Origin of the sequence: Dermacoccus sp. PE3 (assembly GCF_001021715.1) — a bacterium.
GTDB lineage: Bacteria > Actinomycetota > Actinomycetes > Actinomycetales > Dermatophilaceae > Dermacoccus > Dermacoccus abyssi.
On the sequence record NZ_LDCM01000001.1, the window covers coordinates 285560 to 400902 of the forward strand.

At 68.8% G+C, this 115343-nt stretch carries 101 protein-coding genes and 3 pseudogenes (2 of these 104 running past the window's edge); 42 read left to right on the forward strand and 62 right to left on the reverse strand.

From position 1 onward, the window contains the following. Positions 1 to 133 carry the final stretch of a flavodoxin family protein gene (locus AA983_RS01350; RefSeq protein ID WP_047310443.1) on the forward strand. Its footprint begins 329 nt before the window's first position, so 133 of the gene's 462 nt are visible here — the last part of the coding sequence; the start codon falls outside the window, past its left edge; it ends in the stop codon at positions 131 to 133. 28 nt (positions 134 to 161) lie between these two features. Here AA983_RS01350 and menD read toward each other — a convergent pair whose 3' ends face one another. Next, positions 162 to 1922, reverse strand: coding sequence for a 2-succinyl-5-enolpyruvyl-6-hydroxy-3-cyclohexene-1-carboxylic-acid synthase (menD, locus tag AA983_RS01355; RefSeq protein WP_231579493.1), 1761 nt, complete (start codon positions 1920 to 1922; stop codon positions 162 to 164). Between the two features lie 140 nt (positions 1923 to 2062). On the opposite strand from menD, the gene AA983_RS01360 reads away from it, so the two are divergent. The 3 genes from AA983_RS01360 (at position 2063) to AA983_RS01370 (ending at position 5854) form a co-directional block, all read left to right on the forward strand. Continuing rightward, positions 2063 to 2980, forward strand: coding sequence for an aldose 1-epimerase family protein (locus tag AA983_RS01360; RefSeq protein ID WP_047310445.1), 918 nt, complete (start codon positions 2063 to 2065; stop codon positions 2978 to 2980). A gap of 112 nt (positions 2981 to 3092) precedes the next feature. Further along, positions 3093 to 5378 carry a helicase-associated domain-containing protein gene (locus AA983_RS01365; RefSeq protein ID WP_231579494.1) on the forward strand — a complete coding sequence of 762 codons (2286 nt, stop codon included), beginning with the start codon at positions 3093 to 3095 and terminating at the stop codon, positions 5376 to 5378. After that, positions 5375 to 5854 carry an 8-oxo-dGTP diphosphatase gene (locus tag AA983_RS01370; RefSeq protein ID WP_052946742.1) on the forward strand — a complete coding sequence of 160 codons (480 nt, stop codon included), beginning with the start codon at positions 5375 to 5377 and terminating at the stop codon, positions 5852 to 5854. The genes AA983_RS01365 and AA983_RS01370 overlap by 4 nt, the downstream gene beginning before the upstream one ends. On the opposite strand, the gene AA983_RS01375 is transcribed toward AA983_RS01370, so the two are convergent. From AA983_RS01375 to AA983_RS01385, 3 genes are all read right to left on the reverse strand, one after another. Then, positions 5832 to 6725 (reverse strand): EamA family transporter, encoded by an 894-nt coding sequence (locus tag AA983_RS01375; RefSeq protein WP_231579495.1) that lies wholly within the window; start codon positions 6723 to 6725, stop codon positions 5832 to 5834. The two genes, AA983_RS01370 and AA983_RS01375, sit on opposite strands and share 23 nt — an antisense overlap. A 151-nt stretch (positions 6726 to 6876) precedes the next feature. After that, entirely contained in the window at positions 6877 to 8862 is a 1986-nt protein-coding gene (locus tag AA983_RS01380) for a M13 family metallopeptidase (RefSeq protein WP_047310446.1), read from the reverse strand. A gap of 89 nt (positions 8863 to 8951) precedes the next feature. Next, entirely contained in the window at positions 8952 to 10346 is a 1395-nt protein-coding gene (locus AA983_RS01385; RefSeq protein ID WP_047310447.1) for an MFS transporter, read from the reverse strand. A 257-nt stretch (positions 10347 to 10603) separates the two neighbouring features. On the opposite strand from AA983_RS01385, the gene AA983_RS01390 reads away from it, so the two are divergent. Together AA983_RS01390 and AA983_RS14530 are read left to right on the forward strand one after the other, a co-directional pair. After that, positions 10604 to 12235: a DNA repair helicase XPB gene (locus AA983_RS01390; RefSeq protein ID WP_047310448.1), complete on the forward strand. Its 1632-nt coding sequence runs from the start codon at positions 10604 to 10606 to the stop codon at positions 12233 to 12235. Positions 12236 to 12423: 188 nt separating this feature from the next. Further along, a complete protein-coding gene (locus AA983_RS14530; protein ID WP_052946744.1) occupies positions 12424 to 13326 on the forward strand; it encodes an AbiEi antitoxin N-terminal domain-containing protein in 903 nt (300 codons plus the stop codon). 71 nt (positions 13327 to 13397) lie between these two features. Here the strand turns inward: AA983_RS14530 and AA983_RS01400 are convergent, their stop codons facing one another. Beyond that, entirely contained in the window at positions 13398 to 13814 is a 417-nt protein-coding gene (locus AA983_RS01400) for a DUF2530 domain-containing protein (protein WP_231579496.1), read from the reverse strand. Positions 13815 to 13899: 85 nt separating this feature from the next. Here AA983_RS01400 and AA983_RS01405 point away from each other — a divergent pair, with 85 nt between their 5' ends. Then, a complete protein-coding gene (locus AA983_RS01405) occupies positions 13900 to 15372 on the forward strand; it encodes an NCS2 family permease (protein ID WP_047310449.1) in 1473 nt (490 codons plus the stop codon). Between the two features lie 34 nt (positions 15373 to 15406). On the opposite strand, the gene AA983_RS01410 is transcribed toward AA983_RS01405, so the two are convergent. Beyond that, positions 15407 to 16543 carry an ROK family transcriptional regulator gene (locus AA983_RS01410; protein WP_047310450.1) on the reverse strand — a complete coding sequence of 379 codons (1137 nt, stop codon included), beginning with the start codon at positions 16541 to 16543 and terminating at the stop codon, positions 15407 to 15409. 96 nt (positions 16544 to 16639) lie between these two features. Here AA983_RS01410 and AA983_RS01415 point away from each other — a divergent pair, with 96 nt between their 5' ends. After that, entirely contained in the window at positions 16640 to 17923 is a 1284-nt protein-coding gene (locus AA983_RS01415) for a DUF1479 domain-containing protein (RefSeq protein WP_047311076.1), read from the forward strand. A 120-nt stretch (positions 17924 to 18043) separates the two neighbouring features. Next, entirely contained in the window at positions 18044 to 19474 is a 1431-nt protein-coding gene (gene zwf / locus AA983_RS01420; protein ID WP_047310451.1) for a glucose-6-phosphate dehydrogenase, read from the forward strand. Positions 19475 to 19642: 168 nt separating this feature from the next. Here zwf and AA983_RS01425 read toward each other — a convergent pair whose 3' ends face one another. The 3 genes from AA983_RS01425 to AA983_RS01435 form a co-directional block, all read right to left on the reverse strand. Beyond that, a complete protein-coding gene (locus AA983_RS01425; RefSeq protein WP_082128612.1) occupies positions 19643 to 20569 on the reverse strand; it encodes a DUF3027 domain-containing protein in 927 nt (308 codons plus the stop codon). Between the two features lie 5 nt (positions 20570 to 20574). Continuing rightward, positions 20575 to 20958 carry a cold-shock protein gene (locus AA983_RS01430; RefSeq protein WP_047310452.1) on the reverse strand — a complete coding sequence of 128 codons (384 nt, stop codon included), beginning with the start codon at positions 20956 to 20958 and terminating at the stop codon, positions 20575 to 20577. A gap of 76 nt (positions 20959 to 21034) precedes the next feature. Continuing rightward, complete coding sequence (locus AA983_RS01435) at positions 21035 to 21412, reverse strand: hypothetical protein (RefSeq protein WP_047310453.1); 378 nt, start codon at positions 21410 to 21412, stop codon at positions 21035 to 21037. Positions 21413 to 21530: 118 nt separating this feature from the next. Here AA983_RS01435 and AA983_RS01440 point away from each other — a divergent pair, with 118 nt between their 5' ends. Next, positions 21531 to 22781, forward strand: coding sequence for a winged helix-turn-helix domain-containing protein (locus AA983_RS01440; RefSeq protein ID WP_047310454.1), 1251 nt, complete (start codon positions 21531 to 21533; stop codon positions 22779 to 22781). A 40-nt stretch (positions 22782 to 22821) separates the two neighbouring features. Here the strand turns inward: AA983_RS01440 and AA983_RS01445 are convergent, their stop codons facing one another. Beyond that, positions 22822 to 23448, reverse strand: coding sequence for a histidine phosphatase family protein (locus tag AA983_RS01445; protein WP_129664191.1), 627 nt, complete (start codon positions 23446 to 23448; stop codon positions 22822 to 22824). Positions 23449 to 23760: 312 nt separating this feature from the next. On the opposite strand from AA983_RS01445, the gene AA983_RS01450 reads away from it, so the two are divergent. Further along, positions 23761 to 24012 (forward strand): hypothetical protein, encoded by a 252-nt coding sequence (locus AA983_RS01450; RefSeq protein ID WP_047310455.1) that lies wholly within the window; start codon positions 23761 to 23763, stop codon positions 24010 to 24012. Positions 24013 to 24108: 96 nt separating this feature from the next. On the opposite strand, the gene AA983_RS01455 is transcribed toward AA983_RS01450, so the two are convergent. The 18 genes and pseudogenes from AA983_RS01455 to AA983_RS01540 form a co-directional block, all read right to left on the reverse strand. Next, positions 24109 to 26028, reverse strand: coding sequence for a DUF2339 domain-containing protein (locus tag AA983_RS01455; protein ID WP_047310456.1), 1920 nt, complete (start codon positions 26026 to 26028; stop codon positions 24109 to 24111). Between the two features lie 96 nt (positions 26029 to 26124). Further along, positions 26125 to 26784, reverse strand: coding sequence for a response regulator transcription factor (locus tag AA983_RS01460; protein ID WP_047310457.1), 660 nt, complete (start codon positions 26782 to 26784; stop codon positions 26125 to 26127). Positions 26785 to 26821: 37 nt separating this feature from the next. Beyond that, a complete protein-coding gene (gene macS, locus AA983_RS01465) occupies positions 26822 to 28012 on the reverse strand; it encodes a MacS family sensor histidine kinase (RefSeq protein ID WP_052946750.1) in 1191 nt (396 codons plus the stop codon). Positions 28013 to 28086: 74 nt separating this feature from the next. Next, entirely contained in the window at positions 28087 to 28830 is a 744-nt protein-coding gene (locus tag AA983_RS01470) for a LemA family protein (protein ID WP_047310458.1), read from the reverse strand. A 100-nt stretch (positions 28831 to 28930) separates the two neighbouring features. After that, positions 28931 to 29155, reverse strand: a complete 225-nt coding sequence (locus tag AA983_RS01475) for a hypothetical protein (protein ID WP_047310459.1) — start codon at positions 29153 to 29155, stop codon at positions 28931 to 28933. Positions 29156 to 29191: 36 nt separating this feature from the next. Beyond that, positions 29192 to 29917 (reverse strand): sirohydrochlorin chelatase, encoded by a 726-nt coding sequence (locus AA983_RS01480; protein WP_082128614.1) that lies wholly within the window; start codon positions 29915 to 29917, stop codon positions 29192 to 29194. After that, positions 29914 to 30780, reverse strand: a complete 867-nt coding sequence (locus tag AA983_RS01485) for a uroporphyrinogen-III synthase (protein WP_047310460.1) — start codon at positions 30778 to 30780, stop codon at positions 29914 to 29916. The genes AA983_RS01480 and AA983_RS01485 overlap by 4 nt, the downstream gene beginning before the upstream one ends. After that, positions 30777 to 31559, reverse strand: coding sequence for a uroporphyrinogen-III C-methyltransferase (gene cobA / locus AA983_RS01490; protein WP_047310461.1), 783 nt, complete (start codon positions 31557 to 31559; stop codon positions 30777 to 30779). Before cobA ends, AA983_RS01485 begins: the two co-directional genes overlap by 4 nt. Before the next feature lie 64 nt (positions 31560 to 31623). After that, positions 31624 to 31980 (reverse strand): nitrite reductase small subunit NirD, encoded by a 357-nt coding sequence (gene nirD / locus AA983_RS01495; RefSeq protein ID WP_047310462.1) that lies wholly within the window; start codon positions 31978 to 31980, stop codon positions 31624 to 31626. Then, positions 31977 to 34616 (reverse strand): nitrite reductase large subunit NirB, encoded by a 2640-nt coding sequence (nirB, locus tag AA983_RS01500; protein ID WP_047310463.1) that lies wholly within the window; start codon positions 34614 to 34616, stop codon positions 31977 to 31979. Before nirB (AA983_RS01500) ends, nirD begins: the two co-directional genes overlap by 4 nt. Before the next feature lie 104 nt (positions 34617 to 34720). Further along, positions 34721 to 34981 (reverse strand): annotated as a pseudogene (locus tag AA983_RS01505) (DUF4031 domain-containing protein); the annotation flags it as partial. Continuing rightward, complete coding sequence (locus AA983_RS01510) at positions 34981 to 36519, reverse strand: FAD-dependent oxidoreductase (protein WP_047310465.1); 1539 nt, start codon at positions 36517 to 36519, stop codon at positions 34981 to 34983. The pseudogene AA983_RS01505 and the gene AA983_RS01510, both read right to left, overlap by 1 nt. Continuing rightward, entirely contained in the window at positions 36516 to 38747 is a 2232-nt protein-coding gene (locus tag AA983_RS01515) for a molybdopterin oxidoreductase family protein (protein ID WP_082128615.1), read from the reverse strand. The genes AA983_RS01510 and AA983_RS01515 overlap by 4 nt, the downstream gene beginning before the upstream one ends. Continuing rightward, positions 38747 to 40198: an MFS transporter gene (locus AA983_RS01520; protein ID WP_047310466.1), complete on the reverse strand. Its 1452-nt coding sequence runs from the start codon at positions 40196 to 40198 to the stop codon at positions 38747 to 38749. Before AA983_RS01520 ends, AA983_RS01515 begins: the two co-directional genes overlap by 1 nt. Positions 40199 to 40307: 109 nt before the next feature. Next, positions 40308 to 40793, reverse strand: a complete 486-nt coding sequence (locus AA983_RS01525; protein ID WP_052946752.1) for a nitrite reductase (NAD(P)H) small subunit — start codon at positions 40791 to 40793, stop codon at positions 40308 to 40310. Next, positions 40793 to 43378: pseudogene (gene nirB, locus AA983_RS01530) on the reverse strand (nitrite reductase large subunit NirB). Before nirB (AA983_RS01530) ends, AA983_RS01525 begins: the two are co-directional and overlap by 1 nt. 88 nt (positions 43379 to 43466) lie before the next feature. Further along, complete coding sequence (gene pyrE, locus AA983_RS01535) at positions 43467 to 44021, reverse strand: orotate phosphoribosyltransferase (RefSeq protein ID WP_047310467.1); 555 nt, start codon at positions 44019 to 44021, stop codon at positions 43467 to 43469. Positions 44022 to 44041: 20 nt separating this feature from the next. Beyond that, entirely contained in the window at positions 44042 to 44821 is a 780-nt protein-coding gene (locus tag AA983_RS01540; protein ID WP_047310468.1) for an SDR family oxidoreductase, read from the reverse strand. A 732-nt stretch (positions 44822 to 45553) separates the two neighbouring features. Between AA983_RS01540 and AA983_RS01550 the strand changes: the two genes are divergently transcribed. Together AA983_RS01550 and AA983_RS01555 are read left to right on the forward strand one after the other, a co-directional pair. Beyond that, positions 45554 to 46342, forward strand: a complete 789-nt coding sequence (locus AA983_RS01550; protein ID WP_047310470.1) for an exodeoxyribonuclease III — start codon at positions 45554 to 45556, stop codon at positions 46340 to 46342. A 75-nt stretch (positions 46343 to 46417) separates the two neighbouring features. Continuing rightward, positions 46418 to 47890, forward strand: coding sequence for an NAD(P)/FAD-dependent oxidoreductase (locus AA983_RS01555; protein WP_052946754.1), 1473 nt, complete (start codon positions 46418 to 46420; stop codon positions 47888 to 47890). Here AA983_RS01555 and AA983_RS01560 read toward each other — a convergent pair. The 5 genes and pseudogenes from AA983_RS01560 to AA983_RS01580 form a co-directional block, all read right to left on the reverse strand. Then, a complete protein-coding gene (locus AA983_RS01560) occupies positions 47883 to 48329 on the reverse strand; it encodes a hypothetical protein (RefSeq protein WP_047310471.1) in 447 nt (148 codons plus the stop codon). The genes AA983_RS01555 and AA983_RS01560 overlap by 8 nt on opposite strands. 109 nt (positions 48330 to 48438) lie before the next feature. Then, positions 48439 to 49698 (reverse strand): glucose-1-phosphate adenylyltransferase family protein, encoded by a 1260-nt coding sequence (locus AA983_RS01565; RefSeq protein WP_231579497.1) that lies wholly within the window; start codon positions 49696 to 49698, stop codon positions 48439 to 48441. 72 nt (positions 49699 to 49770) lie between these two features. Continuing rightward, entirely contained in the window at positions 49771 to 50274 is a 504-nt protein-coding gene (locus tag AA983_RS01570; RefSeq protein WP_047310472.1) for a tRNA (cytidine(34)-2'-O)-methyltransferase, read from the reverse strand. 68 nt (positions 50275 to 50342) lie between these two features. Beyond that, positions 50343 to 51979 (reverse strand): annotated as a pseudogene (locus tag AA983_RS01575) (AMP-binding protein). 126 nt (positions 51980 to 52105) lie between these two features. After that, complete coding sequence (locus AA983_RS01580) at positions 52106 to 52732, reverse strand: TetR/AcrR family transcriptional regulator (protein WP_047310473.1); 627 nt, start codon at positions 52730 to 52732, stop codon at positions 52106 to 52108. Between the two features lie 238 nt (positions 52733 to 52970). Between AA983_RS01580 and AA983_RS01585 the strand changes: the two genes are divergently transcribed. The 6 genes from AA983_RS01585 (at position 52971) to AA983_RS01610 (ending at position 60744) form a co-directional block, all read left to right on the forward strand. After that, a complete protein-coding gene (locus AA983_RS01585) occupies positions 52971 to 54548 on the forward strand; it encodes a carboxyl transferase domain-containing protein (RefSeq protein WP_047310474.1) in 1578 nt (525 codons plus the stop codon). Between the two features lie 6 nt (positions 54549 to 54554). Further along, positions 54555 to 56726, forward strand: coding sequence for a biotin carboxylase N-terminal domain-containing protein (locus AA983_RS01590; protein ID WP_047310475.1), 2172 nt, complete (start codon positions 54555 to 54557; stop codon positions 56724 to 56726). Between the two features lie 71 nt (positions 56727 to 56797). Further along, a complete protein-coding gene (locus AA983_RS01595; protein WP_047310476.1) occupies positions 56798 to 57976 on the forward strand; it encodes an acyl-CoA dehydrogenase family protein in 1179 nt (392 codons plus the stop codon). 199 nt (positions 57977 to 58175) lie between these two features. Continuing rightward, a complete protein-coding gene (locus AA983_RS01600; protein ID WP_047310477.1) occupies positions 58176 to 58685 on the forward strand; it encodes a MaoC family dehydratase in 510 nt (169 codons plus the stop codon). A 105-nt stretch (positions 58686 to 58790) separates the two neighbouring features. Continuing rightward, entirely contained in the window at positions 58791 to 59612 is an 822-nt protein-coding gene (locus AA983_RS01605; protein ID WP_047310478.1) for a CoA ester lyase, read from the forward strand. Between the two features lie 202 nt (positions 59613 to 59814). After that, the gene (locus AA983_RS01610) at positions 59815 to 60744 is read left to right on the forward strand and encodes a formate/nitrite transporter family protein (RefSeq protein WP_052946755.1); all 930 of its coding nucleotides are present in this window, start codon (positions 59815 to 59817) and stop codon (positions 60742 to 60744) included. A gap of 81 nt (positions 60745 to 60825) precedes the next feature. Here the strand turns inward: AA983_RS01610 and AA983_RS01615 are convergent, their stop codons facing one another. Both AA983_RS01615 and AA983_RS01620 read right to left on the reverse strand, forming a co-directional pair. After that, entirely contained in the window at positions 60826 to 62556 is a 1731-nt protein-coding gene (locus AA983_RS01615; protein ID WP_047310479.1) for an MFS transporter, read from the reverse strand. After that, positions 62553 to 63263: an LppX_LprAFG lipoprotein gene (locus AA983_RS01620; protein ID WP_047310480.1), complete on the reverse strand. Its 711-nt coding sequence runs from the start codon at positions 63261 to 63263 to the stop codon at positions 62553 to 62555. Before AA983_RS01620 ends, AA983_RS01615 begins: the two co-directional genes overlap by 4 nt. A gap of 131 nt (positions 63264 to 63394) precedes the next feature. Here AA983_RS01620 and AA983_RS01625 point away from each other — a divergent pair, with 131 nt between their 5' ends. Then, positions 63395 to 64255, forward strand: a complete 861-nt coding sequence (locus AA983_RS01625) for an alpha/beta fold hydrolase (RefSeq protein WP_047311086.1) — start codon at positions 63395 to 63397, stop codon at positions 64253 to 64255. A gap of 58 nt (positions 64256 to 64313) precedes the next feature. Here the strand turns inward: AA983_RS01625 and AA983_RS01630 are convergent, their stop codons facing one another. Further along, on the reverse strand, positions 64314 to 64685 hold the full coding sequence (locus tag AA983_RS01630) for a TetR/AcrR family transcriptional regulator C-terminal domain-containing protein (protein WP_052946759.1): 372 nt from the start codon (positions 64683 to 64685) through the stop codon (positions 64314 to 64316). Between the two features lie 47 nt (positions 64686 to 64732). On the opposite strand from AA983_RS01630, the gene AA983_RS01635 reads away from it, so the two are divergent. After that, entirely contained in the window at positions 64733 to 65758 is a 1026-nt protein-coding gene (locus AA983_RS01635) for a M20/M25/M40 family metallo-hydrolase (protein ID WP_052946764.1), read from the forward strand. A 5-nt stretch (positions 65759 to 65763) separates the two neighbouring features. Beyond that, complete coding sequence (locus tag AA983_RS01640; RefSeq protein WP_052946766.1) at positions 65764 to 67194, forward strand: MFS transporter; 1431 nt, start codon at positions 65764 to 65766, stop codon at positions 67192 to 67194. A gap of 72 nt (positions 67195 to 67266) precedes the next feature. Here the strand turns inward: AA983_RS01640 and AA983_RS01645 are convergent, their stop codons facing one another. After that, positions 67267 to 68151: a universal stress protein gene (locus AA983_RS01645; RefSeq protein ID WP_047310481.1), complete on the reverse strand. Its 885-nt coding sequence runs from the start codon at positions 68149 to 68151 to the stop codon at positions 67267 to 67269. Between the two features lie 131 nt (positions 68152 to 68282). Further along, positions 68283 to 70922 carry an ATP-dependent chaperone ClpB gene (clpB, locus tag AA983_RS01650; protein WP_047310482.1) on the reverse strand — a complete coding sequence of 880 codons (2640 nt, stop codon included), beginning with the start codon at positions 70920 to 70922 and terminating at the stop codon, positions 68283 to 68285. 330 nt (positions 70923 to 71252) lie between these two features. Between clpB and AA983_RS01655 the strand changes: the two genes are divergently transcribed. Then, positions 71253 to 73091, forward strand: coding sequence for an ABC transporter ATP-binding protein (locus AA983_RS01655; protein WP_047310483.1), 1839 nt, complete (start codon positions 71253 to 71255; stop codon positions 73089 to 73091). 257 nt (positions 73092 to 73348) lie between these two features. Here the strand turns inward: AA983_RS01655 and hchA are convergent, their stop codons facing one another. Together hchA and AA983_RS01665 are read right to left on the reverse strand one after the other, a co-directional pair. Continuing rightward, positions 73349 to 74200, reverse strand: a complete 852-nt coding sequence (hchA, locus tag AA983_RS01660) for a glyoxalase III HchA (RefSeq protein ID WP_047310484.1) — start codon at positions 74198 to 74200, stop codon at positions 73349 to 73351. 211 nt (positions 74201 to 74411) lie between these two features. Then, positions 74412 to 75035 (reverse strand): DUF2382 domain-containing protein, encoded by a 624-nt coding sequence (locus AA983_RS01665; protein ID WP_047310485.1) that lies wholly within the window; start codon positions 75033 to 75035, stop codon positions 74412 to 74414. 130 nt (positions 75036 to 75165) lie between these two features. On the opposite strand from AA983_RS01665, the gene AA983_RS01670 reads away from it, so the two are divergent. After that, positions 75166 to 75630, forward strand: a complete 465-nt coding sequence (locus tag AA983_RS01670; protein WP_047310486.1) for an SRPBCC family protein — start codon at positions 75166 to 75168, stop codon at positions 75628 to 75630. Positions 75631 to 75709: 79 nt separating this feature from the next. Here AA983_RS01670 and AA983_RS01675 read toward each other — a convergent pair whose 3' ends face one another. Next, on the reverse strand, positions 75710 to 75991 hold the full coding sequence (locus tag AA983_RS01675; RefSeq protein ID WP_047310487.1) for a hypothetical protein: 282 nt from the start codon (positions 75989 to 75991) through the stop codon (positions 75710 to 75712). Positions 75992 to 76080: 89 nt separating this feature from the next. Here AA983_RS01675 and AA983_RS01680 point away from each other — a divergent pair, with 89 nt between their 5' ends. From AA983_RS01680 to AA983_RS01700, 5 genes are all read left to right on the forward strand, one after another. Then, positions 76081 to 76344, forward strand: a complete 264-nt coding sequence (locus tag AA983_RS01680; protein ID WP_047310488.1) for a hypothetical protein — start codon at positions 76081 to 76083, stop codon at positions 76342 to 76344. Between the two features lie 94 nt (positions 76345 to 76438). Beyond that, on the forward strand, positions 76439 to 77272 hold the full coding sequence (locus tag AA983_RS01685; protein WP_047310489.1) for an SGNH/GDSL hydrolase family protein: 834 nt from the start codon (positions 76439 to 76441) through the stop codon (positions 77270 to 77272). 286 nt (positions 77273 to 77558) lie between these two features. Beyond that, positions 77559 to 78356 carry an AraC family transcriptional regulator gene (locus AA983_RS01690; RefSeq protein WP_047310490.1) on the forward strand — a complete coding sequence of 266 codons (798 nt, stop codon included), beginning with the start codon at positions 77559 to 77561 and terminating at the stop codon, positions 78354 to 78356. Positions 78357 to 78366: 10 nt separating this feature from the next. Continuing rightward, positions 78367 to 78753, forward strand: coding sequence for a VOC family protein (locus tag AA983_RS01695; protein WP_047310491.1), 387 nt, complete (start codon positions 78367 to 78369; stop codon positions 78751 to 78753). A 141-nt stretch (positions 78754 to 78894) separates the two neighbouring features. Beyond that, on the forward strand, positions 78895 to 79881 hold the full coding sequence (locus AA983_RS01700; protein ID WP_047310492.1) for an IS481 family transposase: 987 nt from the start codon (positions 78895 to 78897) through the stop codon (positions 79879 to 79881). 112 nt (positions 79882 to 79993) lie between these two features. Here the strand turns inward: AA983_RS01700 and AA983_RS01705 are convergent, their stop codons facing one another. From AA983_RS01705 to AA983_RS01725, 5 genes are all read right to left on the reverse strand, one after another. Then, positions 79994 to 80473: a heat shock protein transcriptional repressor HspR gene (locus AA983_RS01705; RefSeq protein ID WP_369798721.1), complete on the reverse strand. Its 480-nt coding sequence runs from the start codon at positions 80471 to 80473 to the stop codon at positions 79994 to 79996. After that, a complete protein-coding gene (locus AA983_RS01710; RefSeq protein ID WP_047310493.1) occupies positions 80470 to 81492 on the reverse strand; it encodes a DnaJ C-terminal domain-containing protein in 1023 nt (340 codons plus the stop codon). The genes AA983_RS01705 and AA983_RS01710 overlap by 4 nt, the downstream gene beginning before the upstream one ends. Positions 81493 to 81660: 168 nt before the next feature. Continuing rightward, entirely contained in the window at positions 81661 to 82311 is a 651-nt protein-coding gene (locus tag AA983_RS01715) for a nucleotide exchange factor GrpE (RefSeq protein ID WP_047310494.1), read from the reverse strand. A gap of 162 nt (positions 82312 to 82473) precedes the next feature. Beyond that, the gene (gene dnaK, locus AA983_RS01720; protein WP_047310495.1) at positions 82474 to 84354 is read right to left on the reverse strand and encodes a molecular chaperone DnaK; all 1881 of its coding nucleotides are present in this window, start codon (positions 84352 to 84354) and stop codon (positions 82474 to 82476) included. Between the two features lie 265 nt (positions 84355 to 84619). After that, entirely contained in the window at positions 84620 to 85798 is a 1179-nt protein-coding gene (locus tag AA983_RS01725; protein WP_082128616.1) for an NAD(P)/FAD-dependent oxidoreductase, read from the reverse strand. 29 nt (positions 85799 to 85827) lie between these two features. Between AA983_RS01725 and AA983_RS01730 the strand changes: the two genes are divergently transcribed. Next, positions 85828 to 86766, forward strand: a complete 939-nt coding sequence (locus tag AA983_RS01730) for an alpha/beta fold hydrolase (protein ID WP_052946768.1) — start codon at positions 85828 to 85830, stop codon at positions 86764 to 86766. A 67-nt stretch (positions 86767 to 86833) separates the two neighbouring features. Here AA983_RS01730 and AA983_RS01735 read toward each other — a convergent pair whose 3' ends face one another. The 7 genes from AA983_RS01735 to AA983_RS15340 all read right to left on the reverse strand — a co-directional run bounded on the left by AA983_RS01735 (position 86834) and on the right by AA983_RS15340 (position 92891). Continuing rightward, positions 86834 to 88927 carry a neutral/alkaline non-lysosomal ceramidase N-terminal domain-containing protein gene (locus tag AA983_RS01735; protein ID WP_047310496.1) on the reverse strand — a complete coding sequence of 698 codons (2094 nt, stop codon included), beginning with the start codon at positions 88925 to 88927 and terminating at the stop codon, positions 86834 to 86836. 153 nt (positions 88928 to 89080) lie between these two features. Next, positions 89081 to 89953 carry an oxidoreductase gene (locus AA983_RS01740; protein WP_047310497.1) on the reverse strand — a complete coding sequence of 291 codons (873 nt, stop codon included), beginning with the start codon at positions 89951 to 89953 and terminating at the stop codon, positions 89081 to 89083. Beyond that, complete coding sequence (locus AA983_RS01745) at positions 89950 to 90501, reverse strand: VTT domain-containing protein (protein WP_052946770.1); 552 nt, start codon at positions 90499 to 90501, stop codon at positions 89950 to 89952. Before AA983_RS01745 ends, AA983_RS01740 begins: the two co-directional genes overlap by 4 nt. After that, positions 90498 to 91169: a CDP-alcohol phosphatidyltransferase family protein gene (locus AA983_RS01750; RefSeq protein ID WP_082128617.1), complete on the reverse strand. Its 672-nt coding sequence runs from the start codon at positions 91167 to 91169 to the stop codon at positions 90498 to 90500. Before AA983_RS01750 ends, AA983_RS01745 begins: the two co-directional genes overlap by 4 nt. 100 nt (positions 91170 to 91269) lie before the next feature. Further along, positions 91270 to 91602, reverse strand: a complete 333-nt coding sequence (locus tag AA983_RS01755; protein WP_047310498.1) for a YnfA family protein — start codon at positions 91600 to 91602, stop codon at positions 91270 to 91272. A gap of 19 nt (positions 91603 to 91621) precedes the next feature. Further along, positions 91622 to 92095, reverse strand: a complete 474-nt coding sequence (locus AA983_RS15335; protein ID WP_047310499.1) for a DinB family protein — start codon at positions 92093 to 92095, stop codon at positions 91622 to 91624. A gap of 34 nt (positions 92096 to 92129) precedes the next feature. Next, positions 92130 to 92891, reverse strand: coding sequence for a sulfite exporter TauE/SafE family protein (locus AA983_RS15340; RefSeq protein WP_052946899.1), 762 nt, complete (start codon positions 92889 to 92891; stop codon positions 92130 to 92132). Positions 92892 to 92970: 79 nt separating this feature from the next. On the opposite strand from AA983_RS15340, the gene AA983_RS01770 reads away from it, so the two are divergent. Beyond that, positions 92971 to 93933, forward strand: a complete 963-nt coding sequence (locus tag AA983_RS01770) for a patatin family protein (RefSeq protein WP_047310500.1) — start codon at positions 92971 to 92973, stop codon at positions 93931 to 93933. Positions 93934 to 94020: 87 nt separating this feature from the next. On the opposite strand, the gene AA983_RS01775 is transcribed toward AA983_RS01770, so the two are convergent. Next, positions 94021 to 95511 carry a DEAD/DEAH box helicase gene (locus AA983_RS01775; protein ID WP_047311096.1) on the reverse strand — a complete coding sequence of 497 codons (1491 nt, stop codon included), beginning with the start codon at positions 95509 to 95511 and terminating at the stop codon, positions 94021 to 94023. 366 nt (positions 95512 to 95877) lie between these two features. Here AA983_RS01775 and AA983_RS01780 point away from each other — a divergent pair, with 366 nt between their 5' ends. Continuing rightward, positions 95878 to 97191, forward strand: coding sequence for an MFS transporter (locus tag AA983_RS01780; protein WP_047310501.1), 1314 nt, complete (start codon positions 95878 to 95880; stop codon positions 97189 to 97191). Positions 97192 to 97198: 7 nt separating this feature from the next. Here the strand turns inward: AA983_RS01780 and AA983_RS01785 are convergent, their stop codons facing one another. Further along, a complete protein-coding gene (locus AA983_RS01785; protein WP_129664095.1) occupies positions 97199 to 97540 on the reverse strand; it encodes a hypothetical protein in 342 nt (113 codons plus the stop codon). A gap of 198 nt (positions 97541 to 97738) precedes the next feature. Here AA983_RS01785 and AA983_RS01790 point away from each other — a divergent pair, with 198 nt between their 5' ends. The 4 genes from AA983_RS01790 to AA983_RS01805 all read left to right on the forward strand — a co-directional run bounded on the left by AA983_RS01790 (position 97739) and on the right by AA983_RS01805 (position 100993). Then, on the forward strand, positions 97739 to 98278 hold the full coding sequence (locus tag AA983_RS01790; RefSeq protein ID WP_047310503.1) for a hypothetical protein: 540 nt from the start codon (positions 97739 to 97741) through the stop codon (positions 98276 to 98278). A gap of 43 nt (positions 98279 to 98321) precedes the next feature. Further along, entirely contained in the window at positions 98322 to 98996 is a 675-nt protein-coding gene (locus AA983_RS01795) for a peptidyl-tRNA hydrolase (RefSeq protein WP_369798723.1), read from the forward strand. A 234-nt stretch (positions 98997 to 99230) separates the two neighbouring features. Further along, a complete protein-coding gene (locus AA983_RS01800) occupies positions 99231 to 99776 on the forward strand; it encodes an NADPH-dependent FMN reductase (RefSeq protein WP_047310505.1) in 546 nt (181 codons plus the stop codon). 83 nt (positions 99777 to 99859) lie between these two features. Next, on the forward strand, positions 99860 to 100993 hold the full coding sequence (locus AA983_RS01805) for an alanine racemase (protein ID WP_047310506.1): 1134 nt from the start codon (positions 99860 to 99862) through the stop codon (positions 100991 to 100993). Positions 100994 to 101081: 88 nt separating this feature from the next. Here AA983_RS01805 and AA983_RS01810 read toward each other — a convergent pair whose 3' ends face one another. The 3 genes from AA983_RS01810 to AA983_RS01820 form a co-directional block, all read right to left on the reverse strand. After that, on the reverse strand, positions 101082 to 101417 hold the full coding sequence (locus AA983_RS01810) for a metal-sensitive transcriptional regulator (protein WP_047310507.1): 336 nt from the start codon (positions 101415 to 101417) through the stop codon (positions 101082 to 101084). Beyond that, a complete protein-coding gene (locus tag AA983_RS01815; protein WP_047310508.1) occupies positions 101414 to 103729 on the reverse strand; it encodes a cation-translocating P-type ATPase in 2316 nt (771 codons plus the stop codon). Before AA983_RS01815 ends, AA983_RS01810 begins: the two co-directional genes overlap by 4 nt. A gap of 101 nt (positions 103730 to 103830) precedes the next feature. Beyond that, positions 103831 to 104037 (reverse strand): heavy-metal-associated domain-containing protein, encoded by a 207-nt coding sequence (locus AA983_RS01820; RefSeq protein ID WP_047310509.1) that lies wholly within the window; start codon positions 104035 to 104037, stop codon positions 103831 to 103833. Between the two features lie 197 nt (positions 104038 to 104234). On the opposite strand from AA983_RS01820, the gene AA983_RS01825 reads away from it, so the two are divergent. Both AA983_RS01825 and AA983_RS01830 read left to right on the forward strand, forming a co-directional pair. After that, on the forward strand, positions 104235 to 105809 hold the full coding sequence (locus tag AA983_RS01825; RefSeq protein WP_047310510.1) for an alkaline phosphatase: 1575 nt from the start codon (positions 104235 to 104237) through the stop codon (positions 105807 to 105809). Between the two features lie 137 nt (positions 105810 to 105946). Then, positions 105947 to 107221: an MFS transporter gene (locus AA983_RS01830; RefSeq protein WP_052946772.1), complete on the forward strand. Its 1275-nt coding sequence runs from the start codon at positions 105947 to 105949 to the stop codon at positions 107219 to 107221. Between the two features lie 32 nt (positions 107222 to 107253). On the opposite strand, the gene AA983_RS01835 is transcribed toward AA983_RS01830, so the two are convergent. Beyond that, positions 107254 to 108054 carry an SDR family oxidoreductase gene (locus tag AA983_RS01835; RefSeq protein ID WP_047310511.1) on the reverse strand — a complete coding sequence of 267 codons (801 nt, stop codon included), beginning with the start codon at positions 108052 to 108054 and terminating at the stop codon, positions 107254 to 107256. A gap of 144 nt (positions 108055 to 108198) precedes the next feature. Here AA983_RS01835 and AA983_RS01840 point away from each other — a divergent pair, with 144 nt between their 5' ends. Beyond that, the gene (locus AA983_RS01840) at positions 108199 to 108675 is read left to right on the forward strand and encodes an NUDIX hydrolase (protein ID WP_047310512.1); all 477 of its coding nucleotides are present in this window, start codon (positions 108199 to 108201) and stop codon (positions 108673 to 108675) included. A gap of 133 nt (positions 108676 to 108808) precedes the next feature. Further along, positions 108809 to 109204: a DoxX family membrane protein gene (locus tag AA983_RS14535; RefSeq protein WP_052946773.1), complete on the forward strand. Its 396-nt coding sequence runs from the start codon at positions 108809 to 108811 to the stop codon at positions 109202 to 109204. Between the two features lie 91 nt (positions 109205 to 109295). On the opposite strand, the gene AA983_RS01850 is transcribed toward AA983_RS14535, so the two are convergent. Together AA983_RS01850 and ppc are read right to left on the reverse strand one after the other, a co-directional pair. Beyond that, complete coding sequence (locus tag AA983_RS01850) at positions 109296 to 110237, reverse strand: 2-hydroxyacid dehydrogenase (RefSeq protein ID WP_047310513.1); 942 nt, start codon at positions 110235 to 110237, stop codon at positions 109296 to 109298. A 48-nt stretch (positions 110238 to 110285) separates the two neighbouring features. Then, a complete protein-coding gene (gene ppc / locus AA983_RS01855) occupies positions 110286 to 113072 on the reverse strand; it encodes a phosphoenolpyruvate carboxylase (RefSeq protein ID WP_052946900.1) in 2787 nt (928 codons plus the stop codon). A gap of 87 nt (positions 113073 to 113159) precedes the next feature. Between ppc and AA983_RS01860 the strand changes: the two genes are divergently transcribed. Next, on the forward strand, positions 113160 to 114242 hold the full coding sequence (locus AA983_RS01860) for a hypothetical protein (protein WP_156170124.1): 1083 nt from the start codon (positions 113160 to 113162) through the stop codon (positions 114240 to 114242). Positions 114243 to 114249: 7 nt separating this feature from the next. Beyond that, on the forward strand, positions 114250 to 114873 hold the full coding sequence (locus AA983_RS01865; RefSeq protein WP_047310516.1) for a LysE family translocator: 624 nt from the start codon (positions 114250 to 114252) through the stop codon (positions 114871 to 114873). A gap of 82 nt (positions 114874 to 114955) precedes the next feature. On the opposite strand, the gene AA983_RS14540 is transcribed toward AA983_RS01865, so the two are convergent. Beyond that, positions 114956 to 115343 carry the end of a DUF559 domain-containing protein gene (locus AA983_RS14540; protein WP_052946774.1) on the reverse strand. It continues 524 nt past the right edge of the window, so 388 of the gene's 912 nt are visible here — the last part of the coding sequence; its start codon lies beyond the right edge, outside the window; the stop codon is at positions 114956 to 114958.

Sequence of the window (115343 nt, forward strand, 5' to 3'; positions counted from 1 at the left end):
CGACGCCATCACCACCGGGCTCGACCTTCGTCTGGTCGCCGAACCGTACGAACGCCTCGGCGAACTGAGCGACGTCGACCTCGCCGAGGCCCGCGAGTTCGGCGCCACCGTCGCCGCCAACCTCATCACCTGACGCACACCGAGCGCGTCCGGGCCGGCGCTCAGCGACGCTCGAACCGCGTCGGCATCTCCTCGGCACCGGCAACGGCCTCGACGGCGGCGGCCACGAGATTGCGGCGGCCGAGACGCTCACCGCTGCGATCGACCGTCACCTCGACCACCTGGACGTCCGGCCGCGGGTTCGAGACGAGATCGATGAGGTGCTCACGCGAGGTGGCCCGGGTGTACTCGACGCCGTGCGCCTGGCACACCATCTCGAGATCGGCGCCCGTCGGCGTACCGAAGACGCGCTCGAAGTGCTCGGCGAACTCCGGCCGCCCCTGTTCGAGGGTGCCGAAGATGCCCCCGCCGTTGTCGTTGATGACAACGATGGTGAGATCTGGGCGTGGCTCGCCGGGGCCGAGCAGCAACCCGTTGCTGTCGTGCAGGAACGTGAGGTCCCCCATGAGGGCGAAGCTCGGCCGCCCGTGCGCGAGTGCGATGCCCATGGCCGTCGAGACGAGCCCGTCGATTCCGGACAGGCCACGGTTGCCGACCGCGGACACCTTGCGAGCGATCTGCTGCGGGTTACGCCCGAGGTCGAGGTCGCGCGCCGTGTTCGACGAACCCACGAGCAGCGCCGAGTCGGCCGGCAGGTGCTGCACGACGGTCGACGTCGCGGACATTCCGGAGGGCCACGAGTCAGCGACGAGCGGCCCGACGACCTGGGTGAGGCGGTGGCCCGCCATCCGCCACGCGCTGGCCCAGCGACGGTCGGCGCATGCCGAGACCAACTCGTGCGAACGGGCGATCGTGGCCCACTCGTGGACCCGCTGGACGACGTGTGAGGGGTCGGCCCACGCGTTCGATCCGGTGACGATCTCGACCGTCACCTCGGGGTTGCGCAGCAGCAGGGCGACGTCACGCGAGAGCGTCATGCGGCCCGCGACGAGCACGCGTTCCGGCAGGTGCTCGTCCAGCCAGTCGTGGCAGGCGAGGATGAGCGAACCGTGCGGCATCGCGCGGCCACGGTGGTAGTCACCGAACGGCTCGGCGATGACGGGCCAACCGGCGGCGTCCGCGAGTTCGGCGATCTCCGCGCTCATGCGCGGGTCGGGCAGGTCGCCCATGAGGACGAGGGTGCGCGGCACCGGGGCGATGCCCGGCCCGTCCGCCACGGCGACGCGGGAGGCGGGGGCTCGCAACTGCAGCCACGGGCGTCCACGATCGCGGCCCTCGAGGGACTCTGGCCACGTCCCGTCGTCGGAGGTTTCGGGGGTGAGCGGCTCACGGAACGGCAGGTTGAGGTGGACCGGTCCGGCGTCGCCGGTGGGCACTCCCACGGCGTGCGCGACCGCACGACCGATGACCGAGCGCCACACGGTGTTCTGCCCCTCACGCTCGGCGGGCGTGGCGAACTCGTGGAACCAGCGCGTGGCCTGACCGAAGATCTTGACCTGATCCGTCGTCTGGTTGGCACCTGTGTCACGCAGCTCTGCGGGACGGTCGGCCGACATGACGATCATCGGCACCTGCGCGTGGTGCGCTTCGAGGACGGCCGGGTGGAGGTTCGCGACGGCCGTGCCGCTCGTCGTGATGACCGGCACCGGGTTACGTGAGATCTTCGCGAGTCCCAGGGCGAGAAAGCCGGCCGAACGCTCGTCGATGCGCACATGGAGGCGCAACTTCTTCGCGGCGTCGGCCCGCGCCACCGCGTAGGCGAGCGGCGCGGAACGTGAGCCGGGCGCGAGGACGACGTCGGTGATGCCCAGGCGCACGAGTTCGTCGACGAGGACGGTGGCCATAGCGGTCGAAGGATTCACCGGGCCAGTCTCGCGCACCCCGCCGCCGAAGGCCACACGTGACAGGGTGTGACGGACACTCGGGTGGGCCCGGTCCTGCCCGGTCCCGGGTCGGAGTGTGCGGTGGGCCCGCCCCTGCCAGGGCCGTTAGCCTGACCGACGTGAGCACCCTCAACGACCTCCCCGCCCCGAGCGGCGAGCAGTGGACCATCGCGGCGCACGGCTACGAGGCAACCGTTGTCGAGGTGGGTGGTGGTCTGCGCCACCTGACCCACGACGAGCGTGACCTCGTCTTCGGTTATGCCGTCGAGGCAATGGCGGACGCCGCGCGGGGACACGTCCTCACGCCGTGGCCCAACCGAATCGACGGCGGACGGTACTCGTTCGACGGCGAGGATTACCTCCTGGCGCACACCGAACCGGGGCTGGCGAACGCCTCGCACGGTCTCGTGCAGTGGCTCGCCTGGGATCTCGTGGAGCGCTCGACCCACCGGCTGACCGTCGGCGTCACCCTCCATCCCCAGCCCGGCTGGGCGTGGACCCTGCGCGTCGAGATGACGTACTCGCTCGACCCCGACGGCCTGACGGTCACCCCGAACGTCAGGAACCTGTCGTCCACCGCGTGCCCGTTCGGGTTCGGAGCGCACCCGTACCTCACCGCGGGTGAGTCCTCGCTCGACGACGCCGCCCTGACGCTCGACGTCGCCACGCAGCTCACCGTCGACGAGCGACTCATCCCGACCGGGCGCGAGACGAGCACCCATGATTTCTCCGGGCGGCTCCCGCTCAAGGGGGTCTCACTCGACACGTGCTTCACGGACATCGGCGTCACCGACGGCCGCTGGCGGGCGTCGGTCACGAGCGGCTCGCGCACGACGACACTGTGGGCCGACGCGAGTGCGTACCGCTACGTCCAGACCTTCACCGGTGATGGCCTGCCCGAACCGAAGAACCGCCGGTCGGGGCTCGCCGTCGAGCCGATGACGTGCCCTGCCAACGCCTTCAACACCGGGGAGGGCCTGCTCACCCTCGCGCCCGGCGAGACGTGGAGCGCCCCGTTCGGCATCACCGGCGCCTGAAACTCGATGTTGAGCGATGAGCGCGGCACGGGTACCGCCCACACCGCTCAACATCGAACCCCGATGGGCGCCGCGGATGCCGATGCCGCCCGCGGCGACTACCGTGGTGAGAGTGCCTCGATCTGCCCGTAGTTTCGCCGACGACCTGAGGGGCCGCGCGGACGACGACCTCGCGGCGCTCCTTCTCGCCCGGCCCGATCTGGCGCGCCCGGCACCCGCCGACATCACGTCGCTCGCCGCGCGGGCCTCCACGCGCGCCAGCGTCCAGCGCGCTCTCGAACACCTCGACGCGCGCCTCCTCCACCTCGTGGAAGCGCTGCTCGTCGTCGGCGCCGAGGGCGCTCCTTCGGCGCTCGGTGCGTCACGTTCCGCCGTCGACGACGGTATCCGCGAGTTGTGGCACCAGGCTCTCGTCTGGCGCTCTCCCGACGGGTGGCGCGCCGCCCGAGCTGTCGGCGAAACCCTCACGCACCCAGCAGGATTGGGACGAAGCGCGAGCGATCTTGACGTACGACTGGCCGACCTTGCCATCGTCTCCGAGGGCGACTTCGACGCCGTGACACGGGCCTACAACGCGCTCTCACCGCGTGCTCAGGCCGTCATCGACCAACTCCGGTGGACATCCGCACGCGGCTCGTTCACCACGCAGACCCTGCGCGATGTGCGCCGCGAACTCGTCGGTGCCGGCCTCATGGTGGCCGTCGACGGCGAGCGCGGCAGCGACGCCGTCATCCCGCGTGAGGTCGGGCTCGCGCTGCGTGGCGGGCGTCTGTACCGCGAGGCGTGGGCTCCCCCGACCGCCGAGATGACCCACGTCGAGCAGGCGAGTGCCGACGACGCGGCGGCCGGCGCCGTGCTCGATCTGTTGTGGCGTCTCGACGAGGTCGTCGCCGCCTGGGACGCCCAACCGCCCCGCGTGCTGCGCACCGGAGGCGTCGCCGTACGCGATCACCGACGCACGGCCGTAGCGATCGACAGTTCGAGCGATCTGACGGCGTTTGTCCTCGAACTCTCCTACGCCGCAGGCCTTCTCGCTCCCGACGGGGAGGTCGATCCGCTGTGGCGGCCCACCGAGTTCTACGATGAGTGGGCCACGTGGGCTCCTGCCCGTCGCTGGGCCCATCTGGCGTTCGCGTGGCGCGACACCACGCGCGCCGCGAGCCTCGCCGGTCAGACGATCGACGGCACTCTCGTCAACGTCCTCGGCAAGGACGCCTCGTGGCCGCTCATGCGGGCTCGCCGCGCCGACGTCCTCGCCACGCTCGCCGCGCTCGAGGCAGGCAGCGCCCCGACCACCGAACAGGTCGACGCCCTGCTGCGCTGGAAACGACCCCTGCGCCTTCCCGAGGGAGCCCCCACCCGCGCCGACGACGTGTTGCGCGAGGCCGGCTGGCTCGGCGTGACGGGCCGCTCGGCCCTCACCTCCGCCGGTCGAGCGCTCCTCGCGGTGCCGAGCGACGACTCCGTCCCGACGAACGAGGCGAACCTCGAGTCCGTCGCCGCCCTCATGGCCGCCTCCATGCCCCAGCCTGTCTCGCAGGTCATGCTCCAGGGCGACCTCACCGCTATTGCGCCAGGGCCTCTCACGGAAGAGGTCGCGACGTTCATGCGCCGCAGCGCCGACGTCGAATCACGTGGCGGCGCAACGGTCTTCCGGTTCACCGAGAGCAGCATCCGACGGTTGCTCGACCACGGCGTCTCCTCGGGCGAAGCGCTCGAGGCCCTCCGGCGTCACTCGATGACACCGGTCCCCCAGGCGCTCGAGTACCTTCTCGGCGACGTCGCGCGTCGATACGGCCATCTGCGCGTCGGCTCCGTCGGTTCGTACGTGCGCAGCGACGACGAGGGATCGCTCGACGCCCTCGTCGCGGACTCCTCGCTCGCCTCGCTCCAGCTACGCCGCATCGCTCCGACCGTGTGCGTCTCGCCCCTGCCCGCCTCGACGCTGCTCGACGTTCTGCGTGAGCACCGTCACGCGCCGGTTGCCGAGACCTCGGACGGTGGCGTCGTCGTGCGCACCGAAGCGGTGAAGCGCTCCCCCACGCCCGGGCGCCGCAGCACGCCGGTTCGTGTTGTCCGCCTCGACGGTGACGAAGCGACGGCCATGACGCAGCGCATGCGGGAGGCGGAGAAGAGCGCCGTGCGCCCTTCGCAGCACGACGAGCGCACGCGCATCCCCTCGTCCGACCCGACGGTCACACTCACCTCCTTGCAGGACGCCGCCGCCGATCGGGCTCCCGTCTGGATCGGTTATGTCGATGCCTCGGGCGACATCAAGCGCGCCCTCTTCCGGCCGACGAGCGTCTCGGGTGGGCGCGTCGTCGGGCAGATCGGCGACAACACGACGACCACCCGCTCGTTCTCCATCCACCGCATCACCGGGGTGGCGCCGGCGTGAGCGAGCCGATCGAGACGTGCCTCGTCGTCGTCACCCGGACCCTCGAGGGCCGCACGCACCTCCTGCTCGGGGAGAAGCTGCGCGGGTTCGGCCAGGGCCGCATGGTCGTGCCGGGCGGCAAGGTCGATCCGGGTGAAACACCTCGCCGAGCGGCCGCGCGGGAGCTGTTCGAGGAGACGTCGCTTCGTGTGAACGACGCCGATCTGGACGCGCGGGGCGTCGTCACCTTCGCCTTCCCGGACGGCGGCGGGGTCGACATGCGCGTGCACGTCTTCGTCACCGACGCAGCCGAGGGGGAACCGACGGACTCGGACGAACTCCTCGTCACGTGGGCGCCCGTCGACGCCCTTCCCACGAGCCGCATGTGGCCGGACAACGTCCATTGGCTCCCGGTAGCGCTTGCCCGCGGCTTCGACGAGGCCGCCTTCACCTACGCCGCGGACGGCGCGACCCTCACCAGTCACACCGGAATCTGAACGCGGGTCTTTCGTCCCAGATACCGGGGGCCGAGGACGATGATCGCAACACCGAGCAGAAGCAGCGCTCCTCCGGCGAACGCCGAGACAGCCGGCACCTCCCCGAGAAACAGCCACCCGGCGAGGAAGCCGACGACCGGCACGAGCAGAGTGAACGGTGCGACGTTCGAAGCCGGTAGTGGCCCATGAGGCCGTTCCAGATCGTGTAACCCACGAGGCTTGCGAGGACGACGGTGTAGGCGGTCGAGGCGACCGCTGCGCCTCCGAAGTGATGAAGCCCCTCGACCATCCGGTTCGGGCCCTCGATGAGGAAGGACAGCGCGAACAACGGCAGCGGCACGAAGAGGCTGCCCCACACCGTCAGTCCCAGGCCGGACGCGCCGGCGCCGCGCCGGGCCGCGACGTTCCCCGCGCCCCAGCTCAGAGCACCGGCGAGACAGAGCATCACCCCGACGAGTGGTGTCGCGCCCGAGCGTCCGGACGCCACGAGAACGAGACCGGCCAGGGCCACACCCATGCCCACGAGCTGGATCGCCTTCGGTCGCTCCTTGAGCAGAGCGGCCGCGAAGACGACGGTGAAGAGCGCCTGGGCCTGGAGGATGAGCGACGCCATCCCGGAGGCGAGACCGGCGGCCATGGCCGAGTAGAGGAAACCGAACTGCCCCGCCGACATGAGCAGGCCCACCGGTGCGAGGTCGCGCCAGGCCACCTTCGGACGCGGTACGACGGCGACGAACGGCACGATGCAACTGAAGCGAATGGCCGCGAACAGCAGCGGCGGCACGCCCTCGAGGCCTTCGTGGATGACGACGAAGTTGACGCCCCAGATGAGCACGACGAGAAGTGCGAGGGCGATGTGGCGGGGCGTCATGGGGCTATTCGACCGCGCGGGGACCCTGCCGGACGAATGCGCGTCCACGGGCGCGGACGGCTGCGCCCCGGGGGTGGCATGCGCGAGGCCCGCCCCGGCGTGCGGAGCGGGCCTCGTCGCAGGCTCGTGGCGAACGATCAGACGATGTCGATCAGAAGATGCGAACGCGCTCGTCCTCGTCGATCCACATGCCGTCGCCGGGCTTCACGTCGAACGCCTCGACGAACTCGGTGAGGTTGCGAGCGGCGTTGGCGCGCACATCCATCGGCGAGTGCGGGTCGATGGCGAGCAGGCGCTTGGCCTCGGCCTCACGGGCGACGCCGCTCCACACCTGTGCCCAGCCGAGGAAGAAGCGCTGCGCGCCGGTGAAGCCCTCCAGCACGGGCGCTGGGGCTTCTTCGCAGGCGATCGTGAACGCCTTGTAGCCGATCGTCAGGCCGCCGAGGTCGCCGATGTTCTCGCCGACGGTGAGACCACCGTTGATCTTGACGCCCGGTGCGTCACGCGTCTCGTACTGGGAGAACTGCTCGATGAGCTTCTTCGCCAGGGCGTCGAACCGCTCGCGGTCGCCCTCGGTCCACCAGTCGACGAGTTCGCCGTCGCCGTTGAAGCGCGAACCCTGATCGTCGAAACCGTGGCCGAGCTCGTGCCCGATGACGGCGCCGATGCCGCCGTAGTTGACGGCGTCGTCGGCGTCCACGTCGAAGAACGGCGGCTGCAGGATGGCGGCCGGGAAGACGACCTCGTTCATCATCGGGTGGTAGTACGCGTTGACCGTCTGCGGGCTCATGAGCCACTCGGTACGGTCGATAGGGCCGCCGATCTTGGCGAGCTGGTAGTCGGTCTCGAACGACGCCGAACGCTTGACGTTGCCGACGAGATCATCGGCGAGGATCTGCAGTTCGGAGAAGTCACGCCACTTCTCGGGGTAGCCGATCTTGGGCGTGAACCGGTCGAGCTTCTCGAGGGCCTTGGCCTGCGTCTCCTCGCTCATCCACGCGCTCTCGCGGAAGCTGCGGCGGAAGGCCTCGACGAGGTTGTCGACGAGTTCGACCATGCGCTCCTTGGCCTTGGGCGGGAAGTGGCGCTCGACGTAGAGCTTGCCCGCCTCCTCGCCGAGCACGCCCTCGACGAGGCCGACGCCGCGCTTCCAGCGCTCACGCAGCTGCGGCGTTCCCGACAGGGCGCGACCCGCGAAGTCGAAGCGCTCCTCGACGATGTCGTCGGTGAGGTAGCTGGCGAACGACGTCACGAGGTGCCACGTCATCCACGCCTTCCAGTCCTCGACGTCACGCTCGGCGAACAACTCGCCCAGGGCCTCGAAGTAGCTCGGCTGGCCGACGACCACGTTCGCGAACGCGCCGTCCGGCACGACCTGGCCCTCGAGCCACGCGTCGATGTCGAACGCGCCGAAGAGCTCACGCAGTTCCTCGAGCGAGTATCGGTTGTAGCTCTTGACGGCGTCGCGGGTGGAGACGTTGTCCCAGTGGTGCTTCGCGAGGGCCTTCTCGAAGTCGTAGACGCGCGGGGCGACCTCGTCGGCGTTCTCGACGCCGACGAGCGTCAGCAGACGCTCCATGTGAGCGGTGTACTTGTCGCGAATCTCGGCGTACTGCTCCTCGCGGTAGTAGGCCTCGTCGGGCAGGCCCAGGCCGCTCTGGCCGAGGTAGACGATGTACTCGTCGCTGTTCTTCGCATCGGCGCTGACGTAGAAGCCGAACAGGCCGCCCATGCCATAGCGCTCGAGGTGGCCGAGCAGCATGAGCAGGTCACGCTTGTCGGTGAGGCCGGCGATGACGGCGAGGTCCTCGAGGATCGGCGACGTTCCGAGGGTGGCGATGCGCTCGGTGTCCATAAACGAGCGGTAGAGGTCGCCTACCTTCTGCGTGGCGGGCCCCGCGTCCGTTCCGTCGTTCTCGGCGGCCTCGGCCTTGCCCGCAGCTTCCTCGATGATGTCGCGCATGGCCTTCTCACTCGCCTCGCGCAGCATGTCGAAGGCGCCGTAGCGCGATTTGTCCTCGGGAATCGGGTGGTTGGCCACCCACGTGTTGTTGACGTGCGCGAACAGGTCGTCCTGCGGGCGCACGTCCGGGTCGAAGCTGGTCACGTCCAGGCCGGAGTTGATCTTGCTCGTCATGCCCCTACCTTCTCACCCCGGGCTGACAGCGAACGCCGCCGCGAGTCCGAGGACCCACGGCGACGTTCGGCAGGAAGGAGGTTCGAGCCTCAGCGCGCCGGCTCGGCGACGTCGTCGTCGAGGTCGACGATGCCCGGCAGCGCGTTGGGGTCGTCCCGCACCTCCTTGGGGTTGGTCTCGGGTAGGAGGAACGCCCCGATGGCGGTGAGTACGCCGAGGAGCACCATGTAGGCCGCGATGCCGTTCGTGCTGCCGGTCTTCTCGATGACCGTGGCCATGATCATCGGCGTCGGACCGGCCAGCGCGATCGCGGACAGCTGGTAGGCCAGCGACATGCCCGAGTAGCGCATCTTGGGGTGGAAGATCTCACCGAGGTACGCAGCCAGCGGTCCGTAGATCGACGATTGGAAGAAGCTCGTGATGAACGAACCGACGGCGAACAACGCGAGGCTCTTCGTGTTCATGAGCGCGAAATACGGGAAGATCGACAGCGCCAGACCGATGCCGGACCACAACACGACGGGCTTGCGGCCGACCCTGTCCGACAGAGCACCCGAGAACAGGATGACCGGGATGTTGAACAACGAGATGACGAGCATGATCGCCAGCAGCGAGTCACGCGACATGCCCAGGTCGCTGGAGGCATAGCTCAACGAACCGACGATGCCGACGTAGAACATCGCGTTCGTGCCGCCCATCATGAGGCAGCCGAGCAGGATGCGCTTCCAGCCCTTCTTGACCACCTCGAACACCGGTGCCTGCTTGCCGACCTGAGCAGCGCGCTTGGCTGCGCGCTCCTGGAGCACCTTGAACTCGGCCGAGTCCTCGACCCGCTTGTGGATGAACAGGCCCAGCGGGAACAGCACGGCGCTGAGGAGGAACGGGATGCGCCAGCCCCAGTCGAGGAAGGCCTTGGTCGAGACGAAGTGCGAGACCGTGAGGAAGGCGAGGTTGCCCAGGATGACGCCGATCGGCACACCCATCTGCCCGAAGGTTCCCGCGTAGCCGCGCTTCTTCGGGCCTTCGGATTCGGTGAGCAGCAGGATGATGCCGCCCCACTGACCACCCGCCGCGAGGCCCTGCACGAAGCGCAGGAGCACGAGGAGGATCGGCGCCGCGACACCGATCGTCGCGGCGGCCGGCAGGAGGCCGATGCCGAACGTCGCGATTCCCATGGCGAAGATGCAGAAGACGACGACGGGCTTGCGCCCGATCTTGTCGCCGTAGTGCCCAGCGAGGATGCCTCCGAGCGGGCGGGCGAGGAAGGCCGCCCAGAAGGTGCCGAAGGAGAGCAGCGTACCCGTCAGGGCCGAGCTGTCCGGGAAGAAGATGTGCGGGAAGACGAGTGCGGCGGCGGTACCGAAGATGAAGAAGTCGTACCACTCGATCGAACTGCTCAGCAGACTCGAGATGAGCAGTTGGCGACGCCGTTTCGCAGGGATGGCTTGGACGGCGTCGCTCACGGCTGCCGAGGTGTCGGCCATGGGAACTCCTTCAATGACGTTGAGGCGCGGGGCGATTCGAGCGCGAGCGGAGTCGCCCGGGCGTTCAACCAATGTGTCCTGTGCCACATTGCAGGGTCAATAGTCGTTGCCGATTTGTTACTAACTGACCAACTGTCAATAGCGGGTGCGCGGCGGCGGCTCGGGCCGGGCGCGCTCGCCCATCCAAGGCCGGAATGGCCCCGCGCCCCTCGTCGTTAGGCTGAGAGAACCCAGACATCCGGCGAAAGGGCCATCACGTGCCGAACGGCGCACTCATCGTCCAGAGTGACCGCACGATCCTGCTCGAAGTCGACCACGAGAATGCCGAGGCGGCCCGCCGGGCCATTGCGCCGTTCGCCGAGTTGGAGCGCGCGCCGGAGCACGTGCACACCTACCGCGTCACGCCGCTCGGCCTCTGGAACGCTCGCGCTGCCGGCCTCGACGCCGAAACCGTCGTCGACGCGCTCATCACACACAGCCGTTTCCCCGTGCCGCAGTCCCTCCTGCTCGACGTGGCCGAGACGATGGATCGCTACGGGCGCCTCGTGCTCGAGAAGGACGGCGAACAGCTCGTCCTGCACTCCACGGACAAGCCCGTGCTCGAAGAGGTGCTGCGCCACAAGAAGATCAAGCCCCTCGTCGGCGAACGCCTCGACGAGCTGACGGTCGTCGTCCACCCGAGCGAGCGAGGCGCGATCAAGCAGGAGCTCATCAAGGTCGGCTGGCCCGCGGAGGACCGCGCGGGCTTCGTCGATGGCGAGGCCCACCCGATCGAGCTCGACACCTCCGGCTGGCAGCTGCGTCCCTACCAGGCGCAGGCCGTGGACGGCTTCTGGGACGGCGGCAGCGGCGTAGTCGTCCTGCCGTGCGGTGCCGGCAAGACGCTCGTCGGCGCGGGCGCGATGGCGAAGGCCAAGGCGACGACGCTCATCCTGGTGACGAACACCGTCAGCGCCCGCCAGTGGCGCGACGAACTCCTCAAGCGCACCTCGCTCACCGAGGACGAGATCGGCGAGTACTCCGGTGCGCGCAAGGAGATCCGCCCGGTGACGATCGCGACGTACCAGGTGCTCACGCTCAAGCGGAAGGGCGTCTACCCGCACCTCGAACTGCTCGACGCGCGCGACTGGGGCCTCGTGGTCTACGACGAGGTTCACCTGCTGCCCGCGCCGATCTTCCGCATGACGGCCGACCTCCAGGCCCGCCGCCGCCTCGGCCTGACGGCCACGCTCGTGCGCGAGGACAACCGTGAGGACGACGTGTTCTCCCTCATCGGCCCCAAGCGTTACGACGCGCCGTGGAAGGACATCGAGAGCCAGGGCTACATCGCGCCGGCCGACTGCGTGGAGGTGCGCGTCGGACTCTCCGACGCAGACCGCATGGCTTACGCGACGACGGAGCCCGACGAGCGTTACCGCTTCGCGTCCTGCGCGACGGTGAAGGACCCGGTGGTCGAGCGCATCGTCAAGCAGCACGAGGGCGCACCGACGCTCGTCATCGGGCAGTACCTCGACCAACTCGAGACGATCGCGAACCGTCTGGACGCCGACCTCATCACCGGCGAGACGTCCGTCGCGGTGCGCCAGAAGTTGTTCCAGCAGTTCCGCGACGGCGAGATCACGAAGCTCGTCGTCTCCAAGGTGGCGAACTTCTCGATCGATCTGCCGGAGGCGAGCGTCGCCGTGCAGATCTCCGGAACGTTCGGTTCACGTCAGGAGGAGGCCCAGCGCCTCGGGCGCGTGCTGCGACCGAAGGCGGACGGGCGCACGGCGCACTTCTATTCGATCGTCACGCGCGACACCGTGGATGCCGACTTCGCCGCCCACCGACAGCGCTTCCTCGCCGAGCAGGGCTACGCCTACCGCATCGTCGACGAGAGCGACATCTGAGGTCAGCTGCGCCAACGCGTTCGCCGCGCCTGCACGGTGTTGATGACCGTCAGGACGCTGACGCCGAAAGTGCAGGTTGTGCGCGATATTTCATGCACAACCTGCACTTTTCCGCATCACCTGACGGTGACGACGGGTTGTCCACAGGGTCTCTGCGGCGCCCACGTTCGTGCAGCCACAGTGGTGGCATGGACCTTCCGCCGGGCGCTCCCCTGACGACCGCCGCCCTCACTGCGCTGGGGTATGACGCCCACGCGCGCCGACGTCTCTGTTCCAGCGGGCAGCTGCGACGCATCACCCACGGCGTCTATGTCGTCGCCGAAGCTGCGCCTGCGACGTTCGCCGAACAGCGGAGGCAGTACCTCCAGCGGGCGGGCGCCCTCATGGCGGCACTCCCCGGCACGTATCTCGTCGGCCCGAGCGCCTGTCTGGCACACAGTCTCCCGCTGCTGAACCCACCGTCAGCCATTCATCTGTCCCGGGAGCGACAGCTCCACTCGAACCGAGCGGGCGTCGTTTCGCGTCGTCCGTGGCCGCATTCCGTCGAGCCGGTCGACGGCCTCATGACGCAGCAGGCGACGGCGGCCGTCATCGAGGTCGCGGCACTCGAGGGGACGTTGGCCGGTCTCGTTCCCGCCGACGTCGCCGCACGCCGCGGCCTCCTGCTCGACACCGATGCGCTCCTCGACGCCTGGGGCCGACGCAGGGGCAGCGCCCACGCCCGAGCGGCACTGGCCCTCGCGGACGGTCGACGCGAGTCGGTGCTCGAGACACGGGTCGCGTGGGCGGCTGCGCTCGAAGGCATCGCCCTCGACCCGCAACTGCGAGTCCTCGACGAACGCGGAGGGTTCGTCGCCCGAGCGGACTTCGTCGTGCGCGGGCATCGCGTCATCGTCGAGGTCGACGGGTTGGGCAAGTACCGTCACGACGGCGACCTACGGGCGGAGAAGCTTCGTCAGAGCGACCTGGAACGTCTCGGGTGGGTCGTCGTGAGGATCATGGCGAGAGACATCGACGCCAGCCGGGTGGGCGCGCTCCTGCGCGACGCCATCCGTCACGCCGACGCGCTCTTCGGCCCGTCAGCTGCCTGACGCCAAAAATGCAGGTTGTGCACGATATTTCATGCACAGACTGCACTTTTCCGCATCAACTGACGCAGGGGTCAGGCCGCTTCGGCGTTCCCTCGCCCACGACGCACGTACGCCCAACCCATGAAGCCGAGCACGATGCCGGCGACGCAGGTCCACGGCCACCAGTGCCGGTCGCCCTCGTGAAGGGCCGGCACGAGCAGCGTCACGACGAGCGCGAGCGCCCACACGGCGATGCCCCCGAGGATGACCCGGGCGGTGTCGAGGTGAAGCGGTTGCGGCTTCGGAATGACGGTGTCGCCGCCGGTGAAGAAACGCTCGTAGGGCGACTCCTCAGGCGGGGGCGCACCCTCCTGGGGCAGACGGACGCCGGCCTCGTACGACATGGAGACCTCGGCGCGCTCGCGCATCTCCCGCGCGCGCTCCACCGAACGGGGCGTCGCGCCGTCCGGGCGCGGTTCGCGCGCACGACGGGAGGGGTCTGGTGTCACGGCGTCCAGCCTAGTTCACGGCCTGGAGCGCCCACCCCTCGGCGCCGAACACGGGCACGCTCCCGCACGAAATACCATCAGTGCCATGTCGAGCACACCCATGACTGCCCAGCCCGGGGGCGCACCGTCCGGCGCACTGGACCGCTACTTCAAGATCACCGAGCGCGGTTCCACCGTCGGTCGCGAGATCCGCGGCGGTCTGGTCACGTTCTTCACGATGGCTTACATCATCGTGCTCAACCCGCTCATCATCGGCACCCAGGCCGACTCGACGGGTCACTACATCGGAGGCGGCACCGAGCCGAACCTCGCCGCCGTCGCCGCCGTGACGGCCCTCGTCGCCGGTCTCATGAGCATCCTCATGGGCAGCGTCGCCAAGTTCCCCATCGCCATCGCCACCGGCCTCGGCCTCAACGCGTTCCTCGCGTTCTCCGTCGCCAAGATCCCCGGCATGACGTGGAACGACGCGATGGGCCTCGTCGTCATCGAGGGATTCATCATCTTCCTGCTCGTCGTGAGCGGGTTCCGCAAGGCGCTGTTCGCCGCCATCCCCCGTTCGCTCAAGACCGCCATCTCGGTGGGTATCGGCCTGTTCATCTGCCTCGTCGCGCTTCACGACGCTGGCTTCAACTCCGCCGGTGGCGGCTTCCTCCAGCTCGGCCCGACGGGCAACCTGCAGGGCTGGCCGGTGCTCGTCTTCATCATCGGCGTGCTCCTCATCGCGGCGCTCATGGCGCGTCGTGTGCACGGTGCCATGCTCATCGGCATCATCGCCATGACGGCGCTGGCGCTCGTCATCGAGGGCGTCGCGGATCTGGGCGCGAAGGGTGAGAAGAACCCGACGGGCTGGTCGCTCACCATTCCGTCGATGCCGAAGGATCTGCTCACAGCCCCCGACTTCTCGATCATCGGCGACTTCTCCCTGACGGGTGCGTTCGCGAAGGTCGGCGCCATCTCCGCCATCCTCATCATCTTCACGCTCGTGCTCGGCGCGTTCTTCGACCTCATGGGAGCGATGTACGCGGTCGGCGCGGAAGGTGACCTGCTCGACGAGAACGGCGTTCCGGAGCACTCCGAGCGCATCATGGTGGTCGACTCGATCGCCGCGATGGCCGGTGGTGCGGGTTCGATCAGTTCGAACACGGCGTTCATCGAGTCGGCCTCGGGTGTGGGCGAGGGTGCCCGTACGGGTCTCGCATCCATCGTGACGGGCACGATGTTCCTGCTCGCGACGTTCCTGTCGCCGGTCGTCGGGATGGTGCCGTCGGAGGCTGCGGCCCCGGCGCTCGTCATCGTCGGTTACCTCATGATGACGCAGGCCACCGACATCGACTGGAAGAACATGGAGATTGGCCTGCCGGCCTTCCTCACGATGGCGCTCATGCCGTTCACGTACTCCATCGCGGTGGGTATCGGAGCAGGCTTCATCAGCTACGTGCTCATCAAGCTCGTCAAGGGCAAGCCGAAGGACGTGCACCCGCTCATGTACGTCGTGGCCGCGATGTTCGTCGTCTACTTCGCCATCGACCCGATCAAGCAGTTGCTCGGCGTGAGCTGAGCCTCCGGCCAGCAATCGGACCCGCGACCTCAAGCTAGGAGGTCGCGGGTTCGATACGTCCGGGACGCGCACCCACCTGTTCTCTGCCGAGGTTACTGACCGCCACCCCCAGGACGGTGGCCTGCAAGCGCTCGACGGCCGCGAGCCGCACTCCTCGTGCCGTGGCATCGTCGTCGAGCGCCGTGACGACATCGACCGGTCGCGCGCTTCGCGCCACTTCGGCGCGCACGGCAGCGGCCACCTGCTTCGCCCACGGTCCGGTCACGACGACCTTCGACGGATCAGCCCACCCGACGAGCGAGGCCACCACGGCCGACACAGCCACTGCGAGTGCCTGACGCACCGAGTCATCCGATGCCGTCACCTCGAGCAGACGCTCCACATCGACAGCGCTCGAACCAGGCTGACGCAGCCCGAGCCGCGCGAACACCTCGGTGAAGGGGATCGCCGTGCCGTCCGGCCCCGGGACGACGATGTGCCCGATCTCCCCGGCGAGACCGCGACCGCCTCGCAACACACGGCCGTCCTCGATGATCGCGGCGCCCAGCCCCTCACCGAGATGGATGAGTCCAACACACCTTTCCTCGACGAGCGTGTTCGCGGCCCAGTTGACGTCGTTGTCGACGATGACGTCGTCACACAGGTCAGCCAGCGCCGCGCGAGCGTCGAGTTCGCCGACAAGGAACGGCTCGTCGGGTAGCTGCACCGCCCGCCCCGTGTGCCGGTCGACAGGATCAGCCACCGAGACGGCAGCGCACCGCACGGGTACGAGGCCGTCTCGCGAAACTCGGGCCAAGACCGCCTTGGCCACTCGAGTCAGTCGCTGCTCGTGTGGGCCGTCGACGGAGCGTGCACGGGCAATTTCGTCACCGTGGATGTCGACCACGACACCGCTGACCCCGACCGGCGCCACGACGAGCGCGAGCGCCACCCCCACCTGCGGCGCGAGACGCACGATCGCCGTCGACCGTCCGCGCCCGGACGTGCGTTCCCCCGTTTCCTCGACCAGGCCCGCAGCGACGAGACGTGACACCGACGTCGCGGCGGTGGGGCGTGAGAGGCCCGCGGATTCGGCCAGCGACGCACGCGTCGCCTCCCGCTCGTGCACCAACACCGTGAGCACTCGACGATCGGTCGACGCTCGGACGAGGTGGGAGGTGGTGTCAGTCACCCCTGAATCGTAAACCCTCTTTACAAAAGCGAGGGGGCGCCTTAGATTGACGACACCTAGTTTGTAAACCTCCTTTACGAAAGGATCGCCGTGACGATGTCGCCTGCCCCCGAGGCCAGGGAGCTTCCCCACTGGCAGTCCACGCCCGACGACCTGCGTGGAGCGATCAAAGAGATCAAGGCCGCACTGCGCGCCCGCGTCGAGGCGTCGGGACGCACGGTCGAAGAGGTCTTCGAGGTCGTCGAGAAGCGCGTCGCGGACCAGGTCGAAGAACTCAAGGAGATGAAGGCACGCGGTGAGAACCCCTGGCCGGTCGTGCGGTACGAAGACCTCCTCGACGATTCGAAGCGCGACACCCTGCGCGAGCAGATCCGCCGCCGCGGGTGCGCCGTGATCAAGGGGCACTTCCCCCGCGAACAGGCCCTGGAGTGGGATGCCCAGATCGTCGACTACGTCGAGAAGAACGCCTTCTTCGAGAACTACCGCGGCCCCGGCGACGACTTCTTCGGCACCGTCGGTTCGAAGCCTGAGATCTACCCGATCTACTGGAGCAAGCCGCAGATGCAAGCCCGCCAGAGCGAACGGATGGCAACCGTCCAAGCCTTCCTCAACAGCGTCTGGACCAGCGAGTCCGACGGGCAGCAGTGGTTCGACCCGAACCGCGATTCGCTCTACCCGGACCGCATCCGCCGTCGCCCTCCGGGCGCGGACTCCGCCGGCCTCGGAGCACACCTCGACCCGGGAACGCTCGACCTGTGGATGACCGAGGAGTACCAGAGGCACTTCGCGCCACTCTTCGACGGTCGTCCCGAGGAATACGACCCCTGGGACGCCGCTCACCGCACGTCGGGCCCGCAGTACCCCGGTTCGACGATGTGCTCGGCCTTCCGCACTTTCCAGGGCTGGACCGCGTTGTCGGACATGAAGAACGACCAGGGCGTCCTGCAGAGCGTGCCCATCCCCGAGGCGATGGCCTACCTCATGCTTCGACCGCTCGTCGAGGACGTACCTGACGACGACATGTGCGGCGTCACCGTCGGTCAGGTCTTCCCGTGCAACTGGAAGTGGCACCCTCACCTCATGGAGGCTCTGTCGGTCATCCCCGACGTCGAAGCCGGCGACTCGGTCTGGTGGCACTGCGACATGGTGCACGCCGTCGAGGACGTGACCAACCAGGAGGGCTGGGGCAACGTCATGTACATCCCCGCCGCCCCCTGGTGCCCGCGCAACGAGGCGTACAGCGCCAGTGTTCGCGAGGCCTTCGCAACGGGCGCCAGCCCGAGCGATTTCCCCGACGAGAACTACGAGGTCGACTGGGAGGGACGCTTCACCGAAGCAGACCTCAACGAGATCGGACGCCGCGGCCTCGGTCTCGCATGACGGCGCACTCCTGCGCGTGAAGGCCGTGGCTCATCGCACGTGAGCCACGGCCTTCACGCGCCGCGCGCGCACCGATGAGCGCGCCTTCCCTTTTGCCCGCCCAGCGGCAATGCTGGGGCCATGCCAGCACCAGCAACCACCGTCGTCCTGTTCGGCGCCACCGGCGACCTCGCTCGACGCAAGCTCCTTCCCGGGCTGCTCCACCTGTTCGCCAGCGACCTGTGTGACGACCTGCGCGTCGTCGGGACGTCGCTCGAGGATTTCGACACGGAGTCGTTCCGCGAGTTCGCGCGTACCGCCATCGCCGAGTTCTCCTCCCACCCGGTCACCGACCAGCAGTGGGACGACTTCGACGACCGCCTCACCTTCGTCCGCTCCGACGCAGGCCCGGACGCCCTGCGCAAGGCCGTCGAAGAGGCCGAGTCGCACTTCCCGCAGGGCAGCCAGCGCCTGCACTACCTCAGCGTCCCGCCGAAGGCCGCCCTCTCCGTCCTCGCCGAGCTGCACCAGGCGGGGCTCGTCGAACGCAGCCGCGTCATCATGGAGAAGCCCTTCGGCACCGACCTCGCGAGCGCGAAGAAGCTCAACGCCGCGGTCCACGAGTACTTCGACGAGAGCCAGATCTTCCGCATCGACCACTTCCTCGGCAAGGAGGCGGCGCTCAACATCCTGGCGTTCCGCTTCGCGAACGGCCTGTTCGAGCCGATCTGGCACCGCAACAACATCGACCACGTGCAGATCGACGTGCCCGAGACGCTCGGTCTCGAGACGCGCGCCGAGTTCTACGAGTCCACGGGCGCCTACCGCGACATGGTCGTCACGCACTTGTTCCAGGTGCTCGCGTTCACCGCGATGGAACCGCCGACGTCACTCGAGCCTGATGCCATCACCGAGGAGAAGAACAAGGTCTTCCGCTCGATGATGCCGCTCAACCCCGAGGACGTCGTGCGCGGGCAGTACCTCGGCTACCGCGACATGAAGGGCGTCGGCCCCGAGAGCGAGACCGAGACGTTCATCGCGCTCAAGTGCTACATCGACAACTGGCGTTGGGCCGGCGTGCCGTTCTACCTGCGCACCGGCAAGAAGATGGCCGAGGGCGCACGCATCATCTCGATCGCCTTCAAGGAGCCCCCGAAGTCGATGTTCCCGAGCGGATCGGGCGTCGGTCAGCACGGCCCCGACCACCTGACGTTCGACCTCGCCGACAAGGCCCGCATGTCGCTCAGCTTCTACGGCAAGCGCCCCGGGCCGGGCTTCCGCCTCGACAAGCTGTCGATGCAGTTCGCCATGGGCGACGCCGACTGGGCCGGAGGCGCACTCGAGGCCTACGAGCGTCTGATCTACGACGCCATCCGCGGCGACCACACCCTGTTCACGACGGCCGACGGCATCGAGCGCCTGTGGGAGGTCAGCCAACCGCTGCTCGACAACCCGCCGCCGGTGCGCCCGTACGACCCGGGCACCTACGGCCCCAACCAGATCCACCAGCTCATCGCACCGCGGGGCTGGCGCCTGCCGTTCGAGCGCAAGTGGCGCGAGCCCACCGTCTGACGCACCGTGCGAGCATGACGAAGGCCGCTCACCTCACGAGGTGAGCGGCCTTCGTCATGGGCCGGGTTCTCGTACACAAGAAGGGAAGAAACCTTCCCGTAGTGTGCGTAAGCGACGGCCTTGGGCACCACAAGGGAAGAAATCCTCCCTCGATGCCACGAGGCGGGCTCAGGCCTGCGGCGACTCGCTCTCGTTCGCCTTGTCGCTCGTCGCAGCCGAGGTGTCGGTCTCGGCGTTCTCGACCTCGAGGTCGGCGTCGAACTCGTCGAGCACCGGAGCGTCCTGGTGGTCGTGGGCCTCGGGGGCTTGCATCTCCACCTCGGAGTGCGCACCGCAGCCGAAGTCGAGCGCAACGACCTTGCCGTCGGCGGGCGACCAGTCGTTGGCGCAGACGCCGAACTGCTGACGCAGCACGCCCGCCATCGGCACGAAGTAGCCGCACGAACCGCACTGCGCGGGGGCCTTGCGGGCCACCTCGGCGCTCGGGCCGTGATCGCCGTCGTACCAACGCTGCGCCGCTTCGTCACGGCCCTCGGCCGAGAGCACGCGCTTGCGGCCGAGGCCGAGCTCGAAGAAGGCGACCTGGTCGACGTCCTCGTCGCCGGTGGCCCCGAAGCCTGCCTCGAGGCGCGGGTCGTCCTCCTTGTAGGGAAGGACGTCACCAGCGCTGAGGTCGCCCGGCGCGAGGCGGTCGGCCCACGGCACCCACTCGGGCGCGAGCACCGACGTCGCGGACGGCATGAGGTTGGTCTCGCAGACCGTGGCCACCTTGGCGCGCGGCGCACGGGCCACCGTGACGGCCCAGCGCCAGTCGGGGTAGCCCTTGGCGTTGCTCGCGAAGTAGTGCGTTCCGAGACGCTCCGCGTCCATGACGAAGTCGACGTGCTCGCCGACGGCGCCCGGATCGGCGATGGCGGTGACGGCCTCGAGCGCGAGCTTCTGCGCCGCCTCGCTCGCGAGAACGGCGTCGTGCTTGACGGCCTTGGCGCGGCGAGCGCGCGTCGCACGAGGTGCCTCGGACGTCGGTGCGGTCACCTCGGCGTCGGCGGCGAAGTCCTCGACGCGCTCCGGTTCGGCCACTGCGGGTTCAGTCATGGGTCTCAGACCTCGAGGTCGTCGGCAACGGCGCGCAGCACCGCCGCGATCTTGTTCGAATGGGACCGGTCGGGGTAGCGCCCCTTCTGCAGACCGGAGGACAGGTCGTCGAGCAGACGGATCACGTCTTCGACGATAACGCTCATCTGCTCGGCGGGCTTGCGCTTGCGCTCGGCGATGGACTGCATCTTGTCGAGCACCTCGACGTGCATGGCCTGAGCGCCCTTGCGGCCCTGGGCAACGCTGTACTCGACGCGCGTGCCGCCACGCAGCTGGGTGACGCCCGCTGGGAGCGCGCTAGCGGGCAGGAAGACGTCGTCGCCGTCGTCGCCGGAGACGAAGCCGAAACCCTTTTCGGCGTTGAAGAACCTGACCTTGCCGACCGGCACGTCACACCTCGTTCGAATTGCCGGGCGCCGGACGACGAGCCGTCCCGCACCCCCGCGTGCACATAACTTGCAAAGTTTACCGGCGCGCGCCGGGCTCCAGCGAATCGTCCGCCGGCGACGTGGGTTCCGCGCTGCGCGCTCCGCCGCGAAGGTCTCGCAGCACCTCGTCGCGCTCCGAGCGCGACACGTTCGTCGTCACGACCGGACGCTCCTGGCGCGCCTTCCACCACAGGAAGACACCGATGAGGAGGGAGCCGAACCCGCCGAGCAGAACGATGAGCGAGAGGATCGCCCAGATGACGACGCCGGTGATGACGAGGGCGCCCCGGTGGCCGTCGTTCGCGAGGTTGGTGATGAGCGCGATGCCGCCACCGATGAAGAGCGGCGCGACGATCCACAGCATCACGGCGCCGCGGATCATGTTCTTGCGCGCGTGGCGCCTCACCTCGTCCATGCGTTCACGGTACCGACGTGGGGCGCGGTAATCGAAACGCCCGCGGCACCCCACGATGCCCCGCGGCGCATTTTCTGCCGTAACGACCGGTGTCGGTGGTCGCCGCTAGGCTCCGGGCATGAGTTCGCCGCGTCGCATCAGTGCCTCCCAGGCTCGTCGCATCGCCCTTGCGGCGCAGGGTTTCGCGCGCCCGCGTCCTGACGCGGTCACCACCCGCCACCTGAGCGCGACCGCGGCGCGCCTGCAGGTCGTGCAGATCGACAGCGTCAACGTGCTCACGCGCAGCCACTACCTGCCGTTCTTCAGCCGTCTCGGCCCCTACGACCCGGCCGCCCTCGACGCTCTGCGCGATCGCGCGCCGCGCCGTCTCGTCGAGTACTGGGCGCACGAGGCCAGCCTCGTCTTCCCGCAGGTGTGGCCGCTGCTGCGTCACCGCATGGCGCGCGCTCACTCCGACGCGTGGGGCGGCATGCGTCGCGTCGCGGCGGACCACCCGGAGCTCGTGGAGCGCGTCTACGAGTACGTGACGACGCACGCTCCCGCCACGGCGAAGACGATCGAGGCGGAACTCGCGCACGACGAGGAACTCTCGCGCGAGCACTGGGGCTGGAACTGGTCCCTCATCAAGGCTGCGCTGGAGCACCTGTTCTGGGCCGGGCGCATCACGTCGGCAGGGCGCACCCGTCAGTTCGAGCGCCGGTACGCGAGCCTCGAGCGCGTCCTACCCCGTGAGATCGCCGCGAGCGCCGTCGCGGAGGATTTCTTCTCCCCCGAACCGCTTCTCGCCCCGCCGGCCGGCGACGATGTCGACTTCTTCGACGACGTCGTCGACCTCGTGCGCCGCAGCGCGATCGCGCACGGCGTGGGCACGGTGTTGTGCCTGCGCGACTACTTCCGACTCAAGACGGCACAGGTCGTGCCGGCCATCGACCATCTCGTGCGCGCCGGCGAACTCGAGCCCGTCGACGTCGAGTGCTTCGACAAGCCGGCGTGGCGCCACGTCGATGCGAAAACTCCGCGGCGCGTCGAGGCAGAGGCGCTCCTGTCGCCGTTCGACTCGCTCGTGTGGCAGCGCGAACGTACCGAGGCGCTGTGGAACTTCCGCTACCGGCTCGAGATCTACACACCCGCCGAGAAGCGTCAGTACGGCTACTACGTGCTGCCGTTCCTCTTCGGCGAGCACCTCGTGGCCCGTGTCGACCTCAAGGCGGACCGGGCCAACGGCGTCCTCCGGGCCCACGCGGTGCACTGGGAGCCGGGTGCGCTCACGCGCCACCCGGAAGCGGCCGGCGCCCTGGAGCGAGAACTCGCGACGATGGCCACCTGGCTCGACCTCCCGCGCGGATGGGCCGGACAGCTCGGGTCCTGAAGGCGCTGCGCCAACCCGCCTTTACCGTGCAGTGGCAGCGTCAGATGACGCTCTTGTCCGCCTTCCCGGGCCAGTGCTCGATGCGGAAGCTGTCGGCGTCGACGAGCACCTCGGCGGGCACGGCGTTCGGAATGTACTGACGCCGCGCGAGGTCGTTGCGCACGTTCGCCGACAGACGCGGTAGCGCGAGCGACATCACGCCGCCGTGGCTGATGACGAGCACGCTCTCGCCGCGGTACTGATCGGCGAGGTCCCGCAAGGCTTCTCGGTACCGGTTCACCACGTCGAGGCCCGATTCCCCTCCGGGAAAGGCGGCGTCGAGGTCACCGTCCATCCAGGCGGCGAGCACGCGCTGCATGCCGGCGTCACCGAACCGCTGACCGACGAGCTCCCCGACGCGGTACTCCTCGAAGCCGGGCAGGCTCGTCCAGTCGACGCCCAGCATCTCGGCGGCGACGCGGGCCGTCTCCTGCGCCCGGGCGACGTTGGAGCACACCACCGTCGCGATGTTCTCGGTCCGCAGGCTCTCCCCCAGCTCCCGCGCCTGCGAAAGGCCCAGCGGCGTGAGCCACCCGCCGGCCTCCGTGATGACACCGCGCGGAGTCTCGTAGGCAGCGTCACCGTGACGCGCGACGAAGAAGCGGGCCGGGCAGAACAGGTCGGACATGCGCTTCACGCTACCCGCGATGTCATGCGGTGTTTCCCCCGCGCTCACCGCTGTGGATGCCATGATCAAAACACTCACGACACCACGAGGGGGAGATCTCGATGAACACGCTCCGCTCTGGCAGCCACGGCCCTGATCGGCATGCTCGCTGTCACCGGCTGTTCGTCGGACGACAAGGAGAAGGCGAAGGACGCCGCGACGACGGCCAGCTAGGCCGCCTCCAGCGCGAGTTCCGCGGCCACGAGTGCCGGCGGCGACACGAGTGCCAACGCCGACGACCAGCTGGCCTCGGCGTCCAAAAGTCTCGAGTCGATGCAGTCGCAGGCCGGTGGCGACTGCAAGATCTCGGTCGACGGCAAGGAAGCCACGACCTCCGTAATCGGCATGAGCTGCGACGACGCGAAGGGCGTGTTGAACGCGTTCGGTGGCAAGAGCGACCAGGCCGCCAACGAATCGGTCGAGTACAAGGGTGAGAAGTACCAGTGCTCCACCGGCGAGTTCAACGGCAAGCGCGCCTCGTCGTGCACGAGTTCCTCGGGCAAGGCTTTCGCCGTCGCCAACTGACGAACGACGCCGCCCGACATGACGAAGGGCGGGTGAGGAGCCCCCTGGCCACCTCACCCGCCCTTCGCGCACCGGCTGCGCCGCACGGCTCCTTTCTCAGAACGACGCCGGTGCGTGAGGGCCGAACTCCTGCGGTCCGGCCTGCTCGCCGCGCTTGCGCTCGGCGGCTGCCTCGCCGTAGATCCGGGCGTACTTCGTACCCGCGGCGAGAAGAACGAGGCCCGCGGCCATGAAGGTGAACGCCTTCGTCATCGAGCCCATGTACTGCAGGTCGAAGATGAACAGCTTCACGAGCGCGCAGCCGACGAGCGCCAGACCCCAGCCCATCGACGCCGTCAGGTGACGCGGGCGGCTCAGACCGGACGTGAGGACGAGGGCCGCGAGCGCCAGCGACATCACCGTGATGGCGAGGTGCACGAGGAAGAAGCCTGTCGGTGCCTTACCGAAGACGATCAGCATCGCCATGGCCGTGCCGACGATCCCGGCGAAACCGCCGACGACGAGCAGGAACTGGGCATACGTCGCGTCGAGCTTGCGTCCACGCACGGCGGGAACCGTGAGGGCTGCGAAGGCAACGAACATCAGCCCGGTGACGAGCGTCTGCATCGTCATGTCGGTGACGCGGCTGCGGTAGAAGAAGTCCACGTACGCGGTGACCGTCCCCTGCGCCATGAATCCGAGGAAGAACGCGATGACCGCGCCACCTCCGACGATCGGACCGGGAACGCGAGCGTGCACGGCCATGAGCACGACGGCAATGACGAGGAACGGCATCGCGAACCAGTCGGCCTGGGCGGCAGAGACACCGGCGATGACGGCGCTGACACCGGCGAGCACGAGCGTCGCGATCCGAACGGTGGAACCGCTCGTCCGCAGGACGGCGAAGCCGCCGAGCGCCACGACGGCCATGATCGAGGCGACGAGGGCCGAACGCATTCCGGTTTCGAAGCCGGCGAAGACCCACAGCGGAATCCACGAGGCGGCCAGTGCCACCGGAGCGCCGATGGCGTCACGACGCGTGAGACCGGCCTGAACCGCGGTGAGCAGGCCGACGGCCGCGATCGTCGACGCACCGAAGACGAGCGTGCGGGTCGATGATGCCTCGAGCGCCACCCAGAACATGCCGGCGAACGACACGGGGATCGTGCGGGCGAGCGCCGTTTCGTCCCAGCCCTTGGTGATCTCGGGAATGGCACCGGCGATCTGGAGCACGGCGAGGAATCCGACCAACGTCGCCGTTATGCCGCCCGTGAGGTAGGGCGCAAGCGCCGCGACGCCGATCGTCACAGCGATGAAGAGCCACTTCTCGCCCCAGCGCAGAGCCTGGAAGCTAGCTGCCGCTGCGACGACGAGCGCGAGACCGAGGCCGGCCGTGAGCGGGATCCAGTCGTAGATGCGCGTCACGGCGACGACGTCGAAGAAGGCTCCGGCGACCGCAGTCGTGAGGAGAGCGACGGAACCGATGCGACCTCCCGGACGGGGCCGAACCCACTGCGCGGCAGCGGCGAGAGCACCGACGAGAACGGCGCCTCCACCGACACGGACCGGCGGGGTGAGGAAGCCCTCACGAGCGGCCATTGCGAGCAGAAGGACGACGCCGATGAGCGTCACTGCGATACCGGCGGCCGCGAGAAGCGCGGCCACCATCTGCTCGCGGCTGAAGCGCGGCTCACGCGGAGCCGGAGGAGTCGGCGTCTGATCGTAGGGCGGCCGGCCGGCGAAGCCGGCGCCACCGGGACCGCCGGGGGACATCGGACCGCCGGAGTGGCCGCCCTGGAACGGCGGGACGTACTGCTGAGCGCCCTGAGGCGGGATCGGGACGCTCCACGGACCCTGGCTTCCGCGTGCGGCAGCGTCCGCGTTGTTGCTGATGGGGGTCTGCGCGTGCTGCGGGTACTCGGTGTGCGACGGACGTGACGGCGCCGCCGCAACGTTCATGGGCTGCGGCGGCGGGAAGGACGTGGGGTGGTCGGGACGGGGGGCCTGGGGGGTGCCGTGCGGCTGCTGTGTGTTCATGCCTCAAGCCTCGCGACGACGGGGCTCGCGGGCCTGAGTAGTGCTACTCAGGTGGCCTGGGTGATCTGTGCACGCTCCCCCGAGTGAACAGCAGCGTCAGTCGAGCCCGTTCTCCAGCGCGAAACGGGTGAGCTCGACGCGGTTGCCCAGTTGCAGCTTCCGCAGCGTCGAGGCGATGTGGTTGTCGACGGTGCGGTGGCTCAGGCCGAGGCGGGTGGCGATCTGCTTCGATGCCAGGCCCTTGGCGACCATGCGCAGCACCTCCGTCTCGCGGGGTGTGAGCACGGCAGTGGGATCGGGGCTTTCCTCGCGCTCGCGTCCGCGCAGTTCGGCGAGGACGAGGCCGGCCAGTTCCGGGGTGAAAACGGCGCGTCCCTGCGCCGTGTCGTGGACGGCCGTGAGAAGTTCCTCAGCGCCGGCGCTCTTGAGGAGGTAACCGGACGCTCCGGCCCGGACGGCGTCGAGCACGTCCGTGCGCTCGGACGACGCAGACAGCACGAGGATCTTGACGTCGTCGAAAACCGTGCGAATGGCCGTCGTGGCATCGGTGCCGTTGCCGTCGGGCAGGTTCATGTCCATGAGGACGAGCTCGGGCGAGGTCGCCTTGGCACGATCCACAGCCTCACGCACGGAGCCGGCCGTCGCGACGACGTCGTAGCCGTGCTCGCGCAGGTCACGCGCGACGGCGTCGCGCCACATCGGGTGGTCGTCGACCACCATGAGTCGCGTGGTGGGGGCGGCACCGTCGGAAGTCATGGACCCATCCTCTCGCGCGGGCCATCGGCGATGTTTCTCAACGCTGCAGCGTGAACTCCCACTCGACACCCTCCCCCGGTGTCGCCTCGAGGTGGGCTCGGCCACCGATCGACTCGACGCGTCCGACGATCGACCGGCTCACACCCATTCGCCCCTGGGCCTTGGCTTCGGCCAGGCGGCCGTCAGGAATGCCGGGGCCGTCGTCGCGGACGGTGAGCGTCACCTCGTCGTCGAGGTCTTCGAGGAGGACGAAGGCCGTGGCGTGCTCCCCCGCGTGACGTTCGGTGTTGGCGAGCGCCTGCTTCGTCGCGGCGAGCAACTCCCCAGCTCGAGCGGCGTCGAGGAGCACGGGCGCCGAACCTGCCGAGACGCGAACGCGGTCATCGGCCAGTGCGAGGAGCTCACGGCGTAAGTCGACCGGTGCATCGTCCATCGATCCGCCGGACGGCTCGGAGGTCGTTCGAGCCGCTGCGATCGGCGCTTCGTCGACGTCGGCGATGAGGGTGCGCAGCGCCCGTTCCTGTTCGGTGGCCAACTGCCCGAGGGCCGCGCCCTCCGCACCGAACGACGGGCCCTTACGCCCCATGAGCGCGAGCACCTGGAGCACGCCGTCGTGCACCTCTCGCGCGAGCCGCTCTCGCTCGGCCGCACGGGCACGCAGCTCGAGAGCGGCGACGAGTTGAGCGTGTGAGCGTCGCGCACCGACACCCCCGACACCGGCTGCGATGCCGGAACTCACGAGAATCGGCATCGTCGGCGAACGCACCATCCACGACAGATCGTCGCCGATGTGAAGGCTTGCGAGGGAAATACCGACGCCGGCGAGGAAGCCCGCCGTCACGCCCCACTGCATGCCGGCGGCCAGCACGGCGTTCGTGGCCCACATCGTCGTCGGCAGGCTCTGGTTGTGGTCCCACCAGCTCGCGTCGGCGACGATCCACGTCGCGTACATGAGTCCGAGCGTCACGACGATGTCGCCGGCGACGAGCCAGGAACGCCACCGCGGGCGTGCGAACAGCGCGAGGGCCACGACACCCGACCAGATGCACTGCACGGCGATGAGCGCCGTCGCGAGGTGCGGGCGCGTGTAGTGATCGACGGCGCCCGTGTGGATGAAGAGCGAATACGCGAGGGTGAGCATCCGGAAGGCACCCTCGGTGGCCCACAGGTACTTCATCGGGTCGTCGGAGGCCGCCTGCTGGGCCTCGGCCTCGCTCGTCCGGCTCATCATCCGCAGCCGGGAAGCGGAAACGGGCGACGCCCCGAACCGCTGCTGCGATTCGGGGCGTCGTCTGGATCGGATCACTTGCGCTGCTCGGGGTACTCCACCCCGTAGCCCTGCTGACCAGGAGCCTGGAACGTGTTCGACTGGCCACCCTGCGTCGGGTACGGCATCTGCGACGGCGGCAGCTGCGGCTGCTCGTTGTACGGACGCTGCTGGCTCTGCGGGGCGTCGAACTGCACCGACGGAGCCTCCGCGTTCGTCATGTTGACCTGCGGCGCGCCCTTCGTGGCCTCGTCGGCCTCGTAGTACTCGGCCTTCGTCACACCGGCGGGGCCGGCCATGAACTTCGTCGGGATCGAGTCGACCTTCGAGTTCAGGTCACGCACGCAGGCGTTGTAGTAGCGACGCGCGGAGGCGATGCGGTCCTCGGTGGCCGACAGCTCGCCCATGAGCTGCTGGTAGTTCTGGTTGGCCTTGAGGTCCGGGTAGGCCTCGGAGACCGAGATGAGGCGACCGAGGGCCTGCGTCAGCTCGCCTTCCGCAGCGGCCGCGTCAGCGGCGTGGTCGGGCGAACCGTGCGTGTTGACGGCAGCGCCGCGAGCGCGGATGACGTCGTCGAGCGTCTTGGCCTCGTGCTGCGCGTAGCCCTTGACTGTCTCGACGAGGTTCGGGATGAGGTCGTGGCGGCGCGTCAGTTCGACATCGATCTGGTGCCACGCCTCCTGCACCGTGTTGCGCTGCTTGACGAGGCCGTTGTACATGACAACGGCAGCCACGGCGAGCGCGACGATGATGAGAAGAAGGATGATGACCCACGTCATGACAAGGCTCCAATTGAACGTGTGTGCCGGAGTATCAGCTTGGTTGGTTCGACCCTAGCCGAACAGTGCGCACCGATCACGCTGTGCGGGGCGGCCCGGTTCACCGACCGCGGCGCACCTTGAGCGCTTTGACGAGGTAGATCGTCGCCGCGAGGGCGACCAGACCCGTCATGAGGACGCCTGCGGCGGCGCCCAGACGCCCGGCGTTACCGCCCGATCCGTCGCCGTAGCCGTTGAGCACACCGGCGACGAAACCGTAGATCGACCACGCCCAGAACAGGACGGCGGCCACGGCCAGAAGGGGAACGGCGGCGGGATGCTTCATGGCGACGATCGTAGGGCGTGCTGCTCGGCTGCGGGCTCAGGCCTCGTCGAGACGCGCGAGGATCTGCTCGACCACCTCGGGGGCGGCGCCCAGCGGCTCGGTGACGATGTCAGCACCCGATCGGCGCAGCTTCTCGGAGAAGTGCCCCTCCCCGAGCAGGAGCGAGGCGACGGCGACGCGAGCACCGGGCCGGTCGCGGTTGGCGTTGACCGCGTCGGGCACTGCGGGCGTGCCGGCCGAACCGAACGCGACATCGACCTCGGCACCCCACGCCTCGGCGAGCAGGCGCGCCTGAGCGCGGGCGTCGGCCGCGGCCTCGAGCCGGCTGGAACCGGCGGCGGCCATGACAACAGGATCCCGGCGCTCGACGCCTGCTTCGGTCAGGCGTTGGACGAGCAAATCGGCGATTCGGCGCGACGGACCCAGGGCGCCGGTCGAGCGGGCGTTCGGCCACGCATCGACGGCCTTCGCCACGTCGACACGGACGTGGTACCCGCCGCAGAAGAGCAGCGGCACGACGACGACCTCGTCGTAGCGGGGGGCGAATTGAGCGACAACGTCGGCGACGGGTGGCTCCTGCACGTCGACGTAAGCGTCGGTGACATCGAGTTCCGGCCGTCGGTTGTGCACGGCGGTGACGAGGTCGAGAACGACCTGCCGGCCCCGTTCGTTCGCCGTCCCGTGGGCGACGAGGATGACGGCACATCGGGTCGATTCGCTGCTCGTCGGTACTGCTTCGCCGGCGCTCGAGTTCGTCGTCACGAGGCGTCCCGACCGAGTTCGGCGATGACGAGTTTGACGAGCGCTCCCAGGCGGAAGCGCTCCGGTACGAGCGGTTCGATGCCGTAGGCACGCAGTGGCGCGGCCGTCGTGTCTCCGACGGCGGCTGCGCGGACACGCCCCTCCCGCAGTGCGGCGACGACCTCGTCCCGAACCCCGGCGAGGTGCGCTGCGGTGAAGAAGGCATCCGCGCCGGGGGCTGCCGTGAAGGCAATGGTGTCCACCTCGCCGCGAGCGACAAGGTGGGCGGCACGCTCGACGGCCTGCGGGTCGGGCGCCGGACCCCAGCGGTAGACGACGAGCGAGACGACGTCGGCGCTCGAGTCGCGCAGTTGCTCGTCGATGCCGTCGGACCCTGCGCCGTGGTGCTGCACGGCTACACGCGTGCCGCGCAGATCGAGGGTCGCCAGATGACGCTTCACCTCGTCTGCTGTTTCACTTTCGGCACTCCAGGAGACCTCGAGCCCGGCGCCCTGAACGGCACCGCGGGCCTTGGGTCCGCGGGTGAGGATGCGAGCGCCTGCGAGAGCTTCGACGAGCGCTTCGCGTTGCCCGGCCGCCTCGGCTGCCTCGAGCCACCCGCGAAAACCGATCGCCGTCGTGACAACGACGAGATCAGGCTTCTTGTCGACGAGTTCCCTTGTCCGAGCGTTGAGTTCGGCATCGTCAACGTGGGGGACGTGCGACATGGTCGGCGCGTGGATCACCTCGGCGCCACGTCGTTCGAGTGCTCCGGCGAATTCCTCGGCACGGCGTTGCGCCGTGAGCACGACGCGGCATCCGGCGAGGTCCTGGGGCAGCCGAGCGGCCTCGGCGTGCACGCTCGGCGCGGTCGTCTCGTTCATGCGCAGGGCTCCCGCACCCTATCGCGAGCCACGCTCTCGGAGGCCACCTGGGCGATCTCGGCGTCGGGCAGCACGGTGACGACCTCACCGATGACGATGACGCTGGGGTTGCCCACCCCGCGCGTCAGGCACTGCTCGGCGATGTCGGCGAGCGTGCCCTTGACGACCTGCTGCTGCGGAGTCCACGCCGAGTGGACGACGCCGACGGGCGTCGACGCGTCCTTGCCCTCCCGCACGAGGCTCGCGGTGAGTTCGCCGAGGCGACGCATGCCCATGAGGATGACGATGGTGTGCGGCCACGCGACGAGGGCGGGGACGGCGAGTTCGTCGTGACCGGACAGCACGAGCATCCCGGCCGACACGCCGCGATGGGTCACGGGGATGCCGCCCGCGAGCGGCGCGGACAGCGCGCTCGTCACGCCGGGCACGACGTCGACGTCGATGCCGTGCTCGCGGCAGTGCAGCACCTCTTCGCCGCCGCGCCCGAGCAGATAGGGGTCGCCACCCTTGAGCCGCACGACGCGACGTCCGGCGCGCGCCTCCCGCACGAGGATGTCGTTGATCTCGTGCTGCGGCACCGGGTGGTGGTGCGGCGTCTTGCCGACGGGCACGATCTCGGCGTCGAGACCGAGCTCGTCGAGCTGATCGGTGGGGCCGAGGCGGTCGGCGACGATGACGTCGGCACGCTCGAGTTCACGCAGTGCACGCAGCGTGAGCAGGTCGAGTGCGCCCGGGCCACCGCCGACGATCACGACCGTGCCGGGTCGAGGGTCGTTCATGGGGGCCACCTTTCGCGCCGCGGGGCAGGGCAGATGTATGGGCAGATCCATCGGTCTACGCACCCTAGGCCACCCCGGACGGAGCGATCCGATTGTTTCGCAGGACGATCATCCCGTCCTCCTCGGCCACGTCCCACACCCCGAGCGTCACGTCCGGATCGCTCGTGCACCGACCCGTCGCGAGGTCGAACGCCTGCTTGTACATGGGCGACTGGATGACGTCACGCACCTCACCGGCGACCGTCGCCGTCCCCACGATGCCGCGGGCGATGACGTTGGCCTCGGCGTACGGGTCGTAGTGCCCGACGGCGTGCAGCGCGCCGTCCGCGGTGCGCACGATGGCGACCTGGGCGCCGTCGTCGGCCTTGGCGGCAACCGCACGTTCGGGACGCACCCGCTCGACGGGGCAGACGACGCTCATGCGCGCACCTCCAGCGTCGAGCCGGCGATCACGACGGGACGGCGTTCGGAGTCGACGAGGTCGAGCTCGCCCGCCGCCGCGCGGGCACGGTCGTCGGCGGTGGCCGGGCGCACCTGCTCACGCTCGACGACGTAGAGCAGGTCGGGGTCGGCGTCCGTCGCGTCGTTGACGAACCCGGTGAACTGGGCGAGCTTCTCCGGATCTTCGAGCACCTCGCGCCACTCGTCGGCGTAGGCGCCCACGTGGTGGGTCATCATGGCGTCGAGGTCGTCACAGAGGCCGAGCGCGTCGTCGAAGATCACCTCGCGCAGCCGCTCGATGCCGCCGTCGAGCTCCTCGAGCCACGGGGCGGTGCGCTGGAGGCGCTCGGCCGTCGAGACGTAGTACATGAAGAACCGGTCGATGGCGGTGATGAGTTCGGCGTCCGACAAGTCCTGCGCCAACAGTTGCGCGTGCTTGGGTGTGGCCCCGCCGTTGCCGCCGACGTAGAGGTTCCACCCGTTCTCCGTGGCGATGACGCCCGCGTCCTTGCCGCGCGCCTCGGCGCACTCGCGGGCACAGCCGGAGACGCCGAGCTTGAGCTTGTGAGGGCTGCGCAGGCCGCGGTAGCGCAGTTCGAGGTCGATGGCCATGCGCACGCTGTCCTGGACGCCGTAGCGGCACCAACTCTGCCCGACGCACGACTTCACGGTGCGCAGGCTCTTGCCGTAGGCATGGCCGGACTCGAACCCGGCGTCGACGAGGCGCTTCCAGATGGCCGGCAGCTGGTCGATGCGCGCGCCGAACAGGTCGATGCGCTGGCCGCCCGTAATCTTCGTGTAGAGCCCGAAGTCCTTGGCCACCTGGGCGATGACGAGCAGCCCGTCCGGGGTGATCTCCCCGCCCGGGATTCGCGGGACGACCGAGTACGTGCCGTCCTTCTGCAGGTTGGCCAGCACATGGTCGTTGCTGTCCTGCAGCGTGCTCTGCTCCCCGGCGAGGATGTGCCCGCCGCCCAGGCTCGCGAGGATGTTGGCGATCGTCGGCTTGCAGATGTCGCAGCCGCGCCCGGTACCGAAGCGTTCCATGATCTCGCTGAACGTCGCGAGGCCCGCCACCTTGATGGCGTTGAACAGTTCGCTGCGTGGCATCGGGATGTGCTCGCACAGCGACCGGTCGACGGCGATTCCCGCCTTCTCCTGATGCGACTCGAACAGCTTCTTGACGATGGGCAGGCATGAGCCGCAGGAGGTTCCGGCCTTCGTGCAGCTCTTGACGTCGGCCAGGTTCGACGCGCCGTCGTCGACCGCCGAACGGATCTGACCGGCGCTCACGTTGTTGCAGGAGCACACCGCGGCGTCGTCGGGCAGTTCGAGCGAGGACGCCGCGCCCTCCCCCGCGCCGGCCGGCACGATGAACGACGACGGGTCGGCGCCCAGCCGGCGTCCGACGAGCGGTCGCAGCCCGGCGTAGGCACTGGCGTCCCCGACGAGGATGCCGCCGAGCAGGGTCTGCGCGTCGTCGGAGACGACGAGCTTCTTGTACGAACCGGTCACCGAGTCCGAGTAGACGACCTCGAGCGCACCGGGGGTCGTGGCGAACGCGTCACCGAAGCTCGCGACGTCGACGCCGAGCAGCTTGAGCTTGGTCGAGGTGTCCGCGCCGGGAAAGCTCGATTCCCCACCCAGCAGCGCGTCGGCGGCGATCTCGGCCATCGTGTAGCCGGGGGCGACGAGACCCCAGACACGACCCTGGATGCACGCCACCTCACCGATGGCGTGGATGCTCTCGTCGCTCGTGAGGCAGCGGTCGTCGACGACGACACCGCCACGCTCACCGACCTCGAGGCCGGCAGCACGGGCCAGTTCGTCACGCGGGCGCACGCCGGTGGCGAAGACCACGACGTCGACGTCGATCTTCTCGCCGTCGGCGAACTCCATGCCGGTGACCCGGCGTCCGCGCTTGGCCAGAACCCGCTGGGTGGCCGTGCCGGTGCGCACCTCGACGCCGAGGTTCTCGATGAGTCGGCGCAGCTCCTGGCCACCGCCGTCGTCCACCTGCAACGGCATGAGACGCGGCGCGAACTCGATGACGGTCGACTCGGCGCCGAGCGCCTGCAACGCACCGGCCGCCTCGAGACCGAGCAGACCACCACCGACGACGGCGCCGCGCACGGGCCGCTCGGGGTGGGCCGCACGCAGCTCCTCGACGTACCCGCGCAGCGCCGCGACGTCGTCGATCGTGCGGTAGACGAAGCAACCCTGCAGGTCGTTGCCCTTGACGGGCGGCACCGCGGCGTAGCTGCCGGTGGCGAGCACGAGATGGTCGTAGGGGTGGCGGACGCCCTTGGCGGTCGTCACCACCTTGGCGTTGCGGTCGACGTCCGTCACCTCGGTGCGCTTGGCGAGGGTGACGCGGGGGTCGGCCCACAGCTCGGCCCCGCCGAGGTTGAGATCCTCCGGGTCGCGCCCCGTGAAGTAGCTCGTGAGCGCCACCCGGTCGTACGGCGGACGCGGCTCGTCGCCGAGCACCGTGATGTCGAAACGGCCCGCGTCGTCGCGCGACCGCATCGCCTCGACGAAACGGTGGGCCACCATGCCGGCGCCGATGACGACGACGCGTTCGCGGGGTCGGGCCTGCTCGATCTGCTCGCTCATGAATCCTCCTGCGGTTGTTGCCCTCGAACCTAGGGAGGCCGTGTTTCGCGTGACCGGCGGGTTTGTTTCAGGGATGCAACATCTCCCTCACCGCGGCCTGCTCAGCGGTCGCGAGCCCGCACCCGCAGCCCCGAGGCGATGAGGCGACGCACGAGCTCGGTGCCCCGCACCGGTTCCGCACCGCCCGCGACGAGATCGTCGTACTGGCGCGCGGCCACGTCGTAGTGATCGTGGTCGAACGCGGCGCGCGGCACGTCGTGCGCGGCGGCGAACGCGTGCAGCTCGTCGAGCGAGACGTCGGAGACGAGGTGGCTGAACACGGTGCCCCACGCGGGCCACGCCGGCGGATCGATGAGAACGGCCATCAGGCCATTGTCGCCTCCTGCGCCGGGTTCACCTCGTCCATCCATTCGAGGATGCCGCACACAGTCGCGGTGCAACTGCCGCACCCCGTCGTCGCACGCGTGGCGGCGGCGACGTCCTCGACGCACCGCGCTCCCTCGACGTGCGCGTCGACGATCTCCTTCTTGCTCACCCCGTTGCAGCGACAGACCGTGGCCGTGCTCGGCAGCGCCGTCGGGCCGGCCGCCTGAGGCACCGCGTCGGGGTTGGACGCGCCCTTGACGAGCAGGTGGGCCGGATCGAGCGGCAACGGCGTCCGCCGTTCATACGCGCTCATGAGATCGGCCGCCACCCGCGGCGACCCGACGACGACCCCCGCGACGATGCGCTCGCCGTCGACGGCGATGGTGGCCGACCGGCGCTCGCCGACGTCGCTCAGGGTGAGGACCCGCAGGCCCTGGGCATGCGCCGCGAACGGGTCGGGCAAGGGCTCGCCGAGCGCGACGACGTCGAGCCCCACGGCCTTGAGTTTGACGATGCTGACCTCGGGTTCGGGCCGGGGTTCCGGGGTGGCCTGCGGTGTCGGCTGCGGGATCGGTGCGCTCCGGGGCGCGGTCGCGGCCTGGTCGTTCTCGCACAGTTCACGCGCCAGCCGGCCGGCCTGCTCCCACCCCGGCGCGATGAGGCCGGGGCACCCCGCGTCGGTCTGCGCACAGTCGCCGATGGCGGCCACCGAATCGTCGTCGAGAGCACGCAACCGCTCGTCCACGAGGATGCCGATGTCGACGGGAACACCTGCGGCCCTGGCGATCTCGGCTCTCGGTTTGACTCCCGTGTTGACGACGAGACCGTCGATGTCCAGCCGTTCGCCGTCAGCCAGTTCGATGCCGACAAGATGCTCCTTCTCGCGCAGAACCCGGACGATGCCGCTCGTCACCCGCACGTCGACACCGAGGTCGCCCAGGACGGCGGCCGCCATCTGACCGCTCGGGGCGTCGAGCTGGCGATCCATGACGTGCCCACCGCGATGCACGAGCGTTACGTCGACGTCGCGGGTGCGCAGGCCGCAGGCGATCTCGACGCCGAGCAGACCGCCACCGAGCACCGCCATCCGCCGCCCCGGGGTGCAGGCGGCCAGCAGTTCGCGGCAGTCGTCGATGGTACGCACCGCGCGCACGCCCTGGCCACCTCCGGCGCCGAGGCCGGGGATGGGCGGCATGACGGACTCGGCACCGGTGGCGAAGACCGCCAGGTCATACGGGTGCTCGCGCCCCTCGGCATCGATGACGACACGACGTTCGCGTTCGAGGCGTACGGCCACCGTCCCCGCATGCACGGTGACGTCCTCGGGCGCCGCCGGCAGCGTGAGGGACGCGAGGTCGGCGCGCCCGGCCACGACCTCCGAGAGCATGAGCCGGTTGTACGGCTCATAGGGCTCCTCCCCCAGCACCGTGATGTCGAAGGCCGCGCCGGTGCGCTCGGCGTGCCGGGTGAGGTCGTCGAGAAAGCGGGCCGCCACCATGCCGTGCCCGATGACGACGACGCGCGGCGGGCGGCTCATGCGCGCACCGCCTGGCCGGCGCGTGCTGCGTGCTCGCCGTGAGCAGCGTCATCGTCGCCAGTCGGCGCGTCCTGCTCATCGAACCGCGCCACCGCGGCAGCGCACACCTTGAACTCCGGCATCGAGCTCACCGGGTCGAGCGCGGGGTTGGTGGCGAGGTTGGCCGCGCCGCGCCCGGCGAAGTGGAACGGCATGAAGACGCAGTCGCGGCGGATGTCATTGCTGAGGCGCGCAACGCCGACGGCGGCACCGGAGCGGGTGCGCACCTCGACGTCGTCGCCCTCGCCGATGCCGAGGCGTGCGGCCGTCAGCGGGTGGATCTGCACGAACGCCTCGGGTTCGATGCCGTTGAGCTCGGCCACGCGGCGCGTCTGGGCGCCCGACTGATAGTGCTGCAGCAGACGGCCGGTGAGCAGGTAGAGCGGCGCGTCTGGTCGGAGGTCGTCGGCCACGCCCGCCGAGCGCACGTCGATCATCCGGGCGCGCCCGTCGGGCGTCGCGAAGCGGTCGAGGAACAGCCGGGGCGTGCCGACGGTGCGCGGGTCGGGGCGCGTCATCGCGTCACGCACGGCAGGCCAGAACGCCCCGGTGCCGCCCTCGTCGTCCGCGAGTTCCCAGGCGTCCAGCGCGGCGTGGCTGAGGCCGGAATAGTCGGCGATGCCGCCCGCCGAGGCGCGCGCCAACTCGTCGAACGCATCGGCGGGGTCGGTGGCGAAACCGGCCGGGGCGTCGAGCAGTTCGGCGAGCTCGTGCCAGATACGCAGTTCGTCCCGCGGCCCGTCGGCCGCGTCGGGAGCGGGCACGGCGCGACGTCGGCGCAGCACGCGCCCCTCGAGGTTGGTCATCGTGCCCTCCTCCTCGGCCCATTGCAGGCTGGGCAGGACGACGTCGGCCATCGCGGCGGTCTCCGACAGGACGAAATCGGTGACGACGAGCGTGTCGAGCGCCGCGAACCGTTCGGCGATGCGGCCGGAACGCGGCCCGCTCACCACGGGGTTTGCGCCGTGCACGAAGAGCATCGAGGCGCCCTCCGGCGTGCCGAGCGCGTCGAGCAGTTGGACGGCCGGCAGCCCGGGGCCGGGGATGTCGCTCTCCTCGACGCCCCAGACCTCGGCGATGTGCGCGCGGGCGGCCGGGTCGGTGATCTTGCGATAGCCGGGCAGTTGATCGCACTTCTGCCCGTGCTCGCGTCCACCCTGGCCGTTGCCCTGACCGGTGAGACAGCCGTAGCCCGAACCCACCCGACCGGGCAGTCCGAGGGCCAGCGCAAGGTTGAGCGCGGCGCTCACCGTGTCGGTGCCGTGGGCGTGCTGCTCCGCGCCGCGCCCGGTGAGCACGTACGCGCCGTGCCCGCCGACGACGGGAGCCGATTTCATGAGGATCTTTGCCGCACAACGAAGTTCGGCGACCGGGATGCCCGTCTCCCGCTCCACGGCCTCCGGCCACCACATCATGGCCGACCGCTTGACGGCGTCCCAACCGGTGACGCGGTCGGCGAGGTAACGCTCGTCCGCACCGCCACCGACGATGACGAGGTGCAACAGCCCCATGAGTACGGTGATGTCGGTGCCCGGCAGCGGTTGAAGGTGAACGCCCGCGCCGTCGTCCGTCAGGGCCGCGCTCGGCGTCCGACGTGGGTCGATGACGATGAGCCCGCCCCGCTCGCGCGCCGAGCGCAGGTGCTGCACGAACGGCGGCATCGTCTCGGCCGGGTTACTGCCCACGAGCATGACGGCGTCCGCGCCGTCGAGATCGCCGAGCGGAAACGGCATCCCCCGATCGAGCCCGAGAGTCCGGCCCCCGGCTGCAGCGGCCGAGCTCATGCAGAAACGCCCGTTGTAGTCGGTCATCGCCGTGCCGAGCCCGACGCGGGCGAACTTGCCCAGCGTGTAGGCCTTCTCGTTGGTCAGGCCACCTCCGCCGAAGACGGCCACACCGTCGGGGCCGCTGCGAGCGCGAGCGCGCTTCACCCCGCGCACGATGCGGGTGTAGGCCTCGTCCCACGTCGTTTTAACGAGCGACCCGTCGGCGTCGCGCACCAGTGGACGCAGCAGCCGGTCGGGCGTCGAGAGCACTGCGGCCGACGTCCAGCCCTTGTGGCACAGGCCCCCGCGGTTGGTCGGGAACTCGCGCGGTGTCACGCTCACGGCGCCGGCCCCGTCATTGCCGGGGGTCAGCCGCATGCCGCACTGCAACGCGCAGTAGGGGCAATGGGTCGAGGTCGCCATCAGATGCCCACCTGCCCGGCGTCACCGAGCCCCGCACCCCGACGCCCGTAGGCGAACCAGGCGACGAACGCCATGACGAGGTAGAGCGCGATGATGCCGTAGAGCGCCGGCACGATCGTGCCCTTCGGGGCGATCGCCGAGATGCTCGAGGCCTTGCTCAGCGCGAACATCTGCGGCACGACGAACCCGCCGAAGGCACCCACGGCGCCGACGATGCCGATGGCGCCCGCCGCGACGCGCCGGGTGCGACGTCGACCGTCGTCGGTGGTGTCCGTGGCCGTGGCGTCGAACACCGCTGGGATCATCCGGTAGATCGACCCGTTGCCGATGCCGGTGAAGACGAACAGCAGCAGGAACGCGGCCATGAAGAGGCCGAAGTTCTTGCCCTGCAGCGCCTGGATCGCGCCGAGCGCACCGAACGCCATCGCCACGAAGCTGACGACGGTGACACGCCAGCCGCCGACGCGGTCGGCGATGACGCCGCCGAGCGGGCGGGTCAGCGAGCCGACGAGCGCGCCGAGGAAGGCGAGCTTGAGGCCGTGGGCGGGAAACGCGTCGGACATGATCTTGGGAAAGACGCCGGCGAAACCGATGAACGAGCCGAACGTGCCGACGTAGAGGAACGCGAGGATCCAGGTGTGACGGGCGCGGCTCGCCATCTCGAAACCGCCGCGGTCACCCGACCCGGCGATGACCGAGAGGTTGTCCATGCTGCGCCAGGCGAGCAGCGCCGCGAGCAGGATGAACGGCACGAAGATCCAGCCCGCCAACGGCAGGTTGGGCACCTGAGCGCCGGTGACGGCGGTCGTGGCCCCCCAGGTGACGACGAGGGGGATGGCGAACTGGACGGCCGCCGTCCCCAGGTTGCCGCCGGCCGCGTTGAGGCCGAGCGCCTTGCCCTTCTCGGAGGAGCGGTAGAAGAAGGAGATGTTCGTCATCGAGCTGGCGAAGTTGCCGCCACCGAAGCCGGCGAGCGCGGCCACGGCGAGCAGCACCCCGAAGCTCGCGTGCTGCCCGACGGCGAGGGCCAGGCCGACGGCGGGCAGCAGGAGCAGCAGCGCGGAGACGATCGTCCAGTTGCGACCCCCGAAGCGCGGGACGGCGAACGTGTACGGGATGCGCAGGCTCGCCCCGACGAGGGTGGGGATGCTGAGCAACCAGAACTGCTGCGTCTCGCTCAGCGCCGCGCTGCCGGTGTAGCCGTACGTGGCCAGCTGCGGTACGACGATGCCCCACAGCGCGAAGACGCCGAAGCCGAGGAACTCCGCGAACACCGAGATGGCGAGGTTGTGGCGGGCGGTCTGCGCTCCGCCGTGGTGACCCCACTGCGCGGCGTTCTCCGGATCCCAGTCGTCGATCCAGCGGCCTGCTCGGCGGGTGAATCGGGCGGCCGGGGCCGGGGTGGCGGCAGCGGTGGCGGTCGGTGAATCACCGCGGTGGGCCAGCGTCATGAGGTGCTCCTCGCGCATCGGTGGGATGTGCCGATGACGCTAGGAGCGGCGTGTTACGCGCGAGTCCGCCTCATGTTTCCGGCAGGCAACATCCGTCTCACCGCCGCGCTCAGCGCGTCGTGCGCTCCGGGTGGCGCGCCTCGCTCGTGCGCTCCCCCAGCTCGATGACGCCGTCGCGCTCACGCACCGCCCAGGTGCCCAGGCTCACGCTGCGGTCCTCGACGTCCTCCCCCGTCGCCAGGTCGAAGGCCTGCTTGTAGAGCGGCGACTGGATGACGTCGACGACCCGCTCCTGCCCGGTCGCTTCCTGCCCTGTCTTCTCCGACGCTGTCTCGTCCGCCACCGTGCGCGTCCCGACGACGCCGCGCGCAATGACGTTGGCGAGCGCATACGGGTCGTGGTGGCCGACGGCGAACAGCCGGCCGTCCGCCGTCCGCACGACGGCGACCTGCGCGCCGTCCGGGGCCAGGGCAGCCACGGCGCGTTCCGGCACGAGTCGGTCGGCGTCGCACGCGCGAGTCCAGCCCTCTAGATCGGGCGCGTTCGAAACGCTCACGTTCGAGGTGCTCTCAGTCGAGGTCGACGGTCGGGACATCAGGCACTCCTCACGGGGATGCGGGGGCCGACGAGGTGCAGCGACGGGTCGGCCTTCTCCTGCGGGGTGGCGGGGCGGATCTGATCGCGTTCGACAAGGTAGAGCAGGTCGGGGTCGACGCTCGTCTCGTCGTTGACGAACCCGGTGAACTGCGCGAGTTTCTGCGGGTCCTCGAGCACCTCGCGCCACTCGTCGGCGTAGGCGTTGACGTGCCGCGCCATCATGGCGTCCAGGTCGTCGCAGATACCGAGAACGTCGTCGAAGATCACCTCACGCAGGTGCTCGATGCCGCCGTCGAGCTCCTGCAGCCAGGGTGCGGTGCGCTGCAGCCGCTCGGCCGTCGAGATGTAGAACATGAAGAACCGGTCGATGGCGGTGATGAGTTCGGCCTCGGTGAGATCCTCGGCGAGTAGCTGCGCGTGCACCGGCTTGAACCCGCCGTTGCCGCCGACGTAGAGGTTCCAGCCGTTCTCGGTGGCGATGATGCCGGCGTCCTTGCCACGCCTCGGCACACTCGCGGGCGCACCCCGAGACCCCCATCTTGAGCTTGTGCGGGCTGCGCAGCCCCTTGGGGCGCGTCTCCAGGTCGATGGCGAGACGCACCGAGTCGCGTACCCCGAAACGGCACCACGTCGAGCCGACGCACGACTTCACGGCACGCAGGCCCTTGCCGTACGCCTGCCCGCACTCGAACCCGGCGACGAGCAGATCCTTCCAGATGGCCGGCAGCTGGTCGATCCGCGCGCCGAACATGTCGATGCGTTGAGCGCCGGTGATCTTCGTGTAGAGGCCGTAGGTCTCGGCGATGCGCCCGATGGCGATGAGCCCGGCCGGCGTCACCTCACCCCCGGGGATGCGCGGCACCACCGAGTACGTACCGTCCTTCTGCATGTTGGCCAGCACGTGATCGTTGGTGTCCTGCATGCTCGCCTGCTGCCCGGACAGGACGTGGCCGTTCTCGAGGCTGGCGAGGTTGTTGGCGACGGTCGGTTTGCACACGTCACAGCCGCGCCCGGTGCCGAAACGTTCGATGACGTCGTCGAAGGTGTGCAGATCGGCCACCCGGTGGCGGTGAAGAGCTGACTGCGCGACATGCGGATGTGCTCGCACAGCGACCGGTCGATCGTGATGCCGGCCTTGGCCTGCTCGACCTCGACGAGCTTGATGACGAGCGGCAGGCACGAGCCACACGAGGTGCCAGCCTTCGTGCATTCCTTGACGGCGTCGACGCTCGTCGCGCCGTCGGCGAACGCCGCACGAATCTGTCCGGCGCTCACGTTGTTGCACGAGCAGACGCCGGCGTCGTCGGGCAGTTCGAGGTTGACCTGCGCCTTCTCGCCGCGCTCGTCCTCCGGGATGACGAACGCGCTCGGCGCGCCGACGTCCTGCCCGATCATGGCGCGCAGGCTCGGGAACGCCGTGGCGTCACCCACGAGCACGCCGCCGAGCAGGGTGTGGCCGTCCTCGGCGACGACGAGCTTGCGATACCAACCGCTCAGGGCGTCGGAGTAGACCACCTCGCGCGCCCCGGGCGTCGTGGCGAAGGCGTCACCGAAGCTCGCGACGTCGACGCCCATGAGCTTGAGCTTCGTCGAGCTGTCGGCGCCGGTGAAGTCGGGCGCCTCCCCGAGCAGGTGCGCGGCGGCGATCTCCGCCATCGTGTAGCCGGGCGCGACGAGGCCCCACACCTCGCCCTGGATGCACGCCACCTCGCCGATGGCGTGGATGGCCGGGTCGCTCGTCAGGCAGTGAGCGTCGACGACGACGCCGCCACGCGGACCGATCTCGAGGCCCGCCTCACGCCCGAGCTCGTCGCGGGGGCGGATGCCGGTGGCGAAGACGACGACGTCGACCGGGTCGTTCTCCCCGCTCGCGTAGTCCATCGAGACGACGCGACCGTCGTCGTCGGCGTTGATCCGCGCGGTCGCCGTGGAGGTGCGCACGTGCACGCCGGTGCCCTCGATGATGCGTTTGAGGTCTTCACCGCCACCCGCGTCGACCTGCACGGGCATGAGGCGGTCGGCGAACCCGACGACCGCCGTGTCGGCTCCCATCGCCTGCAACGCACCACCGGCCTCGAGGCCGAGCAGACCACCGCCGATGACGGCGCCGCGCACCTGACGCTCCGGATGGGCGAGTGCGCGGTCGGCCACGTACGTGCGCAGCGCCTCGACGTCGTCGAGGGTGCGGTAGACGAAGCAGCCGGTCGACTCGCGCCCCTCGACGGGCGGGACGGCCGCGCTCGACCCGGTGGCAAGCACGAGATGGTCATAGGCGATGCGCTCGCCGACGTCCGTGACGACGACCTGCTCGGGGCGCTCGAGGCGCGTGACGCGCGTCGAGGTGCGCAGCGTGACGAGGTCGTCGTCCCACAGCGCCGGGTCACCGAGCAGGAGCTCCTGCGGCGTCGTGCCGGAGAAGAAGCTCGTGAGGTGCACGCGGTCGTACGGCGCGAGCGACTCCTCGCCCAGGACCGTGATAGCGCAGCGGCCGTCGACGTCCTTGGCGCGCAACGCCTCGACGAACTTCTGCGCCACCATGCCGGCGCCGACGACGACGACCTGGGTGCGGGCGGGCTGCGTCATGTGTCCTCCGAACGTGATGAGCCTTTGCTCATCACGCTAGGGCCGCGCGGCCCTCGTGGGAGGGGGCTTTCGTCCCAGAAGGGCAGCCTTACGCGAGGCCGAGATCGTCCATCGAGAACGCGCTGACGTAGGTGAGGCCCTCGGCCTCGATCTTCTCCTTGGAGCCGGTGGCGCGGTCGGCGATCGTGGCGACGCCGACGACCTCGGCGCCTTCCTCGCGGCACGCGGCAACGGCTTCGAGTGGCGACGCGCCGGTCGTCGTCGTGTCCTCGACGACGAGCACGCGACGACCCTTGATCGACGGGCCTTCGATGCGCTGCTGAAGACCGTGCGCCTTGCCCGCCTTGCGGACGACGAACGCGTCGACACGCTCACCTGCGGCGGCCGCGGCGTGGAGCATCGACGTGGCGACCGGGTCGGCGCCGAGCGTCAGGCCACCGACGGCGACGTAGTCGAAGTCGGACGTCAGGTCGCGCATGACGCGACCGACGAGAGGCGCGGCCTCGCCGGAGAGTGAGATACGGCGCAGGTCGACGTAATAGTCGGCCTCCTTGCCGGAGCTCAGCGTCACCTTTCCGTGGACGATGGCCTGGTCCTTGATGAGCTGCAGCAGCGCGGCGCGATCGGCGTCGATGTTCGTCATGGCAGCGATTCTAGGAAACGTCAGTCGCGCGGGCGGTGGCGGTTGCTCAGACGCGGGCTGCGCACGAGCGGGCGCGGCACGACGCGCAGCAGGCCGGTAATGGCCTTGTACTGGCGGCCGGGTACGGAGACGACCTTGCCCGCGTCGACGTCGGCGAGACCGTCGCGCACGAGCCGATCGACGTCGAGCCACAGCCGCTTGGCCAGCGGGCTGGTCTTGTCGACGGGGATCTCGCCGCGCTCGTGGAACTCCGTGTGTGTGAAGCCGGGGCACAGCGCGGTGACGGTGACACCCGTGCCGTGCAGCTGCGCCGCGATGGACTCGCTGAACACGGTGACGTACGACTTGGCGGCCGAGTACGTGCCGCTCGCCATGAAGCTCGCGACCGACGACACGTTGATGACGGTGCCACGTCGACGCTCGACCATCGCGCCCGCCGCGGCATGGGTGAGCACGACGACGGCCTTGACCATGACGTCGACCGACTCGATCTCCTTCTCGACAGGAGTGTCGAGGAACGAGGTCTTCACGCCGAAGCCTGCGTTGTTGACGAGGACGTCGACGGGTTCGTCACGCCGACCCACGCGCTCGGCGACGCGGCGCAGGTCGTCCGCGACGGCGAGGTCGGCTGCGAGCACCTCGACCTTCACGCCGTGGCGGGCTTCGATCTCGGCCTTGATCTCCTCGAGCCGCTCGGCCCGTCGGGCCACGACGACGAGGTCGTGCCCACGTGCGGCGAGCTGTTCGCAGAATTCCCGGCCGATCCCGGCGCTGGCTCCCGTGACGAGTGCTGTTGTCATGGCTTCACTCTGACATGCGAGAGGCGAGCGCAACGGGTCAATTCGGGTCATCCGGAACCCCAGACTTCGCACATGACGCAGATCACATGAAAGGTCATTGAGCGGCATGCCCGCCGCTACCCACCTTGGATCGAGGCCCTTGGGCGGCGGGGAGGAAGCCGAGGGAACCACCCGGAGGGAAGATGCCAGACCAAGTGACGGACCTTGACGGCCTCGGGGACTACCAGCCGCACAAGTCTCCGACGGGAGCACTGCTCACCATTGGCGTCACGGACATCTCCCTGTCCACCTTCGTCGTCGAGGCGGCAAAGGTGACGGACTGCCTTGCGGCCATCCGCCGATCTCCCCATCAGGTGCGTTGCGCAGGAGTCGGTGACATGTATCTGACCCCGAACCCAGCTCGCTCGTGGCAACTCACCGTTTGGGTCGACATTTCCTTGTGCCCCTTCACCCCACAGGACGCCTGGGCAACACTGATTGCTTGGCGACACCTCTTGCAAGAACCGCCCCTGGATCGACACCCCGATCGAGGTGGGGAGCACGTGTACGGCCCGTGGATCCACAACCGCCCAGTGCGCATCCGGGATCCCCGAAAGGGAGCGTTCGCCGCGCATCCCCTCACCTATTTCCAGGAGAGCCTCCCCGTCACGGTCGATGGGGCGGATTGGACGGAGTACATGTAGGACACCTGCTTTTCGGGGGTTGTCGGCGGCGCGTTCTAGGGTTGGGGGCATGCGAATCGCCACATGGAACGTCAACTCCATCCGCACCCGCGTCGACCGCGTCGTCGCCTTCCTCGAGCGTCACGACGTCGACGTGCTCGCCATGCAGGAGACGAAGTGCAAGGACGAGCAGTTCCCCATGGCGCGCTTCGAAGAGGCCGGCTACGAGGTGGCCCACCACGGCCTCAACCAGTGGAACGGCGTCGCCATCGCCTCCCGCGTCGGGCTCGAGGACATCTCGATCGGCTTCGAGGACATGCCGGGTTTCGGTGACCCGATCGCGGCCGAGGCCCGCGCCATCGGCGCGACCTGCGGCGGCGTGCGCACCTGGTCGCTCTACGTGCCCAACGGCCGCGAGATCGACCACCCGCACTACTCCTACAAACTTGAGTGGCTCGAACGGCTCCGTCTCGACGGTGCGAAGTGGCTCGCCGAGGACCCGTTGGCCCAGATCGCGCTCATGGGCGACTGGAACATCGCCCCCACCGACGAGGACGTGTGGGACATGGGCTTCTTCGAAGGCAAGACCCACGTCACACCGCCCGAGCGGGACGCGTTCCAGGCCATGATCGACGCAGGTTTCAGCGACGTCGTGCGCCCCTTCACCCCCGGCCCGGGCACCTACACGTACTGGGACTACACGCAGCTCCGCTTCCCGAAGAAGCAGGGCATGCGCATCGACTTCGCCCTGTGCTCCCCCGCGCTCGCCGAACGCGTCGAGGGCGCGCAGATCGACCGTGACGAGCGCAAGGGCAAGGGCGCGAGCGACCACGCGCCTGTCATCGTCGATCTCGACTGACGCCGCACACATCGGGCGGCCACCGGGCAGTGTCGGTACCGTCCCCGGCGCGCACAGACCGTTAGGTTGGAATGCGTGAGTGCAGTGGCCGAAGTGGACGTCGTCGTCGTCGGAAGCGGGTTCTCCGGCATCGGCATGGCCGTTGCGCTGAAGGCCGCCGGACGCAGCTTCGTCATCCTCGAGAAGGGTGACGAGATCGGCGGCACGTGGCGCGAGAACCGCTACCCCGGCGTCGCTTGCGACGTGCCCAGCCACCTGTACTCGTTCAGCTTCGACCTCAACCCGTACTGGTCACACACGTACTCGAGCGGCGATGTCATCCAGGACTACCTGCTTTCGGTCGTCGAGAAGCACGGGCTGCGTGAGCACGTGCGGTTCGACTCGTGGATGCAGGCCGCGGCCTACGACGACGCCTCCGGCACGTGGCAGGTCACCTCGATGGGAAGCGACGGCTCCGTCTCCGTCGTCACGGCCCGCGCCCTCGTGCTCGGCGTCGGAGCACTGCACATGCCGCACATCCCGCTCATCGACGGTCTGCACACCTTCGGCGGCGAACTCATCCACACCGCGTCATGGCCGCAGGAGACGTCGATGTTCGGCCGCCGCGTCGGCATCATCGGCACCGGCGCGTCTGCCGTGCAGTGCATCCCGCCGCTCGCCGAGGACGCCGAGCACCTCACCGTCTTCCAGCGCAGCGCGCCGTGGATCATGCCGCAGAACAACGACGAGTACTCCGACGCGACGATCGACCTTTTCCGCCGTCACCCCGCCCTCATGCGCGTTCACCGTGAGGCGTTACGCCGAAAGAACGATCTGCGCGCCGTCGCGTTCGACCGCCACCCCAAGCTGCTCGAGATCGCCTCGCGCGAAGCGTCACGACACCTCAAGAACCAGGTGAAGGACCCGGACCTGCGCCGCAAACTCACCCCCAATTACACGATGGGGTGCAAGCGCGTCGTCCTCTCCGACACCTACTACCCCGCTCTCGTGCGCGAGGACGTCAGCGTCGTCACCGAGCCGATCGTCGCCGTCATGCCCGACGGCGTCGTCACCGAGGAGGGCACCGTCCACGAGCTCGACGCACTCGTGCTCGCCACCGGCTTCGACCCCAAGGGTTCCTACGCGCACCTGCAGATCGCCGGACGTGACGGTCGTTCGTTCGCCGAGGAGTGGCAGAGCGGCGTCGAGTCCTACCTCGGCGTGACGATGGCGGGCTTCCCCAACCTCTTCATGCTGCTCGGACCGAACACCGGCCTCGGTCACACGAGCGTTCTGCTCATGGTCGAAGCGCAGATCGCCCACGTCATGCGTTTGCTCGACGAGCGCGACCGCCGCGGAGCGTCATCGGTCGAGGTGCGCCCCGAACTCGTGCCCGCCTTCACCCGCGAGATGCGCGAGCGCAGCGAACGATCCGTGTGGCGCCAAGGCGGCTGCACGTCCTGGTACCTCGATGACGATGGAGAGAACCGCACCCTGTGGCCCGGGGGCGTCGGCGAGTACGAACAGCGCCTCACACGGCCCGACGCGATCGACTTCCTGTTCACCTGAGCCGGCCGCCGCCGCTGGGCGGCTGCCACGGGTCGTTCGGTGCCGGCGGAACGGAGCCAGGGCGCGGGAGGTACCCCGGCGGCGGCTGCATCGGTGTTGGCGGCACGAAACCGCGGATCGGCGGCATCTCCGGGAACGGCTCACGCGCTGCCTCGAACTGCTCGGGCATCAGTTGCGAGCGACGGGACACCCAGGCGACGAAGTAGACGAGCGGGCCCAGCACCGGCAGTGCCCAGACGAGCGTGCGCCAGCGGCGCCACCCGTCGAACGTGTCGACGAGAAGCCTCGGCCGTTTGCGCAGGCTCGTCATCGCAGCATGTGACGTGATGAGCCAGAGCGTCAGGCCGCCGAACAGCACGACGGGGGCAAGGAAGAGCACACCGAACACAATGAAGTCGGCGCCGCCCTCCTGGATCTGGGTGTCGTCGAGGAGCGTCATGGTCCGACGCTAGAGCGAGGCGGTTCGTCGCTGCCGAGAGCAGCCTTCGGGCCTGTGGACAACCCTGCGCAGGCATCGTTGTCCACAGGTGAGCGGCAATGTCAGCGCCTCAGGCGACGGTGCTTCCCGGGTCGATCTGGCTCCCTGCCACGACATCGGATCGCACCACACTGTCGTGCCCCACTACGGCGATCGCGTCATCGTGGGCTCGCTTACCGGCGCTCGACGTTCCCACGCGAACGCCCGCGCGGACGGCGACGTTCGCATCGAGGATGGACGTGCTGACCACGGCCTCGCGCTCGATGACGCACGCGTCGAAGATGACGCTGTCCTCGACCACGGCACCTTCGCGCACGACGACGCCGGGGCCGAGCGTCGAACCCCGCACCGTTCCCGCGATGTCGCATCCGGGCGAGATGACGCTCTCCTCGACCACGGCCCCCGCACGGACCCGCGCCGCGCCCCTGTTCGTCGCGAGCGTCCGCATCGGCCAGTCGACGTCGTCGAAGACACGCACGACGCCGCGCACGAGGTCACGGTGCGCCGCGAGGTACAACTCCGGTCGCCCCATGTCCTTCCAGTACCCCTCGAGCGGGTACGTGCGCACCAGGCCGTCCGCGATGATCTGCGGCAGCAGGTGCTCCGCGAAGTCACCGAGGCCCGTCTCGTCGACGGCGTCGTCACCCTTCCCGTCGTCAGGGCGGGTGGCCTTCTCGGCCTTGTCGAGGCCCGAGAGGAGGGCGTCCTTCTCGTACACGAAGATCTCCGCCGAGATCGTCGTGCTCTCCGGGTTCTCGGGCTTCTCCTCGACGCGCGTCACCTTGCCGGTGGCGTCCGTGATGACGACGGCCTTGTCGGAGGCCTGCGAGCGCGACACCTGCGTGGTGACGATGGTGCAGGCGGCCCCGGTCTCGAGGTGAGCCGCGATGACGTCGCGCAGGTCGAGGGCGAAGATCTGGTCGGCGCTCAGGACAACGACGACGTCGGCGTCCTCGCGCTCGATCTCCCGGCGGATGCGGTAGAGGTCGTCCGCGTTACCCGCTGCGAAGCCACCGGTGCGCACGGCGTCGACCTCGTCGGGCACGACGCGCCGGAAGCCGCCGACGTTGCGGTCGAGATCCCACGGCCGCCCGTGCTGGAGGTGCTCGTCGAGTGAACCGGCCTGGTACTGCACTGAAACCCACACCGAGCCGATGCCCGAGTTGGCGACGTTCGACAGGGTGATGTCGATGAGTTGGTGAGTACCTCCGAAAGGCAGAGCCGGCTTCGCGCGGTCGGCGGTGAGCGCTCCCATGCGGGAGCCCTTTCCGCCGGCTTGGACGATGGCGAGCACCTTGGGTGCGCGGGGCAGGGGCATCGAGTCGGCCATGCGCCAATCCTGCCGGGCGCCACCGGCGTTCACAACCACTCGCCGGGGTGGGCGACGCGAGTCGTGACAGCCTCAGTCGAGGGGCTGCGCCGCAATCGCCTCGATGCTCGTCGCCGCCCCGCCCGCTCCCTCGAAGCCGAGGTGACGCCACGCCTCGTAGGCGACAACGGCGACGGCATTTGCGAGGTTGAGGCTTCGGTTACCCGGCGCCATCGGCAGGTGCACACGCTCGTCCGTAGCGAAGGTAGCGAGCACTTCGTCAGGCAAACCGGATGCCTCACAGCCGAAGACGAGAACGTCGTCGCTGCGGTAGTCGACCTCGTCATACCGACGAGCGCCACGGGAGGTCAGCGCCAACCACCGGCCCGGGCACGCCTCGCGGGCTGAATCGAGGTCGGCATGAACGTGCACCTCCGTCAGCTCGTGGTAGTCGAGCCCGCCGCGGCGCAGGAGACGGTGGTCCATCGAGAAGCCCAGCGGCTCGACGAGGTGCAGGCTCGCCCCGACGTTCGCCGCAAGCCGGATGACGTTGCCCGTGTTGGGCGCGATCTGCGGGTGAACGAGGACGATCTGCACGCGGCGAACCTAACGGATGCCGGCGCGCGAGCGAACCCCAAGGGCTGCTCGCGCGCCGGCGACCGGCATCACTTCATGTACTCCGAGGCCTGCTCGCGCAGCTCGATCTTGCGAATCTTGCCCGTCACCGTCATGGGGAACTCGTCCATGACACGCACGTAGCGCGGCACCTTGTAGTGGGCGAGCTTGCCGCTGCAGTACTCGCGTAGCGACTCCGCTGTGAGCTCCTCGGCGCCGTCCCGCAGGCGCACGCACGCCATGAGTTCCTCGCCGAAGCGCTCGTCGGGCACGCCGATGACCTGCGCGTCGACGATGTCCGGGTGGTTGTAGAGGAACTCCTCGATCTCACGCGGGTAGATGTTCTCGCCGCCGCGGATCACCATGTCCTTGATGCGCCCGGTGATGGCGACGTAGCCGTCCTCGTCCATGACGCCGAGGTCGCCGGTGTGCATCCAGCCGTCGACGATCGCCTCGGCCGTCTTGTCGTCCTGCTCCCAGTAGCCGAGCATCACCGAGTAGCCCTTGGTGCACAGCTCGCCGGGCTCGCCGCGGCCGACGACCTCGTTGGTCACGGGTCGACGATGCTCACCTCGAGGTGCGGACCGACGCGGCCGACCGTCTGCGTGCGCTGCGCGACGGTGTCGTTCTTACGCGTCTGCAGCGACACCGGCGAGGTCTCCGTCATGCCGTAACAGATGGAGACCTCCTCCATGTGCATCTTCTCCATCACCTGGCGCATCGTGTGCTCCGGGCACGGCGAGCCGGCCATGATGCCGGTGCGCAGGCTCGTGAGGTCGAACTCGTCGAAGTTGTCGAGGGCCAGTTCGGCGATGAACATCGTCGGGACGCCGTAGAGGCTCGTGCAGCGCTCGGCCTCGACGGTTCGCAGGGAGATGACCGGGTCGAAACCGGGCGCGGGGATGATCATGGCGGCGCCGTGCGTCGTGCACGCGAGGTTGCCCATGACCATGCCGAAGCAGTGGTAGAAGGGCACCGGGATGCAGGCGCGGTCGTCGGCTGTGTAGCTGCACAGCTCGCCGACGAAGAAGCCGTTGTTGAGGATGTTGCGGTGGCTCAGCGTCGCGCCCTTGGGGAAGCCCGTCGTGCCGCTCGTGTACTGGATGTTGATGGCCTCGCCGTTGTCGAGACCGGCCTGTATCTCGCGGACGGCGGCGACGCCGCGCTCCCCCGCGTCGCGCCCGGCGGCGAAGAGGTCGTCCCAGGTCTGCTTACCGATGAAAACGATGCGCGCCAACTGCTCGCACTCGTCCTTGACCTGCTCGATCATGCGCGCGTAGTTGCTCGTCTTGAACTTCGGCATCGAGATGAGTGTGGAGATGCCCGCCTGCTCAAGTACGTACTTGAGTTCGTGGCTGCGGTAGGCCGGGTTGATGTTGACGAGGACGGCGCCGATCTTCGCGGTGGCGTACTGCGTCAAGGTCCATTCGGGGCAGTTGGGCGCCCAGATACCGACGCGATCGCCCTGCTCGACGCCGGCTTCGAGCAGGCCCGCAGCGAGCGTCTCGACGTCGGCGAGGAACTCGCCGTAGGTCCAGCGACGGCCGCTCTCGATGTCGACGAGCGCCTCGTGATCGGCGTAGGTCTCGACGGTGGCGTCGAGGTTGTCGCCGATCGTCTGCTCGATCAGCGGGGTGTCCGTCTCACCGCGCGTGTGACTGAGTGCGGCGTCCAGCGTTTCGGTCATCGTCAGCTCCCTTTCGGCGCGGCGTCCGGGCACGCGCACGGTGACTGGGGTCACAGGTCGGTCCGGCCAGTGAACCACATCACAAGGGTTCAGTTAATGGTTGTTAACCGAAATTCTTCGGCCGTCTCAGCGCGACGGCGTGAGCGCGGCGAGCGCCATCTGACGCAGGACGGCGCGGGTGCGCTCCCCCTGAGACTCGGCGAGGGGGGCCGTGCGGCCACTGGAATGCGGTGTCGAGTTGAGGGCGCCGAACCCGGCATGCGCCTTGATGCGTGCGCTCTCGACGGAGAGTTCGGGGTCGAGAGCGCACAGAACGCGCACCCAGATCTCGACATAGCGGCGCTGCAACTGACGCACCGTGTGGCGGGCGTCGGCGTCGAGGCTCGCGAGATCGCGCCCCTGCACCCGGATGAGTGCGGGCTTCGTCAAGGAGAAGTCGATGTGGAAGTCGACGAGCGATTCGAGCGCGGCCTGCGGTGTTGGGGCCGCCTCGACGACCGCAGAGCCGTGGGTAAGGAGGTACTCACTGATGCCGACGAGGAGCTCCTCGAGAACGGCTTCCTTGTTGGCGAAGTGTCGGTAGACCGCCGGGCCACTGATGCCGACGGCCTTGCCGAGGTCTTCGAGCCGGACGCCGGCGAGACCACGGTCGGCGATGAGTTCGGCCGCGGCGTCGAGGATCTGCTGACGACGCTCGGCCTTGCCACGTTCGCGGGCGGTGCGCGTGTCCGCCGCCGCGTCGGTCGCCGTCATAACCGTCTCGCTCTCGGTTGCTGGAGATTTCAGTTAAGCACAGTTAACCGAAACGACATGTGAACCGTGGACACTCCAGCGCAACAACGCCATCCGACGCCCCACCTTTCAGTTAATTGTGATTAACTGAGTTTGCGAGTGACTCACGTCACGCGGTGCTCAAAGGCGCGCATGCGCGCGATGTGACGTCACTCGCCACGAACCGCCTTCCGACCCACCGACACCCGGGAGCGAACGCATGGCCCTCGATCACGCCGCGAACCGAGCAGAGCACCAGCGCCTGCTCGAGGAGCTCGACGGCAAACTCCGCACCGCAGCACGCGGTGGCAGCGACAAGGCCCGCGAGCGTCACGTCAGCCGCGGCAAGCTGCTGCCGCGCGACCGCGTGGAAACGCTCCTCGACCCGGGCAGCCCCTTCCTCGAGATCGGCGCGCTCGCCGCTGACGGCATGTACGACGACGAGTGCCCCGGCGCCGGCGTCATCGGCGGCATCGGCCGCGTCGAGGGCCGCGAGTGCGTCATCGTCGCGAACGACGCCACCGTCAAGGGCGGCACCTACTACCCGATGACGGTGAAGAAGCACCTGCGCGCGCAGGAGATCGCGCGCGACAACCACCTGCCGTGCATCTACCTCGTCGACTCCGGCGGCGCGTTCCTGCCCAAGCAGGACGAGGTGTTCCCCGACCGCGAGCACTTCGGCCGCATCTTCTACAACCAGGCCACCCTCTCGGCGAAGGGCATCCCGCAGATCGCCTCTGTCATGGGTTCGTGCACCGCCGGTGGTGCCTACGTTCCGGCGATGAGCGACGAGACCGTCATCGTGCGCAATCAGGGCACGATCTTCCTCGGCGGTCCGCCGCTCGTGAAGGCAGCCACGGGTGAAGTGGTCACGGCCGAGGATCTCGGCGGTGGGGACCTGCACTCCAAGACCTCCGGCGTCACCGACCACCTCGCCGACGACGACCACGACGCGCTGCGTCGCGTGCGCAGCATCGTGCGCACCCTGGGCCCGAAGGCCGAGGTTCCGTGGCGCATGGTGGAGCCGCGCCCCGCGAAGCACGCCCAGGAGCGCCTCTACGACGTCGTGCCGGTCGACCTGCGCACGCCCTACGACGTGCACGACGTCATCGACACCATCGTCGACGACGGCGAGTTCCACGAGTTCAAGGCCGAGTACGGCAAGACGCTCGTCACGGGCTTCGCGCACATCCACGGCCACCCCGTCGCGATCATCGCGAACAACGGTGTTCTCTTCGGCGAGAGCGCCCAGAAGGGCGCGCACTTCATCGAACTCGCCGACAAGCGCAAGACGCCGCTGCTGTTCCTGCAGAACATCACCGGCTTCATGGTCGGGCGCGAGTACGAGGCCGGCGGCATCGCGAAGCACGGCGCGAAGATGGTCACCGCCGTCGCGTGCGCCCGCGTGCCCAAGCTCACCGTCGTCATCGGCGGCTCGTACGGCGCCGGCAACTACTCGATGTGCGGTCGCGCGTACTCGCCGCGTTTCCTGTTCATGTGGCCGAACGCCCGCATCTCCGTCATGGGCGGCGAGCAGGCGGCCTCGGTGCTCGCGACGGTTCGCGGCGACCAGCTCGAAGCGGCCGGCACGCCGTGGAGCGACGAGGACGCCGACGCCTTCAAGGAGCCTATCCGTCAGCAGTACGAAGACCAGGGCAACCCCTACTACTCCACCGCGCGCCTGTGGGACGACGGCGTCATCGACCCGGCCGATACGCGCGACATCGTCGGCCTGGCCCTCGGCGCGTGCGCCCAGGCCCCGCTCGACGATGTTTCCTACGGCGTTTTCCGGATGTGATCTGAGATGAACGAGAGCACGACGACCACGGCCCAGGCGCCCGAGCAGCGCGCCATCACGAGCGTCCTCATCGCCAACCGCGGCGAGATCGCGGTGCGCGTCATCCGCACGCTGCGACACATGGGCATCCGCTCGATCGCGGTTTACTCCGACGCCGACGCAGGTGCCTTGCACGTGCGCGAGGCCGACGACGCGGTCCGCCTCGCCTCCCCCGAACTGCTCGAGGGAGCCTCCGACGAGCGCTACCACGACGGCCGGCCCAAGAACCCGTACCTCGACATCGACCGCGTCATCGCCGCGTGCCGCCTCACGGGCGCCGACGGCGTCCACCCCGGTTACGGCTTCCTCTCCGAGAACACGGCCTTCGCGGCCGCGTGCGAGGAAAACGGCATCGCCTTCCTCGGCCCGAGCGCGCACGCGATCGAGACGATGGGCGACAAGATCACCGCGAAGAACGCCGTCATGGCGTTCGACGTGCCGGTCGTGCCGGGCATCGCGCGCCCGGGTCTCACCGACGACGAACTCGTCGCCGCAGCGTCCGACGTCGGCTTCCCGGTGCTCATCAAGCCGAGCGCCGGCGGTGGCGGCAAGGGCATGCATGTCGTCGAGCGCGCCGAGGACATGGCCGACGCCGTGGCCCGCGCCCGCCGCGAGGCCGCGACGAGCTTCGGCGACGACACGCTCTTCCTCGAACGCTTCGTCCTGCGCCCGCGCCACATCGAGGTGCAAGTCATCGCGGACAAGCACGGCAACGTGATCCACCTCGGTGAGCGCGAGTGCTCGCTGCAGCGCCGGCACCAGAAGGTCATCGAGGAGGCGCCCTCGGCCCTGCTCGACGCCGAAACGCGTGCTCGAATCGGCGAAGCAGCCTGCAACACAGCACGATCCGTCGACTACGTCGGTGCGGGAACGGTTGAGTTCATCGTCTCGGCCGACGCGCCGGACGAGTTCTTCTTCATGGAGATGAACACCCGCCTGCAGGTCGAACACCCCGTCACGGAGCTCGTCACGGGCCTCGACCTCGTCGAGCTCATGGTGCGCGTGGCCGCCGGTGAGGAACTGCCGTTCACCCAGGACGACGTCACGCTCACCGGCCACGCCGTCGAGGCGCGCGTGTACGCCGAGGACCCGGCCCGCGGCTTCCTGCCCACCGGTGGCACGGTCGTCGGGCTCGACGAGCCGCAGGCCGCGAACCTGCGCATCGACTCCGGCATCGCCCGTGGCACCGTCGTCGGCTCCGACTACGACCCCATGCTGAGCAAGGTCATCGGCTACGGCGAAGACCGCGCCGCTGCTCTTGCCTCGCTCGACGAGGGCCTGGCGAAGACCCACGTGCTCGGCGTGACGACGAACATCGACTTCGTCCGCTTCCTCCTCGCCGACGACGACGTGCAGGCGGGTCGACTCGACACCGGCCTGCTCGATGCCCGCGTCGGCGACTACGTCGCAACCCCGGCCCCCGACGACGTGCTCGTCGCCGCTGCGGCAACGCTTCTCGAGCCTTCCGAAGCCGAGGCCGACCCGACGGGCGCCCAGGCCGTGTGGCAGGGCATCGACGGCTGGCGCGTCGGCGGACGCCGCAGCGCACGGACGGTGCGCTTCGAGGTGGCCGACGCCGAGACCGAATCGGGCACGAGCGTCACCGAGGTCGCCCTTGTCTCGACGAAGGACGGCGGCGAGGAGGTCACGCTGCGCCGTGGTCTGCCGCCCCAGCAGGCGAGCCAGCCCCAGGCCGACGCCGCGAGCAGCGACGCCACTCGCGCCACGATCACGCGTCGTGACGGCTCGGGCCGTCTCGTCATGACGACGGCGGGGCTGCGCCGCACGTTCAGCACCGAGGCCGTCACCGACAAGCAGGGTGTGCGCACCGTGTGGGTCGGCTCGCCCGAGGGCACGTTCGCGGTCAAGGAGGCCAAGCACGTCAGCCTCCACGGTGACGCGGCTGCCGCTGCGGGCGGCGACATCAAGAGCCCGATGCCGGGCGCCGTCATCGCGGTGCAGGTGGAGAACGGCGACGAGGTGAGCGCGGGCCAGACGATCGTCATCGTCGAGGCCATGAAGATGGAGCACTCGCTCACCGCGCCCATCGACGGCACCGTCGAGATCCTCGCCCCCGCCGGCACCCAGGTGGCCGTCGACGAGGTGCTCGCCCGCATCACCCCACCCGACGCCACCTGACCGATCACCCGCGGCGCGTCACCCGCGCCGATACCAGCACACCGACTTCCTCCCGAATGAAGGAGAAACCCATGAACACGTCGTTCCTCGCGGCCGACAATCTGCCCGACGAGTACGCCGACCTGCAGAAGATGGTGCGCGACTTCAGCCAGAAGGTCGTTGCGCCCGTCTCCGCCGAGCACGACAAGAACCACACGTTCCCATACGAGGTCGTCAAGGGCATGGCCGAGATGGGCCTGTTCGGGCTGCCGTTCCCCGAGGAGTACGGCGGCATGGACGGCGACTACTTCGCCCTGTGCCTCGCCCTCGAGGAGCTCGCGAAGGTCGACCAGAGCGTCGCCATCACGCTCGAGGCCGGCGTCGGCCTGGGCGCCATGCCGATCTTCCGCTTCGGCAACGAGGAGCAGAAGAGCGAGTGGCTGCCGCAGCTCGCCTCGGGTGAGGCCCTCGGCGGCTTCGGCCTGACGGAGGCCGGTGCCGGTTCCGATGCGTCGGGCACGAAGACGACGGCCCGCGAGGACGGCGACGAGTGGGTCATCAACGGCTCGAAGCAGTTCATCACCAACTCCGGCACGGACATCACGAAGCTCGTCACGGTCACCGCCGTCACGGGTGAGTCGCAGACGAGCGACGGCCGCACGAAGAAGGAGATCTCGACGATCATCGTCCCGACCTCCACGCCGGGCTTCACCGCAGAACCGGCCTACGACAAGGTGGGCTGGAACGCCTCCGACACGCACCCTCTCAGCTTCGACGACGTGCGCGTGCCCAAGGCCAACCTCCTCGGTGAGCGCGGCCGTGGCTACGCCAACTTCCTGCGCATCCTCGACGAGGGCCGCATCGCCATCGCGGCGCTTGCCGTCGGTGCTGCGCAGGGCTGCGTCGACGAGTCGGTGAAGTACGCGAAGGAGCGTCAGGCGTTCGGGCAGAACATCGGCGCCTATCAGGCCATCCAGTTCAAGATCGCCCGCATGGAGGCCCGCGCCCACGCCGCGCGTTCGGCCTACTACAACGCGGCAGCGCTCATGCTGGCCGGCAAGCCGTTCAAGAAGGCCGCGTCCGTCGCGAAGATGGTGGCCTCCGAGGCCGCGATGGACAACGCCCGCGACGCCACGCAGGTGCACGGCGGCTACGGCTTCATGAACGAGTACACGGTCTCGCGCCACTACCGCGACTCGAAGATCCTCGAGATCGGCGAGGGCACCACCGAGGTGCAGCTCATGCTCATCGCCCGGGAACTGGGACTCTGAATCACTCGTGAGGATCGGAGCGCAGCGCAGCGAGCACCGGACCGGAACGAGTGACCGAAGAGTCCCAAGAAAATCGATGACTCTGAATCACTCGTGAGGATCGGAGCGCAGCGCAGCGAGCACCGGACCGGAACGAGTGACCGAAGAGTCCCAAGAAAATGTTCCTGAACACGCCACACGCACGAGTGAGGACACTCCCATGACCCCCATCCCCGAGACGCCGGACGACGTCACGCAGGGCAAGACCGTCGAGCAGCGCGGCCTGTGGTTCGAGGAGTACGAGGTGGGTACGACGTACCTGCACCGCCCCGGACGCACGGCGACCGAAGCCGACAACACTCTGTTCACGACGCTGACGATGAACACGCAGGCCCTGCACCTCGACGCCGCCTACGGCGCCGAGACGGAGTTCGGCGAGCGCCTCGTCAACTCGATGTGGACACTCTCGACCCTCGTCGGCCTCAGCGTCGCGCAGCTGACGATGGGCACCATCGTCGCGAATCTCGGCTTCAGCGAGATCTCGTTCCCGGCGCCGATGAAGGCCGGTGACACGCTCTACGCGGAGACGACCGTCGAGGACAAGCGCGAGTCGAAATCGCGCCCAGGCCAGGGCATCGTCACGCTGCGTCACACCGGGCGCAACCAGCACGGCGACGTCGTCGCGGTGGCGGTGCGTCAGACGCTCGTGAAGTGCGCACCGGCTTCCTGAACCAGCCGACCTCATGATCTGCACCTGGTGACGGATGGGGTAAGTGGTGACGTCTGACCGTCACCACGTACCCCAACCGTCACCGTCTTCGACCCGGAGGAACCGATGGACACTGCAACCTCGTGGACGATGCCCGGCCCCGGCTGGCTCTTCTGCCCCGCCGACCGCCCTGAGCGTTACGCGAAGGCCGCGGCAGCCGCGGACGTCGTCATCCTCGACCTCGAGGACGCGGTGAGCCCGGACGCCAAGGCGGGCGCGCGTCAGTCGATCGTCGATGACCTGCAGGACGTCGAGCGCACGGTCGTGCGCGTCAACGCGGCCACCACGGACGAGTTCGCCGACGACCTCGCCGCGCTCGAGAAGACGCCTTACCGGCGCGTCATGCTCGCGAAGACGGAGACGCGCGCCGACGTCGACAAGCTCGACGGGTACGAGGTCATCGCCCTCGTCGAGTCGCCGCTCGGCGCGGTGAACGCCTCCCAGATCGCAGCGGCCGAGAACGTCGTCGGCTTCATGTGGGGTTCGGAAGACCTCACCGCAGGGCTCGGCGGGCGCCGTAGCCGCCTCGCCGACGGCAGCTATCACCCGATCGTGACGCAGGTGCGCGGCAGCGTCCTGCTCGCCGCCAAGGCCCACGGCTGCTTCGCCCTCGACTCGGTCTTCATGGACATCGGCGATCTCGACGCCCTCGCCGCGGAGACCGACGACGCGGTGAACATCGGCTTCGACGCGAAGGTCGCCATCCATCCCAAGCAGGTCGCGGTCATCCGCGACGCCTACGCGCCCACCGACGAGCAGGTCACCTGGGCCGAGGGCCTCCTCGCAGCCGCCGAGGGCGAGCGCGGCGTCTTCACGTACGAGGGTCAGATGGTCGACGGGCCGGTGTTCAAGCAGGCCCAGCAGATCCTGCGGCGCGCGGAGAACTGACGCCGTCCAATCACTCACATCGGAAGCCCCGACGTCGCCCCACCGGTGACGCCGGGGCTTCGTCGCATCCTGCGTCCACATCGAGGAGATGCAGCGCAACGACAAGAGCCCCTTGCTCTACCACTCCGGCACGATGCACGACTGGAACGAAGCAGCCGTCACCTACGAGATCTGACGCTCCACCGAAACCAGAAGGACCACCATGACCGACACCCTCGAGCGCCCGGGCGACAGCGCCTCGGACGCCCGGAACAGCGACGAGCACGTGCCTGCGCACCGCTCGTCCGGCACGAGCCCGACGCCCGCAGCGCGGCCCGTCTCCGAGTTCTCGACCATCCCCGAGATGGTCGACCGCGTCGCCGCAGGCGCCCTGGAGAAGGCGAGCCACCCGCTGTCGCACTTCGTGCGCTCCCTCATCGGCGGCGTCTTCGTCGCCTTCGGCGTCCTGCTCTCCCTGACGGTGGCAACCGGCGTGTCGACACCCGGCCTCAAATCCCTCGTCATGGGCCTGGCCTTCGGGATGTCGTTCGTCCTCATCCTCGTCTCGGGCGTCTCGCTCATCACCGCCGACATGGCCGCCGGCCTCATCCTCCTGCTGCGCCGCCAGATCGGCGTGGGCGCGTACGGCCGATTCCTCGGCCTCGGGCTCGTGGGAAACCTGCTCGGCACGCTCTTCTTCGTGACGGTGGCTGCCCTCGCCGGCGGGCCCTATCTCGCGAAGCCGTTCATCGAGCAGGCGCTCAAGGTCGGCGTCGCGAAGAGCGGTGAGGGCACGTTCTCGGCCATCCTGCTCGCCGTCCTGTGCACCTGGTTCCTGCAGACCGCCATGTTCATGTTCTTCAAGGCACGCAATGAAGGCACCCGGATGGCGTTCGCGTTCTACGGCCCGTTCGCCTTCGTCGTCGGCGGCACGCAGCACGTCATCGCGAACATCGGCTTCATCGGTTTCCCGTGGCTGCTCCACGCGTTCCACCCCGACGCCGCGCCCGCCACGCCCATCACGTGGGACTTCGGCGATCACGGCATGCTGCGTAACCTCGCGACGACGACGCTCGGCAACTTCATCGGCGGCGCCCTGCTCGTGGCGCTCCCGTTCTACATCGTCTCGCGGCTCATGCAGCGCGAGCGCTGAGTTCCGAGCGAACGTGAAGGAGGCAGGCACCTGGCTGGGGTGCCTGCCTCCTTCACGTTGTCGGACCTGAGCCGACATCGATCAGCTCTCCAGCGGATCCGCCACGTCGCGCGCGGCGATGACCGAGCGGCCGAGGAAGAACAGTGCGATCGCGGCAGCCACGAGTGCCGCGACGCCGGCGCCGATGAAGACGGTGTGCACCTGGACGACGCCGGCGTCGCGCACCGTCTGGGCGTTGGGCCGGTCGACCTTCTGCATCTCCGTCGAGAAGCGGTGAAGACCGACGGCCGTGAGCAGCGCGAGTCCGACGACCATGCCCATCATGCGGCCGACGACGACGAGCGCGGACGTCACGCCGTGTGCGCTCTCCGGGGCGTCGGCGAGCGCCGCGTCGTTGACGGGGGCGATGGCGAGACCGATGCCGAAGCCCGCGACGAGGAGCACGAGCGTCGAGATGACGAGATCGGAGAGGGCTCCGCTGCGCCACCCCGACATGACGAGGATGGCCCCGCCCGCGAGCACGAGCCCGGGAGCCGCGACGAACGCCGGGCCGATGCGGCGCAGCAGGAGACCGCCGACGAGCGCACCGATCGGCACGGCGACGAGGAAGCGCAGCAGGACGAAGGCTGCCGTCGTCTGCGAGTTCGTCATCGTGAGGCGCGCGAGCACCGGGATCTCGACGACGACCGCCACGAGGGCCGTCCCGACGAGGAACGACACGAGCAGCGCCGCAGGCACACGTCCGGTGAGCACGCCGCGCTCGATGAGCGGCTGCTTCGCCGTCAGGTGCCGCACGACGTAGCCGACGAGCAACACCCCGGTGACCGGCAGCAGCCAGACACCCGAGTCGCTCATGACCTGCTTCGAAGAGTCGGCGGTGGCGAACGTCCACACGACACACGCCAGCGCGCCGGTGAGCAGGGCCGCACCGAACACGTCGACCGCCCGAAGGCGCGGCCACCACACCGGAGCCGTGAGCACGACGAAGCCGGCGAGCAGGCCGAGACCCCAGAACCCGATCGGCGTGATGAGGCGGGACGTGTTGCCCTCGTACGGCACGAACGGCGGGCCGTACGTGACGTTGGACGTCAGCCTCTCCGGTGCCCACAGCGCCAACACGACGACGGCCGTGCCGAGAGCCCCGGCGATCCAACCGATGCGGGCGACCCACGTCGAGCGAGCGCCGAGACGCAGCGGTTCACCGGTCGGCGCGCCGCGGCCGAGCACGGCGATGACGACGGCCAGGACGACCGCCGCGCCGGCGTTGAGCCAGAAGATGGCCCGCCAGGACCAGAACGCGAGGACGGCTGCTCCGAGCAGCGGGCCGATGACGGCACCGATCTCCTGCACGGCCGAGACCATGCCGAGGGCGACGCCGCGGCGTCCGCGCGGCAGGAGATCGGCCACCAGGGCGAGCGTGGCGGGCACGAGGCCGCCACCGCCGATGCCCTGAATGACACGGCCTCCGACGATGACCGGGAGGTCCACGGCGAGCGCCGTCACGACGCTGCCGAGGCCGAAGAGCACGAGGCACCACAGGAGCACGCGCTGGCGTGACACGAGGTCGGACAGCCGCCCGATGAGGGGAAGCACCGCGATGTAGCCGAGCAGGAAGCCCGAGACGATCGGCGCGGCACGCTGCAGCTGGTCGATACCGAGCCCGACGCCCGACATCATCTCCTCGAGCGCGAGGACGACGACGTAGGTGTCGGCAGCCGTCAACAGGACGGCGAGCGCTGCTGTGGCGAGCAGCGCCTTCGATCGGGGCGTCGGCTCGCTCACGGCGGGCGTCACGGTGGCGTCCGTGCTCATGCGGGCTTGGAGATCGTCGCCTTCTGCCCGAACTTCGACATCTCGAGGTTGTACGTGGCGTCGGACGAGTCGAAGAACGAACCGTTGATCGACATCGAACGCATCTCGTTCTTGTCGTTGAGACCGACCTCGACCGTGTAGTTCTTACGCGTGCGCCCGAAGCCCATGGCCTTCGTGGCGGTGGGTCCGTCGACCGTGCCCTTGAACAGGGTCACCTTCTCGCCGCCGACGAGCTTCTCGCCCGTCTTCTTCATGTCCTTGCTCAGCACCGGCAGTGCCGGGAGGCCCTTCGAGGCGTTGAACAGCGACGACGGCAGCGGCACACCCATGTCGTCGAGGTTGACGGCGATGTACTTCGACGAGAAGCCGGGCTTGACCCAGCTCTCCTTCTCAATGCTGATGACCTCGGCCTTGACGTCGCTGCCGCCGGTGTTCGCGGTGACCGTGCCCTTGAACGACTGCGGCGAGTTGACGACGTCGCCCTCACCGGACTTCAGGGACGACTCCTGGTCCGGCGTCCCCGAGGAGGTGAGCTTGACGTGGTAACCCGCCGTCTTCGCCATGACGTCCTGCGCGGCCTTGAGGCGCGTGCTGGCGTCGCTGTCGTCCGACGTGTCGGACTTCTTCGTCGACGAGCACCCGGCGAGGGCGAGCGTGGCGAAAGCTCCGGCGAGCGCGATGCGGCGGGAGGGCAACTGTGCGGTCATGCGGTCAACCTATCCATCGGGGGCGCGCGAGCGCCCCATTTGTGCGCATTGGCGTTTCCCGATTGAGACGCTCGCCGGAGCCTTCCCGGTTCCGCCCACCTGACGGCGGCAGCGTGTGTTTGGGTGTGTTCATGGCCCGCATCGACTGGAACACCCGCGAAGTGACTGCGCCCGACGGCGCCCGACTTGCCGTCTTCGTCCACGAACCGGCCGGTCTCGCCCCGGACGCGACGACGATCGTCATGGCGCACGGGTGGACCCTGGATCACCGCTCCTGGGAGCCCGTCGCCGAGCGGCTCGCCGCCGAGGGCGGGCGTCGCATCGTGGCGTGGGATCAGCGCGGACACGGCGGCTCAAGCGTCGCCGGTGGCGCACGACGTGGCGGGGAGGCGAGCGTCCACGCGCTCGGGGACGACCTCGCCCTCGTCATCGAGAAGGCCGTTCCGGCGGGCTCACCGATCATCCTGGCGGGCCACTCGATGGGCGGTATGACGATCATGGCGTTCGCGGGCATGCACCCCGACGTCGTGCGCGAGCGCGTCACGTCCGTCGTCCTCGTGGCGACGTCCGCCGGGCAGCTGCGCGGCCTGCGCATCCCCGGCGAAGCACTCGCCATGCGGGCCCTGAGCCACATCCCGTGGCGCCCGGGTGTTTTCGCGACGACGCGTTCGCAGCGCATCGCGTTCGGCCAGGACGCCCGCAAGGAGGACGTCATCGCCGCGCGCGCCCAGATGCGCGGCACCCGCCTGTCGACGACGGGCAGCTACTACAAGGCCCTCATGGCCCACGACGAACTCGCGGCCCTTGAGTCACTCAAGGACACCCCGGTGACGATTCTCGTCGGCACGCGCGACATGCTCACCCCGCCGCGTCACGCCAAGGCGCTCGCCGAGGCACTGCCGGACGCCGACGCTCAGTTCCTCGAGGGCAAGGGGCACATGCTCACCTACGAGGCGCCCGACGAGGTGGCCGCCGCCATCCTCCGATCCTGAGCGGCCGCCGGGGCACTGGTCCCGCGTTTCCCAGGCAACTTCCCGGGGCGGCTTGCCGTCAGGCGAGCCCCGCCTGACGCTCCAACCCCGCGAGGATGAGGTCGAGGCCGGCAACGAACTGCTCGAAGTCGTCGTGGTCGCGGAAGATCGGCGCCATCGAGCGCGCGAAGGGGAACGCCTCGGGGTCGCGCTGCATCCATGTGTCGGCCCACTCGCCGAGGTAGCGCTCGCGCATCTCGTCGGGGTTCTCGCCCGGTTCGGGTTCGGGCGCCTGCTCGATCGCCATCTGCGCGCCCATGCCGACGACGTAGTTGACGACGGCCGAAACGGCCTGGAAGCGCTGGCGATCCGTGAGGTCGAGGCGCAGCAGGTGTTGGCCGATGCCCTCCCAGAACACGAGTGAGTTCTCCTGCAGCTCCATGTCGTGCATGAAGTGCGCCGCCGTCCACGGGCGCGCCTGGCGGAACGCTTGGCGACATGTTCGGTTGCCGCCGCAGCCTCCTCCTCGGCCTCAGCGCCTTTGGCGCCGTCAGCCTCGGCGTCCTCTTCATCGACGCGGCGTGGCAGCTCGCCGCCATCCGCGCCCTCGACGTCTGGCTCTCCTTCGGCGCCGACGAGGAAGTCATGGGTCATCACGCCGCGGCCGCCGTCGAGGCATTGCGGGCGCGCGGCGTCACGCCGTTCCTCGTGCTCGACGAGGGCGGCGCCGTGGCCTCCGAGGTCTTCCCCGGCGTGACGAAGCCCGTCGCGATGATCGGCGTCGCCGAGAAGGGCACGGCCGATCTCCGGCTCGTCGCACACGGCGACGGCGGGCACGCCTCGACCCCGAAGACGGGCGGCGCCACGGCGAAACTGGCCCGCGCCATCTCGGCACTCGACGCCAACCCCGCCCCCGCGCGGCTGACGCCGACCGCCGTCGCGATGTTCGAGGCTGTCGCCGAGGTCGCGGCCCGACCCCTCTCGCTCGTCCTGGGCCGGATCGGGTCGGCGAGCGGCCTCTTCGCCCGGATTCTCACGCGCCTCGGCCCCGAGACCGCCGCGATCGTCCGCACGACGCGGGCCGTCACGATGCTCGAGGGCTCGAAGGCCCAGAACGTCATCGCGACCACCGCGACAGCCGGCGTCAACATGCGCATCAGTGTTGGCGAGAGCCTCGACGAAGCGGTGCACGCCGTCGAGCGGGCCGTCAGGCCCCACGCACAGGTCGAGCTCATCGGCGGCAGCGGGCCGACGCAGGTGGCGCCCGTCGATCACCCCGCGTTCGAGACGCTGCGCCGCGTGACACGCGAGGTGCTGGCCGACGCCCACGTCGCTCCCTACGTCATGAACCAGGCCACGGACGCCCGTCACTTCCACGCCGTGTGGCCGCACGTCTATCGCTTCACCCCGTTCCATATGTCGAAAGCGCAGCGCGAGAGTCTGCACAACGTCGACGAGCGCATCACGCGGGCCTCGTGGCTCGAGGGCGTGCGCTGGTACGAGCGTCTCGTCGAGGAGGCCTGATTCCCGTGGAGCAGAGCACGCGATCGGGCGGCGACGTCGTTCCGAAGATCGCCGCCGTCGTCGGCTTCCTCGTCGTGGTGGAACTGACGTCCGGCGTCATCCAGGGCTACTTCACGCCGCTCTACACCGATATCGCGCGGCATCTGGGCATCCACGACGCCGACGTCAACTGGTTCGAGGCGGCGCAGTTGCTCGTCTCCGCGGTCACGGTGCCGGTGTTGGCGCGCCTCGGCGACATCGTCGGGCACAAACGCGTGCTCCTGCTCTCCAGTGCGATCACGGCGTGCGCCGCATGGGGCGTCGCCTTCGCGCCGAACTTCTGGCTCTTCCTCATCGCCTGGGCGCTCATGGGGCCGTACGTCGTGTGGCTGCCGCTCGAGATCGCGCTCGTTCACCGGCGCACGAAGGGCGATAGCTCGCGCACCCGGACGGCTGCTGCCGTGCTCGTCCTCGCGCTCGAGGTCGGCGTCATCGCAGGAGCGCTGACGTCAGGCGCCCTCCAACCGGTGATCGGCATGACGGGTCTGCTCGCCATCCCGGCAGTCGCGATCACGGCGTGCTTCGTCGTCATCTGGTTCGGGGTGCCCGAGACGCCCCCGACGGGCTCGCACCGCCTCGACCTGCCGGGTGCCGCGCTGCTGTGCGGGTTGTTGCTCGCCGTCATGGCCGGGCTGATGCTCGTGCGCTTCGTCGGGCCGGGAAGCCCGTGGCCGTGGTTGGCCCTCGTCGTCGGAGCCGGCCTTGTAGTGCCGTTCGTGCGCCACGAGATGCGCCACCCCGACCCGGTCATCGACGTACGCCTCCTGCGTGAGCGCCGTCAGTTGTCGGTGCAGCTGGCCACCGGCCTGTTCGGCTTCAGCGTGCTCGGCGCCCAAATCCCGCTGTCGACGTTCGCCCGCACCGACCCGGACGTCACGGGCTACGGCCTCGGCGCCAGCGCGGGTGGGGTCTCGATGCTCATCGGCGGCTACGTGCTGTCCATGGGGCTCGGTGCCGTGACGGCGCCCGCGCTCGCGAAGCGGCTCGGCGAGTTCGGCGCGTTGGCGGTGGCCGCGTGCCTCGTGGCGCTCGGGTACGGGCTCAACGTCGTCAGTCACGGTTCGGTCGTCGGCCTGCTCGTCAACATGATGATCGCCGGAATCGGAAGCGGCGCCCTCGTGGCGGCGCTCCCGGTGGCCGCCGCCGGTGCGGCACCGGCGTCGCACACGGGCCAGATGACGGGGCTGACGAACATGGCGAAGACGGTGGGCGGCGCGATCGCGTCCAGCATCTTCGCCCTGTGCCTGGCCTCGGCCGGGCAGACGGAGGACGTGGGCGACCACGCGCCGCTGGGCGGCTACCTCGCCGTCTGGGCGATCTGCTCGGCCACGGCCGTCGGCGCTGCCCTCCTGCTGTGGCGCGCCCGCCGAGTGAGCGGTGGCCCCGAACCCCAGTGATGCAGAAAGTGGAGGTTGTGCACGAAATATCGCGCACAACCTCCACTTTTCGCGGTCAACCAGGCGTCAGCCTCAGCGGGCGTCGCTGCGTGGAACGATGATCATCGGCACCGGCAGAGCGGCGAGCATGCGCGTGGCCGACGTGCCGAGGAACGTCGTGCGCCCGCGCGCCAGGCGCGAGGAGCCGACCATGAGGGCGGTGCGCTCGTCCCAGTCCATCTTCTTGACGGCGTGCTTGAGCGAGCGGCCCTTGCCGACGCGCGTCGTGACGTCGGCGCGCGCACCGATGCGCTTCGCCGCATTAGCGAGCACGCGCTCGGCCTCGTCGAAACCGTCGACGTGCAGCTGCTTGTCGTCCTTGAGCGAGACGAGCGAGACGAGGTCGAGCGGCAGGCCGACGCGGGCAACACCCTCGGCTGCCTCGAGCACGATCTCCTGCGCGCCCGGGCGCGGGCCGATGGCCGCCGACAGCGACGCGAGGGTGTCGAACTTCGACTTGCGGTAGTTACGCGGCGCCATCGCCACCGGAACGGGGCTCGCGTGGAGCAGACCCCCGACGATGGGGTTCGTCGCCACGGCCTGACCGGGGCCGGAACCGGCACCGATGACGATCATGGCCGAGCCGAGCTGCTCGGCGGTGCGCAGGATGCCCTGCGTGATCGACGTGTCGTGCGCGACGTGCGTCTCGACGTTGACGTCCTTGTCGACCGACTTCGCGGCCTTCTTCAGCCAGCCGCGGGCCTCCTTCTCCACCCCCTTCTCGAAGCTCGTGTCGCCGATGGCCAGCGTCGCCGTGTGCGTGGGGTGGTGCACGACGTAGACGATGTCGAGTGTGGCGTCGAAGGTGCGCGCCAGCACGGAGCCCAGCTTGAGGGCGTCCTGGGAGCGCTTGTCGCCACCCCAGGCGACGAGGTAGCGGGAGCCGCCCGCGGGCACTGCCGAGTCGTTGTTTCCCATGAGTCGAACTTACCGCCAATCGGGTGGGATTGGTCCCCTCCCAAGGGTGCTCCCCTGAACGAGAAACCGTGGCCGACACGAAGAGAGGCGGCGGCTCCCAGGGGAACCGCCGCCTCTCGTGAGGGAACGTGTCAGCTCACGGCACCGGGCACGACCTTGAGGCCCGTGACCGGAGCCTCCATACCCGCCGGCGCCTCGACACCCTCGGGCATCTTCAGCGCCTCGCCGCGCTCGACGTCTATGACGACGTTCTGCCCGTCGAGCACCTCGCCGCCGAGCAGCGCGCGCGCAAGGCGGTCGCCGATCTCCTTCTGCACGAGTCGGCGCAGCGGACGTGCGCCGTAGGCCGGGTCGTAACCCGTCGCGGCCAGCCACTCGCGCGCGGCCGGCGTCACGTCGAGCGTGATGCGGCGGTCGGCGAGGCGGCGGCTGAGCGACGCCACCTGCAGTTCGACGATGTGCGAGAGCTCGTCCTGCGTCAGCGGATCGAAGATGACGACCTCGTCGAGACGGTTGAGGAACTCGGGCTTGAACTGCCCGCGCACCGCACCCATGACGGCGTCACGCTTCGCGTCCGGGCTCATCGTCGGGTCGACGAGGTACTGGCTGCCCAGGTTCGAGGTCATGACGAGGATGACGTTGCGGAAGTCGACCGTGCGGCCCTGACCGTCCGTGAGGCGTCCGTCGTCGAGCACCTGCAGCAGGATGTCGAAGGTCTCGGGGTGAGCCTTCTCCACCTCGTCGAGCAGCACGACCGAGTACGGGCGACGACGCACGGCCTCGGTGAGCTGACCGCCCTCTTCGTACCCGACGTATCCGGGCGGCGAGCCGATGAGGCGAGCCACCGCGTGACGCTCCGAGTACTCCGACATGTCGATGCGCACCATGGCGCGCTCGTCGTCGAAGAGGAAGTCGGCGAGCGACTTCGCGAGTTCCGTCTTACCCACACCCGTCGGGCCGAGGAAGAGGAACGAACCGGTCGGACGATCGGGGTCGGCAATGCCGGAGCGCGAACGGCGCACGGCGTCGGACACAGCCTCCACGGCATCACGCTGACCGATGAGGCGCTCGCCGAGGAAGTCCTCCATGCGCAGGAGCTTCTCGGTCTCGCCCTCGAGCAGGCGGCCTGCGGGGATGCCGGTCCAGGCCGCGATGACCTCCGCGATGTCGTCGGCTCCGACCTCCTCGGAGACCATGGGCGCCTCGCCACCGGCCGTCGAGCTGGTGGCCTCGGCCGCCTGGGCCTCCTCGAGCTGCTTCTCGAGCGTCGGGATGTCGCCGTAGAGCAGCTTCGACGCCGACGCGTAGTCGCCCTCGCGCTGCAGCCGCTCGGCCTGCGTGCGCAGGTCGTCGATCTGAGCCTTGAGGTCACCCACCTTGTTGAGGCCGGCCTTCTCCGCCTCCCAGCGCGCCGTCAGCGCGGCGAGTTGCTCCTCGGTGTCGGCGAGGTCGGCCCGCAGCTTCTTGAGCCGGTCGACGGACGCCGGGTCGGTCTCGTTCTCGAGGTGCAGCTCCTCCATCTTGAGACGGTCGACGCTACGGCGCAGCTGGTCGATCTCGACCGGCGAGGAGTCGATCTCCATGCGCATGCGCGATGCGGCCTCGTCGATGAGGTCGATGGCCTTGTCGGGCAGCTGACGGCTCGTGATGTAGCGGTCGCTCAGCGACGCCGCGGCGACGAGCGCCTGGTCCGCGATGGCCACCTTGTGGTGCGCCTCGTAGCGCTCCTTGAGCCCGCGCAGGATGGCGATCGTGTCCTCGACGCTCGGCTCACCGACGAACACCTGCTGGAAGCGACGCTCGAGCGCCGGGTCCTTCTCGATGTTCTCGCGGTACTCGTCGAGCGTCGTCGCGCCGACGAGGCGCAGTTCGCCGCGCGCGAGCATCGGCTTGAGCATGTTGCCCGCGTCCATCGAAGAGTCGCCGCCGGCGCCCGCGCCGACGACCGTGTGGATCTCGTCGATGAAGGTGACGATCTCGCCGTCGGAGCTCTTGATCTCCTCGAGGACGGCCTTGAGGCGCTCCTCGAACTCGCCGCGGTACTTGGCTCCGGCGACCATGGCGCCGAGGTCGAGCGAAATGAGGCGCTTGTCGCGCAAGCTCTCCGGCACGTCACCGGCGACGATGCGCTGTGCGAGACCCTCGACGACGGCCGTCTTGCCGACGCCGGGCTCACCGATGAGCACCGGGTTGTTCTTGGTTCGGCGGCTGAGCACCTGCACGACGCGACGGATCTCGCTGTCTCGGCCGATGACCGGGTCGAGCTTGCCCTCGCGGGCGACGGCGGTGAGGTCGGTACCGAACTTCTCGAGCGCCTCGAAGGTGCCCTCCGGGTCGGCGTTCGTCACCTTGCGCCCGCCACGTGTGCCCGGGATCGCAGCCTCGATGCCCTCGGCGTCGAGCGACGAGAAACGGCCGGTGCGCGCGAGCGCGAGAAGGATGTGGTCGGTGGAGGTGAACGAGTCACCCATCGACGACATGATCGTGCGCGCCTGCTCGAGGATGTTGAGCAGTTCACGGCTCATGCCCGGCTGGCCGACGCTGGCGCCGCTCGAGCTGGGGTACGTGGCGAGCACGCGGTCGGCCTCCGCCGTGACGGCGGCCGGGCTCGATGCCGAGGCCTCGAGCAGGGGACGCGTCGTCGTGTCGGTCTGCTCGACGAGCGCCTTGAGCATGTGGGCAGGCTCGATCGACGGGTTGCCCGCCGTCTGCGCTGCGGTGACGGCGCCGGAGAGTGCCTCCTGCGCCTTCGTGGTTAGTTGAAGATCCATTGGCTGACTCCTTGCCCTTGAAACGTGTGCGATGCGTGCTGCTTTCACCGTGTCACTGGGAACAGTTCTACTGGGTGCAACACTGCTTGTCATCGTCAACGACAGGAAAGTTGAGCCTATTCCACTCAAGGCTGTCGCCAGTGCGGCGTTTCTCCACCAACGACACGGTCACCGACGTCGCTGCCGGTTCGCTGCTGCGAGATGCGGACCTCGACGAGCCAGGGAGGCGACGCCGGATCGGAGCCCACGAGCCCCCGCAACCATCCTCCCGGCTCGCGCAGGACAATTGACGCGATTTCGGGTTGTCACACCCCGGTGAGACTCTGAACTGTGCGCAGTCTCGGCAAGATCCTCTCCTCCACACGCGTGTTGTGGCCCTCCTACGTCGCCATCCTCTTCACCTCGGTGCTCATCACCGCAACGGCGTTGCTCATGCCGTTCATCATCTCGGGTGCCACCGACGAGGTCGTCGATGTCGTCAAGGCGGGTGGGCACACCGACGGGCATGTGAAGACGATCGTGTGGTTCGCCGTCGCGCTACTCGTCGCTGACCTCGCGAACACGTTCATCAGCAACATCGGCGGGTACATCGGTGACGTCGCCGCGGTACGCATGCGCCGCATCCTGTCGACGCGTTACTTCGAGAAGCTGCTCACGCTGCCGCAGAGCTACTTCGACCGTGAACTGACCGGCACGATCATCAACCGGTTGTCGCGCAACATCTCCGAGACGACGCAGTTCCTCAACATGTTCGCGAACAACTTCCTGCCGATGTTGCTCACGACGTTCGCGGTACTCATCATCTCGGCGGTCTACTCGTGGCCACTCGCGCTCTTGCTGCTCATCGTCTTCCCGGTCTACATGTACCTGACGACGCTCACGAGCAAGAAGTGGCAGGTGCTCGAGCAACAGAAGAACGAGCAGTTCGACATCGCCGGCGGCCGCTTCGCGGAGGTCGTGGGGCAGATCCGCGTCGTCAAGAGCTTCGGCCAGGAAAAGCGCGAGCTCACGTCGTTCGACGACCGGTACGCCAGCACCGTCGCGACCACGCGCGTGCAGTCGCGCTACTGGCACCTCATGGACGCCGCCCGCCGCGGCTCGCTCAACGTCATCTTCTTCGGCGTGTACGCCATCGTGTTCGTACAGACCGTGCGCGGCGTCTTCACCATCGGCGACATGGTGCTGCTCATCCAGCTCGTCAACATGGCCCGCCAGCCCGTCATGATGATGAGTTACCTCGTCGACTCGGGCCAGCGCGCCGTCGCGGGCAGCCGCGACTACTTCAAGGTGCTCGACGAAATGCCCGAGCGTGACATCGCCGCCCTCGCTGCCGACGATGCGCCGGCGTCGCGGGCGAGCAGCGCGACGGCTCGTGGGAGCGACGACGGCCGCGACGACACCGTGATCGAGTTCGACGACGCGACCTTCGGCTACGACGACGATCGCGCGGTGCTCGAGCACATCGACCTCTCCATCCGACACGGTGAGCGCATCGCGTTCGTCGGCGAGTCGGGCGGCGGCAAGACGACGCTCATCAGCCTGCTGCTCGGCCTCTACCGCCTGCGCGAGGGCCGCCTCAGCGTCTTCGGTCGCGACGTCGACGAGACGCCGCTCGCGCAGCTGCGCTCGGACTTCGGCGTGGTCTTCCAGGACAGCTCGCTGTTCAGCGGGACGATCCGGGAGAACATCGCCTACGGGCGGCCCGACGCGAGCGGGGAGGAGATCGTCGACGCCGCGAAGCGCGCCAACGCCGACATCTTCATCCGCCGTTTCGACGACGGCTACGACACGACGATCGGCGAACGCGGCCTCAAGCTCTCGGGTGGGCAGAAGCAGCGCATCGCCGTGGCGCGAGCGATGCTCAAGGACGCCCCGATCCTCATTCTCGACGAGGCGACGAGCGCGCTCGACACGAAGTCGGAGCGCCTCGTGCAGGCCGGCCTCGACGAGCTGATGGAGGGGCGCACGTCGCTCATCATCGCCCACCGCCTCTCGACGATCAGCACGGTCGACCGCATCGTCACGCTGCGTGACGGGCGCATCGACGAGATCGGGCCCCCTGAGGAACTCGCCGTCTCCGGCGGCATCTATGCGGAGCTTTCGGCCCTCCAGGCCTCGGGGCGCAAGACCGACAAGAAGCGCCTCAAGGAATACGACATCGCGGGCTGACAAGAACGGAGCCGGCGTGGGCACCGCAGCGGAGCGAGGATGTCCGCGCTGGCTCCGGGCGCAGGCAACCGCGTCATGTGATCGCGGGCTGACAAGAACGGAGCCTGCGTGGGCACCGCAGCGGAGCGAGGATGTCCGCGCTGGCTCCGGGCGCAGGCAACCGCGTCATGTGATCGCGGGCTGACAAGAACGGCTTGGGTGGTGGGACCGGAGCGAAGCGAGGATTCCGCCACCCAAGCCGGGCGCAGACGATCGCGTCAGGAGACCGTGCCGGTGAGGTGCTCGACGGCGAGACGGCCCAGCGCATTCGCGGCCAGTGGGCTGTCGCCCGTGAGCAGCTTGCGGTCTGCGTGAACGGCACCGGTCATGTCGTCGTTGACGAGCGTGATGCCCTGAGCGCGCAACGCCTCACCGAGCGCCCAGGTGAGCTTGCCCGGCAGATAGCCGATCTCGACGTTGGCGCCCTCGTCGAGAGAGTCAGGGAACACCGCGATCGAGTAGCCGTCGAACGGTGAGGAGCCGTTCTCGCCGGCCGCGAGCAGCGCAGCCGGACCGTGGCAGAGGGTGATGACGTAGCGGTCGACGTCCAATGCCCAGCGCAGCACCGCGCCGACGTTCTCGTCATCCTGAAGCGAAATCATCGCACCGTGACCACCCGGAATGAAGATGGCCGCGTACTCGCTGTCGGCGCCCAGCTCGTTCTTGACGACGTCCGCGAGGTTCTTCGGGTTGCGGATCTTGGGCAACAGGGTCTCGAACGCGTCCTTGACGGCGTCGTCCTCCTTGGGGAACGCCCAGTACTCGAACTTGCCCATGAGCCCGGACGGCGTCGCGATCTCGATCTCGTACCCCGCCTCGCTCAGGTGCATGAGGGGTACGAGCGTCTCGATCGGGTGGTTGCCGGTGCTGAACAGCGCCTCTCCCTCGACGGGCAGGTAACGTTCATCGACCATGACGGCGAGGATCTTCTTCGGCCCCTCGGTCACGGTGTGCTTCTCACCGCCGTCGAAATCGCTCTTCGCCGGGACGTACTGGCCCAGGGAGTACACCGAGGGGAAGTACGCGCCGTGCTCGGCCTCGTCGGCCTGGGGCTTTTTGGACTCGGACATGGTGTGACCTCAAGATCAGGTTGAATCGTGCTCAGGCTCAACGCCTCTGCTACTGAACTATTCCAGCGGTACCTCGGCGCATGATGCCCTGTTCGTGCTGGGTGCGGCGCTTCCCGTCGAGGGCGCGCCGCTCACGTGCGACCACGTTCCCGCCGTGCGGGGCGACGGACGACGAGGCGCAGTCGTGGACCACCGCCTCCCGTCCTCCGTGTCAGCGGGTGACGTCGGGGTAGGTGTCGCCGTCGAGGTCGAAGTCGACGACTTCTCGGCGCACCGTGTCGGTGTAGGTCATGTTCTGCGTCTCGCGGTCGACGCTCAGACGCAGCCGCTCGACGGCGTACACCTCGGTGCTGATGACCGGGCGCTCCTCGTGCAGCACGACGTCGTAACCGTCGGCCTCTGCCGAACGGCGGGCTCCGGAGCGCTCGCGTTCGTCGCGCTGGCCGTCGTAGACCTCGTCGCGCGAGTCGGAGCGCACGCCGTTAATGGCATCGTCGTCCCGGCCTTCGGCCTCGCCGTAGGCGCCGGCGGGGGTCTCCTTCGAGCCGTACGGCATGCCGCCGGTGCGGTCCTCGATGCGCGGCTCCCAGTAGGACGGAGGCAGATCGAGCACCTCCTCGCTGCCGTCGTCGTAGACCCGCACGAGGTCAGCCACCTCACGGCGCACGGGCAGCGTCACCGTCAGTTCCTCGACGATGATGCGCTTGCGCACCTCGACCCGCCCCACCTCGTAGCGTTCGACGCCGGGCGTCAGGCGCTCCTCGTGCAGCACCATGCCGTCCGCCTCGTCGCGGCGCCCGTCGAAGGGGCGCTCGACGCCTCGCTGGTCGCTCATCTGTGACTCCTTCGTCCGTGGCGCGATGTGCGCCACCCGGTTTCACGTTCACGCTACCGGAGCGGTCGAAGGCACGCTCCCCTGCGGCCCCCCCCTTGCGGAGCGCTGCCGAGTGAGAAAAGGTGAAGGCATGACTGACAACCAGAAGATCACCGTCACCCGCACGATCGAGGCTCCGGCCCAGAGCGTGTTCAACGTGCTCACCAACCCGGCCGAGCACGTGAAGCTCGACGGCTCCGGCTTCATCCGCAGCGTCGACCACGGCGACCGCATCCAGAAGGTCGGCCAGGTGTTCACCATGAACATGGAGGGCGAGCACATGGGCGGCGAGTACCAGACCGACAACCACGTCACCGGTTACGTCGACGACAAGCTCGTCGCCTGGCAGACGGCGCCGGCCGGCACCGAGCCCAAGGGCTGGGAGTGGGTGTACGAGCTCGACGCCAAGGGTCCGAACGAGACCGAGGTGACGCTCACGTACGACTGGAGCAAGGTCACCGACAAGGACCTGCTCAAGAAGGTCCACTTCCCGCTCGTCCCGGAGCACGCGCTCGAGGAGAGCCTGCAGAAGCTCTCCGAGCTCGCCGCAAGCTGACGCCTGAAGCGCACAACGCGAAGCGCCGCACGCCCGAAAGGGGGTGCGGCGCTTCGTCGCGTCGGTCAGCGCGCGTCGGTCAGCGGGTGGGCTGCTGCGCGGGGTTGTCGTCGAGCCAGCCGCCGTTCTCCTCGGCCAGTTTCTCGAAGCGCTCGGCGAGCGCCTGCGCGACGGCGGAGGCGGCGTCGTCGATCGTCGCCTGACGCACGTAGACGCCCCAGTCGTGGTCTTCGTCGTCCTCTTCACCGGCGAGCGCCTCGCGGACGACGCGCACCTCGGTGAAGTCGTCCTCCTCGAGCAGGTCTTCAGCGATCTCGTCGGCGATCTCGCGTTCGGGGAAGATCATGAGGTACTCGGTCATGCCACCACTGTGCCAAGCGTGCTCGCCGATTGCCACAGGACGCGCCGCCGGTAGATTGGGCGGCGTTCCCCACTCAAGGAGTCCCCCGAATGACTTGGGCGTTCGTCATCGCGCTGATCCTTCTCGTGCTCGTCGCGCTGAGCAACTTCGCGCTGCAGAAGCGCGTGCGCCAGCTGGAGCAGGAGGTGACCGATCTGCGCAGCGGCCAGGACATCTCCCAGCGCGTCAGCTACCTCGTGAACAACGGCCGCCAGGTCGAGGCGATCGCGGTGTACCGCAAGGCCACCGGGCTCGGTCTCGTCGAGAGCAAGAGCGCCGTCGAGGTCATCGCGAGGAACAACCCGCAGATCTGACGAAGGCTCGGTTCACCGGGCTTTCACGACGTCGTCGCACGCCGGTCGTCGGGACGCCACGACATCGTCGGGCGCCGGCCTTAGGTTCGCGGCGATGAACGGACGTTATGTGGCGGTGGGTGACTCGTTCACCGAGGGCGTCGGCGACGCCAATCTCATGTACCCGAACGGGGTGCGCGGCTGGGCCGACCGGATGGCGCGCCAATTGGGCAAGGCCGACTCCTCCTGGGAGTACGCGAACTTCGCGATCCGCAGCAAACGCCTCGACGAGATCGTCGACGAACAGTTCGACGCCGCACTCGCGTTGAACCCGACGCTCATCTCCTTCTATGCAGGCGGCAACGACATCCTCGCGGTGCGGGCCGACATGCGCAGCATCATGGATCGCTACGAGAGCGCTCTGGATCGACTCGTTTCCTCGGGCGCGGACGTCATGCTGTTCACGACGTTCGACGTGAAGATCTCGACGGCCCTGGAGCCGCTACGCCGTCGGATCGTCTACTACAACGACGCCGTGCGGACGCTCGCTGCACGCTACAGGTGCCTGCTCATCGATCACACGCAGTACCGCGAGTTCGAGGACCGGCGGATGTGGGCGTTCGATCGCATCCACATGAGCAAGGTGGGCCACAAGCATCTCGCGGCGTACGTGCTCGGCGAGCTGGGTGTGCCGCACACGCTGAAGCTGCCCGAGCTGGGGCCCTTCGAGAGCCCGGACTGGCGCGAGACGCTGCGCACCGAGGGGCGGTGGCTCGCTTCCGAGGTGGTGCCGCTCATGCGACGACGGATGAACGGTGTGCGCGAGGGCGACACGCTGCCACCGAAGTGGCCGGACCCCATCCGCCCCGCCGACGGCATGAAGCGCCTCGCCCGCGCCCGCTCCGGTGACGCGATGGAAGTTCACGAGCGCGCGGCACACGTCGCCTGACGGGCCTCCCCGTCGACGTAGCGCCTGCAAGAAACGCCCAGCGCGGGCCAGATCTGTTGCCTGGGGGGAAGCGGCGCAGAGCTTCACAAGGCCCTGGAGGCTGCTTTACCGCTCGGCTCCAGTCTCAACATGGACAGATCTACCAAGCCCTAGTTGTACTGACCGGAGACGTTGATTGAGCCGCAACGGGCATGGCAGTGGGTGGCTGGCGAGGGTGTAGCGGACACCACCATGGGCGCCAGATCACTGTCGGTTCTCTGAGCCGGGCTTCTCTAGGGTTGGTGGCATGCCCGTCTGGCAGCCATCCATCCCGCAGAGGTTGCAGCCCCATCTCCTTTCCTGGGTGGGGTACGACTTCGCCAGTACCGAAGCCGTCCATCACGGGGTTCCCTCGATGGGCGTCACGGTGGTGCTGTCGCTCGCAGAACCCATCGACTGTGGCTGGCTTGATGGCGGTGAACGGCAGTTACTGGACGTACTGGCTTCCGGTCTTCACACCGCGCCGGCCTTGATCCAGTCGAGGGGACGCCAGCAGGGACTCGAACTGTCGATTCACCCCCTTTCGGCCCGCCGGCTTCTTGGACTACCAGCCGGGGCCTTGGCGGGGTTGATGGTTGATGTGACAGATCTCCAGTGGCCCCCACACCTGCTCGACCAGCTGCGGCAGTCAACTTGGCTAGGACGGTTCCAACTCTTGGCGGCATTCCTCACCAAACGGCTCGAGCAGCATCCCCACACACCGCGAGCAGACATGGTCGAAGCGCTGGCGCGGATCCATCAGGCCCGGGGCACAATCCCCATCGCCGACCTAGCTCGAGACGTTGGTCTGTCCAGACGGCGACTTTCCAGCCTGTTCAACCTCGAGACCGGTCTCTCGCCCAAGCAGGTGGCGCGGATCGCTCGCTTCGAGCACGCCAAGAAACTTGTCCAGAGCGGCGCCCTTCCTTCGGACATTGCGGCAGCGGCTGGTTACAGCGACCAGGCGCACCTGTCCCGAGAATGGAGGTCGATGACGGGATGGACGCTGCGCCAGTCGAGGGCTGATTTCCCATTGCTTCAAGACGCTCAAGCGCTCCAAGGATAAGGCTGTAGCCATGACGAGACCACAGCTGTTTCACTGCCTGCGCTACACAGATGCCGATCGAGGCATCAACTTCCTTCAAGCCATCGGCTTCACCACGGCGATGGTCGTGCGGGACCCGGATGACTCGACCGTGGTGACCCATGCGCAACTTGCCTGGCGCGACAATGGGGGCATCATGCTCGGCTCTACTCAGGACGGTGACCCGCATTACGGGCCAGGGATCTGCAACTTGGTGGTCGCCAGCGACGAGGACGTCGACAGCCTCTTCGCCACGGCCTTGGAACACGGAGCATCGACCGTCACCGAGCCAAACTATGCACTTCACGGCGGCCGCAACGCATGCGTCGCCGACTTCGATGGCCACTGGTGGAACATCGATTCCTACCCGGGAGCCTGAGCCGGGAAGCCGCCCTCGGCGGCGGCTGATGACAAGGCCCACGAGGTCCCACACACCCGTTGCCCTTCACCCAAACAATCTCGCCGCCCGCGGCGGCATCTGGCCTTCCTGGGCGGCACATGCCCCCAGGAAGGCTCAGTCATGTCCCACGCCAACGCGGCGCCCACCCCACGGCATCGCCTGATCGTCGCTCGCATGGTTGTTGACGACGGTTGGCCGATCAGCGAGGTCGCCGCCCGATTCCAAGTCTCCTGGCCCACCGTCAAGCGTTGGGCCGACCGCTACCGAGACAGCGAATCCATGCAAGACCGGTCTTCCCGGCCGCGTCGCTCCCCGAACAAGACGAGTCAGAAGACCACTCGGCGCTGCATCAATCTGCGGCTGCGCCTGAGGGAGGGGCCGGTGCAGTTGGCGTGCCGACTCGGGATCGCCCCGTCCACTGTCCACCGCATCCTGGTCCACGCGCACCTAAACCGGCTTTCACACGTCGACCGCGCCACCGGAGAGCCAGTCCGCCGTTACGAGCATGACCATCCCGGCTCCCTGCTGCATGTCGACGTGAAGAAGCTCGGGAACATTCCCGATGGCGGGGGCTGGCGCTACGTAGGGCGCAGGCAAGGTGAGAAGAACAGAGCCGCCACTCCCGACAAGCCCCGAAACAAGTACAGCGATCCGTTGATGGGCAAGGCCTACGTCCACACCGTCATCGACGACCACTCCCGCGTCGCCTACGCCGAGATCCACGACGACGAAACCGCCCTCACCGCGACGGCGGTCCTGATCCGGGCGGTCGAGTGGTTCAGGGCCCGTGGTGTGAGGGTCGAGCGAGTCCTGTCCGACAACGGTGGCGCCTACCGCTCACATCTGTGGCGCGACACCTGCGCTGAGCTGAGGATCAAGCACAAACGCACCAGGCCGTATCGGCCGCAGACCAACGGCAAGATCGGACGCTTCCATCGCACCATGGCCGACGGCTGGGCCTACGCCCGGGGTTATACCTCGGAGGCTGAGCGCCGAGGCGAACTCGCCGGATGGCTCCATTACTACAACCAGCACCGTCCCCATACAGCCTGCGGGAACCAGCCGCCCTTCTCACGATTGATCAACGTCCCCGATCAGTACACCTAACCCACCCGCTGAGCAGTAGCTCATTGAAGGGTTCGCACCTCCAGACCCGCAGATCGACGAAGGGCCGCCGATCACCCTCACGGTGATCGGCGGCCCTTCGTGTGCGCGGAGGTCAGCCGCGCGGACGATAGAGGATGAGCGAACTGCCCGGCGCGCGGCCGCGGGGGCGTTCGCCGGGCTTGAGCGCAACGATGCCGTCACGCCCCGCAGCGAACACACGGCCCCCACCGCGCGAATCGAGCGCCTCGCGGTACTGGCGGTTCTCCTCGGTCAGCTCCCCCACGCGCTGGGTGAGAGCATCGACCCGGTTCTCCAGCTCCATGATGCGCTGGATGCCCGCGAGGGAAACGCCCTTGCTCGACAGCTCCTGCACCTGACGCAGCTGCTCGATGTCGCGCATCGAGTAGCGGCGCCCGCCACCGCCGGAACGCTCCGGCGTGACGAGCCCCAACCGGTCGTACTGGCGCAACGTCTGCGCGTGCATGCCCGCCAGTTCGGCCGCCACCGAGATGACATAGACCGGCTTGGACGGGTCGGCACGCACGAAGTCGGCCTGCCCGGAGCGGAGACCACCGCTCTCGCGCGGCGTCACGACGCGTCCCGGTGAGCCTTCGCGATGAGGTCGGCACGCGGGTCGGCCTCACCGGCGGCGAGTGTTTCCACGGCCTGGCGCTGCTCGTCGGTCAGGTCGGTCGGCACGACGACGTGCACCTTGGCGATGAGATCGCCGGTGGCACTCTTCGTCGCGATACCGCGGCCCTTGACGCGCAGGCTGCGGCCGGACGGCGTGCCCGGCGCGACCTTCACCTTGACGGTCTTGCCGTCGAACGTCGGCACCGCGACGGTGGCTCCGAGCGTCGCCTCGGCGAACGTCACGGGAAGTTCGACGGTGAGGTTGTTGCCGTCACGGCCGAACACCGGGTCGCTGCCCACACTGACGTGCAGGATCATGTCGCCGTCGGGGCCACCGAAGCTGCCGGCGTGGCCCTTGCCGCGCAGACGGATCTTCTGCCCGTCCTTGACGCCCGCCGGGATGCGCGCGTTGAAGCTCGCTCCGTCGGCACCGGTGACGCGCACCGTGTCGCCCTCGACGGCCTGACGGAACGTGATCGAGGCGCGCGCCTCGACGTCCTGGCCTCCGCGCGGCTGCGCCTGACGCTGGTAGCCGCCCCCACCGGGGAACCCTCCGCCGGAGAAGCCACCACCGGCTCCGCCGAACTGTGCGAGCAGATCCTCGAGGTTGAGGCCCTGCTGACCGGCGCCACCCGCCGAATACGTGCGGGCGCCACCACCGCCGCCACCGAACATCGAGGAGAAAACGTCCTCGAAGCCGCCGGCTCCCCCGGCGCCGCCGCCGCCGAAGCGGGCACCGCCGCGCGCCATCTGGCGAACGGCGTCGTACTGCTGACGCTGCTCGGGGTCGGCGAGCACCTGGTGAGCCTCGCCGATGTCCTTGAACTTCTGCTCCGCGGCAGCGTCACCGGGGTTCTTGTCCGGGTGCCACGTGCGGGCGAGCTTGCGGTAGGCCTTCTTGATCTCGTCCTCGCTCGCGTCCTGCGCGACACCGAGAGTGGCGTAGAAGTCCTTCTCGAACCAGTCCTGACTGGCCATGCGCACCTCCTGATCTGTGTGATGGCGCGTCGTCCGGCGTCCGGGACGCTGGGGGCGCGTATCGCGTGCGCGTGCGAAAGATGAATGTGGTCGAGGTGAGCGAGTCGCTCACCCGGGGTGGCGTGGGACCGAACGGTTCGTGCGGCCCCACGCCGACGTGGTTCGGCGTCAGCCTGCCACCGAGACGCGGGCGGCGCGCACGACGCGCTCACCCACCTTGTAGCCGGGCTGCAGCACCTGGACGACGAACGTTCCATCGACGCCCTCGGGCGCCTCGGCCTCGACGTGCATGAGGGCCTCGTGGACGTTCGGGTCGAACGCTTCACCGGCCTCGCCGAAGCGGGCGACACCGTAGCGGTCGAGCGTCGTCTCCAGCTTGGAGGCGATCTTGCTCATCGGGCCGTCGGTGAGGTCGCCGTGCTGGCGGGCGAGCTCGATGTCGTCGAGCACCGGGATGAGGGATTCGACAACCGAACCGATCGTCGTCTCCTTCTCGCGAGCCCGGTCACGCTCGACGCGGTTGCGGTAGTTGACGTACTCGGCCTGCAGACGCTGCAGGTCGGCCAGGCGCTCGGCCGCGAGCTTGGTGTCGGGGTGCTCGTTCTCCTCGACGCTCTCGCTGGCCTCGCCGGCGACCTCGTCCGGCGTCGACGCCGATTCGGCCTCGTCGGCCTGCTGCTGCAGGTTCTCGCCGGCCGCGTCCTGCTCGGATGCCTTGACGCTCTTCGTGTTCTCGCCGCCGGGCAGGTCGTCGCCGACACCGCCGGCGAACGAGTTGTCACCCTCGCCCGGTGCGGGGTTGTTCTGTGCGTCCGTCATGTCGGACTCCTTCCTGCCACGCGGGTGATCCGGGTGGCACAGCGGCCGGTGAGCTGCCCGTGGGCAGCCCACCGGCCGTGCAGATCCGTCTCGTGCCGAGCCATGGCTCGACGATGTGAGGGCCCGGGTGGAGACCGTCACCGGCCTCCACCCGTCACCGCATCACTTCTTGGTGTCGTCCTCGTCGTCGACGACCTCGGCGTCCACGACGTCGTCGTCGCCACCGGACTGGGGCTGCTCCCCGGCAGCACCCTCAGCACCGGCGTCGCCGGCCTCGGCGTTCGCGGCGTACATCGCAGCGCCCATCTTCTGGCTGGCCTCCGACAGAGCCGTGGCCTTGGCGTTGATGTCCTCGGCCGAGGCACCGGACTCCGGCTTCAGGGCGTCCTTGAGCTCGCCGAGCGCGGTCTCCGTGGCGGACTTCTCGTCAGCCGGAACCTTCTCGCCGTTCTCCTCGAGGAACTTCTCCGTCGAGTAGACGAGGGTCTCGGCCGTGTTGCGGGCCTCGGTCTCCTCGCGACGCTTCGCGTCCTCGGCGGCGTGCTCCTCGGCCTCCTTGACCATGCGCTCGATGTCTTCCTTCGGCAGCGCGGAGCCACCGGAGATCGTCATCGACTGCTCCTTGTTCGTGCCACGGTCCTTCGCGGAGACGTGGACGATGCCGTTGGCGTCGATGTCGAACGTGACCTCGATCTGCGGCACGCCACGGGGAGCCGGGGCGATACCGGTGAGCTCGAAGTTACCGAGCGGCTTGTTGGCCTTGGCGATCTCACGCTCACCCTGGAACACCTGGATGTCGACCGACGGCTGGTTGTCCTCAGCCGTGGAGAACACCTCGGTGCGCTTCGTCGGGATGGCCGTGTTGCGCTCGATGAGCTTGGTGAACAGGCCACCCTTCGTCTCGATGCCGAGGCTCAGCGGCGTGACGTCGATGAGGAGGACGTCCTTGCGCTCACCCTTGAGGACACCGGCCTGCAGGGCGGCGCCGACGGCGACGACCTCGTCCGGGTTGACGCCCTTGTTCGGCTCCTTGCCGTCGCACAGCTTCGTCACGAGCTCCGTGACGGCCGGCATACGCGTGGAACCACCGACGAGCACGACGTGGTCGATCTCGCCGACCTTGACGCCCGCGTCCTTGAGGACGTTCTCGAAGGGCTGCTTCGTCCGCTCGAGCAGGTCCGAGGTCATCTTCTCGAACTGCGCGCGGGTGAGCGTCTCCTCCGCGTGGATCGGGCCGTTCTCGCCCATGGACAGGTACTGGAGGGAGATGTTCGTCGAGCTGGAGCTCGAGAGTTCCTTCTTGGCCTGCTCCGCGGCGTCACGCAGACGCTGCATGGCGATCTTGTCCTTGGACAGGTCGACGCCCGACTCGCTCTTCACCTTGTTGACGAGGTGGTCGACGATGCGCTGGTCCCAGTCGTCACCGCCGAGCTTGTTGTCACCGGAGGTGGCGCGCACCTGGATGGTGGCGAAGCCGTCCTCCTCGTCCTTGCCGACCTCGAGGAGGGAGACGTCGAACGTACCGCCACCGAGGTCGAAGACCAGGATGAGCTCGTCTTCCTTGCCCTTGTCGAGGCCGTAGGCCAGAGCAGCAGCGGTGGGCTCGTTGACGATGCGCAGGACGTTGAGGCCCGCGATCTCGCCGGCCTCCTTCGTGGCCTGACGCTCGGCGTCGTCGAAGTACGCCGGAACCGTGATGACGGCGTCCGTGACGTCCTCACCGAGGTAGGACTCCGCGTCGCGCTTGAGCTTCATGAGCGTGCGCGCCGAGATCTCCTGCGGGGTGTACTTCTTGTCGTCGATCTGCGTGCTCCAGTCGGTGCCCATGTGGCGCTTGACGGAGCGGATGGTGCGGTCGACGTTCGTCACGGCCTGACGCTTGGCGATCTCGCCGACGAGAATCTCGCCGCCCTTGGAGAACGCGACGACCGACGGGGTGGTGCGAGCGCCTTCGGCGTTCGCGATGATCTTGGGCTCGTTACCTTCGAGGACGGCAACGGCCGAGTTGGTGGTACCGAGGTCAATACCTACTGCGCGACCCATGAGGGATGCTCCTTCGTGTTGCTCACGACGACGCCGGGCCGCATGACCCGAGCCGTCAGGTTGACTGATGCTGACTCAACTCCGGTTGGTCTGCAGTGTCAATCCCAGACTCACCAAAGTTGCTCTTACTTGACTCAACTTTCGTGAGCGGTGGATCATTCCCGGGTGCCGAAGGATTTTTTCAAGAAAATTTTTCGGCGCGACGGCGGGGCGGGCCGGTCGGCTGAACAACTCCCAAGATCGGGCGAAACGCAGCACGCGGACGTCAGTCTCGCGATCGGTCCTCGGCGAGGTACTTCTCCACCGCCCGGGCCGCCTGACGAGCCGCGCGGGAGGCGCCGATCGTGCTCGCCGACGGCCCGTAGCCGACGAAGTGGATCCGCGGGTCGAGCGCGGCCGTCGTCGCGCCCTGAACGTTGCCCGGCACCCGCTCGAGCGCGATGCCACCGGCTGACGAGCGCAGGTGCAACGGCGCGAGGTGGTCGATCGCGGGCCGGAAACCCGTGGCCCACAAAATGATGTCGACCCGTTCGAACCGGCCGTCCGCCCAACGCAAGCCCTCGGGCTCGATGCGCTCGAACATCGGCAGCCTCCCGTCGTAGGCGCCCAGCCGCGACGCCTCGTACTCCTGTGGCCGCAGGCTGAGCGCAGTACCCGAGACGACGCTCTGCGTCGGCAACCCCTGCACCGCGCGCTCCTCGATGCCGGTGACGACCTCGAGGCCGTCGAACCCGTCGCGCCAGACAGGCTCGCGCAGCGTCACCCACACGATGTCGGCGATCGGGGCGATCTGACCGATGAACTGCACCGCCGACGCTCCCCCGCCGATGACGGCCACCCGCTTGCCGCGGAAGTGCTCCGGGCCGGGGTAGGTGACGGTGTGGAACTGCTCGCCCGCGAAGCTCGACGCGCCCGGGTAGGCAGGCACGAACGGTCGCGTCCACGTGCCCGTCGCGTTGACGAGCGTCCGCGTCCGCCAAGTACGGCCGTCGTCGGCCGTGAGGACGAGCGGGCCCTGCCGCGCCCCGTCCTCCGCCTCCACGCGCGTCACCTTGACGGGCCGTTCGACCGGCAGGTCGTGTTCGCTCTCGTACTCACCGAAGTACTCCGGAATGACGGCGTTCGCCCGCTCCGGTGAGCGCCCGGGCGCGGTTGAGTCGGGCAGGTCGGCGACTCCGTGGACGTCGTCCATCGTGAGCGCGTCCCAGCGGTGCTGCCACGCCCCGCCCGGGCCGGAATCGCGGTCGAGCACGACGTGCTCGATGCCCCGCCGCTTCAGCGCATAGGACGACGCCAGGCCACCCTGACCGGCTCCGATGACGAGGGAATCGTGGATCACGCACACGAGAACGCCGCCGATCGTGCGGTTTATGCCGTCACCGGCCGCGCTGATTACCGCCGGGTAGGCTCTTTGGGCAGTGGGGCGATCGGCAAGGCCACCCATCGAGACGACATGCAGAGGGTGACGAACACGTGAGCGCACAGGCCGTTGCTGCCGACGAGAAGGTGCAGGGCGAGAACGTCACCGTCCGTCGCGTGCGCCGCGGCACGACCCAGGCCCGCGTCACCACGCTCAAGGGTCCGGCAGGCCGGGACTTCGTCCTGCTCGCCGGCATCGGCGTCGCCTCGAACTACTACGTACGCCTCGCGGCGGACCTCAACACCACCGGTTCGGTCCACGCCATCGACCTGCCCGGGTTCGGCGGGGTGCGTCACCGCGACCGCGCGCTCGACATCGGCGACTTCGCCGAGATCGCGGGCGCCGTCATCGACGACCTCGGCCTCGACGACCCCGTCGTCATTGGTCACTCGATGGGCGCTCAGGTAGCCACGGAGCTCGCCGCCCGCCGCCCCGAGCTCACCTCGCTCGTCCTCATCGGCCCTGTCATCGACGCCGACGCCCGCACCATCCCCCAGCAGATCCTTCGCCTCGCGCACTCCGCGCTCTACGAACCGGGCGCGGTGCGGGTGCTCGTCGGGATGTCGTACGCGATGTGCGGCCCGCGCTGGATCCTCAAGACCCTGCCTCGCATGATGCGCTACCGCATCGAGGAGCGCATCGGCGCCGTGCAGGCCGACACGCTCATCGTGCGCGGCGACCACGACGCGAACTGCCCACGCGAGTGGGCCGAGCGCCTCGTCGAGCTCGTTCCTCGCGGCCGAGCCGTCGAGGTCGACGACGCCGCGCACTCCGTCATGTACCGCCACGCGCACGAGGTGGCGAAGCTCTGCCTGCTCCACGACGGGGGCGAGGAAGCCGTGCGCGAGCTCGAGCCGCCAAGCAAACCGCGCCACCCCGCCATGCGGGTGCGCGGCGTCGCGATGAACGTCGCCGGCATGGTGCGCGGCGACGACGCGCTCATCGCGCGCGGCATCGTCACCCAACGCCACGCCACCGACATGGCCGACTGAACCAGCCGCACCAACACAGCTCGGCCCCGCAACGGCGAACGTTGCGGGGCCGAGGTGCGTCCACAGGTCAGTTGACCGTGAACTCCTGCGAGGTTCCGGTGTACGGCGAGACCTTGCCGTTCCAGCCGTTCTTCCAGTCACCCGTCTGCACAAGGCGGTAGGTGCCCGCCGGGACGTCGCCCCGGATGCGCCAGTCCACCGTCGTGCGCGAGTATGAGGCGCCCTCGCGCTTCCACGTGTAGGACGTGTCCCAGTCGCGGTCGGTGAGGTAGGTGACCCACTGCGAGCCCTCCTTGCGCTGCACCTCGAGGAAACTGCGCTGCGTGCGGAAGTCGTTCTTCGGGTGACCGCCGCGGAAGACCGCCGTCGCCGTCTGGCCACGTGAGTAGGAGGCCTTCGGCTGGGTGAGCACCTGGCCGAACGACTGGCTGAGCGGCTTGTCGTCGAGCACGACACCGGCGCGCGACGCCCCACCGGATTTCGTCGTCGGCGTGACCTGGTTGCTCACGCTCGTCCCGTCACGCATGGCCTTGGCCAGGCCCGAGTACTCCTGGAGGAAGGCACCGAGCTGGTTCGGGCCGAACTCCGTCGACGCACCCTCGTAGTGCTGCTTCGCGTACTCCTCACGCGTCGTGAGGTAGCCCATGTAGGAGTTCGTCAGGCCCGCGACGACGACGTTGTCGACGCCCGTGCCGGCGAGCTGCTTGCTCACCTCGGCCCGGATACGGCGACCGCTCATCGTCGTGGCCTCGGCGGGAACACCGACGAGCGCGACGTTGCCGATGCGCAGGATCTGCACCGGAGCCGCCGTGGGCGCCATACCGAGCTTCCCGTCCGGCAGGAGCACGGCCTTCTCCTCCTGGCACGCGTCGTCGGCACCGAGGATCGTCGTGAGCGACGCCAGGGCGAAGCGCGTGAGGCCCCCGAGGGCCGAGGTGTCGATCTTGTTGTACTTGTCGGTGACGCTGAAGCTGCCCTTCGTCATGCCCTCGTAGATGCCGGGGATGTCGGACGGGCCGTTCTCGGCGCCGGCCGCGAACGACCAACCGCGAGCGGGCTTGCACAGCTTCTTGTCACCGGCGCCCTGCGTGTACTCGCCCTTGACCGTGTAGTCGGCGAAGTTGGCCCAACGCCCACGGGAGTCGATGGGACCGGTTACCGGGGTCGACGGGCCGTTCCACAGCTGCTCGCCCCGCGTGTACTGGCGCATTCCGTCGATCTCGGTGTTGACGAAGTCGTCGCTCGAACCACCGAAGCCGGGCGCCGACTTCGAGTTGCCCTGCGTGGAGACGACGTCGCCCTCGTCCGAGCTGGCGAACGCCGCGACGAAGGTCTTGGCCTTCGTCGGGTCGGACTTCATCTTCTTCTCGAACTCGTATTGCGCGCGGCCCTTCGTGTCGCCGCTGATGTGCGTCGTGTCCTTCGAGAACTGCGTCGGGTGCGTCGAGAACCAGTTGATCATTCCGACCGGCTGACCCGACGCGGACGTCAGCTTGAGCACCGTCATCGTCTCGTTGACGTTCGAGTCGAAGGAACCGGCGTCCTTGTTCGCCTCGTACGCCTTCGCGGAGCGGTTCTTCGTCGCGCCCGAGAGGTTGCCGCTCGTCACGGAGATGTTGCCCGGCTCGACGTTGGCGTCCGCGCGCTCGATGGAGGCGACGATGCCGTTGACCATGGCATCGAAGTTGCGCTGGTCGTAGCCGGAGCCCGACTTGTCGGCCCCGGCGATCTGGTAGAGCTTGTCGTGCGACTGGCCGGAGTTGGCGACGTGGGTGTGCGTGGCCGAGAGCATGACGTTCGAGTCGACGTAGCGGCTGCCGTACTTGGCCTTGAGCTTGTTGACGACACCCAGCTTCACCGACTGGAACATGGCACCGGCGTCGGCGCTGACGAAGACGACACGCTTGCCCGTCTTCGGGTCCCCCACGACGTAGGCGTGCGAGTACAGGCGCTCCTGGAGGCCGTTCATCTCCTGGTTGGCCGCGTATCCGAAAGCACCGGTCTCGGCCACCGCGCCGGTGATGTCGTAGATGCCCGCACCCACGAGGTACGGGGCGTTCGACTCGGCCGACGCCGCCGGAGCCCCGGCGAGCGAACCCGCCGTGACGGCGAGAGCGCCCATCATCGCGAGCGCCGAGACCCGCTTGCTCTGCTTCTGCATTCCGTTCGCCTTCCTCTGTGACGCACGACACGTCAACGACCCGCACAGGTTATCCCGGACGTGCGATCAGTTAGGGGGAAATGTCACGGAAACGTGGACGACCGCGCCGGGTGTCCCCCGACGCGGTCGCTCACGTGGCGCCCGGAAGACCGGTCAGGCGCCGATGGCGTTGAGCGCGTCGATGTCGCCGGGCTCGAGCGTGACGTCGCCCGCACCGCAGTTCTCCTCGAGGTGCGCCACCGACGAGGTGCCCGGAATGAGCAGGACGTTCTCGGAGCGCCCGAGCAGCCACGCGAGGCCGACCTGCGAAGGCGTGATGCCGCGCTCCTCGGCGATAGCCTTGACGGTCTCGTTCTCCGTCACCTTCGGCATGCCCGGGAAGGCCGAACCGAGCGGGAAGAACGGCACGTAGGCCACGCCTCGCTCGGCGCACAGCGTGAGGGTGGCCTCGTCGTCGCGGGCGAGCAGGCTGTAGGGGTTCTGCACGCAGACGGCGCCGGCGGCGATGCCCCGGGCGGCCTCGTCCCTCGTCACGTTGCTCACGCCGAAGTGCTCGAGGAGGCCGTCGTCGACCAGTTCCTGCATGGCGGCGAGCTGGTCGTCGAGCGGGCAGTACTCGGTGCCCGGGTCGCTCATCTCGTCCTTCGGCATGACGCGCAGGTTGACGACGGGGAGGCGCTCCACGCCGAGGGTGTCGAGGTTCTCGCGAACCGCTGCCTTGAGGGCGTCGGGGTGCTGATCGGGCAGCCAGTTGCCCTGCTCGTCGCGGCGGGCACCGATCTTGGACACGAGGACGAGGTCGTCGGCGTACGGGTGCAGCGCCTCACGGATGAGCTCGTTGGAGACGTTCGGCCCGTAGAACTGCGACGTGTCGATGTGGTTGATGCCGAGCTCGACCGCGCGCTTGAGCACGGCGATGGCTTCGTCGTGGTCTCGTGGCGGCCCGAACACGCCGGGGCCGGGCAACTGCATGGCGCCGTACCCGACGCGAGCGACGGAATGCCCTGCCAGTTCGTAAGTCGTCATGGCTCTATTCGACTACTCGCAAGCGGTCGACGAAAGGTGGCGTCCGTTCGATTTCGGTGGGCGGGACGGGCCTCGCAGGCCAACAGGTCGAGGTGCCACAGGGCGGAAGCGCCCTCGAGCAGCAGCCAGAAACGCGCAAGTCGTCCGACGAGGACGGTGGAGAGGAAGATCGTCATGCTCATGCGCACGCTGCCCGCGACGACCGCCATGACGAGCAGCGGCGGCAACCCGACGAACGACGACGCCAGCATGATTCCGGTCGACAGCAGCGGCTGCTGCGTGAGCCGGTTCGACCACCGCTCGTACGTCTCCCGACGCTTGCCCTTGTCGAGCTTCTTCTGCAGCCACGCCGACTCGGTGCCCCGTGCACCGAGCACGTACCAGACGACCTTCCCGAGTGTCTGACCGGCAGCGGCGACGAGGGCGAGCCCTACCGTCAGCGCAGGGTCGGAGCGCAGCCCGATGACGGGCAGATACGCCTCGACGTTGAAGAACGGCAGCAGCGCCGACGCGACACCGACCCCGAAGGCCAGGAGCAGCGCCGTCACCGATCACTCGTTCCGGCAGCTCCACTGGTTCCGGTGGTTCCGATCTCTGGCGCCGACTCCGCTGCGCCGGTGAACGGCGGAATCGGCAGGCCGATCGCGAGGAGCCGGCGCAACGACACGACCTTGAGCACGACGAGCGCGAGCGCGATGACGAGGCCCACCCACATCGACCCGGTGAGGAGCATGAGGACGACGACAGCCGCAGAGTTGACCGCCTTCGCGGGCTTCGACCAGTTCCACGTGAAGATCGTGCGGTCGACCTCGAAGAAGTAGTTCGGCGAACGCACCCACCAGGCGAGGAACGCGATCGACAGGAACGCGTCGATCGTCATGAACTGGAAGAGGTAGATGAAGATCGGCACGACGAAATCGTGGTGCAGCCACGCGAGGCCGAGGTAGACGGGCGCGCAGTTGACGCGGTCGCACAGGATGTCGAGGACCGCGCCGAGGCGCGTCTCGCATCCGAGTTTGCGAGCGACAGCACCGTCGAGGATGTCGCCGACCCAGTAGATGCCGAGCGCCGCCCACAGGAGGTGCTCGTCACGTCTGACCACGGCGAGCGCCGCCACCGCGAGGGAGGCGATGGTACGCACGAACGTGATGACCGTTGCCGGGGTCCAGAGTCGTTCGGTGGCGGGGTCGGCACCGTAGCGCTCCACCAGCGTCATGCCTACCTCGTCTCCTGTGCGTGCGACGAGGCGATCATGACATGCACGAACGTCCCAATCGCACGCCACGCGGCGTCGAGACGCGTTCGCAACCTCCCGATCAGCCGCGGGGCGCGTACATGATGACCGCGACGCCCACGAGGCAGACGAGTGCGCCGACGATGTCGTAGCGGTCGGGGCGGAAGCCGTCGAGCGCCATCGCCCACAGCAGCGAGCCCGCGACGAAGACCCCGCCGTAGGCCGCGAGGATGCGCCCGAAGTTCGCGTCCTGCTGCAAGGTGGCCACGAATCCGTAGATGCCGAGCGAGACGACACCCGCGCCGATCCACGCCCAACCGCGGTGTTCGCGCACGCCCTGCCACACGAGCCAGGCGCCACCGATCTCGGTGAGCGCGGCGAGGGCGAACAGGGCGACGGAACGCAGGATCGTCATACCTGCATCGTCTCAGGCGTCACTCGAGCACGAGGTGCTGACGTCCGTCGATCAGTTCTCGCGCAGCATCGAGATGGCCCGCATGAGTGGCTGTCTCCGTGATGACGTGCAGCAGCGCATCGCGCAGGTTCTCGACGTGGCAGGGGCCCCACGCGTCGCGCCACTGCAGCGGACGTGCTTCCAGTGACATGGCGGCGATGACGGCGTCGGCCGCGCGGCATTCGCGCTCGTATAGGTCGAGGACAGTCGCGAGTGTTTCGCGCCCGGGAACCTGCCACGCGTCGTCAGCGAGCCGAACCCCTTCACCGGCCATGACCCAGCGGAACCAGAAGCGCTCGACGTCGAGCGCGAGGTGGTGGACCGCACCCAGGAGGCTCCAACCCGAGGGAAGCGGGGCCCCGCGGGCGGCGTTGTCGTCGAGTCCCTCGAGGCTGGCACGCACGTGGCCACGCTGCTTTTCGAGGTAGGCGATGAGCACCGCGCGTTCGTCCATGGACCCAAGTCTGCCGGATTCGTGAGCGGCTCCGTCAGAGCGAGAGCAGGCCGCGCACGAGCGCACTCGCGCCGCCGATGCCGGCCAGGAGCATGGCGAGCGCCTTGGCCCGCTCCGTCGGAACGTGGCGTGCGAGCCCGCTTCCCATCCCGATACCGACGAGCACGAGCACGACCACGTACGGCAGCAGCCAGAGCGGCGGCAACTCGTGGACGCCCGTCGAGCCGAGGAGCACCTTCGCGGCCACCGAGACGGCACCCATCGTCATGAAGATCGGCTGGAGCGTGGCTGCGAACGACGTGTGCTCCCAACGCGTCAGGCGCGAGTGAATGACGAGCACCGGCGCGGACACCCCGCTGACCGTGTTGAAGAAGCCGCCGACAACGCCGGCCACGGGCGTCGGCCAGGCGCGGGTGACGTGCGGCAGGCGGCCGAGGCGATCGGCGAGCGCGGTGAACGCGATGGCGCCCAGCACCGCCGCACCCACGATGACCTGCAGCCACGCGGCCGACGCCGCCCTCACGACGAGCGCGCCCACGACCGCGCCGGGCACGACACACGCACAGATGACGGCGGCACGGCGCCAATCCACCTGGCGGCGCAGGGTGAGGGTGAGCAGCAGCCCCGAGACGGTCGTCGTCGCGTTCGCGAGCAGGACGCCGGTGGCCGCTCCCATGACGAGGGTGAGCGTCGGGGCGAGAACGAGACCCATGCCGGAACCCGAGAGTCGTTGCAGCACAGCACCGATGAGGATGGCGCAGGTGACGGCAGCGAGCGTCGTCACGGTGAGATCCACGAGACCATTGAACACCGATGGACGCGCGCCACAGGATTCCCCGTTTGTGAGGCACGGACGAGGTCGTCACAATGAGCCGGTGCATGACGTACTCGATCTCCTCCGGCGGCGACTGGCGGCCGGCTCCACGCCCGGCTCGCGTGACGACGACGCGCGCCTCGCTGTCGTCCTCGAGGGCGGCAGTTCACGTGCCGCGTACGGCGGGGGCATGGTGGCCGAGATGGAGGAGCGTGACCTTCTCCCTGCCGTCGACGCCGTCTACGGAACGTCGGCCGGAGCGCTCAACGGGGCCTGGCTCGTGTGCGGGCGGGCGCGAGCCAACATCCACGGCTGGTGGGCTCCCGAGAGCATGAACGCCACCATCCGACCGCGCAACGCGTTGCGCGGCAAGCCGGTCGTCGACACCGACGTCATCGTCTACGACCTGTACGAGAACGTCACGCCCATGGGCTTCGAGGAGATTCTCGCCAGCGACGTCGAGTACCACCCCATCGCCACGGCCGCAGCGACGGGCGAATCGGTCGACCTCGTGAACACGATCCACGACAAGGCGAGTTTGCAGAACGCCATGCGGGCCACGGCCCGTCTGCCCGTGTTGGGCGGGCCGCCCGTCGAGATCGACGGGGAGTTGTACATCGACGGCGGCATCAGCGAGAACGTGCCGATCGAGACCGCCCTCGAGCAGGGTGCGACGCACGTGCTGGTGCTTCGTACGAAGGCGCCGTCCCTGGAGATCTCCCCGGACAAGCGCATCGAACGTCAGCTCGTGGCGCGGTGGATGACGCGGCACGCGCCCGGTTCGGCCGGCGCGTGGAAGCGTCGCGCGGAACGCAAGGTGGAGCTCGAGTCGCTCATGTACGACGACCCGCGCATCCTGCAGGTCTCACCACCCGCCGACGTGGCGCGCATCTCCGTCGTCGGCCGGGCTGAGGACGTTCAGCGCCGCGCCGTCGAGGACGGCCGGCGCATCATGGCCGATCTGCTCGACGAGGCAGACATCGCGCGCTCCTCCACCTCGGAAGCCTCGCACGGGCCCCACTGACCCGCTCCAGACGGCCCCCAGACGACGAACGGCCGGTGAGGAGTGAACCTCACCGGCCGTTCGTCGTTCGGAAGAAACGTTGCCGCGTCAGCGTCGGCCGCTGCGCGAGTTAGCGGAGAACGACGCCGCTCCCCCACCGCTGCGGCCACCCGTGGCCGACCCGTTACGGCGCGAGCCGCTGCGGGCTCCGCCGCCCTGGCCGCCGCGTTCGCTCGAACCCTGCGACGCACCGCGACCGGAACCGCCGCGCTTCTGGCCCGAACCGCGCTGGCCACCCTGCGCGCCCTGGCCGCCGGAACGCCCCGAACCGCCCTGACCGCCACGGCTGCGACCGCCGGAGGATGAGCCGCCCCTCTTCGAGGGCTGCTGGACGGGCGCCGTCGGCATCGCCGCAGCCACGGCACTGGCGTCGAGGAGCGAACGCTCACCGGGCGCGAGTTCCTGCAGCAGCGGGTGCGCACCATCGACCGACGTCGTCGTCGCGGTGATCTTCGCCGCGCGCAGGAGCGACTTCACGTCGCCGCGCTGATCCGGCGTCATGAGCGTGATGACGGTGCCCGCCGCGCCGGCGCGTGCCGTACGTCCCGAACGGTGCAGGTAGGCCTTGTGCTCGGCCGGCGGGTCGGCGTGAACGACGAGCGACACGTCGTCGACGTGGATACCGCGCGCCGCGATGTCGGTGGCCACGAGCGTGCGAACGCTGCCCGAGTGGAAGGCGTCGAGGTTACGCACGCGGGCGTTCTGCGACAGGTTGCCGTGCAGGTCGACCGACGGCACACCGCGGGCGGCGAGCTGCTTCGACAGCTTCTTCGCGCCGTGCTTGGTGCGGGTGAAGACGACGGTGCGCCCCGGCGCGGAGACGAGGTCGGTGAGGACGTCCATGCGCGTGTCCTTGTCGACGGCGAGCACGTGGTGCTCCATCGTCGCCACCGGCGAGCTGGCCGAATCGGCTTCGTGCGTCACGGGGTTCGTGAGGAACTTCTTGACGAGAACGTCGATGCCGTTGTCGAGCGTCGCCGAGAACAGCAGGTGCTGAGCGTCGCTCGGCACCTTCGACAGGATGCGCTTGACGCCGGGCAGGAAGCCCATGTCGGCCATGTGGTCGGCCTCGTCGAGCACGCAGACCTCGACGTCCTCGAGGTTGCAGAAGCCCTGACCCATGAGGTCCTCGAGGCGTCCGGGACACGCGACGAGAACGTCGACCCCGGCGGCGAGCGCCTTGACCTGCGGGTTCTGGCCGACACCACCGAAGACGGTCGTGTAGGTCAGGCCGGCGGCCTCGGCGAGGGGCTTCAGCGAGTCGGCGATCTGGTTGGCGAGCTCACGCGTCGGTGCGAGGACGAGCGAACGCGGCTTGTACGTGCGCGTTTCGTAGCGCGTCTCGTCGAGGCGAGAGACGAGCGGCAGGAGGAACGCGAACGTCTTGCCCGAGCCGGTACGGCCACGGCCGAGAACGTCACGGCCACCGAGGGAGTCGGGCAGCGTCGCGGCCTGGATGGGGGTGGGCGTGGTGATGCCCAGCTTGTCGAGCGTCTTCGTCAGGACGGCGGGCACGCCGAGATCGGCAAAGGAAGTCAAGAAATCTCCGAACACATGGATTCACCCGCGAGGCGTAGCACCTCGCGTCGCAGGCGAACTCGTTGTTCTCACGATCACCGGGTCGACGGGCGAGAAACGTCGCCTCCGGCCGACCGGCCACCTGCTCGAACGGCCAGTCTACGCGCTGTACAGGCAGACTCCTGTGTGCCGCCGCTCACGTCCAGGGCGCCCCGGACGCGTGAATCGTAGCCGTCGGCGCCCCATCCTTGTGTGCCCATAGGCTGGGCAACGCACCGCACACGTGCCTAGGCTGCACGCAGACCAATCCGTCCACCGCGCCCGCCCGAATAACCTGACGGCACGCGATCCGCGTGCCGAGGACGCCGACAGCACAAGGGGAATTCGATGGCCGCCATCGCCCACACACCAGCCCGTCGGTTGGACGATCACCCGCCCATCAGCCGTGGTTCGCTCACGGTGGCCGGCATGTCGACCATCATCGAGTGGTACGACTTCACGCTGTATCTCTACATGACGACGGTGATCTCCCGCGTCTTCTTCGGGGGCGGCACCGGCGGCACCGCCGCCACGTTGCTCGTGTTCGCATTCACCTACCTGCTGCGCCCGGTCGGCGCGGCGGTGTTCGGTCACATCGGCGACCGGATCGGGCGCAAGCCGGTTCTGCTCATCTCGATGGCGCTCATGACGGTCGCGATGCTCGTCACCGCACTGCTGCCGACCTACGCGTCGATCGGTGCTACGGCGGGCTGGCTCATGATGGCGATGCGCTGCCTCATGTCCTTCAGCGTCGGCGGTGAGTACTCCGGCGTCATCACCTACCTCGTCGAAGGTGCGGAGCCGAAGCGTCGTGGATTCATCACGTCGCTGGCCTCGGCGGCCAGTGAGGTCGGCGGTCTCATGGCTGTCGGTCTCGCCGCCCTCACGACGTCGTTCTTCACCGGCCCGGACCTCGACTCGTGGGGCTGGCGCATCCCGTTCTTCATCGGGGCGATCATGGCCGGCGCCACGCTCCTCATGCGCTCGCGCATGGACGAGTCGCCCGTCTTCGAGGAGGAGGAGGACGAGGACGACAAGGCGAAGAACCCCCTCGTCGAGGTGCTGCGTGTCGAGCCCGGCGCCGTCGCCCGCGGCTTCGCTATCTCCGCGCTCGGCTCGATCACCTACTACGTCGGCATCGGCTATGCGCCGACCTTCCTGCAGAACGCCGGCAAGTTCAGCGAGAGCGACGCCCTGTGGCTCGGTACCGCAGCCGCGGTCGCCGTCATCCTCGTGACGCCCTTCGCGGGCATGGCCGCCGACCGCTTCGGGCGCCGCCCGATCCTGCTCCTGTTCGGCGTCCTCGCGGCGGTGACCTCGCTGACGATGTTCCAGCTCATGGCCTCCGGCAGCCGAGGCGCAGCACTCACGGGCGCCCTCGTCCTCGCCGCCGTCGCCGGTGGCTGGAGCGCCGTCGCCGCATCGACGATCGCGGAGCAGTTCAAGTCGAAGGCGCGCATGTCCGGCATGGCCCTTGGCTTCACGACGGCCACGGCCATCTTCGGCGGGTTCGCCCCGCTCGTCGGCGAGCGCCTCATCGAGATGACCGGCTGGAAGCCCGCCCCCGGCGCGATGATCGCCGTCGTCGCGCTCTGTGTGCTGCCGGTCGTCTGGTACCAGAAGGAGACGGCCCCGGCCGTCGTCGAGAACGAGACGCACTGACGCGCCGCTACCCGAGCATGCGGGTGGCGGACGAGAGATCGGCGGGCACGCGGTAGACGCGCTGCTCGCCGTTCTTCGTCACGGTGACGACGAATGCGTCACCCTCCTTCGTCACGTTCTCGACGGTGGCGTCCGGCACGAGCGAGCGGACAGCCGTTGTCACGTTGCGCACCTGCGTCGCGGTGGCGTTGTCGCGGAGCTGAGCCTGCGCGGCGGCACTGGCGTCCGTGGCCCACGACGTGACGACCGCTTGAGCTCCTGCTCCGAGGGCGACGAGCGTGGCCGCGACGGTCAGCGTGACCGTGGCGAGTGTGCGGATGGGACGACGACGGTGAAGCCTTCGTGGCATGGCGTTTCTCTCCTTCGAGGTTGTCTCGCGAACGAGCGTCACCGCCCCGGCTGTGGCGCTCCTGTCACCGCCGTGTCACCGGCATGGGAGCCGTCACCGGACGTTCGTCCCGGCGCCCCGCCTCGCAGCGGGGGTAGTCTGCGAGGTACCGGACGGGCGCATCAGCGCAGCCGTTCGCCTCTCGTGAGGACGAGTCACATGAAGAAAATCGTCGCGTCGCTGTACGCGCTGTTGAGCGCGAGTGTCGTGGCGTGCGGCTCCCCCGAGGCCGCCGTGACCGACTCACCGTGGTCGTCCGTCGCCACAGGCATGAGCAGCGACTGGGGTTGGCGACTCGTGCAGTCGACGAAGGGTGAGCACCGTTGCCTGGGCCTCGTCGCGGGGCGCGACGGTGAGGTGCCCTCGACGAAGGCTGCGGGACGCGCCCTCGCGCAGCCGCGCAAGGATGACGACGTGCGCGCCTCCGGCTCGTGCTCCTTCGTCGGAACCCTTTCGAAGACGACGACACGCGACGTGAAACTCGAGCTCGACGACACCTCCACCCTGTCGGCGGGCATGGTGCCGGCCAAGGCCATGACTCTGCTCGCGGGAACCGTCACGACGCCGACCCAACCGATCGTCGACATCGAGGGACTCCCCCGGGCCCGCTACTGGCTCGCACCGAATCTCGACACGAGCGGCACCTTCGACCTCCAGGGCGCCGACGGCGCGGCGGTCGCCTTCACCACGCCCCTGTGATCACGCCTCGTGGACGCACCCGCGAGTTGAGACAATGCCGGACGTGAACACGAGCGACGTCCCCTGGGCCATGCAGATCGCGCTGCGCGTGGAGAAGAGCGACCCACCGAGCGACATCGACGCCTGTGAAGCGGCCGCTCGCGCGTGCGTCGGGCTGATCGTCGAGGCGGAGCGTCGGGCCGTCGCCCCGCTCGCTGAATCGGACGAGGCTGTGGTGGACACCTCGTGGCTCGAGGCCGTCGACGCGTGGCGCGGCATCGCCATCCGCAAGATCGTGCGGCGCGCCCGCGGCAAGCGCTGGGACGACGCGCAGACCGTGCCCGGCTTCACGTGCACGCAAGGCCGCGCCGAGGCGCGCGCCTTCGTCCCGGCACCGGTCAAGCCGCTGCCGCCCGAACTCGCGAAGATGCAGGTCGAAGGCACCGCGCTGCCCGAGGGTGAGAGCACCACCGAGAACGCGATGGTGACAGTGCGCATCAGCCCCCTCGTCGAGATGACGAGCGGCAAAACGGCCGCACAGTGTGCCCACGCGGCGCAGCGGGCGTGGGAGGCGATGACGCCCGACGAGCGCAGCCGTTGGGCGAACGACGGCCACCGCGTGCGGGTCGTGCGCGACACGGAAGCGGCTTGGGCCGCCGACGCGGGCCGCGTCAGCATCATCGACGCCGGCTTCACCGAACTCGAGGGCCAGCACGAGACGACACGCGCGAACTGGTGAGTGCGAGGCGTTCGGCTTGAGCGTCGCGTTCCCCGTCCGGGGCGAGGCTCTCCCACATGCGCGACTCCTCGCGCATGTGGGGAGGTCAGAGCCCAAGGGTTCCCCACTCGCGCGGCATCTCGCGCATGTGGGAGGCGCCGTGACCGCCCCCATCTGTCCACGGGGTCGCAGCAGCCTTGGTGATTCTTGAACGTTCAATAGCCTGGGTCGACATCCCCTTTCGAAGGAGCAGGTATGAAGATCGGCGTCGTTCTCGGATCCATCCGTGACACCCGCAAGGGCGAACTCGTGGCGCAGTGGGTGCTCGACCAGTCATCCGCACGTGACGACGCCGAGTTCGAGCTCATCGACCTCGCCTCGTTCGACGTGCCGCTCCTGACGAGTGCCACCCTCCCGGCCCAGGCGAACCGCTCCTACGACAACGAGCAGGTGACGGCGTGGAGCAAGGCGATCGACGCGTGTGACGCGTACGTCTTCGTCACGCCCGAGTACAACCACGGTGTGCCCGGCGGCTTCAAGAACGCCGTCGACTCCCTCGGCCCGGAGTGGCAGAGCAAGCCCGTCGGCCTCGTCTCCTACGGCGTCGACGGCGGCGTGCGCGCCGTGGAGCACTGGCGCCAGATCCTCGCCAACTTCCACATGATCGTCGTGCGCCAGCAGGTCTCGCTCCTGCTGTTCAGCGAGTTCACCGAGAACGGCCTCAAGCTCGAGGACCGCCGCTCCGGCGAGCTCACGATGCTGTTCGACCATGTCGTCTCCGCGGCCAAGCGCTGCGCCTGAGCGGTTCCCTCACGGCCGGCCGGCGCTCGCGGACGGCGGGCTCGGCGCACTAGGGTGCGTTCACCCCATCAAAGGATCCACCCATGTCAGCCGCACCGCGCCTCGTCGTCGATCTGGACGTGCTCGAACGCAACATCGAGACGATGGCGGCCCGTGGGCGGCGAGCCGGGCTCCCGATTCGGCCGCACGCCAAGACACACAAGATCCCCCGGATCGCCGCGATGCAGCGAGACGCCGGCGCCCGGGGATTCACGCTCGCCACGATCGGTGAGGCCGAGGTCTTCGCCGCGGCGGGCTTCGACGACCTGTTCATCGCCTACCCGCTCTGGGTCGACGCCGGAGACGGGGCGAGACTCGCACGGTTGAACGAGTCGGCGCAGATCACCGTAGGGTGCGACAACCTCGATGCAGCCCGATCCCTCCGTCGCCATACGGGCACCGCTTCGCTGCGCGTGCTCATCGAAGTCGACTCAGGCCAACACCGCAGTGGCGTGACGCCGGGCGACGCGGGCGAGTTGGCGGCTGCCGTGGCCGGGCTCGGCCTCGACGTCGTCGGCGCGTTCACCTTTCCCGGGCACTCCTACGCCCGTGAGGCGCGCGGCAGCGCCGCCCAGGACGAGCGCGCCGCTCTCTCACTGGCTGCCCAGGCCATGCGAGCCAAGGGCGTCGAACCGAACGTGCGAAGCGGCGGGTCGAGCCCGAGCATGGCGTTCGTCAGCGACGGGCCGTCTGTTTCGTCGGCGGGAACCTCACCTACCTCGTTGACGGTCGGTGAACCCTCACCCGCCGACACGGCCTCGTCGGCGCCCACCGAAATGCGGCCTGGCGCTTACGTGTTCAACGACGCTCAGCAGTGGGAACTCGGGGCGTGCACCGCCGAGGACATCGCCCTCACCGCACACGGCACCGTCGTCAGTCACGCAGGAGGACGCCTCGTCGTCAACGCCGGGAGCAAGGTGCTCGCCCCCGACAAGGCGGCCTGGGCCACCGGCCACGGGCGTCTGCTCGACCACCCCGACGCCCGCATCGTGCAGCTGTCGGAGCACCACGCCGTCGTCGACATGGGCGGTTCGTCGTTGCCCGCGCTCGGCTCGACCGTGCGCCTCGTGCCCAACCACTGCTGCAACGCGATCAACTACGCCGACGAGGTCGACGTCGTGCAGGACGGGCGGCGCCTCGACACGTGGGCCGTGGCCGCCCGCGGCCTCAACGGCTGAGCGGCTGGAAGGCGTAGCGCTTACGCGGCGCCAGCGCACTCAGCTGCGCCGCTTGGACGCTTGGGCGCCGCCGCGGGCGAGAGAACCGTCAGCGAATGAGGCGGCCGATGGCGTCGCGCACCTCGGCGAGCTTGATCTCCTGCTCGTCTCCCCCGGCGCGGGCCGCGTCGACGACGCAGTGGGCCATGTGGTCGTCGAGCAGTTCGAGCGCGACGGCCTTGAGGCCGGACTGGATGGCCGAGATCTGGGTGAGCACGTCGATGCAGTAGCGGTCCTCGTCGACCATCTTCTCGATGCCCCGCACCTGCCCCTCGATCCGCTTGAGGCGTCGCGAGAGCGCCCTCTTCGAGTCGTGGTAACCGGGCGTTTCAGCCGATTCGTCACTCGTGCAGCAGGTTTCGGCCACCGAAGGCGTTTCGGTCATGACTGGTCCTTCCCGTTCGACGACGAGGCGGCGAAGCCTCGCAGACGCAGACTGTTGAGGACGACGAACACGGAGCTGAACGCCATCGCCGCGCCCGCGATCATCGGATTGAGCAGGCCGAACGCGGCCAGCGGTATGGCCGCCACGTTGTAGGCGAAGGCCCAGAAGAGGTTGCCCTTGATCGTGCCGAGGGTGCGACGGGCGAGGCGGACGGCGTCAGCCGCCACGCGCAGATCGCCGCGCACGAGCGTGATGTCGGCCGCCTCGATGGCAGCATCCGTGCCCGTGCCCATCGCGAGGCCGAGGTCGGCCGTCGCGAGCGCGGCAGCGTCGTTGACGCCGTCGCCCGCCATCGCGACGACGCGGCCTTCACCCTGCAGGCGCGTGACGACGTCGACCTTGTCGGCGGGCAGCACATCGGCGATGACATCGGCGATGCCCACGTCGGCAGCCACGGCGTGCGCGACACGCTCGTCGTCGCCGGTGAGCAGCACCGGGCGCAGGCCGAGTTCCTTGAGCTCGGCGACGGCCTGGGCGCTCGTGGGCTTGATCGTGTCGGCGACCGCGACGAGTCCGCGCGCCGCGCCGTCCCAACCCACCGCGACCACGGTGGCGCCACCCGCTTGAAGGCGAGCCGCTTCGTCGGCGAGGGCAGCGGGAACCGGCATCGACCAGTCCTCGAGCAGCGCTGGTCGACCGACGACGACCTGGCGGCTCGTGTCGCCGTCGACCACGACGCCCTGGACGCCCAGACCGGGCACGTTCTCGAAGGAGTCGAGCGTCGGGCGCAGCGCCGTGCGGTCCTGCGCAGCCCGCGCGATGGCCTGGGCGATGGGGTGTTCCGAACCACTCTCGAGCACGCCGGCGTAGGTGAGCACGTCGCCGTCGGCCTCACCGTCGGCGGCGACGACGGTCTGTACGCCCATCTCGCCACTCGTCACGGTGCCCGTCTTGTCGAGCACGACGGTGTCGACGCGACGGGTCGATTCGAGCACCTGCGGGCCCTTGATGAGGATGCCCAACTGCGCGCCGCGACCCGTACCGACCATGAGGGCCGTGGGCGTCGCAAGGCCGAGCGCGCACGGGCAGGCGATGATGAGCACGGCGACAGCGGCGGTGAAGGCACCCTCCACGTCGCCGGCGATCACGAGCCACGCCACGAACGTCAGCACCGCGAGGGCGATGACGACCGGCACGAAGACACCGGAGATCCGGTCGGCCAGACGCTGGGCGTCGGCCTTGCCGTTCTGGGCGTCCTCGACGAGCTTCGCCATCCGCGCAAGCTGAGTCTCGGAGCCGACGCGGGTGGCGCGCACGACGAGCCTGCCGCCCGCGTTGAGGGTGGCCCCGGCGACCTCGTCGCCGTCCGTGACGTCGACAGGAACCGACTCGCCGGTGAGCATGGAGGCGTCGATGGCCGACGTGCCGTGCTCGACGACGCCGTCCGTGGCCACCTTCTCGCCCGGGCGCACGACGAAGCGATCACCGACGGCGAGCGCGCGCACGGGGATGCGCTCCTCGCGCTCGGAACCGCCCGAGCCGCGCAGGACGGTGACCTCCTTGGCCCCGAGGTCGAGCAGCGCGCGCAGCGCCGCGCCGGAGGCACGCTTGGAGCGGGCCTCGATGTAGCGGCCGAGCAGGATGAACGTCGTCACGCCTGCGGCGGCCTCGAGGTAGATGTTCGAGCTGCCGTGCCCGCTCGAGGAGGCGAACTCGAAGCCGTGCTTGAGGCCGGGCATGCCGGCGTGGCCGAAGAAGAGGGCGTAGAGCGACCAGCCGAAGGCCGCGAGGACGCCGACGGAGACGAGCGTGTCCATCGTCGTCGAGCCGTGGCGCGCGTTCGTCCACGCCGCACGGTGGAACGGCCACGCGCCCCACACGACGACCGGCGCGGCCAGCGTCAGCGACAGCCACTGCCAGTTCGTGAACTGCAACGGCGGCACCATCGCCATGAGGACGACCGGCACGGTGAGAACCGCGCTGATGAGGAGGCGTTGACGCAACTCCTCCGTGTGCCGTTCGGCGTCCGACAGCGGCGCGTCAGCACCATCGGCATCAGCGTCGCCCACAGGGGTGAGCGGCTCGGGTTCGATGACGCTCGCGCCGTACCCGGCCTTCTCTACGGTGGCGAGGAGGTCGGCGACGTCCGTGCCCCCGGGGTAGCTGATGTGCGCCTTTTCCGTGGCGTAGTTGACGCTCGCGTCGACGCCGTCGAGCTTGTTCAGCTTGCGTTCGATGCGGTTGGCACACGACGCGCACGTCATGCCGGTGAGCGCGAGTTCGACCTCGTCATGGGTGGTGGTCGCCTGCATCCTCGTCCTTCCTCACTCGATGCGGAGCGCGGCTGAAGACGGCGCGGACGTGGGGAGCCACCTTCAGCTGCGACTGCGGTTCGCCGTCGCCGTTCGGCCGATCAGGCGAGCTGGTAGCCGGCCTCGGTGACGGCCGCTTCGACGGCCTCGCGCGAGACGGGCTCGTCGGAGGCGAAGGTGAGGCTGCCGCTATCGTGGTCGACCGTGACGTCGCGGACGCCCGCGATCTCCTCGACCTCTTCGGTGACGGACGCAGCGCAGTGGCCGCAGGTCATTCCGGTGACGGTGTAGCTGTTCTCGTGAGCCATGGTCTTCTCCTCTCGGGTGCGGCGCGCAGCCGCTCGGTGAGGACAACAGCATACCCCAACGGGGTATTCCCCGAACAGTGTGATCTCCGCGACGCTCTTCACGCAGCGTGCGCTCCACGTTCACGGCAGGGCCACTCACAGCGGCGGAAAATCATCGAAAGTCGTTGTGTTCCAGCACTCGACCATCAGGACGCATCATGTTCGACATCTCTCGCCGCCACTTCGTCGTCGGCGCCGGAGCCGGCTTCGGCGCGACGCTCATCGGAGCGAACGCCACAGCTTCCCCCGGCGGGGGCCGACTTTCTCAGAACCCGTTCACTCTGGGAGTGGCTTCGGGCGACCCCCTGTCCGACTCCGTCATCCTCTGGACCCGCCTCGCCGTCGACCCGCTGGACGAGAGCGGTTTCGCCGGCATGCCGGCGCGCACCGTTCCGGTGCAGTGGCAGGTCGCCGAGGATCCCGGCATGCGGCGCGTCGTACGTCGCGGAACCTTCAGTGCCAGGCCGGAGAACGCCCACAGTGTCCACGTCGATGTCAGAGGGCTGCGGCCCGGACGCGAGTACTGGTACCGCTTCAAGGTGATGCGTTGGCTCTCACCGATCGGCCGCACCCGCACGGCACCCGCCCCTCACGAGATGCCGGCCTCGCTCGCCATGGCCTTCGCCAGCTGCGCGCAGTACGAACACGGCTTCTTCACGGCCTACCGGCGACTCGCACAGGATCACCCGGACCTCGTTCTTCACCTCGGCGACTACCAGTACGAGTACAGGGCGAACACCTACGTCTCCCCGGACGGCAACGTGCGCGACCACGCCGGGCCCGAGACGTGCGACCTCGCGAGCTACCGCCAACGCCACGCCCAGTACAAGGCCGACGTAGACCTGCAGAGCGCACACGCCGTCGCGCCGTGGCTCGTCGTGTGGGACGACCACGAGATCGACAACAATTGGGCCGCGGGCGTGCCCGAGAACACCAAGGCCGAGGAAAACAACGGTACGCCCGCGGCGTTTGCTGCGCGGCGACGCGACGCCTTTCGCGCCTACTGGGAGAACATGCCGCTGCGCCTGCCCCAGCCGAAGGGCGCTTCGTTCCGAATCTACCGCCGCACACAGTGGGGCCGCCTGGCCACCTTCCACATGATGGATACGCGCCAGTATCGCGACGACCAGCTCTACGGCGACGGGTGGAAGGCCAAGGGCCCCGAGATCGACACGCCCGGACGTTCGATGACGGGAGAAGCTCAGGAGAAGTGGCTGCTCGACGGGTTCACGGCGTCGCGCCAGCGTTGGGACATTCTCGGACAGCAGGTGTTCTTCGCCGCGCAGGATGCCGACGCCGGCCCCGGCGAGAAGTACTCGATGGACGCGTGGGACGGCTATCGGGCGAACCGTTCGCGCCTCACGAAGGGGTGGACCGAGGCGGGCGTCCGCAACCCGGTCGTCCTCACCGGGGACGTGCACAAACACTGGGCAAACGACCTCAAGCTCGACTGGTCGGACCCCGATTCCCCCGTCGTCGGCTCCGAGCTCGTCTGCTCGTCGATCACGTCGACCGGTGACGGTTCCCACTCGACGACCAGCCCGAACCAGCGCATCAACCCCTACCTGAAGTTCTACAACGACGACCGCGGCTACGTCACCACGCGCATCACCCCGGAGGCGATGACGGCCGAGTTCCGTTCGCTCGACATCGTGACGAAGCCCGGCGCCGACGCCGTGACGAAGGCCCGTTTCCGCATCGAGGACGGTGTTCGCGGCCTCCAGCGGGCCTGATGCGATGCCCACGTGAGCCACGCCACTCGTTTTGACCACGTCGACAAGAACCGTCCATCCTTGGCGAGTTCTCCCGCCCGCGACGGCGACCCCGACGCAGGCGCTCCACCCTCGCCCACCCTCAGCGAAGGACACCAGTGACGCAGATCGACACGACCCGAGCGACCCCTTCGACGCGGCGGGCTCCCCGCCCCCACTCGGGCTGGGACGCTCCGACGCGCGTGCGCATCACGCTCACGGCGGCCTCGATCTTCGTCCTGCTCGTCGGCGCGAACCTCATCACGCCACTGTTCCCGCTGTTCTCCGCGCGCCTCGGGCTGACGACGAGCGACGTAACGCTGGCCTTTGTCGCGTACATCGTGCCGCTCGTCGTCGGGCTACCGATCGTCGGTCACTGGTCCGATCACTACGGACGACGGGCCGTCATGGCCGTCGCCGTGGTGGTCGCCCTGCTCGGGACAGCGGCGTTCGTCACGGCGCAATCGCTCGGCGCGCTCGTGCTCGGCCGCGCTCTGCACGGCGCGGCCGTCGCGCTCGCCACCGGCACCGCAGCGGCGAGCCTGCGCGACCTCCTGCGCGAGCGATCGGAACTCGCCACGGCTCTGACGCTCCTCAGCTCGGCGGGCGGCGTGGCAGCCGGCCCGTTCATCGGCGGTTTGCTCGCGCAGTTCGGCGACCCGATGCACACGCCCTACCTCGTCCACGGTGCCGCCGTCGTGGTGCTGCTCGGCCTGCTCATCGCGGTGAAGCCGCTCCCGCCCGTCGCGCCTCCGCCCGCCGACCACCCGCGCTGGCTGACGCTCATGCCCGCCATGCCGCGCGTGTCCGCGACGACGCGTCGCATCTTCACCCTCGCTGCGGCGACCGGGTTCCTCTCCTTCGCCGTGTTCGGCTACTTCCTCGCCATCGCCCCCGGTCGCTACGCCGATCTGCTCGGCGGCTCGCGCCTCATGGCTGGCATGCTCGCGACGATCGCGCTCGGCAGCTCGGCCGCCGCACAGCTCGCTCCGATCCGCGGGGCGCACAAGGCCGCGGTGGCCCTCACCCTCATGACCGGTGGACTCGCTCTCGCCTTCTACGCCGACCACGCCCACACCGCACCGGCCCTCGTCGTTGCAGGCTTCCTCATCGGCAGTGGCCAGGGCGTCGCGTTCCGCACGCTGTTCGCCACGATGAGCGCGCTGACGCCGCCGCGCGAGGTGGCACGCTCGGTGAGCCTCATGTACGTGGTCACCTACTGCGGCAGCGCCATCCCGGTGCTCGTCCTCGGCATGGCGATCGACCACTTCGGCGCAGACACACCCGTTGGCGTCTACTTCGTCGCCACCATCGTCATGGCAGCGCTGCTCGCCCTGGCCTGCCTGCGCTACCGCGTGCCGGCACGCGACGAGTTCGCCCACCACGGGCACTGAACCCGGTCGGCGGTCCGCGACGAGCCGAACCGTCAGCTCGTCGCGAGGTGCTCCCCGAAGCGCTGCATGCCGGAGATCCAGCGGTCGTAGTCGGCCGTCTTGCCGCGGAGCATGTCGAGCACGTTGGCGTGCGGGAGGATGAGGAAGGTCTCGGCCCGCATGACATCGACGACGTCCTGCGCCACCTGCTCGGGGCTGAGCACCGGCCCCGACTCCGTGACGGCGCGCTGGGCGACGCGCGACCCCTCGCTCACGTCGGTGAGCAGCGCCGTGTCGACGCCCATGGGGCACAGGCACGACACACGCACACCCTTCGTGCCGTAGGTGACGGCAAGCCACTCGGAGAACGCGACGGCGGCGTGCTTCGTCGTGGCGTAGGTGGCCGAGCCGAGCTGCGTGATGAGGCCGGCGGCCGACGCCGTCGAAACGAAGTAGCCCTCGCCGCGCTCGACCCACCCCGGCACGAGCGCCTGCGCTGCGCGCACGTGCGCCATGACGTTGACGTCGAACGACGCCGCCCACGCTGCCTCGTCGGCGAGGTCGGCTCCACCGCCGATACCCGCGTTCGCGGCGTAGACGTCGACGGGCCCGTCGAAGGTCTCCTCGGCCAGCGCGATCATGGCGGCGATGTCGGCCGGGTCAGCCGCGTTGCCCGCCCGCGCGGCGACGGCCCCGTGGGTCTGTGCGAGGCGCTCCCGCGTCGCTTCGAGGCGGTCACCGTCGAGGTCGCTGATGACGACCTTGGCCTCCTGTTCGAGGAAGGCCTCCGCCATCGCGGCGCCGATTCCTCCCGCGGCGCCCGTGACGATGCACACCTTGCCAGCCAGCTCCATGATTCGCTCCTTGCTCCGTCGCTCAACGTGTTCCCGATCACATCACACGACACCGACAACCCCGCACACGGCCTCACCGGAACGAGACCGGGCCGCCCGGACTTCGGGTCGAAACCAGCGAAGACGCGGGGTAGTTTCGGGGACATGACGTGGTTCCCACCCGAGATCCCGGCGTCCGCGGGCGCCATGCTCTTCGACGAGGCGGGCAACCTCCTCGTCCTCGAACCGACCTACAAGAAGGGCTGGACAATCCCCGGCGGCGCGATGGAGGCCGACGGGGAATCACCCTGGGACGCCTGCCGCCGTGAGGTGCTCGAGGAGACGGGGCTCGTCGTCACCTCGGGGCGCCTCGCCGTCGTCGACACGCGGCCCGACAAGCAGACGGGCACGATCGGCCTGCGCTTCCTCTTCCACTGCGGCACGCTCACCGACCAGCGGACCGCGTCGATCGAGCTGCAGGAGAGCGAGATCCGCAGCCACCGCTTCGTCGATCGAGAGGGTGCGAAAGCCCTCCTTTCCAAGCCGGTCCGACGACGCGTCCTCGCCGCCTGGGACGCACCGCACTGCCTCTACCTCGAGAACGGTCGCCCCGTGGAGGGCATCGAGACACCGGCGTCATGACACCGAGCCGGTGTCGGATCGGTCACATCATGAGCTCCGTGCGGAATAGCGCCCGATCGGGCAGGCTTATGCGTTGGCAGACGTGGGCGGCGCTCGCCCTCCACCGACATTCCCCGAAAGGTTGCGATTCTCCATGGTCAACCCCGGCAAGGCCCTCGGCCGCGCACTCATCGGCTCGCTGTTCATCTACGGCGGCCGTAACGCTCTCGTGAACCGTCAGCACCTCACGGGTCTGATCGACAACGCGCAGGAGCAGTACGGCGTCAAGGAGAAGGTGCCCGCCACCTCCGAGCAGCTCATCCAGGCCAACGGCGCCGGCATGGTCGCCCTCGGTTCGACCCTCGCGCTCGGCATCAAGCCGAACCTGTCCGCCATCGGCCTGCTCGGCATGATCGGCGTGACGACGGCCGCTGCGCACGACTTCTGGAACCTCGAGGACCCGCAGGAGCGCAACGAGCAGATGACGAAGTTCTTCGGCAACGTCGCCGCTGCCGGTGGCCTCATCACGCTGCTGTCGACGAAGGGCTGATCCGTCGCGCCACCAGGCGCCCAGATCGCACCGAAGCCGCCCTCCCCCATGGGGACGGGCGGCTTCGTCGTGTCGCGGCTCGACGGAGCGATCAGTTGACCGGCGTCACCGCGCGGCCGTCGGCGAGCCACGTGCGCACGTTCTCCAGCACGGTGTCGGCCATCGCACGGCGCGTTTCGCGGGTGCCGCTCGCAATGTGCGGCGTGAGCACGACGTTGTCGAGCGCCATGAGAGCCTCGTTGATGTGGGGCTCGTTCGGGTAGACGTCGAGGCCCGCCCCCGCGATGGTGGCGTCGTTCAACGCCTGGACGAGCGCGTCCTCGTCGACGACGGTGCCGCGCGCGATGTTGACGAGGTAGCCCTCCGGCCCGAGCGCAGCAAGGACGTCGGCGTCGACGAGCGCCTTCGTCGCGGCACCGCCGGGCGTCAGGACGACGAGCACCTCGGCCCAGCCGGCAAGCTCTTCGGCACCGCCGAAGTAGCGGTAGCTCGTCTCGACCTCGTTGCGGTTGTGGTAGCCGATCTCGCACCGGAACCCCTCGAGCCTCGTCGCCACCTCCTGGCCGATGCGGCCGAGACCGAGGATGCCGACGCGCCGCCCCGTCACCTCGCGCTGGAGCGGGAACGCGCCGTTCTTCCACTTCCCCGCGCGGGCGAACCGGTCGGACGCGCTGATCCCGCGCAGCACGTCGATGATGAGCCCGACGCCGAGGTCAGCGACGCCGTCGTTGAGGACGTCGGGGGTGTTCGAGACGGTGATGCCGCGCTCGCTCGCCGCCTCGACGTCGGTGCTGTCGTAGCCGACGCCGAAGTTCGCGATGAGTTCGAGATCGGGCAGGGCGTCCATGAGGTCGGCGTCGAAACCGGCGAACGAGGACGTCACGGCAACCTTCACGCCGGCTCCGTGCTCATCGAGGAAACTGCGACGCTCACTCTCGTCGGCGGGCAGGCACAGCGCGCCGTCCTCGGTTGTCAGTTCCTCGGTCAGGTCGGGCAGAAGGACGTGCTGTCCCGCGATGACGACGTTGCTCATGGCCCCATCCTGCCAACTGCCCGAACGACCGTGGGCAGCGGAGAGCCGTCAGCCCGAGTTGCGCAGCGCCGTGGCCAGCCCGTTCATCGTGAGCAGGATGCCGCGCTTGAGCTGCGGGTCGTCGTCACCGGCGCGGTAGCGACGCAGCAGCTCGACCTGGAGGTGGTTGAGCGGTTCGAGGTACGGGAAACGGTTGAACACCGAACGCTTGAGCGCCGCGTTGTCCCACAGCAGGTCGTCGTGGCCGGTGATCTTCTCGTACATCGCGAGGGTGCGCGCGTGCTCGTCACGGATCTGGCCGAAGACGCGCTCACGCAGCTCCTCGTCCTCGACGAGTTCGGCATACTCGGCGGCCAGACCGAGATCCGACTTCGCCATGACCTGCGCCATGTTGGAGATGACGGTCTGGAAGAACGGCCACCGCTCCGCGTACCCGCGCAGCTGCTCGAGCCGCTTCTCGTCGTCACCGATCCACCGCTCGAGGGCAGCGCCGGTGCCGTACCAACCCGGCAGCATGACGCGGCACAGCGACCACGACATGACCCACGGGATGGCGCGCAGATCGTCGATGGAGTTCGTTGCCTTGCGTGAGCTGGGGCGCGAGCCGATGTTGAGCTCGCCGATCTCGGCCACGGGCGTCGAGGTCTTGAAGTACTCGACGAAGCCGTCGGTGCGGTGCACGAGGTCGCCGTACGCCTCACGGGCGAGCGCGGCGATCTCGTCCATCGCGGTGTAGGCGGCCTCCACCTCGTCGGGCTCAAGACCCTCGACGTCGAGCAGGGACGATTCGAGCGTCGCGGAGACGAGCGCTTCGAGGTTGCGCGTGGCGAGCTTCGGCTCGGCGTACTTCGCGGCGATGATCTCGCCCTGCTCGGTCAGGCGAAGCGAGCCGCGGACGGCGCCGGGCGGCTGCGCGAGGATCGCTTCGTAGCTCGGGCCGCCACCACGACCGACGGTGCCGCCGCGGCCGTGGAACAGGCGCAGCCGGATGTCGGCGTCCTCGGCCACCTCGACGAGGTCGAGCTCGGCGCGGTAGAGCGCCCAGTTGGCGGCCATGTAGCCGCCGTCCTTGTTGGAGTCGCTGTAGCCGAGCATGATCTCCTGCAGCCCACGCTTGCCGTCGACGAGCGCCCGGTAGGCGGGCACGTCGAGCGCGGCGCGCAGCGTCGTCGCGGAGACCTGGAGATCCTCGATCGTCTCGAACAGCGGCACGATGTTCACCGAGCAGACGGGCGTGCCGCCGTCGACGGTGAGCAGGCCCGCTTCTTTGAGGAGTACGGCCGTCTCGAGCATGTCGGAGACGCTCGTGCACATCGAGATGACGTAGTTCGGCACGGCCTGCTCGCCGAAGGTCCGCACCGCGTGGGCGGCGGCCGCCGTGATGGCCAGCTCCTTCTGCGTCGTCTCGCTGAACGACGCCGACGGGCCCGCGAGGGGACGGTTCGACGCGAGCTCGGCGGTGAGGAGTTCGACGCGGGCGTCCTCGTCGAGCGAGGCGTAGTCGTCGTGCACGCCCGCCCAGGCGAAGAGTTCGGCGATCGTCGCCTCGTGCGTCTCGGAGTTCTGGCGCATGTCGAGGCCGTAGAGGTGGAAGCCGAACGTGCGCACGGCCTCACGCAGGGTGGCGAGCCGGTCGTCGGCGATGAGGTTGTCGCCGGTGCTGCGCAGCGACGCGTCGACGATGTCGAGATCCGCCAGCAGCTCCTCGGGGGTCTCGTACGCCGGAGCGGCCGCGTCGAGCGTCATGGTTTTGGCGTGCGTCTCGGAGAAGAAGGCCTCGAACGTCACCGACAGACGCGCGCGGACCCAGGCGAGCGCCTGACGATACGGCTCGTCGTCGCGCGCGTCACCGGCGTCGGCGCCGCGCTTGGCGAGGGCGAGGAGGCCGTCACTCGTCGGCGACATGCGAACGGACATCGACAGGCTCTTCTCGAGCTGCGCCAGCTCGTCGAGGTAGTGCCCGACGGCCGTCTCGGACGCGCGCCGCGTGGCGTAGTCGACGACCTCGCCCGTGACGTTGGGGTTGCCGTCACGGTCGCCGCCGATCCACGAACCGGCGCGCAGCATCGGCTCCTCGCCGATGCCCTTGCCCGGGTACAGCTCGTCGAACGCGGTGCGCAGGCCGGCGTTGATCTGCGGCATGACGTCGAAGAACGCCGCGTCGTACCAGCGCAGGCCGGCGTCGATCTCGTCGGTGATCGTGATCTTCGACAGGCGGATCAGGGCCGTCTGCCACAGCGTGAGGATCCACAGCTTGATCTGGCGCAGGTTCTCCGCGTCCTCGACCGGGTCGAGGGTCATGCGCTCGCGTTCGCGCATGAGGGACTTGATGTGGCTCTGCGCCTCGAAGACCGTGCGGCGGCGCGTCTCGGTGGGGTGGGCCGTGATGACGGGCACGACGCTCGCGCCAGCCAGGCGCTCGGCCGCGAGGTCACCGTCGATGCTCGCGCCCGCGAGCTTGCGGTAGGTGGCGGCGAGGGAGCCGTCCGGGGCCTGCTCGCCCGCCGCGACATGGCTGGCGCGACGGCGTTCACGGTGCAGATCTTCGGCGATGTTCGCGAGCAGCGCGAAGTGGCTGAAGGCGCGGATGACGTGGAGGGCGTCGCGGGTGCCGAGGCCGGTGAGCGTGTCGCCGAACGACCCGCGGTCCACCTCCTGACGACGCACGCCGAACGCGCGCACGCGGGCGTCCTCGACGAGGCCGAAGACGCGCTCGCCCTCGTGCTCACGCACGACGTCGCCGAGCAGGCCGCCGAGGAGGCGAATGTCGTCACGCAGCGGCTCGGTCTGGGAGCGGTCAGCGTCGGTCGTGATGAAGTGCAGTGGTTCAGACATGCCCTCCATCCTGTCAACCTTGTTCGGGGCCGGCGCAGGTGTCCATGTCAGAGAGTGCGCGGACACCGACGGGACTAGCATCAAAACATGCTCCGAGAAATTGAAGTTCGCCTCGAACGCCCAGCCATTGACGATCAACCGCCCATTTCTGGCCCCTGGAACGAACTCCCAGAAGTGACCGTGGAAGCAAATCCCTCGATGACACTCAAGGAGATAGCAACCATTGCAATGAAAAACCTTCCCATGCAAGGCGGACCAGCCTCCGAGAGAGGTGGACCTCCCCTTAGAGTATCCTTCAAAAAGTACACACATTCCACTGCCTCAGCGTACGACCTGAATATCCCGACAACCGCGGGAAAGATAGACTGGAATGTAAGCTGGGCCGAAGTTACTGTCGCAGGGCTGGAGCGCGGATGGGAGCGTGGAACAATACCTGGTGAAGTTGGCAAAATATGTCTTGTCGACATGCCGGCAATTGGCAACGGCTTCTCTGTCGGATGGCTTGATTTCACCCAGGCATTCCAACAAGTGGGAGGTTTGCTTGGAATCTACGCTGGCGCCAAGGAGGTCGCCACGGACCTCCGCACCGCCAGCCAGACCGCCCTAGAACGGGTAGATGCCTTCCTCGCACTAAGCGACGCGGCACGGAAACTAGACGCAGGCCGCTCCACCCCCGCGCAGGTCGCTCGCTTTTTCGAAATGGACGGCCCCTCGGCAGAACAAGCCGCGATTGATCTTGGAACCTCAAGGGACGAGGCCGTAGCCATATTGGAGGCCCTAGGGCTAGAGCTCGCAGAATACGGCAACTACATCCGCCCCTCTTCATTCTCGAGTTCGAGGATCCCCTACGCCTTAGCAAGCAGAATGGATATCGCCCATGGCCTGCTACCGCAATCCCAACTCACGCACTTGATTGAGGCCTACCTTCACCTAGCTGCGGCCCAGTCGCACGAAGGTTTGGGAGGAATCGATCCACCCACAGGGCGAGCTGAAATCGATTTCAACGGCCACTTCAAGTGTCAGTGCCCAAAACCAAACTGCACCAATTTGGTCAAGTTTCAAGACCTCGAAGGACGACTGAAGCTCGGCTTCTCCGTCACTAGCGACCACCTCGTGTTGGATGCCGATCTGGTTGCGGCCGCGATCGACCATCTGAGTCTCTCGAGGTAGTCGACTGATGATCTCAACCGTGGTGACGGCGCTCGGCCTCGGGCTGGCCGCCGGCATCAGCCCCGGCCCCCTGCTCGTCCTCGTCGTCACCGCGACGTTGCGCGGCGGGCTGCGCCGGGGCCTCGCCGTGGCCTGTGTGCCGTTGCTCAGCGACGCCGTCGTCGTGGGCGTGACGCTCCTTGCGCTGGGCCGGATGCCGACGTCGTGGCTGGCCTGGCTCGGTGTCGTTGGTGGCATCGCGGTGGCTGCGGTCGGCGTGCAGACGATGCGCGAGGCCCGTTCGGAGAGCCTCGCGCTCGGCGCCGGAGCCCCACGCCGCACGGGTCGTGACGAGGTGCGCCGCGCCATCGCGCTCAACCTCGTCAGCCCGCACCCGTGGATCAGTTGGCTCACGTTCCTCGGGCCGCTGACGGTGACCGCGTGGCGCTCGAGTCCGGCGGCCGCGATCGCGTTCGTCGCGGTGTTCTACCTCATGCTGGTCGGCGCGAAGGCCGTCCTCGCCGTTCTCGTCTCCCGCGGGCGCGACCGACTCACGGACACCGGTTACCGCCGCGCCGTCGTCCTCGCCGGGTGGGCGCTCGTGGCGCTCGGCGTCGTCATGGCCGTCGAGTTCGCGACGAAGCTCGCGTGAGGTGTGAGTTCCGGCCCAACCTGTGAGTGTTGGCCCAGTGTGTGAGCGGCGCCGGTCACAGACCGGGCCAACACTCACATCGTTACGCGGCCGTCGCCGCAGCTCGCGCCAGCATCAAGCCCACATATCCGGGGCGACGCATGTCATCGAACGTGAAACGCAGCACTCGATATCCGAGGCGAGTCAGCGCCATCTCCCGACGTTTCTCGCGGCGGAGGTCGTCGGGTGAGGCGTACTTTCCCATTCCGTCGAACTCGACGACGACGTTCGTGCCCTCGATGACGAAGTCGACCCGGGCCACGAACCGTCCGACGTCGTCGTGGACGACGACCTGCGGCACGAGTCGCACCCCGGCCACGTGTGCCTCCCACCGCACCAGTGACTCGCCGACCGATTCCACCCGACCATCGGCCAACGAGACGGCCAGGCGCGCCTCGCGAGCGCCGGGGCGCTTCCCGAAGACCTGCGAC

Excerpts from the sequence above, each read along its gene's own strand:
- AA983_RS01375 (WP_231579495.1), bottom strand. The coding sequence starts at position 6,725 with ATGACGCCCCGCCACATCGCCCTCGCACTTCTCGTCGTGCTCATCTGG.
- AA983_RS01380 (WP_047310446.1), bottom strand. The coding sequence starts at position 8,862 with ATGACGAGCAAGATCAACTCCGGCCTGGACGTGACCAGCTTCGACCCG.
- AA983_RS01385 (WP_047310447.1), bottom strand. The coding sequence starts at position 10,346 with ATGGCCGACACCTCGGCAGCCGTGAGCGACGCCGTCCAAGCCATCCCT.
- AA983_RS14530 (WP_052946744.1), top strand. The coding sequence starts at position 12,424 with ATGGACCTTCCGCCGGGCGCTCCCCTGACGACCGCCGCCCTCACTGCG.
- AA983_RS01405 (WP_047310449.1), top strand. The coding sequence starts at position 13,900 with ATGTCGAGCACACCCATGACTGCCCAGCCCGGGGGCGCACCGTCCGGC.
- AA983_RS01415 (WP_047311076.1), top strand. The coding sequence starts at position 16,640 with ATGTCGCCTGCCCCCGAGGCCAGGGAGCTTCCCCACTGGCAGTCCACG.
- zwf (WP_047310451.1), top strand. The coding sequence starts at position 18,044 with ATGCCAGCACCAGCAACCACCGTCGTCCTGTTCGGCGCCACCGGCGAC.
- AA983_RS01425 (WP_082128612.1), bottom strand. The coding sequence starts at position 20,569 with ATGACTGAACCCGCAGTGGCCGAACCGGAGCGCGTCGAGGACTTCGCC.
- AA983_RS01435 (WP_047310453.1), bottom strand. The coding sequence starts at position 21,412 with ATGGACGAGGTGAGGCGCCACGCGCGCAAGAACATGATCCGCGGCGCC.
- AA983_RS01440 (WP_047310454.1), top strand. The coding sequence starts at position 21,531 with ATGAGTTCGCCGCGTCGCATCAGTGCCTCCCAGGCTCGTCGCATCGCC.
- AA983_RS01445 (WP_129664191.1), bottom strand. The coding sequence starts at position 23,448 with ATGTCCGACCTGTTCTGCCCGGCCCGCTTCTTCGTCGCGCGTCACGGT.
- AA983_RS01450 (WP_047310455.1), top strand. The coding sequence starts at position 23,761 with ATGCAGTCGCAGGCCGGTGGCGACTGCAAGATCTCGGTCGACGGCAAG.
- AA983_RS01455 (WP_047310456.1), bottom strand. The coding sequence starts at position 26,028 with ATGAACACACAGCAGCCGCACGGCACCCCCCAGGCCCCCCGTCCCGAC.
- AA983_RS01460 (WP_047310457.1), bottom strand. The coding sequence starts at position 26,784 with ATGACTTCCGACGGTGCCGCCCCCACCACGCGACTCATGGTGGTCGAC.
- macS (WP_052946750.1), bottom strand. The coding sequence starts at position 28,012 with ATGAGCCGGACGAGCGAGGCCGAGGCCCAGCAGGCGGCCTCCGACGAC.
- AA983_RS01470 (WP_047310458.1), bottom strand. The coding sequence starts at position 28,830 with ATGACGTGGGTCATCATCCTTCTTCTCATCATCGTCGCGCTCGCCGTG.
- AA983_RS01475 (WP_047310459.1), bottom strand. The coding sequence starts at position 29,155 with ATGAAGCATCCCGCCGCCGTTCCCCTTCTGGCCGTGGCCGCCGTCCTG.
- AA983_RS01485 (WP_047310460.1), bottom strand. The coding sequence starts at position 30,780 with ATGAACGAGACGACCGCGCCGAGCGTGCACGCCGAGGCCGCTCGGCTG.
- cobA (WP_047310461.1), bottom strand. The coding sequence starts at position 31,559 with ATGAACGACCCTCGACCCGGCACGGTCGTGATCGTCGGCGGTGGCCCG.
- nirD (WP_047310462.1), bottom strand. The coding sequence starts at position 31,980 with ATGAGCGTCGTCTGCCCCGTCGAGCGGGTGCGTCCCGAACGTGCGGTT.
- nirB (WP_047310463.1), bottom strand. The coding sequence starts at position 34,616 with ATGAGCGAGCAGATCGAGCAGGCCCGACCCCGCGAACGCGTCGTCGTC.
- AA983_RS01510 (WP_047310465.1), bottom strand. The coding sequence starts at position 36,519 with ATGAGCCGCCCGCCGCGCGTCGTCGTCATCGGGCACGGCATGGTGGCG.
- AA983_RS01515 (WP_082128615.1), bottom strand. The coding sequence starts at position 38,747 with ATGGCGACCTCGACCCATTGCCCCTACTGCGCGTTGCAGTGCGGCATG.
- AA983_RS01520 (WP_047310466.1), bottom strand. The coding sequence starts at position 40,198 with ATGACGCTGGCCCACCGCGGTGATTCACCGACCGCCACCGCTGCCGCC.
- AA983_RS01525 (WP_052946752.1), bottom strand. The coding sequence starts at position 40,793 with ATGTCCCGACCGTCGACCTCGACTGAGAGCACCTCGAACGTGAGCGTT.
- pyrE (WP_047310467.1), bottom strand. The coding sequence starts at position 44,021 with ATGACGAACATCGACGCCGATCGCGCCGCGCTGCTGCAGCTCATCAAG.
- AA983_RS01540 (WP_047310468.1), bottom strand. The coding sequence starts at position 44,821 with ATGACAACAGCACTCGTCACGGGAGCCAGCGCCGGGATCGGCCGGGAA.
- AA983_RS01550 (WP_047310470.1), top strand. The coding sequence starts at position 45,554 with ATGCGAATCGCCACATGGAACGTCAACTCCATCCGCACCCGCGTCGAC.
- AA983_RS01560 (WP_047310471.1), bottom strand. The coding sequence starts at position 48,329 with ATGACGCTCCTCGACGACACCCAGATCCAGGAGGGCGGCGCCGACTTC.
- AA983_RS01565 (WP_231579497.1), bottom strand. The coding sequence starts at position 49,698 with ATGGCCGACTCGATGCCCCTGCCCCGCGCACCCAAGGTGCTCGCCATC.
- AA983_RS01580 (WP_047310473.1), bottom strand. The coding sequence starts at position 52,732 with ATGACGGCGACCGACGCGGCGGCGGACACGCGCACCGCCCGCGAACGT.
- AA983_RS01585 (WP_047310474.1), top strand. The coding sequence starts at position 52,971 with ATGGCCCTCGATCACGCCGCGAACCGAGCAGAGCACCAGCGCCTGCTC.
- AA983_RS01590 (WP_047310475.1), top strand. The coding sequence starts at position 54,555 with ATGAACGAGAGCACGACGACCACGGCCCAGGCGCCCGAGCAGCGCGCC.
- AA983_RS01595 (WP_047310476.1), top strand. The coding sequence starts at position 56,798 with ATGAACACGTCGTTCCTCGCGGCCGACAATCTGCCCGACGAGTACGCC.
- AA983_RS01600 (WP_047310477.1), top strand. The coding sequence starts at position 58,176 with ATGACCCCCATCCCCGAGACGCCGGACGACGTCACGCAGGGCAAGACC.
- AA983_RS01605 (WP_047310478.1), top strand. The coding sequence starts at position 58,791 with ATGGACACTGCAACCTCGTGGACGATGCCCGGCCCCGGCTGGCTCTTC.
- AA983_RS01610 (WP_052946755.1), top strand. The coding sequence starts at position 59,815 with ATGACCGACACCCTCGAGCGCCCGGGCGACAGCGCCTCGGACGCCCGG.
- AA983_RS01615 (WP_047310479.1), bottom strand. The coding sequence starts at position 62,556 with ATGAGCACGGACGCCACCGTGACGCCCGCCGTGAGCGAGCCGACGCCC.
- AA983_RS01620 (WP_047310480.1), bottom strand. The coding sequence starts at position 63,263 with ATGACCGCACAGTTGCCCTCCCGCCGCATCGCGCTCGCCGGAGCTTTC.
- AA983_RS01625 (WP_047311086.1), top strand. The coding sequence starts at position 63,395 with ATGGCCCGCATCGACTGGAACACCCGCGAAGTGACTGCGCCCGACGGC.
- AA983_RS01630 (WP_052946759.1), bottom strand. The coding sequence starts at position 64,685 with ATGCACGACATGGAGCTGCAGGAGAACTCACTCGTGTTCTGGGAGGGC.
- AA983_RS01635 (WP_052946764.1), top strand. The coding sequence starts at position 64,733 with ATGTTCGGTTGCCGCCGCAGCCTCCTCCTCGGCCTCAGCGCCTTTGGC.
- AA983_RS01645 (WP_047310481.1), bottom strand. The coding sequence starts at position 68,151 with ATGGGAAACAACGACTCGGCAGTGCCCGCGGGCGGCTCCCGCTACCTC.
- clpB (WP_047310482.1), bottom strand. The coding sequence starts at position 70,922 with ATGGATCTTCAACTAACCACGAAGGCGCAGGAGGCACTCTCCGGCGCC.
- hchA (WP_047310484.1), bottom strand. The coding sequence starts at position 74,200 with ATGTCCGAGTCCAAAAAGCCCCAGGCCGACGAGGCCGAGCACGGCGCG.
- AA983_RS01665 (WP_047310485.1), bottom strand. The coding sequence starts at position 75,035 with ATGAGCGACCAGCGAGGCGTCGAGCGCCCCTTCGACGGGCGCCGCGAC.
- AA983_RS01670 (WP_047310486.1), top strand. The coding sequence starts at position 75,166 with ATGACTGACAACCAGAAGATCACCGTCACCCGCACGATCGAGGCTCCG.
- AA983_RS01675 (WP_047310487.1), bottom strand. The coding sequence starts at position 75,991 with ATGACCGAGTACCTCATGATCTTCCCCGAACGCGAGATCGCCGACGAG.
- AA983_RS01680 (WP_047310488.1), top strand. The coding sequence starts at position 76,081 with ATGACTTGGGCGTTCGTCATCGCGCTGATCCTTCTCGTGCTCGTCGCG.
- AA983_RS01685 (WP_047310489.1), top strand. The coding sequence starts at position 76,439 with ATGAACGGACGTTATGTGGCGGTGGGTGACTCGTTCACCGAGGGCGTC.
- AA983_RS01690 (WP_047310490.1), top strand. The coding sequence starts at position 77,559 with ATGCCCGTCTGGCAGCCATCCATCCCGCAGAGGTTGCAGCCCCATCTC.
- AA983_RS01695 (WP_047310491.1), top strand. The coding sequence starts at position 78,367 with ATGACGAGACCACAGCTGTTTCACTGCCTGCGCTACACAGATGCCGAT.
- AA983_RS01700 (WP_047310492.1), top strand. The coding sequence starts at position 78,895 with ATGTCCCACGCCAACGCGGCGCCCACCCCACGGCATCGCCTGATCGTC.
- AA983_RS01710 (WP_047310493.1), bottom strand. The coding sequence starts at position 81,492 with ATGGCCAGTCAGGACTGGTTCGAGAAGGACTTCTACGCCACTCTCGGT.
- AA983_RS01715 (WP_047310494.1), bottom strand. The coding sequence starts at position 82,311 with ATGACGGACGCACAGAACAACCCCGCACCGGGCGAGGGTGACAACTCG.
- dnaK (WP_047310495.1), bottom strand. The coding sequence starts at position 84,354 with ATGGGTCGCGCAGTAGGTATTGACCTCGGTACCACCAACTCGGCCGTT.
- AA983_RS01725 (WP_082128616.1), bottom strand. The coding sequence starts at position 85,798 with ATGGGTGGCCTTGCCGATCGCCCCACTGCCCAAAGAGCCTACCCGGCG.
- AA983_RS01735 (WP_047310496.1), bottom strand. The coding sequence starts at position 88,927 with ATGCAGAAGCAGAGCAAGCGGGTCTCGGCGCTCGCGATGATGGGCGCT.
- AA983_RS01740 (WP_047310497.1), bottom strand. The coding sequence starts at position 89,953 with ATGACGACTTACGAACTGGCAGGGCATTCCGTCGCTCGCGTCGGGTAC.
- AA983_RS01750 (WP_082128617.1), bottom strand. The coding sequence starts at position 91,169 with ATGACGCTGGTGGAGCGCTACGGTGCCGACCCCGCCACCGAACGACTC.
- AA983_RS01755 (WP_047310498.1), bottom strand. The coding sequence starts at position 91,602 with ATGACGATCCTGCGTTCCGTCGCCCTGTTCGCCCTCGCCGCGCTCACC.
- AA983_RS15335 (WP_047310499.1), bottom strand. The coding sequence starts at position 92,095 with ATGGACGAACGCGCGGTGCTCATCGCCTACCTCGAAAAGCAGCGTGGC.
- AA983_RS01780 (WP_047310501.1), top strand. The coding sequence starts at position 95,878 with ATGGCCGCCATCGCCCACACACCAGCCCGTCGGTTGGACGATCACCCG.
- AA983_RS01785 (WP_129664095.1), bottom strand. The coding sequence starts at position 97,540 with ATGCCACGAAGGCTTCACCGTCGTCGTCCCATCCGCACACTCGCCACG.
- AA983_RS01790 (WP_047310503.1), top strand. The coding sequence starts at position 97,739 with ATGAAGAAAATCGTCGCGTCGCTGTACGCGCTGTTGAGCGCGAGTGTC.
- AA983_RS01800 (WP_047310505.1), top strand. The coding sequence starts at position 99,231 with ATGAAGATCGGCGTCGTTCTCGGATCCATCCGTGACACCCGCAAGGGC.
- AA983_RS01805 (WP_047310506.1), top strand. The coding sequence starts at position 99,860 with ATGTCAGCCGCACCGCGCCTCGTCGTCGATCTGGACGTGCTCGAACGC.
- AA983_RS01810 (WP_047310507.1), bottom strand. The coding sequence starts at position 101,417 with ATGACCGAAACGCCTTCGGTGGCCGAAACCTGCTGCACGAGTGACGAA.
- AA983_RS01815 (WP_047310508.1), bottom strand. The coding sequence starts at position 103,729 with ATGCAGGCGACCACCACCCATGACGAGGTCGAACTCGCGCTCACCGGC.
- AA983_RS01820 (WP_047310509.1), bottom strand. The coding sequence starts at position 104,037 with ATGGCTCACGAGAACAGCTACACCGTCACCGGAATGACCTGCGGCCAC.
- AA983_RS01825 (WP_047310510.1), top strand. The coding sequence starts at position 104,235 with ATGTTCGACATCTCTCGCCGCCACTTCGTCGTCGGCGCCGGAGCCGGC.
- AA983_RS01835 (WP_047310511.1), bottom strand. The coding sequence starts at position 108,054 with ATGGAGCTGGCTGGCAAGGTGTGCATCGTCACGGGCGCCGCGGGAGGA.
- AA983_RS01840 (WP_047310512.1), top strand. The coding sequence starts at position 108,199 with ATGACGTGGTTCCCACCCGAGATCCCGGCGTCCGCGGGCGCCATGCTC.
- AA983_RS14535 (WP_052946773.1), top strand. The coding sequence starts at position 108,809 with ATGGTCAACCCCGGCAAGGCCCTCGGCCGCGCACTCATCGGCTCGCTG.
- AA983_RS01850 (WP_047310513.1), bottom strand. The coding sequence starts at position 110,237 with ATGAGCAACGTCGTCATCGCGGGACAGCACGTCCTTCTGCCCGACCTG.
- ppc (WP_052946900.1), bottom strand. The coding sequence starts at position 113,072 with ATGTCTGAACCACTGCACTTCATCACGACCGACGCTGACCGCTCCCAG.
- AA983_RS01860 (WP_156170124.1), top strand. The coding sequence starts at position 113,160 with ATGCTCCGAGAAATTGAAGTTCGCCTCGAACGCCCAGCCATTGACGAT.
- AA983_RS01865 (WP_047310516.1), top strand. The coding sequence starts at position 114,250 with ATGATCTCAACCGTGGTGACGGCGCTCGGCCTCGGGCTGGCCGCCGGC.